The organism is Mycolicibacterium aromaticivorans JS19b1 = JCM 16368 (assembly GCF_000559085.1).
Classification (GTDB): Bacteria; Actinomycetota; Actinomycetes; order Mycobacteriales; family Mycobacteriaceae; genus Mycobacterium; species Mycobacterium aromaticivorans.
The window spans coordinates 1778172-1891949 of record NZ_JALN02000001.1; the positions used below are offsets into that span (position 1 = coordinate 1778172).

General features: G+C 66.7%; 113 protein-coding genes, 1 pseudogene and 1 riboswitch (2 of these 115 running past the window's edge). Of the genes and pseudogenes, 45 read left to right on the forward strand and 69 right to left on the reverse strand.

The window, feature by feature from the left end; translation table 11 throughout:
• The 3 genes in view from Y900_RS08565 to Y900_RS08575 are tightly spaced (each overlapping or abutting the next) and all read right to left on the reverse strand, a layout consistent with a single transcriptional unit that may run on beyond the window.
• Positions 1 to 687, reverse strand: the 5' portion of a protein-coding gene (locus tag Y900_RS08565) for an alpha/beta hydrolase (RefSeq protein WP_202807776.1). It extends 315 nt beyond the left edge of the window; only the first 687 of its 1002 coding nucleotides appear in the window; its start codon is at positions 685 to 687; its stop codon lies beyond the left edge, outside the window.
• On the reverse strand, positions 684 to 2501 hold the full coding sequence (locus Y900_RS08570) for an ABC transporter ATP-binding protein (RefSeq protein ID WP_036341233.1): 1818 nt from the start codon (positions 2499 to 2501) through the stop codon (positions 684 to 686). Before Y900_RS08570 ends, Y900_RS08565 begins: the two co-directional genes overlap by 4 nt.
• Positions 2498 to 4489 (reverse strand): ABC transporter ATP-binding protein, encoded by a 1992-nt coding sequence (locus tag Y900_RS08575; protein WP_081845037.1) that lies wholly within the window; start codon positions 4487 to 4489, stop codon positions 2498 to 2500. The genes Y900_RS08570 and Y900_RS08575 overlap by 4 nt, the downstream gene beginning before the upstream one ends.
• 165 nt (positions 4490 to 4654) lie before the next feature.
• Here Y900_RS08575 and Y900_RS08580 point away from each other — a divergent pair, with 165 nt between their 5' ends.
• Entirely contained in the window at positions 4655 to 5356 is a 702-nt protein-coding gene (locus tag Y900_RS08580) for a response regulator transcription factor (protein WP_036341235.1), read from the forward strand.
• Positions 5357 to 5363: 7 nt separating this feature from the next.
• The gene (locus Y900_RS08585) at positions 5364 to 6701 is read left to right on the forward strand and encodes a sensor histidine kinase (RefSeq protein WP_036341237.1); all 1338 of its coding nucleotides are present in this window, start codon (positions 5364 to 5366) and stop codon (positions 6699 to 6701) included.
• On the opposite strand, the gene Y900_RS08590 is transcribed toward Y900_RS08585, so the two are convergent.
• Positions 6698 to 7492: an SDR family NAD(P)-dependent oxidoreductase gene (locus Y900_RS08590; RefSeq protein WP_036341239.1), complete on the reverse strand. Its 795-nt coding sequence runs from the start codon at positions 7490 to 7492 to the stop codon at positions 6698 to 6700. The two genes, Y900_RS08585 and Y900_RS08590, sit on opposite strands and share 4 nt — an antisense overlap.
• Before the next feature lie 153 nt (positions 7493 to 7645).
• Between Y900_RS08590 and Y900_RS08595 the strand changes: the two genes are divergently transcribed.
• The 4 genes from Y900_RS08595 to speB (Y900_RS08610) are packed head-to-tail and all read left to right on the forward strand — an operon-like array spanning position 7646 to position 11868.
• Positions 7646 to 9208: an ABC transporter substrate-binding protein gene (locus Y900_RS08595; RefSeq protein ID WP_036341241.1), complete on the forward strand. Its 1563-nt coding sequence runs from the start codon at positions 7646 to 7648 to the stop codon at positions 9206 to 9208.
• Positions 9205 to 9807: a TetR/AcrR family transcriptional regulator gene (locus Y900_RS08600; protein WP_036341243.1), complete on the forward strand. Its 603-nt coding sequence runs from the start codon at positions 9205 to 9207 to the stop codon at positions 9805 to 9807. The genes Y900_RS08595 and Y900_RS08600 overlap by 4 nt, the downstream gene beginning before the upstream one ends.
• 16 nt (positions 9808 to 9823) lie before the next feature.
• A complete protein-coding gene (speB, locus tag Y900_RS08605) occupies positions 9824 to 10918 on the forward strand; it encodes an agmatinase (protein ID WP_036341246.1) in 1095 nt (364 codons plus the stop codon).
• Entirely contained in the window at positions 10918 to 11868 is a 951-nt protein-coding gene (gene speB / locus Y900_RS08610) for an agmatinase (protein ID WP_036341248.1), read from the forward strand. The genes speB (Y900_RS08605) and speB (Y900_RS08610) overlap by 1 nt, the downstream gene beginning before the upstream one ends.
• Before the next feature lie 3 nt (positions 11869 to 11871).
• Here the strand turns inward: speB (Y900_RS08610) and Y900_RS08615 are convergent, their stop codons facing one another.
• Positions 11872 to 12618, reverse strand: a complete 747-nt coding sequence (locus Y900_RS08615; RefSeq protein ID WP_237752531.1) for a class II aldolase/adducin family protein — start codon at positions 12616 to 12618, stop codon at positions 11872 to 11874.
• A gap of 79 nt (positions 12619 to 12697) precedes the next feature.
• Here Y900_RS08615 and Y900_RS08620 point away from each other — a divergent pair, with 79 nt between their 5' ends.
• Complete coding sequence (locus Y900_RS08620) at positions 12698 to 13669, forward strand: D-2-hydroxyacid dehydrogenase (protein WP_157838242.1); 972 nt, start codon at positions 12698 to 12700, stop codon at positions 13667 to 13669.
• A gap of 16 nt (positions 13670 to 13685) precedes the next feature.
• Here Y900_RS08620 and Y900_RS08625 read toward each other — a convergent pair whose 3' ends face one another.
• Genes Y900_RS08625 through Y900_RS08635 form a run of 3 tightly spaced genes read right to left on the reverse strand, consistent with a single transcriptional unit; the run spans position 13686 to position 17017 of the window.
• Positions 13686 to 14462: a hypothetical protein gene (locus Y900_RS08625; RefSeq protein ID WP_051659967.1), complete on the reverse strand. Its 777-nt coding sequence runs from the start codon at positions 14460 to 14462 to the stop codon at positions 13686 to 13688.
• 3 nt (positions 14463 to 14465) lie between these two features.
• Positions 14466 to 16064, reverse strand: coding sequence for an APC family permease (locus Y900_RS08630; protein ID WP_036341255.1), 1599 nt, complete (start codon positions 16062 to 16064; stop codon positions 14466 to 14468).
• A gap of 5 nt (positions 16065 to 16069) precedes the next feature.
• Positions 16070 to 17017, reverse strand: a complete 948-nt coding sequence (locus Y900_RS08635) for a metallophosphoesterase family protein (RefSeq protein ID WP_131536124.1) — start codon at positions 17015 to 17017, stop codon at positions 16070 to 16072.
• A 204-nt stretch (positions 17018 to 17221) separates the two neighbouring features.
• On the opposite strand from Y900_RS08635, the gene Y900_RS08640 reads away from it, so the two are divergent.
• Genes Y900_RS08640 through Y900_RS33695 form a run of 5 tightly spaced genes read left to right on the forward strand, consistent with a single transcriptional unit; the run spans position 17222 to position 20805 of the window.
• Positions 17222 to 18055, forward strand: coding sequence for a creatininase (locus Y900_RS08640; RefSeq protein WP_237752532.1), 834 nt, complete (start codon positions 17222 to 17224; stop codon positions 18053 to 18055).
• Between the two features lies 1 nt (position 18056).
• Positions 18057 to 18767, forward strand: a complete 711-nt coding sequence (locus Y900_RS08645) for an SDR family NAD(P)-dependent oxidoreductase (protein WP_036341257.1) — start codon at positions 18057 to 18059, stop codon at positions 18765 to 18767.
• A complete protein-coding gene (locus Y900_RS08650; RefSeq protein ID WP_036341260.1) occupies positions 18764 to 19483 on the forward strand; it encodes an SDR family NAD(P)-dependent oxidoreductase in 720 nt (239 codons plus the stop codon). The genes Y900_RS08645 and Y900_RS08650 overlap by 4 nt, the downstream gene beginning before the upstream one ends.
• A 51-nt stretch (positions 19484 to 19534) precedes the next feature.
• On the forward strand, positions 19535 to 20254 hold the full coding sequence (locus Y900_RS08655) for a TetR/AcrR family transcriptional regulator (protein WP_051659969.1): 720 nt from the start codon (positions 19535 to 19537) through the stop codon (positions 20252 to 20254).
• On the forward strand, positions 20251 to 20805 hold the full coding sequence (locus tag Y900_RS33695; protein WP_081845040.1) for a Rieske 2Fe-2S domain-containing protein: 555 nt from the start codon (positions 20251 to 20253) through the stop codon (positions 20803 to 20805). The genes Y900_RS08655 and Y900_RS33695 overlap by 4 nt, the downstream gene beginning before the upstream one ends.
• On the opposite strand, the gene Y900_RS08665 is transcribed toward Y900_RS33695, so the two are convergent.
• Genes Y900_RS08665 through Y900_RS08680 form a run of 4 tightly spaced genes read right to left on the reverse strand, consistent with a single transcriptional unit; the run spans position 20802 to position 23788 of the window.
• Positions 20802 to 21164, reverse strand: a complete 363-nt coding sequence (locus Y900_RS08665) for an FKBP-type peptidyl-prolyl cis-trans isomerase (protein WP_036341264.1) — start codon at positions 21162 to 21164, stop codon at positions 20802 to 20804. The genes Y900_RS33695 and Y900_RS08665 overlap by 4 nt on opposite strands.
• An 18-nt stretch (positions 21165 to 21182) precedes the next feature.
• Entirely contained in the window at positions 21183 to 21968 is a 786-nt protein-coding gene (locus Y900_RS08670) for a GntR family transcriptional regulator (protein WP_036341267.1), read from the reverse strand.
• Between the two features lie 4 nt (positions 21969 to 21972).
• On the reverse strand, positions 21973 to 22749 hold the full coding sequence (gene fabG, locus Y900_RS08675; protein ID WP_036341270.1) for a 3-oxoacyl-ACP reductase FabG: 777 nt from the start codon (positions 22747 to 22749) through the stop codon (positions 21973 to 21975).
• 25 nt (positions 22750 to 22774) lie between these two features.
• On the reverse strand, positions 22775 to 23788 hold the full coding sequence (locus Y900_RS08680) for a phosphotransferase enzyme family protein (protein WP_036341273.1): 1014 nt from the start codon (positions 23786 to 23788) through the stop codon (positions 22775 to 22777).
• Positions 23789 to 24069: 281 nt separating this feature from the next.
• Here Y900_RS08680 and Y900_RS08685 point away from each other — a divergent pair, with 281 nt between their 5' ends.
• From Y900_RS08685 to Y900_RS08695, 3 genes are read left to right on the forward strand one after another with little or no spacing between them, the layout of a single operon-like run.
• Positions 24070 to 25644, forward strand: a complete 1575-nt coding sequence (locus Y900_RS08685; protein WP_036341274.1) for an APC family permease — start codon at positions 24070 to 24072, stop codon at positions 25642 to 25644.
• A gap of 37 nt (positions 25645 to 25681) precedes the next feature.
• On the forward strand, positions 25682 to 27013 hold the full coding sequence (locus tag Y900_RS08690) for an aspartate aminotransferase family protein (RefSeq protein ID WP_036341275.1): 1332 nt from the start codon (positions 25682 to 25684) through the stop codon (positions 27011 to 27013).
• A 27-nt stretch (positions 27014 to 27040) separates the two neighbouring features.
• Positions 27041 to 27289: a DUF2630 family protein gene (locus Y900_RS08695; RefSeq protein ID WP_036341276.1), complete on the forward strand. Its 249-nt coding sequence runs from the start codon at positions 27041 to 27043 to the stop codon at positions 27287 to 27289.
• Here Y900_RS08695 and Y900_RS08700 read toward each other — a convergent pair.
• From Y900_RS08700 to pdxH, 7 genes and pseudogenes are all read right to left on the reverse strand, one after another.
• Positions 27282 to 27698, reverse strand: a complete 417-nt coding sequence (locus tag Y900_RS08700; protein ID WP_036341278.1) for a MarR family winged helix-turn-helix transcriptional regulator — start codon at positions 27696 to 27698, stop codon at positions 27282 to 27284. The genes Y900_RS08695 and Y900_RS08700 overlap by 8 nt on opposite strands.
• Positions 27688 to 29116, reverse strand: a pseudogene (locus Y900_RS08705) (MFS transporter). Before Y900_RS08705 ends, Y900_RS08700 begins: the two are co-directional and overlap by 11 nt.
• A gap of 91 nt (positions 29117 to 29207) precedes the next feature.
• On the reverse strand, positions 29208 to 30506 hold the full coding sequence (locus tag Y900_RS08710; protein WP_036341283.1) for a citrate synthase: 1299 nt from the start codon (positions 30504 to 30506) through the stop codon (positions 29208 to 29210).
• A 61-nt stretch (positions 30507 to 30567) separates the two neighbouring features.
• Positions 30568 to 31245 (reverse strand): TetR/AcrR family transcriptional regulator, encoded by a 678-nt coding sequence (locus Y900_RS08715; RefSeq protein WP_051659970.1) that lies wholly within the window; start codon positions 31243 to 31245, stop codon positions 30568 to 30570.
• Between the two features lie 40 nt (positions 31246 to 31285).
• A complete protein-coding gene (locus tag Y900_RS08720) occupies positions 31286 to 31948 on the reverse strand; it encodes a TetR/AcrR family transcriptional regulator (protein WP_036341285.1) in 663 nt (220 codons plus the stop codon).
• Positions 31949 to 31976: 28 nt separating this feature from the next.
• Positions 31977 to 33251 carry an MFS transporter gene (locus tag Y900_RS08725; protein ID WP_036341289.1) on the reverse strand — a complete coding sequence of 425 codons (1275 nt, stop codon included), beginning with the start codon at positions 33249 to 33251 and terminating at the stop codon, positions 31977 to 31979.
• A complete protein-coding gene (pdxH, locus tag Y900_RS08730; protein WP_036346244.1) occupies positions 33252 to 33923 on the reverse strand; it encodes a pyridoxamine 5'-phosphate oxidase in 672 nt (223 codons plus the stop codon).
• Between the two features lie 116 nt (positions 33924 to 34039).
• Here pdxH and Y900_RS08735 point away from each other — a divergent pair, with 116 nt between their 5' ends.
• Positions 34040 to 35164, forward strand: coding sequence for a citrate synthase 2 (locus Y900_RS08735; protein WP_036341291.1), 1125 nt, complete (start codon positions 34040 to 34042; stop codon positions 35162 to 35164).
• On the opposite strand, the gene Y900_RS08740 is transcribed toward Y900_RS08735, so the two are convergent.
• Positions 35165 to 36502: an MFS transporter gene (locus Y900_RS08740; protein WP_036341293.1), complete on the reverse strand. Its 1338-nt coding sequence runs from the start codon at positions 36500 to 36502 to the stop codon at positions 35165 to 35167.
• Positions 36503 to 36658: 156 nt separating this feature from the next.
• On the opposite strand from Y900_RS08740, the gene Y900_RS08745 reads away from it, so the two are divergent.
• Positions 36659 to 37108: a VOC family protein gene (locus tag Y900_RS08745; RefSeq protein ID WP_036341294.1), complete on the forward strand. Its 450-nt coding sequence runs from the start codon at positions 36659 to 36661 to the stop codon at positions 37106 to 37108.
• 7 nt (positions 37109 to 37115) lie between these two features.
• The gene (locus tag Y900_RS08750) at positions 37116 to 37589 is read left to right on the forward strand and encodes a 5' nucleotidase, NT5C type (RefSeq protein WP_036341296.1); all 474 of its coding nucleotides are present in this window, start codon (positions 37116 to 37118) and stop codon (positions 37587 to 37589) included.
• On the opposite strand, the gene Y900_RS08755 is transcribed toward Y900_RS08750, so the two are convergent.
• On the reverse strand, positions 37586 to 39271 hold the full coding sequence (locus tag Y900_RS08755; RefSeq protein WP_036341299.1) for an FAD-dependent oxidoreductase: 1686 nt from the start codon (positions 39269 to 39271) through the stop codon (positions 37586 to 37588). The two genes, Y900_RS08750 and Y900_RS08755, sit on opposite strands and share 4 nt — an antisense overlap.
• Positions 39272 to 39289: 18 nt before the next feature.
• On the reverse strand, positions 39290 to 40306 hold the full coding sequence (locus Y900_RS08760; protein WP_036341302.1) for an AurF N-oxygenase family protein: 1017 nt from the start codon (positions 40304 to 40306) through the stop codon (positions 39290 to 39292).
• Positions 40307 to 40464: 158 nt separating this feature from the next.
• On the opposite strand from Y900_RS08760, the gene serC reads away from it, so the two are divergent.
• Both serC and sepH read left to right on the forward strand, forming a co-directional pair.
• The gene (serC, locus tag Y900_RS08765; RefSeq protein WP_036341305.1) at positions 40465 to 41583 is read left to right on the forward strand and encodes a phosphoserine transaminase; all 1119 of its coding nucleotides are present in this window, start codon (positions 40465 to 40467) and stop codon (positions 41581 to 41583) included.
• Between the two features lie 75 nt (positions 41584 to 41658).
• Positions 41659 to 42453 carry a septation protein SepH gene (gene sepH / locus Y900_RS08770; protein WP_036341308.1) on the forward strand — a complete coding sequence of 265 codons (795 nt, stop codon included), beginning with the start codon at positions 41659 to 41661 and terminating at the stop codon, positions 42451 to 42453.
• 4 nt (positions 42454 to 42457) lie between these two features.
• Here sepH and Y900_RS08775 read toward each other — a convergent pair whose 3' ends face one another.
• Genes Y900_RS08775 through Y900_RS08785 form a run of 3 tightly spaced genes read right to left on the reverse strand, consistent with a single transcriptional unit; the run spans position 42458 to position 43996 of the window.
• Positions 42458 to 42730, reverse strand: a complete 273-nt coding sequence (locus Y900_RS08775) for a DUF2537 domain-containing protein (protein ID WP_036341311.1) — start codon at positions 42728 to 42730, stop codon at positions 42458 to 42460.
• Positions 42731 to 42740: 10 nt separating this feature from the next.
• A complete protein-coding gene (locus Y900_RS08780) occupies positions 42741 to 43568 on the reverse strand; it encodes a TrmH family RNA methyltransferase (RefSeq protein WP_192827489.1) in 828 nt (275 codons plus the stop codon).
• The gene (locus tag Y900_RS08785; protein WP_036346249.1) at positions 43565 to 43996 is read right to left on the reverse strand and encodes an Rv0880 family HTH-type transcriptional regulator; all 432 of its coding nucleotides are present in this window, start codon (positions 43994 to 43996) and stop codon (positions 43565 to 43567) included. The genes Y900_RS08780 and Y900_RS08785 overlap by 4 nt, the downstream gene beginning before the upstream one ends.
• Positions 43997 to 44098: 102 nt before the next feature.
• On the opposite strand from Y900_RS08785, the gene Y900_RS08790 reads away from it, so the two are divergent.
• A complete protein-coding gene (locus Y900_RS08790) occupies positions 44099 to 44389 on the forward strand; it encodes a DUF2530 domain-containing protein (protein ID WP_036341314.1) in 291 nt (96 codons plus the stop codon).
• Between the two features lie 24 nt (positions 44390 to 44413).
• On the forward strand, positions 44414 to 44866 hold the full coding sequence (locus Y900_RS08795; RefSeq protein WP_036341317.1) for an SRPBCC family protein: 453 nt from the start codon (positions 44414 to 44416) through the stop codon (positions 44864 to 44866).
• On the opposite strand, the gene Y900_RS08800 is transcribed toward Y900_RS08795, so the two are convergent.
• Positions 44863 to 45801, reverse strand: a complete 939-nt coding sequence (locus tag Y900_RS08800) for a DUF3027 domain-containing protein (RefSeq protein WP_081845291.1) — start codon at positions 45799 to 45801, stop codon at positions 44863 to 44865. The genes Y900_RS08795 and Y900_RS08800 overlap by 4 nt on opposite strands.
• A gap of 180 nt (positions 45802 to 45981) precedes the next feature.
• Here Y900_RS08800 and Y900_RS08805 point away from each other — a divergent pair, with 180 nt between their 5' ends.
• The gene (locus tag Y900_RS08805; RefSeq protein ID WP_109751190.1) at positions 45982 to 47562 is read left to right on the forward strand and encodes an MFS transporter; all 1581 of its coding nucleotides are present in this window, start codon (positions 45982 to 45984) and stop codon (positions 47560 to 47562) included.
• Positions 47559 to 48050 (forward strand): DUF2771 domain-containing protein, encoded by a 492-nt coding sequence (locus Y900_RS08810; protein ID WP_036341327.1) that lies wholly within the window; start codon positions 47559 to 47561, stop codon positions 48048 to 48050. Before Y900_RS08805 ends, Y900_RS08810 begins: the two co-directional genes overlap by 4 nt.
• On the opposite strand, the gene Y900_RS08815 is transcribed toward Y900_RS08810, so the two are convergent.
• The gene (locus tag Y900_RS08815; RefSeq protein ID WP_192827490.1) at positions 48047 to 49054 is read right to left on the reverse strand and encodes a glutathione S-transferase family protein; all 1008 of its coding nucleotides are present in this window, start codon (positions 49052 to 49054) and stop codon (positions 48047 to 48049) included. The two genes, Y900_RS08810 and Y900_RS08815, sit on opposite strands and share 4 nt — an antisense overlap.
• An 18-nt stretch (positions 49055 to 49072) precedes the next feature.
• Positions 49073 to 49483 (reverse strand): cold-shock protein, encoded by a 411-nt coding sequence (locus Y900_RS08820; protein ID WP_036341333.1) that lies wholly within the window; start codon positions 49481 to 49483, stop codon positions 49073 to 49075.
• A 148-nt stretch (positions 49484 to 49631) separates the two neighbouring features.
• Here Y900_RS08820 and Y900_RS08825 point away from each other — a divergent pair, with 148 nt between their 5' ends.
• The 4 genes from Y900_RS08825 to Y900_RS08840 all read left to right on the forward strand — a co-directional run bounded on the left by Y900_RS08825 (position 49632) and on the right by Y900_RS08840 (position 53150).
• Positions 49632 to 50024, forward strand: coding sequence for a YccF domain-containing protein (locus Y900_RS08825; protein ID WP_036341336.1), 393 nt, complete (start codon positions 49632 to 49634; stop codon positions 50022 to 50024).
• Complete coding sequence (moaA, locus tag Y900_RS08830) at positions 50021 to 51085, forward strand: GTP 3',8-cyclase MoaA (protein ID WP_036341340.1); 1065 nt, start codon at positions 50021 to 50023, stop codon at positions 51083 to 51085. The genes Y900_RS08825 and moaA overlap by 4 nt, the downstream gene beginning before the upstream one ends.
• A gap of 19 nt (positions 51086 to 51104) precedes the next feature.
• Complete coding sequence (locus tag Y900_RS08835) at positions 51105 to 51347, forward strand: MoaD/ThiS family protein (RefSeq protein WP_237752533.1); 243 nt, start codon at positions 51105 to 51107, stop codon at positions 51345 to 51347.
• Positions 51348 to 51592: 245 nt separating this feature from the next.
• Positions 51593 to 51774: riboswitch (cyclic di-AMP (ydaO/yuaA leader) on the forward strand.
• Between the two features lie 11 nt (positions 51775 to 51785).
• Complete coding sequence (locus Y900_RS08840) at positions 51786 to 53150, forward strand: transglycosylase family protein (protein WP_036341346.1); 1365 nt, start codon at positions 51786 to 51788, stop codon at positions 53148 to 53150.
• Between the two features lie 4 nt (positions 53151 to 53154).
• Here the strand turns inward: Y900_RS08840 and Y900_RS08845 are convergent, their stop codons facing one another.
• The 4 genes from Y900_RS08845 to Y900_RS08860 are packed head-to-tail and all read right to left on the reverse strand — an operon-like array spanning position 53155 to position 54727.
• Positions 53155 to 53580: a molybdenum cofactor biosynthesis protein MoaE gene (locus Y900_RS08845; RefSeq protein WP_036341349.1), complete on the reverse strand. Its 426-nt coding sequence runs from the start codon at positions 53578 to 53580 to the stop codon at positions 53155 to 53157.
• Positions 53577 to 54056 (reverse strand): MogA/MoaB family molybdenum cofactor biosynthesis protein, encoded by a 480-nt coding sequence (locus Y900_RS08850; RefSeq protein WP_036341352.1) that lies wholly within the window; start codon positions 54054 to 54056, stop codon positions 53577 to 53579. The genes Y900_RS08845 and Y900_RS08850 overlap by 4 nt, the downstream gene beginning before the upstream one ends.
• Entirely contained in the window at positions 54053 to 54484 is a 432-nt protein-coding gene (gene moaC, locus Y900_RS08855) for a cyclic pyranopterin monophosphate synthase MoaC (RefSeq protein WP_051660350.1), read from the reverse strand. The genes Y900_RS08850 and moaC overlap by 4 nt, the downstream gene beginning before the upstream one ends.
• A 60-nt stretch (positions 54485 to 54544) precedes the next feature.
• Entirely contained in the window at positions 54545 to 54727 is a 183-nt protein-coding gene (locus Y900_RS08860; protein WP_036341358.1) for a hypothetical protein, read from the reverse strand.
• Positions 54728 to 54792: 65 nt separating this feature from the next.
• On the opposite strand from Y900_RS08860, the gene Y900_RS08865 reads away from it, so the two are divergent.
• The 3 genes from Y900_RS08865 (at position 54793) to Y900_RS08875 (ending at position 60643) form a co-directional block, all read left to right on the forward strand.
• Positions 54793 to 57090: a helicase-associated domain-containing protein gene (locus Y900_RS08865; RefSeq protein WP_036341361.1), complete on the forward strand. Its 2298-nt coding sequence runs from the start codon at positions 54793 to 54795 to the stop codon at positions 57088 to 57090.
• A 9-nt stretch (positions 57091 to 57099) separates the two neighbouring features.
• Positions 57100 to 58749 carry a DNA repair helicase XPB gene (locus Y900_RS08870; protein ID WP_036341363.1) on the forward strand — a complete coding sequence of 550 codons (1650 nt, stop codon included), beginning with the start codon at positions 57100 to 57102 and terminating at the stop codon, positions 58747 to 58749.
• 154 nt (positions 58750 to 58903) lie between these two features.
• On the forward strand, positions 58904 to 60643 hold the full coding sequence (locus tag Y900_RS08875) for a PE-PPE domain-containing protein (RefSeq protein WP_081845041.1): 1740 nt from the start codon (positions 58904 to 58906) through the stop codon (positions 60641 to 60643).
• A 15-nt stretch (positions 60644 to 60658) separates the two neighbouring features.
• On the opposite strand, the gene Y900_RS08880 is transcribed toward Y900_RS08875, so the two are convergent.
• The 5 genes from Y900_RS08880 to Y900_RS08900 all read right to left on the reverse strand — a co-directional run bounded on the left by Y900_RS08880 (position 60659) and on the right by Y900_RS08900 (position 66888).
• Positions 60659 to 61804, reverse strand: coding sequence for a thiolase family protein (locus Y900_RS08880; RefSeq protein ID WP_036346255.1), 1146 nt, complete (start codon positions 61802 to 61804; stop codon positions 60659 to 60661).
• A 5-nt stretch (positions 61805 to 61809) separates the two neighbouring features.
• Complete coding sequence (locus Y900_RS08885; protein WP_036341366.1) at positions 61810 to 62241, reverse strand: Zn-ribbon domain-containing OB-fold protein; 432 nt, start codon at positions 62239 to 62241, stop codon at positions 61810 to 61812.
• 108 nt (positions 62242 to 62349) lie between these two features.
• Complete coding sequence (locus Y900_RS08890) at positions 62350 to 63339, reverse strand: LLM class F420-dependent oxidoreductase (protein ID WP_036341369.1); 990 nt, start codon at positions 63337 to 63339, stop codon at positions 62350 to 62352.
• Positions 63340 to 63762: 423 nt separating this feature from the next.
• A complete protein-coding gene (locus Y900_RS08895; RefSeq protein WP_036341372.1) occupies positions 63763 to 64998 on the reverse strand; it encodes an IS256 family transposase in 1236 nt (411 codons plus the stop codon).
• A gap of 393 nt (positions 64999 to 65391) precedes the next feature.
• Complete coding sequence (locus Y900_RS08900; protein WP_081845042.1) at positions 65392 to 66888, reverse strand: class I adenylate-forming enzyme family protein; 1497 nt, start codon at positions 66886 to 66888, stop codon at positions 65392 to 65394.
• Between the two features lie 68 nt (positions 66889 to 66956).
• Between Y900_RS08900 and Y900_RS08905 the strand changes: the two genes are divergently transcribed.
• Complete coding sequence (locus Y900_RS08905; protein ID WP_036341374.1) at positions 66957 to 67493, forward strand: hypothetical protein; 537 nt, start codon at positions 66957 to 66959, stop codon at positions 67491 to 67493.
• A gap of 68 nt (positions 67494 to 67561) precedes the next feature.
• Here Y900_RS08905 and Y900_RS08910 read toward each other — a convergent pair whose 3' ends face one another.
• The 3 genes from Y900_RS08910 to Y900_RS08920 all read right to left on the reverse strand — a co-directional run bounded on the left by Y900_RS08910 (position 67562) and on the right by Y900_RS08920 (position 71695).
• Positions 67562 to 69709 (reverse strand): 3-hydroxyacyl-CoA dehydrogenase NAD-binding domain-containing protein, encoded by a 2148-nt coding sequence (locus Y900_RS08910; RefSeq protein ID WP_036341376.1) that lies wholly within the window; start codon positions 69707 to 69709, stop codon positions 67562 to 67564.
• A gap of 9 nt (positions 69710 to 69718) precedes the next feature.
• On the reverse strand, positions 69719 to 70930 hold the full coding sequence (locus tag Y900_RS08915; RefSeq protein ID WP_036341378.1) for an acetyl-CoA C-acetyltransferase: 1212 nt from the start codon (positions 70928 to 70930) through the stop codon (positions 69719 to 69721).
• A gap of 114 nt (positions 70931 to 71044) precedes the next feature.
• A complete protein-coding gene (locus tag Y900_RS08920) occupies positions 71045 to 71695 on the reverse strand; it encodes a C39 family peptidase (protein WP_036341381.1) in 651 nt (216 codons plus the stop codon).
• Positions 71696 to 71753: 58 nt separating this feature from the next.
• Here Y900_RS08920 and Y900_RS08925 point away from each other — a divergent pair, with 58 nt between their 5' ends.
• Positions 71754 to 72968, forward strand: coding sequence for a pyridoxal phosphate-dependent aminotransferase (locus tag Y900_RS08925; protein ID WP_051659972.1), 1215 nt, complete (start codon positions 71754 to 71756; stop codon positions 72966 to 72968).
• A gap of 3 nt (positions 72969 to 72971) precedes the next feature.
• Here the strand turns inward: Y900_RS08925 and Y900_RS08930 are convergent, their stop codons facing one another.
• The 4 genes from Y900_RS08930 to Y900_RS08945 are packed head-to-tail and all read right to left on the reverse strand — an operon-like array spanning position 72972 to position 75526.
• Complete coding sequence (locus Y900_RS08930; RefSeq protein ID WP_036341383.1) at positions 72972 to 73424, reverse strand: SRPBCC family protein; 453 nt, start codon at positions 73422 to 73424, stop codon at positions 72972 to 72974.
• A gap of 59 nt (positions 73425 to 73483) precedes the next feature.
• On the reverse strand, positions 73484 to 74593 hold the full coding sequence (locus tag Y900_RS08935; RefSeq protein ID WP_036341385.1) for a CaiB/BaiF CoA transferase family protein: 1110 nt from the start codon (positions 74591 to 74593) through the stop codon (positions 73484 to 73486).
• A 14-nt stretch (positions 74594 to 74607) separates the two neighbouring features.
• Positions 74608 to 75051, reverse strand: a complete 444-nt coding sequence (locus Y900_RS08940; protein ID WP_036341387.1) for an SRPBCC family protein — start codon at positions 75049 to 75051, stop codon at positions 74608 to 74610.
• Between the two features lie 34 nt (positions 75052 to 75085).
• The gene (locus Y900_RS08945) at positions 75086 to 75526 is read right to left on the reverse strand and encodes an SRPBCC family protein (RefSeq protein WP_036341390.1); all 441 of its coding nucleotides are present in this window, start codon (positions 75524 to 75526) and stop codon (positions 75086 to 75088) included.
• Between the two features lie 102 nt (positions 75527 to 75628).
• Between Y900_RS08945 and Y900_RS30830 the strand changes: the two genes are divergently transcribed.
• Positions 75629 to 75982: a UBP-type zinc finger domain-containing protein gene (locus tag Y900_RS30830; protein ID WP_081845043.1), complete on the forward strand. Its 354-nt coding sequence runs from the start codon at positions 75629 to 75631 to the stop codon at positions 75980 to 75982.
• On the opposite strand, the gene Y900_RS32120 is transcribed toward Y900_RS30830, so the two are convergent.
• Both Y900_RS32120 and Y900_RS08955 read right to left on the reverse strand, forming a co-directional pair.
• Positions 75865 to 76278 carry a hypothetical protein gene (locus Y900_RS32120; RefSeq protein WP_036341392.1) on the reverse strand — a complete coding sequence of 138 codons (414 nt, stop codon included), beginning with the start codon at positions 76276 to 76278 and terminating at the stop codon, positions 75865 to 75867. The genes Y900_RS30830 and Y900_RS32120 overlap by 118 nt on opposite strands.
• A 52-nt stretch (positions 76279 to 76330) precedes the next feature.
• The gene (locus Y900_RS08955; RefSeq protein ID WP_036341395.1) at positions 76331 to 76723 is read right to left on the reverse strand and encodes a nuclear transport factor 2 family protein; all 393 of its coding nucleotides are present in this window, start codon (positions 76721 to 76723) and stop codon (positions 76331 to 76333) included.
• A gap of 32 nt (positions 76724 to 76755) precedes the next feature.
• Between Y900_RS08955 and Y900_RS08960 the strand changes: the two genes are divergently transcribed.
• Positions 76756 to 77739: a cation diffusion facilitator family transporter gene (locus Y900_RS08960; protein WP_036341397.1), complete on the forward strand. Its 984-nt coding sequence runs from the start codon at positions 76756 to 76758 to the stop codon at positions 77737 to 77739.
• Here Y900_RS08960 and Y900_RS08965 read toward each other — a convergent pair.
• On the reverse strand, positions 77726 to 78325 hold the full coding sequence (locus tag Y900_RS08965) for a TetR/AcrR family transcriptional regulator (RefSeq protein WP_036341399.1): 600 nt from the start codon (positions 78323 to 78325) through the stop codon (positions 77726 to 77728). The genes Y900_RS08960 and Y900_RS08965 overlap by 14 nt on opposite strands.
• 74 nt (positions 78326 to 78399) lie before the next feature.
• On the opposite strand from Y900_RS08965, the gene Y900_RS08970 reads away from it, so the two are divergent.
• On the forward strand, positions 78400 to 78888 hold the full coding sequence (locus Y900_RS08970) for a DUF2834 domain-containing protein (RefSeq protein ID WP_036341401.1): 489 nt from the start codon (positions 78400 to 78402) through the stop codon (positions 78886 to 78888).
• Here the strand turns inward: Y900_RS08970 and Y900_RS08975 are convergent.
• The 3 genes from Y900_RS08975 to Y900_RS08985 all read right to left on the reverse strand — a co-directional run bounded on the left by Y900_RS08975 (position 78861) and on the right by Y900_RS08985 (position 82422).
• Positions 78861 to 79952: an alkene reductase gene (locus Y900_RS08975; protein ID WP_036341404.1), complete on the reverse strand. Its 1092-nt coding sequence runs from the start codon at positions 79950 to 79952 to the stop codon at positions 78861 to 78863. The two genes, Y900_RS08970 and Y900_RS08975, sit on opposite strands and share 28 nt — an antisense overlap.
• Positions 79953 to 79994: 42 nt before the next feature.
• Positions 79995 to 81293 carry an HNH endonuclease signature motif containing protein gene (locus tag Y900_RS08980; RefSeq protein ID WP_036341406.1) on the reverse strand — a complete coding sequence of 433 codons (1299 nt, stop codon included), beginning with the start codon at positions 81291 to 81293 and terminating at the stop codon, positions 79995 to 79997.
• A 100-nt stretch (positions 81294 to 81393) separates the two neighbouring features.
• Positions 81394 to 82422 carry an LLM class F420-dependent oxidoreductase gene (locus tag Y900_RS08985; protein WP_036341409.1) on the reverse strand — a complete coding sequence of 343 codons (1029 nt, stop codon included), beginning with the start codon at positions 82420 to 82422 and terminating at the stop codon, positions 81394 to 81396.
• 62 nt (positions 82423 to 82484) lie between these two features.
• Between Y900_RS08985 and Y900_RS08990 the strand changes: the two genes are divergently transcribed.
• Positions 82485 to 83984, forward strand: coding sequence for an acyl-CoA carboxylase subunit beta (locus tag Y900_RS08990; protein ID WP_036341412.1), 1500 nt, complete (start codon positions 82485 to 82487; stop codon positions 83982 to 83984).
• Here the strand turns inward: Y900_RS08990 and Y900_RS08995 are convergent.
• Genes Y900_RS08995 through Y900_RS09005 form a run of 3 tightly spaced genes read right to left on the reverse strand, consistent with a single transcriptional unit; the run spans position 83981 to position 86444 of the window.
• Entirely contained in the window at positions 83981 to 85030 is a 1050-nt protein-coding gene (locus Y900_RS08995) for a TIGR03857 family LLM class F420-dependent oxidoreductase (protein WP_036341413.1), read from the reverse strand. The two genes, Y900_RS08990 and Y900_RS08995, sit on opposite strands and share 4 nt — an antisense overlap.
• Positions 85027 to 85401, reverse strand: coding sequence for a nuclear transport factor 2 family protein (locus Y900_RS09000; protein WP_036341415.1), 375 nt, complete (start codon positions 85399 to 85401; stop codon positions 85027 to 85029). Before Y900_RS09000 ends, Y900_RS08995 begins: the two co-directional genes overlap by 4 nt.
• Positions 85398 to 86444: a phosphotransferase gene (locus tag Y900_RS09005; RefSeq protein ID WP_036341417.1), complete on the reverse strand. Its 1047-nt coding sequence runs from the start codon at positions 86442 to 86444 to the stop codon at positions 85398 to 85400. The genes Y900_RS09000 and Y900_RS09005 overlap by 4 nt, the downstream gene beginning before the upstream one ends.
• Before the next feature lie 37 nt (positions 86445 to 86481).
• Between Y900_RS09005 and Y900_RS09010 the strand changes: the two genes are divergently transcribed.
• A complete protein-coding gene (locus Y900_RS09010; RefSeq protein WP_036341420.1) occupies positions 86482 to 87090 on the forward strand; it encodes a TetR/AcrR family transcriptional regulator in 609 nt (202 codons plus the stop codon).
• On the opposite strand, the gene Y900_RS09015 is transcribed toward Y900_RS09010, so the two are convergent.
• Both Y900_RS09015 and Y900_RS09020 read right to left on the reverse strand, forming a co-directional pair.
• Positions 87078 to 88187: an alpha/beta hydrolase family protein gene (locus Y900_RS09015; protein WP_036346262.1), complete on the reverse strand. Its 1110-nt coding sequence runs from the start codon at positions 88185 to 88187 to the stop codon at positions 87078 to 87080. The genes Y900_RS09010 and Y900_RS09015 overlap by 13 nt on opposite strands.
• 5 nt (positions 88188 to 88192) lie before the next feature.
• A complete protein-coding gene (locus Y900_RS09020; protein ID WP_420329749.1) occupies positions 88193 to 89803 on the reverse strand; it encodes a flavin-containing monooxygenase in 1611 nt (536 codons plus the stop codon).
• A gap of 99 nt (positions 89804 to 89902) precedes the next feature.
• On the opposite strand from Y900_RS09020, the gene Y900_RS09025 reads away from it, so the two are divergent.
• The 4 genes from Y900_RS09025 to Y900_RS09040 are packed head-to-tail and all read left to right on the forward strand — an operon-like array spanning position 89903 to position 93658.
• On the forward strand, positions 89903 to 90850 hold the full coding sequence (locus tag Y900_RS09025) for a TIGR03619 family F420-dependent LLM class oxidoreductase (protein ID WP_036341426.1): 948 nt from the start codon (positions 89903 to 89905) through the stop codon (positions 90848 to 90850).
• Entirely contained in the window at positions 90847 to 91851 is a 1005-nt protein-coding gene (locus Y900_RS09030) for an aromatic ring-hydroxylating oxygenase subunit alpha (protein ID WP_036341429.1), read from the forward strand. Before Y900_RS09025 ends, Y900_RS09030 begins: the two co-directional genes overlap by 4 nt.
• The gene (locus tag Y900_RS09035) at positions 91848 to 92456 is read left to right on the forward strand and encodes a cysteine hydrolase family protein (protein ID WP_036341432.1); all 609 of its coding nucleotides are present in this window, start codon (positions 91848 to 91850) and stop codon (positions 92454 to 92456) included. Before Y900_RS09030 ends, Y900_RS09035 begins: the two co-directional genes overlap by 4 nt.
• Positions 92456 to 93658 (forward strand): cytochrome P450, encoded by a 1203-nt coding sequence (locus Y900_RS09040; RefSeq protein WP_036341435.1) that lies wholly within the window; start codon positions 92456 to 92458, stop codon positions 93656 to 93658. Before Y900_RS09035 ends, Y900_RS09040 begins: the two co-directional genes overlap by 1 nt.
• Here the strand turns inward: Y900_RS09040 and Y900_RS09045 are convergent.
• Together Y900_RS09045 and Y900_RS09050 are read right to left on the reverse strand one after the other, a co-directional pair.
• Positions 93655 to 94503, reverse strand: coding sequence for a mycofactocin-coupled SDR family oxidoreductase (locus tag Y900_RS09045; protein ID WP_036341437.1), 849 nt, complete (start codon positions 94501 to 94503; stop codon positions 93655 to 93657). The genes Y900_RS09040 and Y900_RS09045 overlap by 4 nt on opposite strands.
• Positions 94504 to 94514: 11 nt before the next feature.
• Positions 94515 to 95978, reverse strand: a complete 1464-nt coding sequence (locus Y900_RS09050; protein ID WP_081845293.1) for an aldehyde dehydrogenase family protein — start codon at positions 95976 to 95978, stop codon at positions 94515 to 94517.
• A gap of 215 nt (positions 95979 to 96193) precedes the next feature.
• Here Y900_RS09050 and Y900_RS09055 point away from each other — a divergent pair, with 215 nt between their 5' ends.
• Positions 96194 to 97405, forward strand: coding sequence for a CaiB/BaiF CoA transferase family protein (locus tag Y900_RS09055; RefSeq protein ID WP_036346264.1), 1212 nt, complete (start codon positions 96194 to 96196; stop codon positions 97403 to 97405).
• Here the strand turns inward: Y900_RS09055 and Y900_RS09060 are convergent.
• On the reverse strand, positions 97402 to 99588 hold the full coding sequence (locus Y900_RS09060) for a molybdopterin-containing oxidoreductase family protein (protein WP_036346267.1): 2187 nt from the start codon (positions 99586 to 99588) through the stop codon (positions 97402 to 97404). The genes Y900_RS09055 and Y900_RS09060 overlap by 4 nt on opposite strands.
• Before the next feature lie 68 nt (positions 99589 to 99656).
• Here Y900_RS09060 and Y900_RS09065 point away from each other — a divergent pair, with 68 nt between their 5' ends.
• Both Y900_RS09065 and Y900_RS09070 read left to right on the forward strand, forming a co-directional pair.
• Positions 99657 to 100802, forward strand: coding sequence for a thiolase family protein (locus Y900_RS09065; RefSeq protein WP_036341443.1), 1146 nt, complete (start codon positions 99657 to 99659; stop codon positions 100800 to 100802).
• A gap of 4 nt (positions 100803 to 100806) precedes the next feature.
• On the forward strand, positions 100807 to 101988 hold the full coding sequence (locus Y900_RS09070; protein WP_036341445.1) for a CaiB/BaiF CoA transferase family protein: 1182 nt from the start codon (positions 100807 to 100809) through the stop codon (positions 101986 to 101988).
• On the opposite strand, the gene Y900_RS09075 is transcribed toward Y900_RS09070, so the two are convergent.
• The 11 genes from Y900_RS09075 to Y900_RS09125 form a co-directional block, all read right to left on the reverse strand.
• Positions 101989 to 103185, reverse strand: a complete 1197-nt coding sequence (locus Y900_RS09075; RefSeq protein ID WP_036341449.1) for a cytochrome P450 — start codon at positions 103183 to 103185, stop codon at positions 101989 to 101991. It abuts the gene before it with no gap.
• A complete protein-coding gene (locus Y900_RS09080; RefSeq protein ID WP_036341452.1) occupies positions 103182 to 104390 on the reverse strand; it encodes an acyl-CoA dehydrogenase family protein in 1209 nt (402 codons plus the stop codon). Before Y900_RS09080 ends, Y900_RS09075 begins: the two co-directional genes overlap by 4 nt.
• Before the next feature lie 14 nt (positions 104391 to 104404).
• Positions 104405 to 105643: an amidohydrolase family protein gene (locus tag Y900_RS09085; protein ID WP_036341455.1), complete on the reverse strand. Its 1239-nt coding sequence runs from the start codon at positions 105641 to 105643 to the stop codon at positions 104405 to 104407.
• Entirely contained in the window at positions 105640 to 106833 is a 1194-nt protein-coding gene (locus Y900_RS09090) for an acyl-CoA dehydrogenase family protein (RefSeq protein WP_036341458.1), read from the reverse strand. Before Y900_RS09090 ends, Y900_RS09085 begins: the two co-directional genes overlap by 4 nt.
• A 7-nt stretch (positions 106834 to 106840) precedes the next feature.
• Complete coding sequence (locus Y900_RS09095) at positions 106841 to 107887, reverse strand: acyl-CoA dehydrogenase family protein (protein WP_036341461.1); 1047 nt, start codon at positions 107885 to 107887, stop codon at positions 106841 to 106843.
• Positions 107888 to 108715 carry an amidohydrolase family protein gene (locus tag Y900_RS09100; protein ID WP_036341464.1) on the reverse strand — a complete coding sequence of 276 codons (828 nt, stop codon included), beginning with the start codon at positions 108713 to 108715 and terminating at the stop codon, positions 107888 to 107890. It lies immediately after the preceding gene.
• A complete protein-coding gene (locus tag Y900_RS09105) occupies positions 108712 to 110322 on the reverse strand; it encodes an acyl-CoA synthetase (RefSeq protein ID WP_036341465.1) in 1611 nt (536 codons plus the stop codon). Before Y900_RS09105 ends, Y900_RS09100 begins: the two co-directional genes overlap by 4 nt.
• Positions 110323 to 110325: 3 nt before the next feature.
• Positions 110326 to 111534 (reverse strand): amidohydrolase family protein, encoded by a 1209-nt coding sequence (locus Y900_RS09110; protein WP_036341468.1) that lies wholly within the window; start codon positions 111532 to 111534, stop codon positions 110326 to 110328.
• 13 nt (positions 111535 to 111547) lie between these two features.
• Positions 111548 to 112390 (reverse strand): enoyl-CoA hydratase, encoded by an 843-nt coding sequence (locus Y900_RS09115; RefSeq protein ID WP_036341470.1) that lies wholly within the window; start codon positions 112388 to 112390, stop codon positions 111548 to 111550.
• A gap of 78 nt (positions 112391 to 112468) precedes the next feature.
• Complete coding sequence (locus Y900_RS09120) at positions 112469 to 113476, reverse strand: dihydrodipicolinate synthase family protein (protein WP_036346269.1); 1008 nt, start codon at positions 113474 to 113476, stop codon at positions 112469 to 112471.
• Between the two features lie 9 nt (positions 113477 to 113485).
• Positions 113486 to 113778, reverse strand: partial view of an SDR family NAD(P)-dependent oxidoreductase gene (locus tag Y900_RS09125; RefSeq protein ID WP_036341473.1) — the end only. It continues 505 nt past the right edge of the window; only the last 293 of its 798 coding nucleotides appear in the window; the start codon falls outside the window, past its right edge — the gene reads right to left on this strand; it ends in the stop codon at positions 113486 to 113488.

The window sequence follows — 113778 nt, forward strand, 5'->3', positions numbered from 1 at the left end:
ATCGGCCGGTGGCCACAGCGCCGGGTCGGCGGCCGTCGGCGGGGCGCGGTGCGCGGACCCGAAACGTCCCCCGTTACGCGTGACCACCGCCGTCGGCGAAACCTTTCCGACCGCGTCAGGGCTGCCGCGCCGGTACACCGAGGCCAAGGTGGCCGCGCGGTCTGCGTCGAGATCGGCGACCGCAGCGTCGAAATGTGTTGTGTAGTAGCGGTAGTAATCCCATTGACCGTCGGGGTACTCGTCGGCGGGGTAGATCTCCCGATCAACGAGCGGTACCAGGGTGGCCAGACTGTTCGCGTCGGGGAAGTACGCCCACGATGTCAGCACGACTCCGCGGCTCCGCTTGGGTTCGTGCGCGGTCAGGGCGCCCGCCACGATGCTTCCCCAGTCGTGGCCGACCCAGATCGCGGATTCGCCGCCGAGGTGATCGTGAAATTCCACCATGTCGGCGACGATGTCTTCGATGGCGTAGGCGTCACCGGCCGCAGGCACCGATGAGCCTCCGTAGCCCCGCAGATCAGGGGCGACGCAGTGCCAGCCGTCGGCGGAGAAGGCCTCCATCTGGGCATGCCAGATCAGCCCGATACTCGGCCAGCCGTGCAGGAACACCATCAACGGGCCGTCGGCGGGCCCGCTTTCGAGGTAGTGGGTCGTGTGACGCGGCGTGCTGAAGGTTCGGGCGATCACGCCAGCGATTCCAGCCACGCTCGGTGCAGGGCGGCGTAGCGGCCTTCCGCGTCGACGAGCTCACTGGGCGGTCCGTCCTCGACGATGCGCCCGTGCTCCAGCACCAGCACCCGGTCGGCGATTTCGACGGTCGACAACCGGTGGGCGATGATCAGCGCCGTCCGGTCGGCCAGCACGGTGCGCAGCGCGCGCTGCACCAGCCGCTCGCTGGGGATGTCCAGCGACGACGTCGCTTCGTCGAGGATCAGCACCGCGGGGTCGGCGAGGAATGCCCGTGCGAACGCGACCAACTGCCGCTGCCCGGCCGACAGCCGCCCCCCGCGGGTGGCGACGTCGGTGTCGTAGCCGTCGGGCAGCGCGTCGATGAACTCGTCGGCCCCGACCGCGACCGCGGCGGCGTGCACCTCGGCGTCCGACGCCGACGGGCGGCCGAACCGGATGTTGTCGGCGACGGTCCCGGAGAACAGGAAGTTCTCCTGGGTCACCATCACGACGTGGCGGCGCAGGTCGCTTTGCGCGAAGTCCCGCAGATCGACACCGTCGAGGGTGACCGCACCCGAGGTCGGGTCGTAGAACCGGGCGATCAGCTTGGCGATCGTGGTCTTACCCGCACCAGTGGTGCCGACCAGCGCGACGGTCTGCCCGGCCGGCACGACCAGCGACAGCCCGGGCAACACCGGCCGGGCCGGCACATAGTTGAATTGCACGTCGCGGAAGGCGATTTCGCCGTTGATCCGGTCGAGGTGCACCGGCACAGGCGGGTCCGCGATCGCCGGCTTCTGGGCCAGCACGCCGGCAAGCTTCTCCAGCGCACTGGATGCCGACTGGAAGGTGTTGAAGAACTGCGAGATCTCCTGCATCGGCTCGAAGAACATCCGCAGATACAGCAGGAACGCCGCCAGGGTGCCGATCGTCATCTCGCCGTGCAACACCCGGTAGCCGCCGTAGAGCAACACCACGCCGGTGGTCAGGTTGCCGACCAGCTTGACCGCGGGCATGAAGATCGCCAGCAGCCGGAAGGTCCGTTCGTTGTCGAAGCGGTACCGGTCGGCGACGTCGTCGAAGATCTCCTGATTGCGCGGCCCGCGCCGGTAGGCCTGGACCGCTTTGATGCCCGTCATCGTCTCGACGAACTGCACGATCACCAGCGCGGCGCTCTCCCGCACGCGGCGATAGGTCTTGGCCGACTCGGCCGAGAACCACCACACCAGCGCCACGAGGATCGGGAAGGCGGCCAGGCACATCAGGCCCAGCTTCACGTCGAGGGTGACCAGCAGGATCGCGGTGCCGAACAACGTCAGCACCGCGGTGATCAGGCTGTCGAAGCCGGTCTCCAGCATGTCCTGGATGGCGTCGACATCGTTGGTCAACCGGCTGACCACCCGGCCGGAGGTGTAGCGGTCGTGGAAGGCCACGTCGAGGCGCTGGAAGTGCCGGAACACCCGGCGGCGCACCTCCAGCAGCACACTCTGGCCGATGCGGCCGGAGCGCTTCAGGAACGTCATCCGGCTGATCGCCTGCACGCACACCACACCGCAGAGCACCGCGACGACGATGATCAGTTCGCGCGCCGGACCACCGGCCAGCAGCGGTGGGATGGCGTGATCGATACCGCGCTGGACCAGAAGCGGAACCGACAGCCGCGCAGCGTTTTCCACCACGACGACGAGCGCGAGCAGCGCGACCGTCGCCTTGAACGGCGCGAGCAGCGAACCCAGCAGCGCACGGGCCTCACGTTTACGCGGCCTGGCCTCGTCGATCGGCAGGTCGTCGGGTTCCTCGTCGAGCCGCCCCCGCCATTCGGTGGCGGTCATCGCTGCCGGCCCTCCGACGCCAGGTAGTCGGACGTACGCCGGGTGGCGCCCCGCTGCTCGCACGCCTCCTCATAGGCGTGATCCAGCCGGTGGCGCTCGTCGTCGTCCTCCCAGTCGCAGCGCACCTCGCTCCCGTCGTCGAGCTCGTCGTCGGCGGCGAGCAGGAAGCGGTAGCGCGGAACGGTGGCGAGCAGTTCTGCGTGGGTGCCGATATGCGTGATCGTGCCCGCGCCGTCGACGGTGTCGAGCAGCGCGACCTTGTCGGCCAGCAGGACCGTCGAGGCGCGGTGCGCGACCACGACGGCCGTGACACCGGCCAGCACCCGCCCGAGAGCCTCGGTGACCACAGCCTCGGTGTGCACGTCGAGCGCGGACAGCGTGTCGTCGAGCACCAGGACCCGCGGTGCGGCCAGGATGGCGCGGGCCAACGAAAGCCGTTGCCGCTGACCACCGGACAGGCTCATGCCCTGTTCCCCGATCCGGGTCTGCAGACCGTACGGCAGGTCGTAGACGAACTGCGCGGCGGCGATCTCGACAGCGCTGCGCAGCTCGTCCTCGGACGCCTCCGGCCTTCCGAGCCGGAGGTTCTCTGCGACCGACATGGAGAACAACGTCGGGTCCTCGAACGCGGTGGCGACGGTGGTGCGCAACGCATCCAGGGACAGCTCGCGGATGTCGGTGCCGTCGATGCGGATCGCACCCTCGGTGACGTCGTAGAGCCGCGGCAGGAGACCGGCCAGCACCGATTTGCCCGAACCGGTGGCGCCCACCAGCGCCAGCGTCTCGCCCGGTTCGACGGTCACGGTGACGTGCCGCAACGCCCAGGACTCTGAGTCAGGGAACCGAAAACCCACGTCGTCCAGCTCCAGGCGCCCGCCGCGCGGCGCGACCCTGCAGGGCCCGTCGGTGATCTCCCGCGGGGCGTCGAAGATCTCGGCGATCCGGTTGGCCGCCGTCATCGCCTCCTGCGTCATCGACAGCAGGAAACCCAGCGAAGCGATCGGCCACACCAGCGACAGCATCATCGTGATGAACGCGACCAGCGTGCCCATGGTGACCAGGCCGTGCCCGGCGGCATACGCACCGAAGCCCAGCACCACGATCAGCGTGAGGTTGGGGATCACCTCGAGCAACGTCCAGAACCTCGCCGACACCGCGACCTTCTGGATCTGGGTGTCGTACAGCGTGCTTGCCTGCTCATCGAAGCGGTCGTACACGTAGTTCTCCCGACCGAAGGACTTCACCGCGCGCAGCCCCAGCGCCGACTCCTCGACGTGGGTGGCGACATGGCCGGCCTGGTCCTGGGCCTGCCGGGCCAGTTGGGTGAAGGTGCGCTCGAAGTGCAGCACGATCAGGGTGATCGGCGCGATCGAGACCAGTACGACGACACCGAGCGGCCAGTACATCGCCAGCAGGATGATGGTGACGACGGTGATCTGCAGGATGTTGAGGATCAGGAAGACCAGTCCGAATGACAGTAACCGTCGAATCACGTTGAGATCGTTCATGATTCGCGACAGCAGCTGGCCCGATTGCCAGCGGCCGTGAAACGACATCGGCAGGATCTGCAGCCGGGCGTAGAGGTCTTTACGGATGTCGGCCTCGACACCCATGGTGGCCCGGGACACCAGCCAGCGGCGGATGAACCACAGCACCGCCTCGGTGACGCCGACTGCCATCGCGGCGGCGCCGACCACCCACAGTGCCCGCTGGTCCTGGTGGCGGACCGGTCCGTCGATCACCGCCTTGGTCATCAACGGGATCGCGACGGTGGCCGCCAGGCTGCTGATCGCGATGACGAGCATCGCGATCCACCGTGCGCGGTACGGCATCAGGTAGGGCAACAACCGGAACAGATCGGTGGCGGCCCGGGTGGTCGTGCGCGGCGCGGCGATGGCCGGTTCCGACACGATTTCGGAAGTCACCTCGTCCACCCCACCATTTCCCTCGTCACCGACACCGCTGAACCTAAGCGCCCAGTCCGACATGACTCCCCTGCATTCGATGATCCCACGGGAGTGCAATCGGTTATCGGACGAGATTTTTCAACGCTAGAACCTCAACACCTATTGAGGTCAAACTCTTCCGGCGCAGGTCACCGTGTCGCGTCGGCCTCCCACTGATACGGGCGTCGATCAGGCAAGATAGTGCCCATGGACAGTAGTTCAGCCGCACCCCGAGTACTGGTGGTCGACGACGATCCCGACGTGCTCGCCTCGCTCGACCGCGGTCTGCGGCTCTCCGGATTCGAGGTCTCCACCGCCGTCGACGGCGCCGAAGCCCTTCGCTCGGCCACCGAAACCAAACCGGACGCGATCATCCTCGACATCAACATGCCGGTGCTCGACGGTGTCAGCGTGGTGACCGCACTTCGTGCGATGGACAACGACGTGCCGGTCTGTGTGCTCTCGGCGCGCAGTTCGGTCGACGACCGGGTCGCCGGCCTGGAGGCCGGCGCCGACGACTACCTGGTCAAACCATTCGTGCTGGCCGAGTTGGTGGCCCGGGTCAAGGCACTGCTGCGCCGCCGGGGCGCCACCGCCACGTTCTCCTCGGAGACCATCCAGGTGGGTCCCCTGGAGGTCGACATCCCCGGTCGGCGGGCCAGGGTCAACGGTGTCGACGTCGACCTGACGAAACGCGAGTTCGACCTGCTGGCCGTCCTCGCCGAGCACAAGACCGCGGTCTTGTCCCGTGCGCAGCTCCTCGAGCTGGTGTGGGGCTACGACTTCGCCGCCGACACCAACGTGGTCGACGTCTTCATCGGTTACCTGCGCCGCAAGCTCGAGGCGGGCGGCGCACCCCGACTGCTGCACACCGTGCGCGGCGTCGGTTTCGTGCTGCGCACCCAGTGACCGGCTCGTGACGCTGCCGCGCATCTTCCGCCGCACGCCATCGCTTCGCACCCGGGTCGCGTTCGCGACGGCGATCGGTGCGGCGATCGTCGTCACGATCGTCGGCGCCATCGTCTGGGTCGGGATCACCAACGACCGCCTGGAGCGACTCGACCGACGACTCGACGAGGCGGCGGGCTTCGCCGTCCCATTCGTGCCCCGCGGTCTCGATCAGATCCCGCCGTCACCCAATGACCAGGACGTGGTGATCACCGTCCGTCGCGGCGATCAGGTCCGGTCCAACTCCGATGTCGTGCTGCCGCGGCTGAACTCCGACTACGGCACCGCCGATGTCGACGGGGTGCGCTACCGGGTGCGCACGGTCGAACTCTCCTACCCGGAGGCCACCAGCCTGGAGGTGGGCGCCACCTTCGACGACACCATCGCCGACACCAACAATCTGCACCGCCGGGTGCTGATCATCTGTGTGTTCGCCGTCTGCGCCGCAGCGCTGCTGGGCTGGGCACTGGCCACCTTCGCGGTGCGGCCGCTGCGGCGCCTCGCCGCTCAGACCCGGGAGATCCAGGCCGGCGACAAGGCACCCGACGTCGAGATCGGCGGAGCCACCGAGGCGGTGGAGATCGGCGAGGCGATCAAGGGTCTGCTGGAACGGATCTGGACCGAACAGGACCGGACGCAGGCGGCGCTCGCCTCGGCGCGGGACTTCGCCGCGGTGTCAGCCCACGAGCTGCGGACACCCCTGACCGCGATGCGCACCAACCTCGAGGTGCTGGCCACCCTGGACATGACCGACGAACAGCGCAAGGAAGTGCTCAGCGATGTCGTGCGTACCCAGACCCGGATCGAGGCGACCCTCGGTGCGCTGGAACGCCTTGCCCAGGGCGAACTTTCGACCGAAGCCGACCAGGTCCCGGTCGACATCACCGAGCTGCTCGACCGCGCCGCACACGACGCCATGCGGGTGTACCCCGACCTCGAGGTGACGCTGGTGCCGTCACCGACCTGCATCATCATCGGCCTGCCCGCCGGCCTCCGCCTGGCGGTGGACAATGCGATCGCCAACGCGGTCAAACACGGTGGCGCGACGCGGGTGCAACTCTCGGCGGTCAGCTCACGCGATGGTGTGGACATCGCGATAGACGACAACGGTTCCGGCGTCCCGGAGTCTGAGCGCACGGCGGTGTTCGAACGCTTCGCCCGTGGGTCGACAGCGTCACACTCCGGGTCCGGACTCGGCCTGGCGTTGGTCGCACAGCAAGCCGAAATCCATGGCGGCACAGCCGTGTTGGATGACAGTCCGCTCGGCGGCGCGCGACTGATGCTGCGGTTGCCCGCACCCTCCTAGGCGGCCGGGGTGGCCCCGCAGATCGCGTTGCCGCCGTCGATGATCAGGGTGGTGCCGGTGACATAGGACGCCCCGGGGGTGGCCAGGAAGGCGACGCCGGCCGCCACCTCGTCGGCGGTGGCCGAGCGTCCGATCGGGGTGGCGTTCCCGGCGGCGACCTCCGAGGGCAGCTGGGCGGCCGTCGCGATCCACCCGGGCAGCACGAGGTTGGCGGTGATGCCGTTCTTAGCGTAGTCGACACTCATCGACCGTGTCATCCCCAGCATCGCGGCTTTCGCGGTGTGATATCCGACGTCGCCGGTGTAGGCGGTCAGCACGCCGGCCGTCGAACCGACATGGACCACCCGGCCGTAGCCGCGTTCGACCATTCCGGGCAAGGCCGCCCGGGTGACGAAGAACGCGCTGTCGAGATTGCGCCGCAAGGCAAGTGACCATTCCTCGTCGGTCATCACCATCAGCGAATTCGGCTCCTCGGGGCTGTTCACCGAGGCCAGACCGGCGTTGTTCACCAGGATGTCGAGCTTGCCGAACGCAAGCTGGGTGGCCTCGACCAAACCGTCCGCCGCGTCGCGGTCGAACAGGTCGGCGATGTGAGCCTGCGCCCGGATACCCTCCGCGGCGAGTTCCTCGGCTCGCTGATGCACCCGACCCGTGGTGCCGGTCACCATCACCGCCGCACCCAGTTGACCCAGCAGCCGCGCCGAGGCGAAGCCGATACCGAGCTCACTGCTCGACCCGGTGACCAGAGCCACCTGACCGCTCAGGTCAAACGCGCTTGGCGTAGCGGGCATTGCGCTTGCTCCCTTCGTAGTCCAGTTGTACGACGCCGAGACTAGGGCGTCGTCGCACACGTTTCTAGGTCGAACGTCCAAAACTTGGACGTTCGTACAAGGTGGTAACCGTCATGTCACACAGTCGAAATCAGCCGACCTGAGACTTGCCCGATGAAACTCACGTCGGGAATCGCACCGCTGGCGCTCGTCGCGCTGCTGTTCGCCGGAACGGCATGCTCGGGAAAGACCAACAGCACCAACAACACTGCCGCTGAGGCGTCGACGGTGCGCACTCCGCTGATGTCGGACCCGCCGCCGCTGGACCCCGACACGTTCTACCAGCCCGAGGGCCTGCTGATCATGACCTCGACCTACCAGGGACTACTCCAGTACGCGCCCGGCACGACGAAGATCGCACCCTTGCTGGCCACCAAGTGGGCCGTCACCCCGGACGGACTGACCTACACCTTCACCCTGCGTGACGGCGTCAAGTTCGCCGACGGCACCCCGTTCGACTCCGCGGCAGCCAAGGCCAGCTTCCAGCGGCGGATCGACATGAACGCCGGCCCGGCCTATATGCTCGCCGACGTCAAGGACATGCAGACGCCGGACCCGCACACCTTCGTGGTCACCCTCACCAAACCCGTTGCGCCCTTTCTGGATTACCTCGCATCCCCGTACGGCCCGCTGATGACCAGCCCGACCGCCGTTGCGCAGCATGCCACCGGCAACGACCACGCCTCGGCGTGGCTGGCCTCGCACACCGCGGGGACCGGTCCCTACGAGCTGACCGACGCCGTGCAGGCCAGCCACTACACGATGAGTGCGAACAAGAACTACTGGGGCCCGGCGCCGGAGATCACCTCGGTGCAGATGCCGGTGGTGACCGCCTCCGCGGTACAGCGTCTACAGCTCGGCAACGGCGAGCTCGACATGATCCTGCACGGGTTGTCCAAGGGCGACTACGAGGCACTGGCAGCTGGGCCCGACACCGAGGTACTGCAGCAGAATGCGCTGATCAAGACCATGGTCATGGTGAATCCGGCGTCGACGGTCTTCGCCTCGAAGGACGCCCGAGCGGCATTGTCTGCCGCACTCGACCAGAATGCCTTGACCACAAAGGTTTTCGGTGCGCAAGGGTCGCCGTCCACGCAGTTCTATCCGACCGGGATGATGCCGGACGGGGCGGTACCCGACACGCACGTCTATGACCCGTCGAAGCTGGCCGCACTCGGCAAGAATGGCGGTGACGTCTCGATCGGCTATCCGTCCGGCGACAGCAGCCTGCAGGACCTGGCCAACCAGACCCAGGTGATCCTGCAGACCGCGGGCTTCAAGGCCACAGTCCGCGACTTCCCGTCGGCACAGCTGTTCGCTCTGCCGCAAAACCCGGACCAGCGCCCTGACCTGTTCGCGGAGTCGTGGAATCCGGATGCCGCACACCCCGATACCTTCTCGAGGATCTACCAATACACCAACGCACCGGTCAACATCCTGGGCTGCACGGTGCCCGAGGCCGACAAGCTCCTCGACGCCGGGAGCGCCGAACCGGACCCGGCCAAATCGCAGGCGCTCTACGTCGACGCGGGCAAGGCCTACCGCGACTCGTTCTGCTGGATCAACCTGACCGACCTGCACAACACGGTGGCCGCCCGCAAGGGCTACTCCGGGTGGCAGAGCCAGCCTGCCTGGATGTGGGACACCGACTTCTCCACCCTCAAGCACCAGGGATGACGGCTGGCACGACCGCTCGCGGTGCAGCACGTCGAACCGAAATCATCGACGCTGCAATCGAAGTGATGGCGCAGGTCGGTCTGGCGGGGCTCTCGATGCGCCTGGTGGCCAACCAGGCTCAGATCCCGCTGGGCGCGCTGAGCTACTACTTCGACGACAAGTCCGATCTGATCGCGCAGGCGTTCGCGCAGTTGTCGGACCGCGAGATCGACCGGGTCGTCGCCACCGCGGAGCGGCTCGAGCCGTCGATGCCGGCCGAGCAGCTCGCCGACCTGGTCGCCGACATGATCATCGACGGGTTCAGCTCGCCACCCGGGGCGATCGTCACCCGCTACGAGCTGGTCACCGAAGCCAGCCGCGACGAACGCCTGCGCCCGATGTTCGAAGCCTGGTACGCGGCAATGATTCCCGCGCTCAGCAGGCTTTTCCGCGGCATCGGATCGGGCCAGCCTGAACTCGACTCGCGCACCGTGATGGCGGTGATGGCCGGCCTGGAGATCGACAACCTCTACCGCCCGCTGGGCCCGGTGGACAAGCGCAGAATCCGGGCCACCCTGCGCCACGTATTCACAGCAGTGATCGCATTACACCAGACCTGAACGAAAGGCAGCACGTATGGCAGGCGTCCTGTTCGGTCCGGACATCACCTTTCTCGGTGTCCCCCGATGCGACCTCACCGACGAATCCAGTTATGCCGACGCCGATGTCGTCATCCTCGGCGCCCCGCTGGACGGCGGCACCAACTACCGATCCGGCGCCCGGTTCGGACCGTCTGCGTTGCGTCAGGCGTGCTACCTGCCGCAGGACGGCTCCCGGCCCAGCCTCGCACTGCGGGTCGACGGCCTGAAGGATCTGCGCGTCTACGACGCCGGCGACGTGATGCTCTACAGCGGCGACATCGAGCAGGCCGTGAAGATGATCGAGGAGGACGTCTACAAAATCACCGCTGCAGGCGCCATCCCGATCGTCCTTGGCGGTGACCACACCATAGCCTGGCCGGACCACACCGGGGTCGCCCGCCATTACGGGTTCGGCAAGGTCTCGATGATCCATTTCGACGCCCACGCCGACACCGGCGACATTCACAACGGGTCCCTCGTCGGCCACGGCACCCCGATGCGCAGGCTCATCGAATCCGGCGCGCTGCGGGGAGATCGGTTCCTGCAGCTCGGGTTACGCGGGTACTGGCCCGACGAGCCCGTACTGCAGTGGATGGCTGCGAACGGCCTGCGATCCTACGAGATGACCGAGATCGTCGCCCGGGGTCTGGAGTCGTGTCTGACGGAGGCGTTCGAGATCGCCACCAGCGACTGCGACGGTGTGTTCATCTCCGTCGACATCGACGTGTGCGATCCCGGCCATGCCCCCGGCACCGGAACACCCGAGCCTGGCGGCTTTACGGCCCGCGAGCTGCTCGACGCCGTGCGGCGCATCTGCTACGAGTTGCCCGTCGTCGGGGTGGACGTGGTCGAGGTGGCGCCGCCCTACGACCACGCCGACATCACCGCATTGCTCGGCAATCGCGTTGTCCTGGAGGTCATCTCCGCGATCGCCCGCCGCCGCAAGGACAGGGCGAGCGGCACCACCTGGGATCCGATGCAACCGTTGCTCGCCGGACGCGAGGCGGACGAACAGCTCCGGCTGATCACCGAGGGCGAGCAAGCGCGCCGCCGCGGTGACGGCGGGGCCCGACCACACCACCACCACTGATGTCCGAGACACCCGTCGGCGCCACGCCGTCGACCCAGGTCCCCCGCTACGCGGGCAAGGGCACCTTCGCGCGGATCGCCGACATCCACGAGGTGCCCGATTACGACATCGCGGTGGTGGGTCTGCCGTTCGACGGCGGCACCTCCTACCGCCCGGGGGCGCGGTTCGGCCCGATGGCGGTGCGCCAGGCGGCACGTACTCTGCGTCCCGGCTATCACGTCGAATTCGGTGTTGCCCCGTTGGACGAGGTGCAGATCGTCGACGCCGGAGACGTGACCATCACACCGTTCGACATCTCGGAAGCCTGCACGCAGATCGAGAACGGTATGCGCGACATCATCGGCCAGCGGGAGCGCAGGTTCGTCGCGATCGGCGGTGACCACACCGTCGCACTGCCGAACCTTCGCGCACTGCACGCCGTCCACGGGCCACTGGCACTCGTGCATTTCGACGCCCACCTCGACACCTGGGACACCTATTTCAAAGCGCCGGTCACCCACGGCACCCCGTTCCGCCGGGCGTTCGAGGAGGGCCTGCTCATCGAGGACCACTCGATCCACGTCGGCATCCGCGGCCCGATCTATGACCGGATGGACCTCGAGGACGACGCCCGGATGGGATTCCGGATCATCCGGGCCGGCGACCTCGACGTGATGGGCGTCGAGACTGCCGTCGACGTCGTCGCCCGGCGGGTCGACGACCTGCCGGTGTACCTGTCGATCGACATCGATGTCCTCGATCCCGCGTTCGCGCCCGGCACCGGCACTCCCGAATCCGGCGGGCTGACCTCCAGGGAGCTCCTGCGAATGCTGCGCCGCCTCAACGGGATCGACGTCGTCGGCGCGGATGTCGTGGAAGTCGCGCCCGCCTATGACCACGCCGAGATCACGTCGATAGCCGCCGCGACGGTGGTCTTCGATCTGCTGAGTCTGATTGTGGCGAACCGCTGAGTGTCAGATCGAGTCGGGGACGTAAGTCCTTTGCGCCCATTGGAATACCTGCCACGCGGCGACCTCGTCGAACATGTCGTGCACCCGCCGGGCGGGCTCGGCTCCGATCGGCTTGGCGTCGCGCGCCTTCACCTGCACCTCCGCGCTGCGCTCCATCATCAGGAAGTATCCGACGGCCGCGTCGACACTGCCGCCGACGGTCAGCAGGCCGTGGTTGCGCAGGATCGCGGCCCTGGCTCCGCCGATGGCGGTCGCGATGCGCTTGCCGCCGTCGGTCGAGGAGATGTTGACTTCTTCGTCGTCGAAGATCTCCTGATCGCCGAAGAAGGCGCAGGCCTCCTGTGATATCGGCGCCAGCGGGGTGACCATCGCCGAAAACGGTGTGCCGTAAGGGGTGTGGCAGTGCGCGGCGGCAACGACGTCGGGGCGGGCCTCGTGCAGCGGGGCGTGGATGTAATAGGCGGCCACATTGATCTGTCCGCCGTCGACCGTCCCGTCGGCGTGCACCAGCACCAGATCGTCGGGGGTCATGAACCGGAACGGCACCCCGTAGCGGCCGAGCCAGAAAGACTCGGGCTGCTCCGGGTCGCGAGCCGAGATGTGCCCGTCGCCCAGCGAACCCCAGCCCATGGCGCCGAACACCCGGTACGCCAGCGCCAGCCGCCGCTTGCGGTGCTCTCGCAGTTCGACCGGATCGGTGATCACCGGTTCGCCGGTGTACGGGTCGAGAAAATTGCTCGGGTCAGTCACGATGGTCCTATTCCAATATGCTTTCCAATACGATATCGAAATTGTTCTCCCGCGTCGTGGTGAGCCGAACGGAGCTGCGTTGTCTAGTCACTCCCGGGTACTGGTACTCGCCGAACCCGACCCCGAGCTGCCTCCCCCGCCGCTAGCGCTGATACCGGCCGGGGTCGAGGTCGTGGAGGTGCACGGGACACCCACCGGTGACCAGCTCGCCGGGGCCGAGGTGCTGTACGTGTGGGACCACCGCTTCGCTGACCTGGCGGCGGTGTTGCGTCGCGCTGACCGGTTGCGCTGGGTGCACGCCGCGTCGGTCGGGGTCAACCGGCTGATCTGTCCTGAACTCGCCGAGCGCGGCATCACACTCACCAACTCGCGCGGCGTCTTCGACGTCTCGATCGCCGAGTGGGTGCTCGCGGCAACACTCAGCTTCATCAAAGGGTTTCCGCGCACTCTCGCACTGCAGCGCGAACACACCTGGCAGTACCGCACCACGGGCCGGCTGGCCGGCAAGCGGGCCGCCGTCGTCGGCACCGGTTCGATCGGTCGAGCCATCGCCGACCGTCTGAGCAGGCTCGATGTTCAGGTGACGCTGGTCGGCCGAACCGCGGGTGCGGACCAGACCTTCGGCGCCGTGCGCGGATCGGACGACCTGCTCTCGGTGGCGACCGACGTCGACATGCTGGTCGCGGCGGTGCCGCTGACCGCGGCGACGACCGGGCTGATCGACGCGGAGGTGCTCGCCGCGCTGGGGCCGGCCGGCTTCGTGGTCAACATCGGCCGGGGACCCACGGTGGTCGAGAGCGAGCTCATCGAGGCGCTGCAGACAGGCACCGTCGCCGGCGCCGCGCTCGACGTGTTCGAGGTCGAGCCGCTGCCCGCGGACTCGCCGCTGTGGTCGATGCCAAACGTTCTGGTGTCTCCGCACATGTCCGGCGATTACGTGGGTTTCGAGGTCGACATGATGGGCGTGTTCGTCGACAACCTCAGGCGCTGGCTGCGCGGCGACCAGCTGCACAACATCGTCGACCCGGACTTCGGGTACGTGCGGGGCTGACCGCTACTGTTGTCGGTCAGCTCACCTCTTCGACGGTCTCATACCACCGCTTTCGGGTGCCTATCTTGGCTCGTAGCCGCCACCGGCGCGACTTGGGCGCGCCCGCCAGATGCTCTTTTAGCTCGCCGATTCGAGCGCGCACCCGGTCGGCCACCTCCTGCACGAGATCGGGCCGGCCGACCCAATCATGCAGCCTGGACAGATTCAGATCGGCCGAATACCAAAAGCCCCAGTCGTCGCACAACACTGTGACGATGCGCTCGAGCCCGATGTCGCCGTCGACGTCGGTACCGAACCGGTGCTCCCCCAGCAGGACGGTCAGGTCGACGAGGTCGTTGACCGTCAGCTCGTGGATCTGCAGCTTCGACAACAGAAGATCGGCGAGCGTCACACACGGCACTGCGAGCTCGAGGCGGTCGAGGAAGCCGATCGAATGAGCCATCACCAGGGCGTCCATGAAGATGTCGATCTTGATGCCGGTGTCTGGATGGGCGAAGATCTGCCGCTTGATGCCCCACTCCCGGAGTCCGCGCGCCGCCGGATCCGCTTCATAACCCTCGCCTTGGAGGAAGGCGTCGATGCGTCGGTGATCGCGGTCGCGGGCCCAGAAGTCGATGTCGTAGAACGGCCGTCGGCCCAGTTCCTGCATCAGCCGGTTGTGTGCCGAGCAGTGTAGGTGCACGGCGACCGAGCCGGTGATCCGGAGCAGCAACTCCTGCGCCGCCGCGGCCTCGACGAGGCGGGTGGCCTCGCCCGGTATCCGCTCCGATCGCGCCCGGGTGGCGATGTCCATGTGCTACTCCACCGGGATCTCGCTGAAGCGGCCTTCGAGGTCGGCGCCCTTGCGGGTCTGGTAGGCCCGGAAGGCCAGGTACCAACTGAGTCCGAACACTGTGACGACGACGGTCATGATCAGGGACAGATGGTTGTTGGCGCCGTAGGCGGCGTCGACCAGCAGGCGGTAGAACACGAAAGCCACGCAGGCAAAGGCGATTACGCCGATCACCGAGATGACCGGAACCTGACCCCAGCGATAGGCGATCGGGGAGGACTCGAACTCCCGCTTGCGCCGGAACGGGAAGACGATCGCCGCCAGGCAGACACCCATGAACGGGACGCACTGGCCCAGGAACCCGCCGAGCACCAGCACCGAGTCGGTGAAGGAGTACAGGCACAGCCACACAAAGGCAATGGCGGCCGACAGCGCGAGTGCGAACGTGGGCGTGTGGAACTTCACCGATACCGACGAGAACCACTTGGGCGCCATCCCGTCCAGCGACCAGGCCAGCATGCTGCGCGTGGAGACGATCAGCGAGCTGGCACCGACGAAGAACAGCAGGGACAGTACCCACAGGCTGTTGATCACTGTGAGGACGGGACTGCCACCGGCAATACCGGTGTAGAGGTTGACATACGGTGCGGCGTCGAGCGGGAATTTGTCCGGTGGCACTTCGGTCGAGGCCAGCATGAAGGCGCTCCCGAAGGCAGCGCGGTACAGAAACATCAGCAGCATCATTGCCAGGCCCATCGTGACGACGGCCAGGGTCATGCCGCGAAGCTGGCTGCGCTGGCCATCCTTCACCTCACCGCTGAAGCTCACCGACAAGACCGCGAACCACAACGAGAACGCCGGCCAGGCCGCGAAGAAGGTGGTCTGCGCGAAGCTGAACGGGTGTGACGTGTCGCCGGCCGCGGCGACGACGTTGTCGTAGGCGCCCTGGCCCGCGACCGCGTCGAAGTTCTGGTGGAAGTTCAGCACGCCCGTCGCGGCCAGGGCCAGCGTGACGAACGTGACAAGCAGGCTCACCGCCGTGACGTAGCTGGCCCACCGCTGGAAGCGGAAATACATTGCGGCGCCACGGTATTGGACGATCGAGAACACGCCGATCACCAGCAAGCCGCCGACGAACAACCCCCACTTGCCCGCGAACCAATTGCCTGCAGCGATCAGTGTGGCGTTGTGTTCCTGAACGCCAAGCGAACTCAGCATCGGCGCGATCCCGAACTTCGACAGGAAGGCGCCGTTGACTCCGGTGTAGAAGAGCTGCCAGAAGATTAGCGAGATGCTCAAGACCATCCCCACCACCGGATGCAGGATCCGCGACATGAACACGTAGTCCCCGCCGGAGCGGGGATACACCATGCTCAGCAGGGCGTAACAGCCGGCGATGAACAGCCCGGCCACCGTCGCAAACAGGGTCGCTAATTCCATCGACGCGCCGGGGTAGAACTGCCAGGCGGCGACGATGAAAATGATGTAACCCAAGGCGATCTGCTGCCATCCGTAGAACATGACATCGTCGGTTCGCACTTGGCGGACCAGCCCGGAGCTGGCCCGGGTGAAGATGCCTGGGGCGCTGGGCACCCCGGCGTTGGCATTGCGTATAACGGTCATACCGATCAACCCCTAACCAGGCTGGTGTTCACGACGCCCCGTCGTTCCTCGAGATCGATGAGCAGGCCGCCCAGGACCCCTTCGCTGTACTCGCTGCCTGGGTTGCCGATTGGTACCCCGGCGAGGTCGCGCACCCCCCTCGACTCGTGAATGTGGCCGTGCAGGCCGAGGAGCGGCTTGTAGGTGGTGATCGCGTCGCGGGTCGCGGTGCTGCCGACCGGAACCATGTGCGGTCCGCTGGCCGTCACGACGGCGCGCAGGTCCTCGTCGAGTTCGGGGGCGTAGTCCAGTCCCGAACCATGCGGCGGGACATGCAGATTCATGATCGTTTTGCCCGGATCTTCGACTTTGGCCATGACCTCGTCGATGCGGCGGCCGAGCTGGTCCTCGGTGATGTCACGCGGGCATGCCCACGGTCCGATGTTGCCGTAGCCCATGCCCATCAGCTGGTAGCCGCCGGCGAGCTCCAGGACGGTGCCGTTGGGATCCTCAATCAGGCTCGAGGCCCGCAGCATATCGTCGACCTCGAAGTAGTCGTCGTTGCCGCCGCTGACCAGCACCCGCACGCCCGCGCCCGCGAGCCGGTCCTCGGCCATGTCGATCCAGCGCTCGACGCGTTGCAGAATCAGGGTCCGGAACAGTTCGTCGGTCTTGTCCTGGTCGCCGGCGTAGGTCTCGTACTCGTCCGGGGTGGTGACGAACGCGTACTCGCCGGCGTCGGCGATCATGGCCAGCAATCCGTCCAACTGTGCCCCGGCGCCGACCTTGCGCTCGATCCCCGCGAATCGCGCCTTGAACTTGTCCTTTTTGTACTCGATCACCGGCACGATGAATTTCCCGGTGATGTCGCCGCCGATCATGATCGTGTCGCACTCGTAGTGCTTCGGGGTGGCGAGAAACTTCTTCCAGCAGCGTTCGCTGCCGTGGATGTCACTGCAAAAATACATGCGCACGGGGGCGCCTCCAAGGGGCAAAAGGGGCGGGGAACCGACCAGAAGTGAACGTATGGGTCCCATGTTTCCAAGGCGATAATTGCCCGTGTCGATATAGTATCGAAATCGCCGCGAGTCGCTGATTGTGTTATCACTAAAGCATCTTTTGACGTAAACAGATAATGTATCGATTTGGTGCCTTGCGCACCGCGGCGAAGGTGAGTGATGACGGACGACATGATGAGCCCCACCCTCGGGGCCGGCACAGCCGAATACGAGTGGATGACCTGGCCGGAGATCGCCGCGGCCGCCGCCGCCGATGCACCGGTGGTGGTCGCCGTGGGTGCGACCGAGCAGCACGGCCCCCACCTCCCCGTGAACGCCGATTGGGTAGTGCCTCAAGCCCTTCTGCGACTCGCGGCGGCCAAGCGCCCGTTCGTCGTGGGACCACCTCTGCGGCTGGGCTACCGGTCACGCCCGGCAAGCGGCGGCGGCCAGCAGTTCCCCGGAACGCTGTCACTGCGGGCCACCACATTCATCGCGATGCTCGAAGACGTTCTCGAAGAGCTCATCCGCACCGGTTTCCGGCGGATCATGTTGTACAGCTGGCATTTCGAGAATGCGAACTTCGTCTACGAGCCGGCGTACCTGGTGTCGGGGCGCTTCCCCGGCGTGAAGATCGTCGTCGTCGAGAACGGGATGCCCGACTTCCGAGCCGCCGACCTGGACGTGTTGTTCCCAGACGGATTTCCCGGCCTGGCGCTCGAGCATGCCGCGGTCATCGAGACCTCGCTGTTCGAATACCTGCGGCCCGCCACGGTGCGCATGGACCGCATCGTCGATGACGCGCCGGCCCGCAACGTCCCATGGGACGTGCTTCCGATCGACCCGTCGATGTCGACCGCCTCCGGAATCCTGGCATCCGCGACCCAGGCCACCGCCATCAAAGGGAAGCTGTTGGCCGAGCGGATCGTCGACCACATCGTGTCCATCCTCGACACGGAGTTCGAACCCGTCGAACGGGTTTCGATGTCACTGACCGCCGATCAGGTGAGTTGACGTGGCGGGCACAGCCTTGGTCACCGGCGGCGCAAGCGGGATGGGCAGGGCCACGGCCTACCTGCTCGCCGCTCGCGGTTACCAGGTCGCGATCGATCACCTCGACCGCGAGGCCGACGCCAAGCAGGTCGCCGCTGACATCGGCGGGATCGCTTACGAAGCCGACGTCGCCGATATCGACGCGGTGGAAGCCCTCGTCGCCGCCGTCGAGTCGGATCTGGGCCCGATCGACATTGCGGTGGCATGCGCGGGATTCGACGTCGACGTGGCCCTGGAAGAAGTCACCGAAGAACTTTGGCATCGCAGCCTGGCGGTGATCCTGGGCGGGTGCGCCAACGTCATCGCGACAGTGGGACCTCGAATGCGTGCGCGCCGGAGCGGCTCGATAGTCGGCATCTCCTCGGAGCTGGCATTGCTCGGCGACGAGCACCACGTGCCGTACGTGACGGCAAAGGCGGCCATGATCGGATTGGTCCGCTCGGTCGCCCGCGAATACGGCCCGGATCAGGTGCGGGTCAACATCGTCTGCCCGGGCCCCACCGACACCGACATGCTTACCGAGCGATGGCGCGGCGAGGACTACCGGCACAGCATTGCCCTGGACCGGTTCGGTACACCTGATGAACTCGCCCGTGTGATCGTCGATGTGGCCGAGTGGACCTGGCTGACCGGCCAGGTCATCTCCCCGAACGGCGGGGTGGTGATCCAGTGAGCGAACCGACAGCACTGGTGACCGGCGCCGCCGGCGGGATCGGCCGGGCCATTGTGTCCGCACTGGCCGGGGCCGGTTGGACCGTCGCGGCCACCGATCGGCCCGAGGCCGACGAGATCCCTGGCGCGGCAATGTCGGTTCCGGCTGACCTACGCGGCAGAGCCTCGTGCCGGACCGTCGTGGATAACGTCGTCGACCATTTTGGGCGGCTGGACCTGCTGGTCAATAATGCCGCGACGATGACGGTGGTCGAACCCACGGTGGCGACGATGTCGATGTGGTGGCGCGATATCGACGTGAATCTGACGACTCCGCTGTGGTTGACCCAAGCCGCCGCACCGGCTTTACGCGAAGCCGGCGGACAAGTCGTGAACATCTGCAGCATCTCCGGGCTGCGCGGTGAGCCCGGCTTCAGCGCGTATGCGGCCAGTAAGGCCGGACTGCTGGGAATGACCCGCTCACTTGCTCGCGAGCTGGCGCCCGCGGTGCGGGTCAACGCGGTCGCCCCGGGACCCACCGAAACCGACCAGCTCAGCCGCGACGCCGAGTTCCGCGGCGTGAGTCTGCAACAGCTGCACCGGGAGTACAGTGCCGAGATGCCCCTCGGACGGCTGGTGCAGCCAGCCGAAGTGGCCGACGTGGTGCGGTTTCTCGCCGAGGCTGGTTCGTTCACCGGCGAGTGCGTGCAGATCAACGGCGGGATGCTGATGTCGTGAGACGATCTCGTCATAGCAGCAACGGCGCTGAACCAACGAGGGACGGGCGTCATGTCGACGGCACAGCACGGCACTGAGCGGACGACCGCCGCGGATGGTCAATTCGACCGTCGCGGCGACATTCTCGTCGTCGCCGCCCGGTTGTTCGCCGAACGGGGTTATCTCAACACCACGATGACCGAGATCGCCCGCACCTGCGGACTCGGTCAGTCGTCGTTGTACTACTGGTTCCGCCAGAAGGAGGACATCCTGCTCGGCCTGCTCGCGCTGAACCGGGTATCACTCGAGTTCGCCGAACAGATGGTGACCGACCCGGGCTCGCCGGCGGTGCGGTTGCTGCGCCTGCTACGACTGGACATTGGCGAATTGTGCTCGGCCGCCATCGACATCTGCGAGGTCGAGGTGCTAGCCGAACAACAGCCCGAGGTATTCGCCGAGTTCTGGGCAGACACCGCGGCGCTCCACCAGCACATGGCCACGCTCATTAGTGATGGCATCGCATGCGGCGAATTCATCGACTGTGACCCGGAATTCGCCGCACTCAATATCTGCGCCGCCGAAGAGGGTGTACAGCGCCGCTACCGCAACTCGACTGCGCACGCACCCGGCGGCAGCAGCCCGTTCCGGCACCCGAACTACTCGCGCGAACACGTCGCCAGTGAGCTGGCAGCGATGCTGGTGCGCGGGCTGCTTCGGGACCCCTCGACGTTGCCCGCCGTCATCGCCGAAGCCGGTGACGACGTTGCGGTGACTCCCACGCAGGCGGGATGACGCCGAAACCGGCCGGCCGGCTCAGCGACGGCTGGCACCCGGTAGCGCGTAGCACTGATCTCGATAGACCCTGTCCTGCAATACTTTCAGGGCAGCAGCTGGTGGTGTTCCGCATCACCGGTGGTGAAGTATGTGTGCTGCCTGACCGATGTCTGCACCGCGGTGGCTCCCTGCGCCGTGGCGCCGTCGTGGGTGACGCGATCGAGTGCCCGTACCACGGCTGGCGTTGGCGCGGGACCGACGGCCGATGCGTCGCCTCTCCCGGAGTCTCCACACGCACGACAGGGACGCTCGCTGCGAAACCCGCGGTGGACCGGTATGGCCTGATCTGGACATCCCTTGGCGAAACTCCCGCCGAGGTACCCGACCTCCCCGGGCTCGGCCAGGGACGGTCCTACGCGACGTACGAACCGGTCGACATACACTGCGAAGCCAGACCGGTCGTCACCACTACGCGAACAGACCGCGGCAGACTGATCCAGTTCTATAGCCCGGTGCGCCAAGGGGTTTGGCGCGTCTTTTCGGTGACCGTCACCGAGCAGGTGGGCTAGCGGGTGGCCAGCAGGTCGATGACGAAAATGAGCGTCTTGCCGGACAATTGGTGCCCGCCGCCGGCCGGGCCGTAGGCCTGCTCGGGTGGGATCGTCAGCTGACGTCGGCCGCCCACCTTCATGCCGGGGATGCCGTCCTGCCAGCCCTGGATCAGCCCGCGCAACGGGAAGGAGATGGACTCCCCGCGGTTCCACGAACTGTCGAACTCGGCGCCGGTGTCGTATTCGACGCCCACATAGTGAACATCGACGACGGCACCGGCCTTGGCCTCATCGCCGTCGCCGACCACCAGGTCCTTGATGACCAGTTCGGTGGGCGCCGGCCCGTCGGGGAATTCGATCTGGGGTTTGCTCGTCACCGCTCACACAGTAGTCGCTCACGCGCCGCTGACCGAGCGTTCTACCCGCCCGTCCGTACCGCGACGCTCCCGCGCGGTGACCGTCGACGTCGTGGCCGTCAACCGCACCCGGTCGGCGCGGAACAGGTCATAGGCGTACTCGAACGGCCGGTCTGCGGCGTCACGAGTGATCCTGGTGATCGCCACCAGCGGTCGCCGGTGCGCGATGCCCAGCCAATCGGCTTCGCGCGGGCTGGCGCTGACCACCTCGATGGTCTCGCTGGACGTCGCGGGCACCAGGCCGTAGCGAACGGCGAACAACTCGTAGAGCGAGCCACCGAGTGGCTGCTCCAGCAGATCGATGACGTGCTCGGCGACAAAGCACGAGAAGTCCACCGACAGCGGCACCCCGTCGGCGAAGCGGAGCCGCCGGATCGCGAAAACGTCTTCGCCGGAGTCGATTTCCAGTGCGGCGGCCTCGGCGGGTGTGGGCGGCCTGCGGTCGGTGGCCAGCACCCGGGTCGCACTGGTGTGGCCGCCGCTGCGCAACCGCGCGGGCAGGCCCGCCAGCTCGGCGGCGTTGCGTTCCACGACATCGGCCCGCACGAACGTGCCGCCGTTGCGCCCGGTCCGCCGCTCCAACACACCGGCACGGCTCAACGGCAACAGCGCACTGCGCAGAGTGGAACGCGATACTTCGAAGCGGTCGGCCATCTCGCGTTCGGTGCCCAGCCGGGAGCCGGGCCGCAGGGCGCCCTGAGCGAGCATCGACAGGATGCGCCGTCGCACATCCTCCGCGATCGGGCCGCCCTCCGACTCCTCCATCGGACTAGCTGTTCAGCGCATCCGGCGACTCGGGCAGAACCTGACCGCCGTCCACGGCGATCGCCTGACCGGTGATGTAGCCGGCCTCCACGGTGGCCAGGAATGCGGCCAGGTGGCCGATGTCCTCCGGCTTGCCCAAGGCTCCCGCCGGGATCGCCTTGGTCATCCCGGCGATGTAGTCCTCGCCCATGTCCGCCAGTCCCTCGGTGAAGATGTTGCCCGGCAGCACGGCATTGACGGTGATCCCGTGCGGCGCCAATTCGATTGCGGCGGTGCGCATGAAGCCCAGCTGGGCAGCCTTCGACGCCCCGTAGTGCGACCATCCCGGGAAGCCGGTGATCGGACCGGTGATCGACGAGGTCAGAATCACCCGACCGCGCCCGGAGGCGATCAGGGCGTCCAGGCAGGCCTGCACGGTGAACACATTGCCCTTGACATTGACGTCGAGCACCTCGGCCAGTTGGGCCGGTGTCATCGTGGCCAACGGTGCCTCGGGAAAGATCCCTGCATTGGCGCAGACGACGTCGATGCCGCCGAACGCGTCGATGACCGAGGCGGCCAGTTCCGCACATGCCACCGGATCGGTGACATCGGTCTGGATTCCCAACACCTTTCCGCTGCCGAGCGCGTCCAGCTCCGCCACCGCCGAGTCCAGTTCGGTGGTCGAACGCGCGGCGATCGCGACATCGGCGCCCGCCGTGGCGAAGACCGAGGCGATGCCGCGCCCGATGCCCTTGCTGCCACCGGTGACCACCACGGACGTCGACTGCAGATCAAACACGCGTATCTCCTTGCCTAGAAAGGGTTCAAACCCGGGATCCGAAGATCGCATCCTGCAACCAGGAGCGGTCCTCCAGATACCGTTGCGCCAGCCGGGCGGTGTTGGGGGCGAAGTCGTCGCCGAGCTCTGCCGCCGCATCGGCGTCGGCGTGCGAGGCGATCCATGCCGTCAGGTTTATCCGGCGCAGCATCACGAACGACGGGACGAGCGCCAAGTGGTCGGCAGGCAGCGAGCCGGCTTCGGAGTAGCCCGTGAGCCACTCCGCGATGATGCGCTCGCCGGCCGGCGTGTCCTCGATGAACGACACCGCGGCGCCCAGATCGGCCAGATACCACGACCACCCGCAGTCGTCGAAGTCGATCACGGTGATGCCTGCACCCGCGTCGGTCGGATCGACCATCAGATTGGCCAACCGCAGATCGGCGTGGACCAATCCGAATCTGTCCGGCCCCGAACCGAAATGGGTGAGCTTTGCGGCGATGTCATCGGCGGCGCGCTGGATCACGGCCCGGTCGTCGTCGGTCAGGCCGGGCGCCAGCCGCCAATTACCCCACCGGGCGTCCGGACCGAGGATGGTGTCGAGGTCCCAGCGGAACCGGGTGAACGCGTGTGGGAACGTCCAGTTCCTGGCGTGCTCGTGCATGACGGCGGTGAGCCTGCCGAGTTGGTCGAAGCCGACGGCCTCGGGATCGTCCTCCGCGGTGCAGCCCGCGACGAAGGTCACGGCGTCGACGTGCAAGACATCGCCGTCGACCTCGGCGGCCACGACATCGGTTCCGTCGCGGGCGGCGATCAGCTCCGGCGTGAGCACCGACGTCTCCCGGCGCAGGGCCTTCATCCACGCCAGCTCAGAGCGGATCGCCTCCAGCGAGTGATAGCCCGGTCGGTGCACCCGCAGGACGATCGGATCGTCGTCCTCGACCAGGTATGTGGCGTTCTCGGACAGGCTGAGCAGCCGCAATGGCGTGTCGCCTGCACGACCGTAAGCGGGCAGTGCTGCACGCGCGAAGAACTCATGAGTCGGCGGCAGTCCCGGCATGGGCACCAGTGTGGACCATAACGGGGCGGCGAGCAGACCAAATCCGCATATTTAACGTCCTTGTTTCGTAGCAGGGTTTTGGGAAACACACAGGAAACATCACTTGCGTAAAGCCCGTAAGTTCCTGTTGACCAGGGGATCTGGCGGGGGTAACAATGTCGTCGTCGCACCACAAAGCCGTGCCGACATCGTCATCGCCCCCCGGCCTCAGTTCCAACCGGGGAATACCAGACCAAATAAATGGCACGACCCCAGTCACAGTCGAGATGGGAATCCACACAATGAGCGACACCATCGATCCGCCGGCCCCGGCCGGCAACGAAGTCAAATCCGAGACCGTCCAACGGCTCAAGCCCAACGCGGTCGGTCTGATCGGCGTCCTGTTCATGGCCGTCGCGACCGCCGCGCCGATCACCGCCATGGTGGGCAACGTGCCGATCGCGGTCGGATTCGGCAACGGCGCCTACGCCCCGGCCGGCTACTTCGTCGCCACGATTGTGCTGACGTTGTTCGCGATCGGTTATGCGGCGATGAGCAAGCACATCACCGCGACCGGCGCCTTCTACGGGTACATCTCGCACGGGTTGGGCCGGATCGTCGGGCTGGGCGCCGGCTTCCTGACCGCCATGGCCTACATGGTGTTCGAAGCGTCGCTGATCGGCATCTTCGCCTTCTTCGGCAACGACACGTTCAATTCACTGTTCCATGTGAACATCTCGTGGATCGTGTTCGCCATCGGCATGCTGGTGGTCAATCTGGTCCTGACCTACTTCGACATCAACGTCGCCGCCAGGGTGCTCGGGGTCTTCCTGATCACCGAGATCGTCATGCTGTCGTTGATGGCGCTCTCGGTGCTGTTCACCGGCGGCGGCCCGCAGGGCTGGTCGTGGGGATCGCTCAACCCGCTCAACGCATTTGCGAACCTGTCCGGCTCGGTGGCCGGAGCCGACGGCAGCATGCTCACGGTGGCAGGCTCGGCAGGCATCGGCCTGTTCTTCGCGTTCTGGTCCTGGGTCGGCTTCGAGTCCAGTGCGATGTACGGCGAGGAGTCCAAGAACCCGAAGAAGATCATCCCGATCGCGGTGATCAGCTCGGTGGTCGGCATCGGCGTGTTCTACGTCATCATCTCCTGGTTGGCGATCGTGGGCACCGGTCCGCAGAATGCCATTGCGCTGGCACAGGATTCGGCGACCGCGGGTGACATCTTCTTCGGTCCGGTCGGTGCGCACCTGGGCACCTGGGCCGTCGACCTGTTCAAGATCCTGTTGATGACCGGTTCCTTCGCCTGCGGCATGGCGTTCCACAACTGCGCCGCCCGCTACATCTACGCGCTCGGACGCGAGAACGTCATCCCGGGCATGCGCAAGACGATCGGCGCCACCCACCCGACGCACGGATCGCCGCACATCGCCGGGCTGGTCCAGACCATCTTCGCGACGGTCGTCGTGCTGTTCTTCGCACTCACCGGCCGTGATCCCTACACCGGTCTGTACGGGTTGATGGCTCTGCTCGGCACCACCGCGATCATGATCGTCCAGGCGCTGGCCGCGTTCGCGGTGATCGCCTACTTCCACGTCGGCAAGAACCATCCGGAGACGGCCAACTGGTTCCGGACCTTCCTGGCTCCGCTGCTCGGCGGTCTGGGCATGCTCTACGTGATCTACCTGCTGGCCAAGAACGCGTCGTTCGCGGCAGGCACCGCGTCCAGCGACTGGGTCTTCGAGATCATCCCCTACGTGGTGGGTGTCGTCGGCATCGGTGGCATCGTGCTGGCGGTGGTACTGAAATACACGTCGCCGCAGCGCTATTCGGAGCTCGGCCGGACGGTGCTCGAAGAGGCGCACGAACGCCAGTGAGTGCAGTCACGGGCCGCGACAACGAGGACGTAGCGATATGAGCTTCTCCAACATCATGGATTCCAACAGCTACTCGGCGGATCACCCGGTCGATCCCGCCACCGAATCGTTGATCGCGGCCCGTGACCGCATCCTGGGCCCGGCCTACCGGCTGTTCTACCAACGCCCGGTGCACCTGGTCCGCGGCGAGGGCACCCGGCTCTACGACGCCGACGGCGCCTGTTACCTGGACGCCTACAACAACGTCGCCAGTGTCGGCCACTGCCACCCGCATGTGGTGGAGGCGGTCACCCGCCAGCTGTCCACCCTCAACACCCATACGCGCTATCTGCACGGCGGCATCGTCGACTACAGCCGGCGCCTGCTGGACACTCTGCGGTCCGAGGGGCCCGACCAGCTCGACCAGGTGATGTACGCCTGCACCGGCTCCGAGGTCAACGACCTGGCGCTGCGCGTGGCCGAGATGTACACCGGCGCGAAGGGTGTCATCGTGACCACCGATGCCTATCACGGCAACACCGCCGCGGTGACCGCGATCTCGCCGTCCATCGGTGGCGCCTCGGTACTCGGTGAGCACGTCCGCACGATCCCACCGCCGGACAGCTACCGCATACCCGCAGACGAACTCGCGGGCCGATTCACCGCCGACGTCGTCACCGCGATCGACAAGCTGGTCGCCAGCGGCGCCGGCTTCTCCGCCCTGATCGTCGACACCATCTTCTCCTCGGACGGCATCTACCCCGACCCCTCGGTGCTGGCGCCCGCGGTGGACGCGGTGCACCGCGCCGGCGGCGTGTTCATCGCCGACGAGGTGCAGCCCGGCTTCGGCCGTACCGGCGACGCGATGTGGGGCTTCCTGCGCCACGGTGTCGCGCCGGACCTCGTCACAATGGGCAAGCCGATGGGCAACGGCATGCCGATCGCGGCGATGGCGGCCCGCTCGGAGATTCTCGATACCTTCGCCCGCGAGATCCCGTACTTCAACACCTTCGGCGGCAATCCGGTGACGGTGGCCGCCGCGGCGGCAGTCCTCGACGTCATCGAGGACGAGAAGCTGATGCGCAACGCCGCCGAAGTCGGTTCGCAACTGCGAGACGAGATCACGCGACTTGGCGCTGACCATCCACGCATCGGCGACGTCCGCGGCACCGGCCTGTACGTCGGCGTCGAGATGATCGACGAGACCGGCGCACCCGACCGGGCCGGCGCCCGGGCATTGGTCAACGCCATGCGCGAGCGGCGGGTGCTGATCTCGGTGTGTGGGCGCGACGGGAACGTGCTGAAGATCCGTCCGCCGATGGTGTTCTCGAGCACCGATGTGGACTGGTTCTGCACCGAGTTCGCCGGCGCCGTCGCTTCGTCGTTCTGAATCGCTTTCGTCGGGCACACTGGAACAGTGGCTGAAGACAACGAAACCCTTTCCCGCATCCACGACCTGGTCGCCCAAGAGCGCGAACTGCGTGAGCGGGTAGTTCACGGACAGATCGACCCCTCGGAGGAGCACACCCGGCTGCAGGCCATCGAAACCGAGCTCGACCAGTGCTGGGACCTGCTTCGGCAGCGTCGTGCGCTGCGCGAGACGGGCGGCGATCCGAGCGCGGCAAGCGTGCGGCCCGCCGACGAAGTCGAGGGCTACCTCAGCTGAGCACCCGGGACAGGATCGTTCGCAACGCCTGAAGATCCTGTTCGTCGAGAGAGGCCAAGACCTCCGGCGCGGGGTCGTCGGTGTCGTCGAGGACGGCGATGACGTCGCGGCCCGCGTCGGTCAGCGACACCAGCTTGCAGCGCCGATTTTCCGGATGCGGTTGGCGGACCACCAGTCCGCGTGCCTCCAGATCGTTCACCGCGACAGTGGCGGCCGGCGCGTCGATGGTGGCCGCCTCGGCCACCTGCTTGACCGTCATCGGCTGCGACGCGAGCCGGCGCAGAATTCGAATCCTGCTGAACGGCAATCCCGTTCGATCGACAACCGCGCGACGCCAACCGTCCTTGTTGTCCAGCACCAGGCTCGACATCGACCGCCACACCTGGTCGGCGAGCGGATTACCCGACATGAGCAGGCTCGCTTCGGGTGTCCTCGATCAGCGGCGCCAGCCGCTGCGCCGACAGCCTGGCCCGAGCCGAGGTGGACACGATCGCGAGCACCACGATCACAACGCCGAGACCCAGATTCATCCACCACAGCGGCCTCGCCGCGGCGGTGAAGTCCACACCCGCGACCGCCAGCGCCGAGCCGGCGACCGAACCGCACAGTGCCACACCGATACTCACGCCGACCTGCCTGCTGGTGGAGGTCACCGCGGAAGCTGCACCGGCCCGGTCGCGCGGCATCCCGCTGACTGCGGCATTGGTGATCGGCGCGTTGACCATGCCGAACCCGATGCCGTACACCGTGAAGATCACCAGCAGTTCCCACACCGGCGTCGTGGCGGTGAGGAAGGTCAGCATCACCGACGCCGCGGCCATCAGGACACCGGAGACCAGCAGCGACGGCCGGGCGCCGAAGCGACCCACCAGCCGGCCCGACAGCGGCGAGAAGAACAGGGCGCCGATCGCGATCGGTAGATAGATCAGGCCGGTGTGGGCGGCCGAGTAGCCACGCTCGCCCTGCAGATACAGCGACATCATGAACAGGAAGGCCCCCCAGGCGGCGAAGGCGCACACGGCGATGACCGTAGCCGACGCGAACGGCACGCTGCGGAAGAACCGCAGATCGATGAAGGGGTCGTGGCGGCGGGATTCGTATCTCAGGAAGGCCAGCAGGGCCACGGCCGCGCCGGCGGCGATCGCGATGATGCGCGGGTTGGACCACCCGATCCCCGGCCCTTCGATCAGGACGAAGACGATGCCGAACAGGGCGAGCACGGCGAGCAGCTGACCTACCGGATCGATATCGCGCATGGTGGCCGACTTGCTCTCGGGCACGAAGATCGCGGTGAGGATGATGGCCGCCGCGCAGATGGGCAGGTTGATCCAGAACACCGCGCCAGCTGATCGCCTGGATCAGGAAGCCGCCGACGATCGGGCCAAGCGCCATCGAGATCCCGACCACGGCGCCCCACAGCCCCAGCGCTCGGGCGCGCTCCACCCGTCCGACGAAGACCTGCGAAATGATGGACAGCGCAACGGGATTCATCATCGAGCCGCCGATTCCCTGGATCAGCCTGGCGCCAATCAGGGTATCGATGTCGGGAGCCAGGCTGCACAGCAGCGAGCCCACCGCGAAGGTGGCCAAGCCGATCTGGAAGATACGGCGGCGCCCGAAGCGGTCGCCGGTGGCGCCGGAGAGCATCAGCAGCGAGGCCAGCACCAGCGTGTAGATGTCGATCACCCACTGCATCTGCGACGCGGTGGCGTGCAGGTCGGTGCGGATCGCCGGGATCGCGACGTTGACGATCGTCGAGTCCATCGACACGATCAGCAGGCTCAGGCAGCAGGACGCCAGGATGATCGTCTTGCGCCGTGCGCTCAGCTCGCCAACAGTTGTAATCACACAATCATTGTGAAACTACAACCATTGCCGGGTCAACCCGGTGTGGCCCAGTAGACAGTGAGCGTCAGATTCAGCTACGGGTGTCGATGGTGGCGTAATCGCGTTCGGTGTAGCCGGTGTAGATCTGGCGCGGGCGGCCGATCTTGCTGCTGCCCTCGTCGTGCATCTCGCGCCAGTGCGCGATCCAGCCCGGCAGCCGGCCCAGCGCGAACAGCACGGTGAACATCCGGGTCGGGAAGCCCATCGCGCGGTAGATCACGCCGGTGTAGTAATCGACGTTCGGGTACAGCTTCCGCTCGATGAAGAAGTCATCGGTCAACGCGATCTCTTCGAGCTGCTTGGCGATGTCGAGAAGCTCATCGTCGCCGCCGAGCTTGCCAAGGATCTTGTCGGCCTGCTCCTTGACGATGCGCGCCCGCGGATCGTAGTTCTTGTAGACGCGGTGCCCGAAGCCCATCAGCTTCACGCCGTCTTCCTTGTTCTTGACCTTCTTGACGAAGGTCTGCACATCGTCCTGACCGACGCGGATCTTCTCCAGCATCTCAAGCACCGCCTGGTTGGCGCCGCCATGCAGCGGGCCCCACAGCGCGTTGATGCCGCCGGAGATCGAGGTGAACAGGTTGGCCTGCGACGAGCCGACCAGGCGCACCGTCGAGGTCGAACAGTTCTGCTCGTGGTCGGCGTGCAGGATCAGCAGCATGTCCAGCGCTCGCACGATCTCCGGGTCGACCTCGTAGGGCTCGGCCGGGAAACCGAACGTCATCCGCAGGAAGTTCTCCACCAGCGTCAGCGAGTTGTCCGGATAGAGGAACGGCTGCCCCTCGGACTTCTTATACGCGTATGCCGCGATCGTCGGCAGCTTGGCCAGCAGCCGGATCGTGGAGAGCTCCACCTGCTTCTTGTTCAGCGGATCCAGCGAGTCGGGGTAGTAGGCGCTCAACGCGTTGACCGTGCTGGACAGCACCGGCATCGGGTGCGCATCGCGGGGGAAACCGTCGAAGAACCGCTTGAGGTCCTCGTGCAGCAGGGTGTGCCGCTGGATCTGGGTGGTGAACTTCTCCAGCTGCTCGGTGGTGGGCAACTCACCGTAGATCAGCAGGTAACTCACCTCGATGAAGGTGGACTTCTCGGCGAGCTGCTCGATCGGGTAGCCGCGATAACGCAGGATGCCGGCGTCACCGTCGATGTAGGTGATCGCGCTCTTGGTCGACGCCGTGTTCACGAAACCCTGGTCGAACGTCGTGTAACCGGTCTTGGCCAGCAACGAGCCCAGCGCGAACCCGTCAGACCCCTCCGTCGCTTTCACGATGTCCAGGTCCAACTCGCCGCCCGGGTACTTCAGGGAGGCGGTCTCGTCGGTTGCGGCCACATGAACCCCTTCTGAGCTCGTCGACGCCTGCGAGGCGTCCGTATGTAGGTGAAGGTAGTCGCTATTCTGCCGATACGCCCGCGGGGGTTGGGCCCGGGGTCGCCCACGGCGCCCAGAGCCGGGTGAAAAGCCCGTACACCGACTCGATTCGGCGGCACACCACGTCCGGCTCGATCGGCGGACCGTCGGCGGTCCCCAGCCCGTTACAGGCCACTCCCATCACCACCGCCCAGGTGTCGAACAGGATGCGGATCGATGGGTGATCGGCTGTCACACCCATCCGCTGCGCCGCGACGTCCATCGCCCGGTGGTGGAAGCCGCCCGCGCGGAACATGAACGGCGCCAGCCCGAGCGCCGGGGCTGAATTCACGATCGTCAGCAACAGCCTCATCCGTTCGAACGATGCCGCAGACCCGTCCTGCTCGGTGCTGAACGTCTCGAGGTGCGCACGCGCCAGTGCGTCGTATTGGGTGATGTCGAGGGGCTGGCGCGCGAGGGCGGCGGCCACATCGCCTGCGACCTCGTCCATGATGGCGACCAGCACGGCCTCCTTGTTCGAGAAGTACCGGCTGAAGGTGCGCGGGGCGACCTCGGCGGCGGCGGCGATCTGCTCGACGGTGGTGTTGTCGTAACCCTGGTCGATACACAGCTGGACGGCCGCGTCGATCAGCGTCGCCCTGGTTCGCTGCTTCTTGAGTTCACGCAGGCCGGGAACGGAAACTTTCGCGACTGGGGCCATGTCGCGCCTCCCCCCCGCGCCGTCCCGGCGCCCCCCGAGGTCAAACCGTAGAGGATAGCGCCGAACCCACTTCCAGCGCGGCGATATCGGCGAATTCAGTGAAGGCGAGGTGCAGCCGATCGGCCATGATGTCGCCGCAGTTGTCGTAGTCGCCCGGCCCGATCACCAACTGTCCCCACGCCGCGGCGGTGATCGCACCCCACACCGACACGATCAGCGCCACCCGCTGGTCTCTCGGGTCGGTGCCCATGCGCGCGGCCACCGCCACTACCAGTGGCCGCAGCCGTGTCGCGGCCGCCGCCAGCCGCAACGCACTCGACGAGGAGATGACGTTGACCATCAACACCAGGCGGTGCGTGGTCAGCGGGCTCACCGCGCCGGAGGTGACGCCGCGCAGCGCCATGGTGTGGGCGCGGGCCAGCGCCGTCAGCGGCGGGACTCCCGAGTCGATGGTGGCGAGAGCGGTGACTGCGGCGTCGACGAGATCGTCGAGCACGGTCATCATCACCGCATCCTTGGTGGGGAAATACCGACTGAATGTTCGCGGTGACACCTCGGCTGCGGCAGCGATCTGCTCGACGGTGGTGTTGTGGTAACCGCGCTCGATACAGAGCGTGACGGCGGCGTCCACGAGCATGGCGCGCGTGCGTTGCTTCTTCCGTTCGCGCAGTCCCGGTGGTGGCTGCGCGATCACGTCGGCCACCCCTCGATCGTAGCCGTAACGTGCCGATTCACGGGTTCGCGGCCGGCACCCGATAGCGGACGAAAATCGGGACGGCCGCGGCCGCGATCAGCACGCCGACCACCACCAGCGCTCCCCCGCCGGCCGCGGCGATCGTGGTGCCGATAAGCGCGGCGGCCGCGCCGTGCACGGCGTCAGCGAGCCGCGGACCGCCCGCCACGACCACAGTGAACACCCCCTGCAGCCGACCGCGCAGGTCGTCGGAAGCCACCTCCTGCAGGATCGTCGAGCGGAACGCCGCCGACACCATGTCCGCTGCGCCACCAATCGCCAAGAACACCAACGCAATCCACAGCATGGTGCCGGTATGACCATGCGCGAGGCCTCCGGCGACGCCGAAGCCGACCATGGCCGCACCCCACACCACGATCGAGATCACCACGGCGAGGCCCTGACGCTGGATGCGGGGAAACCAGCCGGAGAACACCCCGCCGGCCACCGCACCGACCGACATCGCGGCCGCCAGCAGCGCGATCGTGGTGCCACCTTCGATCGGGGCGCCGAAACTCTGGTGCGCCATCTCCGGGAACAACGCCCGCGGCATGCCCAGAATCATCGCGATCAGGTCGACCACGAACGACATCAGCACGACCTTGTTGCCGGACAGGAATCGGAAACCCTCGACGACCGATCGCAAGGCATCGAAGCCCATGCCCCTTCCGCCGACGGCAGGCGGGATCGGCGCGAGCCGGAACGCGACCAGAACCGGCACCACACAGGTGAGCGTGTCGATCATGTAGAGGGTGGACAGGTCGACCCAGCGCAGCATCACACCGGCCATCAGCGGGCCGACGATCGCGCCGAACTGGAACACCGTGAAGTTCAACGAGTTGGCCGCGGGCAGCTGCGCGCCGGGCAACATTCGCGGGATGGCGGCCGCCCGGGTCGGGCTGTCGATTGCGTAGAACACCTGCTGCACCGCCAGCAGGCACAGCACCGCCCACACGTTGTTCAGTCCCAGGGCGGCCTGTAGCCACAGCAGCAGCGAGGACACCGTCAAGCCGCTGGAGGTGATGATCAGCAACACCCGACGGTCCATGGCGTCGGCCCAGGCCCCGCCGAGCAGCCCGAACACCACCAGCGGCACGAGCGCGAACACCCCGGACAGCCCGACGTACGCCGAGTTGTGGGTCAGTGCGTACAGCTGGACGGGGACGGCGAAGATGGTGAGGTTGGCCCCGATGACCGTGATGACGCCGGCCACCCACAGCCGGCGGAAATCCGGCGTTCTCAGTGGGGTGGTGTCGGCAAAGAGCCGCGCCACCTACGGCTGCAGACGCTCGATGCTCACGCCCGATGTCGCCGGCCCGGCGGCTCCGACCGCGCCGCTCACGCGAATTCGGTTGTGCACCCGATTCTCCCGGCCCTGCCAGAACTCGACCACCTCGGGGGCGATCCGGTAACCACCCCAGTGCGGGCGTACCGGCACCATCTCGTCGGCGGCGAAGCGTTCAGTGACCTCGGCGAGCTGAGCGAGCAGCTCGGCGCGGGAGCCGATCGGGCGCGACTGCGCAGACGCCCAGGCCCCCAGCTGGGATCCGCGTGGGCGTTTGGACCAATACTCTTCGGTCTCCTGCGCGCTGACCTTGGTCACGGCGCCGCGGATGTGCACCTGTCGTCCCAGCGCGTACCAGGGGAACGTCACCGCGGCATACGGAGTCGCCGCGAGCTCATCGCCCTTGGCAGAGTCGTAGTTGGTGTAGAAGGTGATCCCGGTCTCGTCCACGCTTTTGCACAACACCGTGCGGCTGACCGGTCTTCCCGAGTCTGATCCCGTGCCGATGGTCGCCAGCACCATGGCGTTGGGCTCGGCGATCCCGGCCGCTTCGGCGTCGGCTATCCACCTGTGCAACAGGGCAAGCCAACCGTCGGCGAGCCAGTCGACATCGAGGTCGCTGCTGCCGTCTTTCTCGACCGAGCCGTACTCAACGCGCATCGCCGCGAGGCGATCGTCCTTGGGCGTCTCCACGGCCCAACGGTACGCCGCAAACATTCGGCTGCCGGTTGCCGACCGGCAGCGACGACCCGATAGCCGAGTGGGAGAATCCACCCATGACGGTGGTACCCGACGATTTCGTGCCCGGCCTCGAAGGGGTGGTGGCCTTCACCACCGAGATCGCAGAACCTGATCGAGACGGCGGCGCACTGCGCTATCGCGGTGTGGACATCGAGGAACTGGTCGGCAATCGCGTGACGTTCGGCGACGTGTGGGCGTTGCTGGTCGACGGCAGGTTCGGCAACGGTCTGCGCCCCGCCGAGCCGTTCCCGCTACCCATCCACACCGGCGACGTCCGAGTCGACGTTCAGGCCGGCCTGGCGATGCTGGCACCGATCTGGGGGTACGCACCGCTGCTCGACATCGATGGCGAAACTGCCCGCGATCATCTCGCGAGGGCGTCGGTGATGGCACTGTCCTACGTCGCCCAGTCCGCCCGCGGTATCTACCGGCCGGCGGTGCCTCAGCGCGTGATCGACGAATGCGACACTGTCACAGAACGTTTCATGACCCGCTGGCAGGGTGAGCCGGATCCACGGCACGTGGAGGCCATTGACGCCTACTGGGTGTCGGCGGCCGAACACGGGATGAACGCCTCCACGTTCACCGCGCGCGTGATCGCCTCGACCGGAGCGGATGTCGCGGCCGCGATGTCGGGAGCGATCGGCGCGATGAGCGGCCCGCTGCACGGCGGCGCGCCCGCCCGGGTGCTGCCGATGATCGAGGAAGTCGAACGCACCGGGGACGCCCGCGCCGTGGTCAAGGGCGTCCTGGACCGCAACGAGAAGCTGATGGGCTTCGGCCACCGGGTCTACCGGGCCGAGGACCCGCGCGCACGGGTGCTGCGGGCCACCGCCAAGCGGCTGCAGGCACCGCGGTACGAGGTGGCTGTCGCACTCGAGCAGGCGGCGCTGGCCGAGCTGCGCGAGCGGCGTCCGGACCGGGCGATCGAGACCAACGTGGAGTTCTGGGCCGCGGTCATCCTGGACTTCGCCCAGGTGCCCGCCAAGATGATGCCCGCGATGTTCACCTGCGGTCGCACCGCCGGGTGGTGCGCCCACATCCTGGAGCAGAAGCGGCTCGGCAAGCTGGTCCGCCCCTCGGCCATCTATGTCGGTCCGGCTCCCAGGCCGCCGGACGCGGTGCAGGGCTGGGACGAGATCGCGCATACGCCCGTCTAGTCAGGCCCTGAACGCCGAGCCCCGCTCCCGGTCCAGATACGTCTCGGCCTTGTTGCGCAGGAAGAACACGTACACCACCAGCGACAGCGCTATGCAGACCGTGACATAGCCGATGAACAGCGGTACCTGGCCCTGTTCCTTGGCCGCCTGGTAGATCAGCGGCGCCGTCCCGCCGAAGATCGAGTTCGCCAGCGCGTACCCGACCCCCACCCCGAGCGCCCGCACCTGCGCCGGGAAAAGCTCCGACTTCACCAGAGCGTTGATCGACGTGTACCCCGTCAGGATCACGTAGCCCACGGCGACCAGCGCGAAAGATGCCAGCGGCGAGCGGGTCTGGGGCAGGAACGTGATGAGGACATAGGTGTAGAACACTCCGCCGACACCGAAGAACACCAGCATCGGCTTGCGGCCGATCCGGTCGCTGACGATGCCGCCCACCGGCTGGAGCACCATCAAGAAGATCAGCCCGGTCAGGTTGACCCATGTCGCCGTCATGCCGTCGCCCTTGAACGCGGTCTTGACGATCGCGGGCGCGTTGACGCTGTAGGTGTAGAACGCCACGGTGCCGCCGAGAGTGATGAGGAAGCACAGCAGCAACGGCCGCCGGTACTGCGTCAACAAAGTCCGCATGGACCCGGCGCCGCTGTCCTGCCCGGCCTTGGCCGCCTCGATGACATCCTCGGAGAGTGACTCGTCCATGGTGCGCCGCAGCCAGAACACCACCACCGCGGCCACGCCACCGATGGCGAACGCGATGCGCCAACCGAATTCGCGCATCTGGTCGTCGTTGAGGAACGACTGCAGGATCAGCAGCGTGAACTGCGCCAGCACGTGCCCACCGATCAGCGTCACGTATTGGAACGACGAGAAGAACCCGCGCCGCTCTCGCGTCGCCGCCTCCGACATGTACGTCGCCGACGTGCCGTACTCACCGCCGGTCGCGAAACCCTGCACAAGCCGCGCGACGATCAGGATGATCGGCGCCGCCATCCCGATCAGCGCTTGCGACGGCACCAGCGCAATCATCAAGGAGCACAACGCCATCAGCGACACACTCACCGTCAGCGCCGCGCGTCGGCCATTCCGGTCGGCGTACCGGCCGAAGAACCAGGACCCGACCGGGCGCATCACGAACGTGATCGCGAATATCGCGTACACGTACACCGTCGAGTTCTTCTCGGACTCGTCGAAGAACTGGCCCTCGAAGTACGTTGCGAACACGGTGTAGACGTAGACGTCGTACCACTCGACCAAGTTGCCCGACGACCCTCGGATGGTGTTCCAGATCGCCCGCCGGGTCTGGGCGGCGCTCGACCGCGGCACTGTCGTGGTGGTCATCGTCGGCCTCCCTGTGTCAGCCCGAACCGTACTCCACCGCTGGTGTTTTCTGTCGGTACCCGGTGGTTGCATTGGAGGCGGCCGATGAGTTTTCCCCGGCCGCAATGTCTACATCGGTGGCGGCCGGCCGGCCGCTTCACACCACAGGAGGCTTCTATGACGATCGAGATCCAACCTGCGCTGTCCCCGCACCTGGTCGTCGACGACGCGCCCGCGGCGATCGACTTCTACATCAAGGCGTTCGGCGCCACCGAGATCGGCCGGGTGCCCCGGCCGGACGGGAAACTGATCCACGCCGCGCTACAGATCAACGGCGCCATGATCATGCTCAACGACGATTTTCCGGAGGCGTCCGGCGGCAAGTCGATGACACCGCCTGCGCTGGGCGGCACCCCGGTGACCATCCATCTGACCGTCACCGACGTGGACCAGAAATTCCAGCAGGCGCTGGATGCCGGCGCCACCGTCGTGATGCCGCTGGACGACCAGTTCTGGGGCGATCGCTACGGCATGGTGCGGGATCCGTTCGGGCATCAGTGGTCGCTGGGACAGCCGGTGCGTGAGGTCAGTTACGACGAGATCCAGCGGGCGATGAGCCAGGCATGATGTAGGCGTGACCCAGGCTCGTCGCAAGATCCTCTACATCGACCTCGACAACACGATGGTCGACTTCGGCCATCGGATCGAGGGCCTCGATCCTGTCGTGGTGGACAAGTACCGGGGCCGGATGGATGAGGCGCCGGGCATCTTCGCCTTGATGCGTTCGATGCCCGGCGCGATCGAGGCGTTCACCGAACTGTCGACGCTGTTCGACACCTACCTGCTGTCCACCGCGCCGTGGCGCAACCCGTCGGGTTGGCAACACAAGATCGAATGGGTGCACGAACACCTTGGCGCCGAGGAGGATTCACCGGCGTACAAGCGGCTGATCCTCACCCACCACAAGGACCTCAACCGCGGCGACTTCCTCGTCGACGACCGGCCCAACAATGGTGCCGAGCGCTTCGAGGGCGAGTGGATCCGGTACGGCTCCGACCGGTTCCCGGACTGGGCCGCCGTGCTGAAATATCTGCGCGGGCAGGCCTAACGCAACAGCCCGGCGAGGAGCCGCCTGGCCAGCGGCGGCTCCGGCGCCGCGGCAGCCACCGCGACCATCTCGGACACGTCGGTGAACTTCACTCGCACCCGCCCCTCGGCGTCGCCGCGGGCCGTCTCGGCCGCGTCGATCGCACGCCAGCCGCGGGCGTCGACCACATCGGGTTGACGAGAGCGAACCAGCTTGTCCAGCAACGCCGGTCGCGCATCGGGGTCGCCGAGCAAGCCGGCGTTGAAGTCGTCCACCAGATTCGAGACAGTTTGCATGGAACAGGATTTGTTGGTGCCGATGAAACCGGTCGGTCCGCGTTTGATCCAGCCCGCGACGTAGGCGCCGGCGATGGGCGTGCCCGTGACGGGATCGATAACGCGCCCGTCCCGGTTGGGGACGACCGCGGCCGACTCGTCGAACGGCAGGCCGGCGATCGGGGCGCCGCGGTATCCGATCGAGGTGAGCAGCAAACCGGCCTCGAACTGCACCGGGTCTTCGGTTCCGGTGCAACGGAATTCGATACCGTCGACCCGTTCGGTGCCGAGCACCCGGTGCGGCGTCAGCCGGTAGGCCAGCCGGATGCGCCTACGGTCGATGCGGTCGGACGCGACAGGCAGTTTGGCCAAGATCTCGAGTTTGGCAGCAGTGACCGCATCGGTGGCGGTGGCCAGGTCCTCCTGCACCAGCGCGTGGTCGTCGGCGTCGAGGACGACCTCGGCCGTCGACGTCAGCCCGATCAGCTCCGGCAGGGTGAACGCCGAGTCGACCGGACGCCGCCGCGCCGCGATGACGACCTCGCGCACGCCCGAGCTTCGCAGGGCACTCAACGCGGCGTTCGAGATGTCGGTGCGGGCCAACTCATCGGGGTCGGCAGTCAGGATCCGCGCGACGTCGAGTGCCACATTGCCGTTGCCGATCACCACCACCCGTTCGTGGCCCAGGTCGACGGGCAGCCCGGCGAAATCCGGGTGGCCGTTGATCCAGGCCACCGTCTCGGTGGCGGTGCGCGCCCCGGGCAGCTCCATGCCGGGGATGTCGAGCCTGCGGTCGTGCGGGGCGCCGACGGTGTAGAGCACCGCGTGGTGGTGCTGCAGCAACTCCTCGTGGTGGACATGGTGTCCCACTTCGACATTCAGGTAGAACGTGAAGCGCGGGTGACTGCTGATCCGCTCGAAGAGTCGCGTCACTCCCTTGGTGTGCTGGTGATCGGGAGCGACGCCGGCACGAACGAGGCCGAACGGAGTGGGCAGTTTGTCGAAGACGTTGACCCGCACACCTTTCTGCGTCAGTAGCTCATCGGCGGCGTAGATGCCCGCGGGCCCGGACCCGACGACGGCCACCGTCAGATCCCCACCGGCACGACGCACTTGCGGCGCGGGCAGCACCGGGGCGAGCTTGGAGGTCGGCGGCAACTTCACCCCAGCGGGCCGCTCAGGGTAGAACGCCGCGTTGAGTTCGACGAACGGCAGCTGCTGCTCGGTCAGTTTGCTGTCCGGCGCGATCGCACCGACCGGGCAGGCGCTGACACATGCGCCGCAGTCCACGCATGCCACCGGATCGATGTAGAGCATCTCGGCGGTCGCGAAGCCCGGCTCATCGGGGCTGGGGTGGATGCAGTTGACCGGGCAGGCGTAGACGCAGGACCCGTCGCTGCAACACGACTGGGTGATCACATGGGGCACAGGCGTGAGTCCTTCGATCTACGCGGCGGCAACCACGTGCTGGCGGGCAGGCTCGCTGCGGAAGCGGCTCGGCGTACCGTCGATCCGGCAGATCCGCCAGACCAGCTTCGCGAGCGGGTTCATCAGCCCGGTGTCCTGGCACAGCATGCGGACGTCACCGAACATGTCGCGCAACATCTGTCGCGACTCCGGAGACTTGAAGAAGATCTCCTTGCGCACCGAGCGCGGGATGTCGAATTCCTTCCAGAACGCCTTCGGCGGCACGATGATCGCCGAGCACAGCACCCGCATCACGACCGGCACGTACAACGACAGCCAGAACCGCTTGCGGCGCGGCAGGTTCGGCACCCGCTTGCGCAGGTACTCGTGCGCGAACGAGATGTGCCGGGCCTCTTCGGCCACATGGATCGCCATCACCCGCTCCATGATCGGGTGCAGCGTCTTACCTTCGCGCAGAACGTTTTTCTGGGTATGGTCGATGGGCTCCTCGCCGGCGAGGATGCCGAACCAGAACGGGATCGGCAGCGGGCCCGCCACCAACGGGATCGCCGGCTGGACCCACTTGAGCAAGCGCGGCATGCCCGGCACGTCAGCGCCGATGTGGTTGACCATCTCCTGGAACATCATCGTGTGGTTGCACTCTTCGACCGCCTCGTGCAGGCAGTACCGGTATTCCGGAGAACCATTGGGCGCCCAGAACGCGTACTCCATCAGGCCCCGGATGAGGATCGACTCGAAGTGCAGTCCGACCTTCGCGACATTGGACTGACGCCACATGCCGATCTCGATCTGCCGCTCTTTGGGTTGCGACTGATACCAGGGATGCTGCCCGATCGGGTCGGTCGCGGGCAGGATCCAGCGCTCGTCGTCGGGTACCACGGCGAACTCGGGCGAATCCCAGTCGATGTCGGTGTACGGGTTGAAGTTTCTGCGCACCGACCCTTCGGACAGCGTCATCAGCTTCTCTACATAGGCGGTGTCGTCCAGCACGTCCATGTTGCCGCGCCAGCGCTGGATGATCTTGGTTCTCGCCATGACAGTCTCCTCAACAGAGGTTTACATTTGGGCGGGTGTTGTACAAACGGTACCGCAGGTATCGCATACATGTCCATACCCGGTTTCGGGCTCGCCCAACGCCTCGGTCTGCACCCTCTGTTTCATGGGCGAACGCACCGCCTCCTAGGCTTGGGGGCATGGCTGATGAGTTGACAATCCCCGCCGATCTCAAGCCCGGCGACGGTCGCTTCGGCTGTGGCCCCTCGAAGGTGCGCCCCGAGCAGCTGCACGCCCTCCAGGCGTCAGCCGCCCTGTTCGGCACCTCGCACCGCCAGGCGCCGGTGAAGAACCTGGTCGGCCGGGTTCGCGACGGTCTGCGCGAGTTCTTCTCGGTGCCCGACGGCTACGAGGTCATCCTGGGCAACGGCGGTGCGACCGCGTTCTGGGACGCCGCCGCGTTCGGCCTGATCGAGAAGCGCTCACTGCACCTCACCTACGGTGAGTTCTCCTCGAAGTTCGCCTCCGCCGCCACGGCCAACCCGTTCATCGACGACCCGATCGTGATCAAGGCGGACGCGGGCAGCGCGCCGGAGCCGCAGTCCGACCCGTCGGTCGACGCGATCGCCTGGGCGCACAACGAGACCTCGACCGGGGTCGCCGTGCCGGTTCGCCGGCCGGAGGGTTCGGAGAACGCCCTGATCCTGATCGACGCGACCTCCGGGGCCGGCGGGCTGCCGGTCGACGTGAGCGACGCCGACGCCTACTACTTCGCGCCGCAGAAGAACTTCGCCAGCGACGGCGGCCTGTGGCTGGCGATCGTCTCCCCCGCCGCACTGGCCCGTATCGAGGCCATCGCCGGGTCGGGCCGGTGGGTGCCCGACTTCCTGTCGCTGCCGATCGCAGTGGACAACAGCCTCAAGAACCAGACGTACAACACCCCGGCGATCGGCACGCTGGTGCTGATGGCCGAGCAGGTCGACTGGATGAACAGCCACGGCGGGCTGGATTGGGCGGTCAAGCGCACCGCCGACTCCTCGCAGCGGCTGTACTCTTGGGCCGAGGCATCGTCGTACGCCACCCCGTTCGTCGCCGATCCCGCGCTACGTTCGCAGGTGGTCGGCACGATCGATTTCACTGACGACGTCGACGCGGCTGCGGTGGCCAAGGCGCTGCGGGCCAACGGCATCGTCGACACCGAGCCGTACCGCAAGCTGGGCCGCAACCAGCTGCGGATCGCGATGTTCCCGGCGATCGAACCCGACGACGTTTCCGCGCTGACGCAGTGCGTCGACTGGGTCGTCGAACACCTCGGCTGACTTCTTCGTCATCCCCGCGTGTCCTAACCGTAATCAAGTCGGGGCTGAGTTAAAGTCCGGGCGAAGGAGGTCGACATGCGAGAACTCAGGGTGATCGGACTCGATGTCGACGGCAGGCACATCATTTGCGAAGGTCCCGACCCGGCCGACAAGTTCACCCTGCAGGTCGACGACCGACTGCGTGCCGCGGTTCGCGGTGACCGGTCGCTGGGCCAGACCCTGAGGGACAAAGAGGTCAAAGGCGTGTTGCGGCCAAGGGATATTCAGGCGCGCATCCGAGCGGGTGCGTCTGTCGAGCAAGTTGCCGCGTCATCCGGCATGGACATCAGCAAGGTCGAGCGATTCGCCCACCCGGTGCTCTTGGAGCGCTCTCGGGCGGCCGAGTTGGCCGGCGCTGCGCATCCGGTGCTGGCCGACGGGCCTGCGGTGACCACGCTGCTGGACACCGTCACCACTGCCCTGGTGGCACGGGGGCACAGCCTCGAGTCGACGTCGTGGGACGCCTGGCGCGGTGAAGACGGCCGCTGGGTGGTGCAGATGGCGTGGCAGGCCGGGCTCTCCGACAACGTCGCGCACTTCCGCTTCAGCCCCGGCGCGCACGGTGGAACCGTGTCTGCCCTGGACGACGCGGCCAGCGAGCTGATCGACCCGACTTTCGAGCGCCCGCTGCGCCCGGTGGCGGTCGTCGCGCAATTGGAGTTCGAGGAGCAGCAGCCCCAACCGGCTCCGGCTCCCGCCGAGGAGAAGCAGGCGCCTGCTCCGGCCTCGGCTCCCGCCCCCGCGCCGAGGGCCAAACGCGCCAAGGCCAAGCCGTCCGTCCCCGGCTGGGAGGACGTCCTGCTCGGGGTGCGTTCCAGCGGCGAGCGCTGACCGGCTAGTGAGCGGCGGCCATCGCCAACAGGGTGATCCACCCGCCTGCGACGCCGATACCGGCCCCGAGGACGAACCACCGTCGTACCGGAATGCGCCGCCAGCCCCATAACGTCGGTGCGAGTCCGCCGACGGCGATCAGGTTCAGCACGATCGCCACCAGCGGATGCACCCGCAGCATGCCGAGGCTGAGCACCACGATTGCGGCGCCCGTCACCGCGGCGACGAAGGCTGCCACGGTCAGACCGGTTCCCCACGGCGTTGTCTCTTCGTTCACGCGGAGATATCTACCTGACCCGCTCGTAGAACGCCAGCGCCGCCGCGGTCGCAACATTCAATGAATCGGTGCCCCGCGACATCGGGATGCGGACCCGGACATCGCTGGCCCGCATCACCGTCTCGGTGAGCCCGGGCCCCTCGGCGCCGACCAGCACAGCGACCCGGTCCCCCGCCAACCCGGCCATCGCCTCGGCCAGGGTCTGCGCCGCCGGATCGGGTGTCATGGCCAGCAGCCGGAATCCGCGCTCACGCAGCTCACCGAGATCGGCCGGCCACCGCTCGGCACGGGCGAACGGCACCAGCAGGGCGTGACCCATCGACACCCGAACCGCACGCCGGTACAGCGGGTCGGCACACCCGGAACCGAACACGACGGCGTCCACCCCGAGTCCGGCGGCATTGCGGAAAATCGAGCCGAGGTTCTCGTGGTCGTTGACGCCTTCGAGCACCGCGACCGTGCGCGCGTCGTCGAGCACTTCTGCCAACGTGAGCGTCGGTGGCCGGCGAGCCGCCGCGAGCACTCCGCGGTTGAGGTGGAAGCCGACCACCTCGGCCATCACCTCGGCCGTGGCACGATAGAACGGCGCCGGTACCCCGGACAGGTCGTCACCGAGTTCGGCCAGACGGCGGTCGGTACCGAGGAACGCGTGCGGCGTGAACCGTGAGGCGATCATCCGCTGGGCTACCAGCACACCCTCGGCGATCACCAATCCCTTGCCGCTGGGAAGGTCCGGTCGGCGGTCGACACTGTTGAGGTCGCGGAAGTCGTCGACGCGGGGATCACCCGGATCGGTGATATCGACGACTTCTATCGCGCCAAAAGCCTTGTCGCTCACGCGTCTTCGTCGACCAGGACGGTCATCAGGTCCGCGGCCCGCAGCAGGATGTCGCGTTCGTCGCTGTCCAGTGTCGCCAGCCGATTGCGCAGCCACTCCTGACTGGCCCGGCGCTCACTGTCGACCAGCGCCGCACCGGCGTCGGAAACCGCCACCAAGACCTGGCGACCGTCGGAGGGATGCGACGTGCGCACCACCAGACCGAGGTCGGCCAGTGACGCGATCACCCGGGTCATCGATGGTGGCCGCACCCGCTCCCGGACCGCCAGCGCCCCCGGCGTCATCGCGCCGTCCTTGGCCAGGGTCGCCAGAGCGGACAACTGCGACAGCGTTACCGGTGATTCGGGCCTGCGGAAGCGCAGCTGGCGCGCCAGACGCATGACAGCCAGCGACAAATCACTGGCCAATCGCAGGTCACCGTCTTTCACGACGCAAACAGTACGACACGACAACACCTGATAAATGATGAACCGACCAACTCCGACGGCTGCATTCCGGGCCATCTCACCCATCGGTTACCTTGGACGACAATGCCTTCCGATCAGCGCGAACCGAGCCCGGAGCCGGTGGCCGAACCCGAGCCCCCGCCGCTGCCCGCGGCGTTGCTCGATCCGTGGCCGGTGATCGTCGTCGGGGCCACGCTGTGGGCGCTGGTGACGATCGTCGCGTTCACCGTCGCGGCGTGCGAGTCCTGGCGCCCGGTCGCGCTCGCCGGGCTGGGCACCGGGGTCGTCGGCACCTCGGTATTCCTGTGGCAGCGCACCGCGGCACGGCGCGGGGCGCGAGGCGCGCAGACCGGCCTCGAGCCGCGCGGACAATAACCCCGTCACGACAAAGGAGAAACGATGGCAGCGCCGCTGTTGCAGGCAGAAATCGAGATCGACGCCCCGGTCGCCAAGGTCTGGACTTTGCTGTCGGATCTGGGCAACATGCCCAAGTGGAGCCCGCAGTGCCGGCTGATGAAGCCGCTCGGTGCGGTGAAACCGGGCACCCGCACCGTCAATCTCAATCGTCGCCACAACCTGTTCTGGCCGACGACGTCGACGATCACCGAACTGATTCCGGAGCGCAAACTGGCGTTCCGGGTCAACGCCAACAACACCGTCTGGAGCTACGAGCTCGAGCCGACCGCCACCGGCACCCGGGTCGTGGAGACCCGGCACGCCGAGAACGGCGTCAAGGCCGTGTCGGCGATGGCGGTGAACGCGGTAATGGGCGGCGTGCCCAACTTCGAGAAGGAGCTGGTCGACGGGATGAACTTGTCGCTGGCGCGCATCAAGGCCGCCGCCGAAGGTTAGGCCTGCTCGCCCGGTTCGGACGCCTCGGGACCCTCGGGTGCCTCCGGGTTTTCAAGGCTCGCCGGGCTTTCGGGCACCTGCGGGGTCCCCGAGACTTCCGGGGTCCACGAGACTTCCGGCTCTTCCGGCGTCGCGGGGGTCGCGGGGGTCGCGATGACCTCGACCACCTCGAGCACACCGTCGTCGTACGGGTCATACAGCGGCGATCCGGTACCCGCCGGCTGCGGGGTGTCCGAGTGCGCGCCGCAGCCGTATTCGAAGTCGACGACGCGGGAATCGGCCGCCATCTCGTTGCAGCACACCCCGAACATCGCGCCGAGCGCTCCGGCCAGCGGAACCATGAAGCCGCAATCGCGGCACACCCGCTTGGTCGCGCGGGCCATCGGTGAATCGGGGCCATGATCGCCGTCGTGCCAGCGCTGCGCGGTCTCGTCGCGACCGAGCGCGCTGAGCACCTGGCGACGGCCGAAGCCGAGCTCGAAGGCGGTGTCGTCGATCAGCGGATCCCCGGTGGCGGTGTAGCCGGGAGCCAGTCGCGGATCATCCTTGCCGGGCGCCAGCAGATCACCGGGGCTCAAGTCGCCGGGCTTGATGCGTTCGTCCCACGGCACCCACGCCGGCGCCAGCAGAGCGGTCGGGCCTGGCACCAGCACGACCTCGCTGAGGGTCGCGTGATCGGCGCCTTCGTAGGCAGCAACCACCACCGCCCACTGCCAGCCCTGATAACCGGGCATGTTCGCCAAGAAGCGATGCGTCGCCGCGGTCTCGTCCTCGAAGCTGACGCCGAGGTATTCGCCCACCGTGTCGCCGCTGTTTTCGACGATGGCCTGCCGTGCCTGCTCCACCGCACCGCTCAGTACGGCGGCAACCGCGTCCGACGGCGCGGCGGCCTGCGCCGGTGCCGTGGCTTCTTTCGCGTCAAGGGTGCTGTCCATCGTGACCAATCTTGCCTCACGGTCTGTGTGTGCAGCCACACCGGTCACGTGCGCGCCCGGCATGCCGGGATAGGGGACAATCGTGAGGTGTCTGAGAGCCGGCGTGACGAACCCCGCGCGAATCCGGCGTTCGGCCCCGATCGCCGCTACTCGGCGGGCGCATCCGGAGAGCACCCGGGCATGGCCAACTACCCCAGCGACGGGGACGGCTACCGGCGCTCGGAGGCCACCCGCCGGTCCAACCCCACGCCCAGCTCCAACCGTTACCTGCCGCCCCTGGGCGACCACCGCACCGAGAACCTCGGGCCCCCACCCGGACCGCGCAGCGCCGACGAACGGGCGACCCGGGGTCGCGGCGCCGCGAACCGCAGCCGCGAGATGGGCACGAAGGTGTATTCGATGGTGCACCGCGCGGCCACGGCCGACGGCGCCGACAAGTCTGGTCTGACCGCGCTGACCTGGCCGGTGGTCGCCAACTTCGCAGTGGACTCGGCGATGGCCGTCGCGTTGGCCAACACGCTGTTCTTCGCCGCCGCCTCCGGCGAGAGCAAGGGCAAGGTCGCGCTGTACCTGCTGATCACGATCGCGCCGTTCGCGGTGATCGCACCGCTGATCGGGCCCGCGCTGGATCGCGTCCAACACGGTAGGCGTGCGGCCCTCGCGATGTCGTTCGTCCTTCGCGCTGCGCTGGCGTTCGTGCTGATCATGGACTACGACGGCGCCACCGGCAGTTATCCGTCGTGGGTGCTCTACCCCTGCGCGCTCGGAATGATGGTGCTGTCCAAGTCCTTCAGCGTGCTGCGCAGCGCGGTGACCCCCCGGGTCATGCCACCGACGATCGACCTGGTGCGCGTCAATTCGCGGCTCACGATGTTCGGTCTGATCGGGGGCACCATCGTCGGCGGCGGTATCGCGGCCGGGGCGGAATACCTGCTCACCACCGTGTTCAAGCTGCCCGGCGCACTGTTCGTGGTCGTCTTCGTCGCCGTGGCGGGCGCCTCGTTGTCGATGCGGATCCCGCGCTGGGTGGAGGTCACCGAAGGCGAGGTGCCTGCCACCTTGACCTATCACGGCGAAAGCGGGCCGCAAGGCTGGGTCGATGAGCCGGCCGCGAAGACCGGCAGACCGCGACAACCGCTGGGCCGCAACATCATCACCTCGCTGTGGGGCAACTGCACGATCAAGGCGATGGTCGGATTCCTGTTCCTGTATCCGGCGTTCGTCGCCAAGGCGCACCAGGCCAGCGGCTGGGTACAGCTGGGCATGCTGGGCCTGCTCGGCGCCGCCGCAGGGATCGGCAACTTCGCGGGTAACTTCACCGCGGCCCGGATGCGACTGGGTCGGCCGGCGATGCTGGTGGTGCGATGCACGATCGCGGTGACCGTCATGGCGATGGTGGCCGCGGTCACCGGCAACCTGATCGTCGCGGCGGTGGCCACGCTGGTCACCTCGGGCGCGACCGCGATCGGCAAGGCGTCGCTGGACGCCTCGCTGCAGGACGACCTGCCTGAGGAGTCGCGAGCGTCGGCGTTCGGCCGCTCCGAATCGGTGCTGCAGCTGGCGTGGGTGATGGGCGGTGCGATCGGAGTGCTGGTGTACACCGAGCTGTGGGTCGGCTTCACCGCGATCAGCGCACTGCTGATCCTCGGCCTTGCCCAGACCATCGTCAGCTACCGCGGTAATTCACTGATCCCCGGCTTCGGCGGCAACCGCCCGGTGCTGGCCGAACCGGAGGGTGCATCGGCGGTGACTCACCGGTGAACCGCTTAACCCGATGGCTTTTGGTGATCGTCGTCGTGCTGGCGTCGGCCGGGGCCGGCGTGGCCGCATGGGCACTGACCCGCGGCACCGAATCGACTTTCCCCGAGATCAGCGCCTATTCGCACGGTAAGGCGGTGCGCATCGGGCCGTACGTGTACTGCAACGTGGTGAACCTCAACGATTGCCAGAACCCGCAGACCCAGGGCCAGCTTTCGGTCACCGAGCGCTACCCGGTGCAGCTCTCCGTTCCCACCGCAATCGGGCGCGCGCCATGGCAGTTGCTGCGCGTGTACGAAGACGAGCGAAATTCCACAACCACCATGTATCGACCCAATACCGAACTGGCAGTGACGATTCCGACGGTCGATCCGCAACGTGGCCGGCTCACCGGCGTCGTCGTGCAATTAGTCACCCTGGTGCAGGACCAGAACGGCGAGCTGCGCGATGCCCCGCATGCCGAGTGGTCAGTCCGTCTGGCCTGGCCCTAAGCCGCGCCGTGCCCGGCGGGCACCCGCTCACTCTCGCGCGTCGGCCCTGGCGGCGTTCCGTCACCAAATGGTCTGCCGCCCAGCGCTTCCCGACCATGCGGCGAAAGCCAGTTCGACAGGTCCGGGCCCTTCGGCACGACACCGGTGGGATTGATGTCCGAATGCACGATGTAGTAGTGCTGTTTGATCTGGACGAAATCGGTGGTGTCGCCGAATCCCGGCGTTTGGAACAGATCTCGGGCATACGCCCACAGCACCGGCATCTCCGCCAGCTTGGACCGGTTGCATTTGAAGTGGCCGTGGTAGACCGGATCGAATCGCGCCAGCGTTGTGAACAGCCGGACGTCGGCCTCGGTGATGCTGTCCCCCACCAGGTACCGCTGATCGGCCAGCCGCTCGGAGAGCCAGTCCAGCGCGGTGAACAACCGGTCGTATGCCTTTTCGTAGGAGTCCTGCGAGCCGGCGAACCCGCAGCGGTAGACGCCGTTGTTCACCTCGGTGTAAATCCTCTGGGCGACCTCGTCGATCTCGTCGCGCAGCGCCTCGGGGTACAGCTGCGGCGCGCCCTCGCGGTGGTAGGCGGTCCACTCGGTAGAGAAGTCGAGCGTAATCTGGGCAAAGTCGTTGGTGACCACCTGACCGGTGGGCACGTCGACGATCGCCGGGACCGTGATGCCTTTCGGATAATCCGGGAACCTCGCGAAGTAGGCGTCCTGCAGCCGCGGAATCTTCAACACCGGATCCACGCCACCGGGATCAAGATCGAAGGTCCAGCTGCGTTGGTCGTGCGTCGGACCGCAGAAGCCGATGGACAACGCGTCCTCCAGGCCCAGCAGCCGGCGCACGATGATCGTCCGGTTCGCCCACGGGCAGGCCCGCGCGACGATCAGCCGGTAGCGGTCGGGTTCGACGGGATATCCGTCAGCGCCGTCGGCGGTGATCCTGGTGGTGATGTAGTTGGTATCGCGATTGAACTCGCCGCCTCCGGCGACATAGGCACCCACGACTCCAGTCTGCGCCAGTTATGCGTCGAGCTCCCGCGCGACTGCCTTGACCACTTCGGACACCCGCCGGGCCACCTTTCGGTCCGGGTAGCGACCCTTGCGCAGCTCGGGCTGCACAGCGCCTTCGAGCAGGGTGATCATGTCCTCGACCATGCCGTGCAGTTCGTCCGGAGTGTGCTTGCGCTCGACGGGTGTGGCCTCACGCCGGGTCCTGGTCAGGCTTGGCGGCGGATCGATCAGCTTGACGCTCAACGCCTGTGGGCCGCGGCGCCCGGATGCCAGCCCGAACTCGACGCGCTGGCCGGCCTTCAGACCTTCGACGCCCTCAGGCAGTGCCGACGCACGGACGTAGACGTCCTCGCCTTCCTCCTGGGACAGGAAGCCGAATCCCTTCTCGGCGTCGTACCACTTCACCTTGCCGGTCGGCACTGGTCTCACCTGCTTGTCTGACGGGGTTCATGACAACATGACGAAGCGTCCCGCCGGTGCAGGACGCGTGCCGGTGATCCTACTCGGGAAGACCTACGGCCAGCACCAGAGTTTAGTTCGGTAGGCTGGGCAAACCGCTGGAGGAGACATGCGCCTGATCCTGAACGTCGTCTGGTTGCTGTTCGGCGGGCTGTGGCTTGCCCTGGGCTACCTGCTGGCCGCGCTGGTCAGTTTCGTTCTGATCATCACCATTCCGTTCGGCTTCGCCTCGTTGCGGATCGCCAACTACGCGCTGTGGCCGTTCGGGCGGACCATCGTCGACAAGCCGGGCCCGCGCCCTGGCGCACTGGTCGGCAACGTCATCTGGATCGTGCTTTTCGGCGTATGGCTAGCCATCGGTCACCTGCTGAGCGCGGCGGCAATGGCGATCACGATCATCGGGATCCCGCTGGCGCTGGCCAACCTCAAACTCATCCCGGTCTCCCTGGTGCCGCTGGGCAAGGAGATCGTGCCCGCCGATCACGCTCGGGTGGCGGCATGACCGTGGTCGGGCTGGGAGTGCCTGCGATCCGCCGCGACGACGACGTGCCGGCAGCGGACATGCCGCGCAGTGGACCTCTTGTCGACACGTTCGGCCGGGTGGCCACCGATCTGCGGGTGTCGCTGACCGACCGATGCAATCTGCGCTGTACCTACTGCATGCCTGCCGAGGGACTGGACTGGCTCCCCGGCGACGACCTACTCACCCGCGACGAGCTGGTGCGGCTGCTCACGCTCGCGGTGACCCGGCTCGGCATCACCAGCGTCCGCTTCACCGGTGGCGAGCCGCTGCTCTATCGAGGGCTCGAAGACGTGGTGTCCGCGGTGGCCGCTCTGAACCCGCGTCCTGAGATCGCGCTGACCACCAACGGGGTGGGCCTGGCCCGTCGTGCCCGGGCTCTGGCCGATGCGGGCCTGAATCGGGTCAACGTGTCGCTCGACAGCCTTGACGCGGGGCAGTTCGCCGCCATCACCCGGCGGGACCGCCTCTCCGACGTTCTCGACGGTCTGTCCGCGGCGTCCGAGGCCGGTCTCGGGCCGGTCAAGGTCAACGCGGTCCTGGATGCGGTCAGCGGCCTCGACGACGCCGTCGAGCTGTTGGAGTACTGCCTGCGATACGGCTACCAATTACGCATCATCGAGCAGATGCCGCTCGACGCCGGTCACCTGTGGCGCCGAGACGCCAACCTGAGCGCCGACGAGATCTACGCGGCACTGGCCGAGCACTTCACCCTCACCACGGATCCGGCACCGCGCGGGTCGGCTCCGGCCCAGCTCTGGCAGATCAACGGTGGCCCGGCGACGGTCGGGATCATCGCCTCGGTCTCGCATGCGTTCTGCGCGGCCTGCGACCGAACCCGCTTGACCGCCGACGGGCAGATCCGTAACTGCCTGTTCGCGGCCGAGGAGACCGATCTGAGGGCGCTGCTGCGCAAGGGCGCCGACGATGTGGCGCTGGAGTCGGCATGGCGCGCGGCGATGTGGCGCAAGGCGGCCGGCCACGGCATCAACGATCCGGATTTCGTTCAGCCCCAACGGCCGATGAGCGCGATCGGGGGCTGAGGTGGCCGAATCAGTACAGGTGACTGTGCGTTTCTTCGCTGCGGCGCGCGCCGCCGCGGGCACCGAGTCGGATCTGCTCACCGTGCCGCCCGGCGCGACAGTCGCCGATTTGGTCGACGAATTAGCTTGTCGCAACGCGGAATTAGCGCGGGTGTTACAGCGCTGCTCATATCTGCGCGACGGAATCGCGGTGCGAAACAAGGCGACAGCCCTGCAATCCGGCCAGACCCTCGACGTGTTACCCCCGTTTGCCGGCGGTTGAGCGTGATTTACGTCACATCACGATCAGGTCACGAGATGGCCACGTCGCGGTTTAGTGCCGTAACTACCTGGGCGAACGTCGGGCCGTCTAGGGGCTTTAACCTTTTTTAAGGTTTGCCAGTACCAGAAACGCCCGGATTTGCAAAAGATGACGGGTCCCGCCGATCCCATTACCGTCTCTCGAAGGTCAGCCCCCTCAACCCGGGCAGACCCTCTTCGCTCTTAGCGCTGAGCTCCATCCAAGGAGCGGAGAGACCGACGAACACCATGGATGGAGGCGGGGGACCCACCGGTCCACCGATAGGACTCGGAGCCGCAAAGCTCCTTGGGGTGAAGCCGAAATCGTTTCCACCAGAGACGACGACGGCCGGGCGACCTCTCCAGCCCGAACCCGACAGCTGACCTCGCAGGCGCATTGAAGAGAGGAACACTTCGCCATATGAGTGGACGGCATCGCAAGCCCACTTCATCGTCAGTCAGCGTCGCCAAGATCGCAGTCACCGGTGCGGTCATCGGAGGCGGCAGCCTTGCCTTCGCCAGCCAGGCCCAAGCGGCTCCGGATGCCGAATGGGATCAGGTTGCCCGTTGTGAGTCCGGCGGAAACTGGGGCATCAACACCGGCAACGGTTACCAGGGTGGTCTGCAGTTCTCCCCCAGCACCTGGTCCGCGCACGGCGGCGGTCAGTACGCCCCCGCCGCGAACATGGCCAGCAAGGACCAGCAGATCGCCATCGCCGAGCGTGTCCTGGCCAGCCAGGGCCGTGGCGCCTGGCCGGTGTGCGGACGCGGCCTGTCGGGCGCGACCCCGCGCAATGTGGTGAACGAGCCCACTCCGGAAGACGCTCAGATTCAGCCCGCCGGTTTCGAGGCGCCCGCGCCGGACGCTCCGGCGCCCGACGCCCCGGCAGATCTGCCGCCCGCTCCGCAGGATCTGCCCCCGGCTCCGGCCCCGCAGGATCTCCCGCCGGCACCGCAGGACCTCTCGCCGGCCCCGCAGGATCTGCCGCCGGCTCCGGCCCCGCAGGATGTCCCGCCGGCACCGCAGGACCTGCCCCCGGCTCCCGCCCCGCAGGATGTCCCGCCGGCACCGCAGGACCTGCCCCCGGCACCCGCCCCGCAGGACCTGCCCCCGGCACCCGCCCCGGCCCCGCAGGATCTGCCCCCGGCACCCGCTCCGGCCCCGCAAGATCTCCCGCCGGCTCCGCAACCGGGTGTCGTCCCGGTCGCTCAGGATGTCGCCCCGCCGGCCGCCGCGCCGGTGATCGACACCGCCCTGCAGGTACCCGCCCCCGAGGCGCCGGCAAATCCTGGCGACCAGACCGTCACCGTCCAGGCAGCGTCGATCCACTTCGTCCCGCAGGCTCCGGCCGACCCCGCGGTTCCGCCGACCCTGCCGCCCACCCCTGCCCCCGCGCCCGCCGACCCCGCGCCGGCGCCCGCCGCCCCGGGGACCGACGCGGTCGCCGCCAGCCCGACAGGACAGCTGCCTGACGGCATGCCGCACCTGACGAGCCCGGAGAACCTGCCGCCAGGCACCAGCGATCAGCCGGAAGGGCCGCAGGAAGGCCCGAATGTCACGTACCTCAAGGAACTGTGGCACGCGATCCAGACGCAGCAGGTCAGCAAGGGCGACGCGCTGCTGGCCCTGACCCAGCGTCCGATGAACACCCCGGTGACCAACGATCCGAGCATGGGCACTCCGCCCGGTGATCCCAATGCCCCGGCGCCGGCCCCGGCCGACCCGAACGCACCTCTGGTTCCGGCTGCCCCCGCACCGGCACCGGGACCGGCACCCGCTCAGTAGGCGATCACGCCGAGTTCACCCACTCGTCGGTTCCGTCGGCGAAAAACTGGTGCTTCCACACCGGTAGCCGCTCTTTGACGGTGTCGACGAGCAGGGCGCACGCCTCGAACGCCGCTTGCCGGTGGTCGGCCGCAACGGCGGCCACCAGCGCGGCGTCTCCGATGTGCAGTACGCCGACTCGGTGGCTGGCGGCGATCGCCCGCACACCGGTGGCTTTCCCAGCCACCTCGGCGACCGCCTCGAACAAGGTCTGCTCGGCCAGCGGATGCGCGGAGTACTCCAGCCGCACCACGTCTCGGCCGCCGTCGTGGTTTCGCACCACCCCGGAGAAGCCCACCACCGCGCCGGCGGCCTCGTCGGCGACCAGCTCTTCGTGCTCGGTCAGCGAGATCGGACCCTCGACGAGCGCGGCCCGCAGAATGCGTGTCATCGGCGGTGGTCCCCTCCGGACAGTTGGTCCAACGCGTGGTCCAGCACGTCGGCGAGCACCGATAAGCCGTCGCGCACCCCGCCGGTCGAGCCGGGCAGGTTGATCACCAGTGTGCGGCCCGCGACGCCGCACACCCCGCGAGACAACACCGACGTCGGCACCGCCGGCAGACCCGACCGGCGGATTTCGTCGGCCAGGCCGGGGATCTGGTAGTCGAGAACGCCGAGGGTCGCCTCCGGGGTGGCGTCGGTCGGTGAAATCCCGGTACCGCCGGAGGTGATGACGACGTCGGCTCCGGCGTCGATCGCCGCGCGCAGCGCGTCCCCGACGGCGCTACCGTCCACCACGACGCTGGCATCGGGTACGTCGAAGCCGCGCTCGGCGAGCCAGGCGACGACGATCGGTCCGGTCCGATCTTCGTAGACACCAGTTGCTGCCCGGGTGGAGGCGATCACGACCCGTGCGGAGCGCGTCATGTCTCGCGCACCCACAGGCCGGTCTTGCCGCCCTCTTTGCGCAGCACCCGGATGTCCTCGAGGCGCGCGGCGGGGTCGACGGCCTTGATCATGTCGTACAGCGTCAGGGCGGCGACGGTCACGGCGGTCAGCGCCTCCATCTCGACCCCGGTGCGGTCGGTCGTGCGTACCGAGGCGGTCATGCCGACGACGGCGTCACCGATCGCGAACTCGATGTCGACCCCGGTCAGGGCGAGGTGGTGGCACAGCGGGATCAGATCGGATGTGCGCTTGGCTGCCAGGATCCCGGCCACCCGCGCGGTCGCGAGGGCGTCGCCCTTGGGCAGGCCGCCCGCCGTGATCAGCTCGACGACCTCGGCGGTGGTATGAACGGACCCGGCCGCCACCGCGGTGCGGGTGGTGGCAGCCTTGTCGGTGACATCGACCATGTGCGCGGCACCGTGCTCGTCGAGGTGCGAGAGGCGACGCTGCGGTCCGTCGGTCACCGTTTACTTGTTGACGACGGTGACCGGGTGCAGGTACGGCAGGTCAGAGGCCGGCAGCGGGAACGTGATGTCGCCGAACGGGGACAGCGCGCCGGTCCGGTCAGCGGCAAGCTCGCTCACCGCGTGGTCGTCGGGGTCGCTGGTCGGCCAGCCATTGTCGACATACCTTGTCTTCTTCTCAGCCACGGCAACATTCTGTCATCTCACGGCCCGGCTTGTGCACACAGGCGGCTGTTTTACGCTGGTCAACAATGAGTGCACAGTCCGGGCGGCCTGCGGGCAGGAGCGAAGCGACCCGGGAAGACAGCCCTGGTGTGCCGCTGGGCGCCTGGCTGGCCGATCTGCCCGACGACCGGCTGATCCGCCTGCTGGAACTGCGGCCGGACCTTGCTCAGCCAGCCCCCGGCAGCATCGCCGCGCTGGCCGCCCGTGCGGTGGCCAGGCAATCGGTCAAGGCAGCCACCGACGAGCTGGACTACCTGCGGCTCGCGGTTCTCGACGCCCTGATCGTGCTGCACGCCGAGACCGCGGCAACCCCGGTGGCCAAGTTGGTCGCCCTGGTCGGCGAGCGCGCCGACGAGAAGTCGGTCATGTCCGCGCTCGACGACCTGCGTGAACGCGCGCTGGTGTGGGGCGACAGCGAGGTGCGGGTGTCGGCCGAAGCCGCCGCGGCGCTGCCCTGGTACCCCGGCCAGGCGATCGGCGAGGACTCCGCCCGGTCGGGGGCGGAGATCTCCGCCGCGATCAACACCCTCGACGAACCCCAGCTCGAACTGCTGGACCGGTTGCTGATGGGTTCCCCGGTGGGCCGTACCCGTGACGCCGCGCCAGGCGCACCGGCCGACCGGCCTGTGCCACGGCTGCTGGCGGCCGGACTGCTGCGCCAACTCGATGCCGAGACGGTGATCCTGCCGCGGAACGTCGGTCAGGTGCTGCGCGGTGAGGAGCCCGGCCCGGCGAGCCTGACCCCACCGGACCCGGTGTCCGGCACCACCACCGTCGCCGACGTCGATGCCGCCGCGGCAGGCGCCGTCCTCGACTTGATCCGCGAGATCGAACTGGTCATCGAATCCCTCTCTGCCGCACCGGTTTCCGAGTTGCGCAGCGGCGGCCTGGGGGTGCGCGAAGCCAAGCGACTGAGCAAGCTGACCGGAATCGACGAACAACGCCTCGGACTGGTCCTGGAGGTCAGCTCGGCGGCCGGCCTCATCGCCAGCGGCACTCCCGACCCGGAACCCCAGGACGGCGCGAGCCCGTATTGGACGCCGACGGTGGCCGCGGACCGTTTCCTGGAGACGCCCACCGCCGCCCGCTGGCATCTGTTGGCCAGCAGCTGGCTGGAACTGCCGTCGCGTCCCGGCCTGATCGGCAGCCGCGGCCCCGATGGCAAACCTTATGCCGCACTGTCTGATTCGCTGTACTCGACGGCCGCACCGCTGGATAGGCGACTGCTGCTGGAGCTGCTCGCCGAGCTGCCCCCCGGCTCCGGCGTGGATGCCCCGCACGCCTCGCGGGCCCTGATCTGGCGCCGGCCGCGGTGGGCGGCCCGGCTGCAGCCCGAACCGGTGGCGCACCTACTCGACGAAGCCCACGCGGTGGGCCTGATCGGCCGCGGCGCACTGAGCACACCGGCGCGGGTGTTACTCGCCGGGAGCGACGACGCCGCGATCGACGCGATGGGCACGGCGCTGCCCGCACCGATCGACCATTTCCTGGTGCAGGCCGACCTGACCGTCGTGGTTCCCGGGCCGCTGCAGCGCGACCTTGCCGACGAACTGGCGGCGGTGGCCGCAGTGGAATCGGCCGGCGCCGCCATGGTGTACCGGGTCAGCGAAGCCTCGATCCGGCATGCCCTGGACACCGGGCGCACCGCGGGCGGCCTCCACACCTTTTTCGGGCGGTACTCGAAAACACCTGTCCCCCAAGGTTTGACGTATCTCATCAACGACGTCGCCCGCCGACACGGTCAGTTGCGGGTCGGCATGGCGTCGTCGTTCCTGCGCTGCGAGGACCCGACGTTGCTCGCCCACGCGGTCGCCGCGCCGGACTTGGAACATCTGGAGGTGCGACTGTTGGCGCCCACAGTGGCGGTGTCGCAGGCTCCGATCGGTGACGTGCTCGCCGCGTTGCGCGCAGCGGGCTTCGCACCGGCAGCCGAGGATTCGTCCGGGGCGATCGTCGATCTCCGGCAGCGCGGTGCGCGGGTGTCCACGCCCCAACACCGCCGCCCGTTCCGCGCGTTGCCCAAGCCGAGCACGGACACCCTGGCCTCGGTGGTGGCAGTGTTGCGGCGAATGGATTCGACCACCCCCTTCGCCAACGTCCGCCTGGATCCCGCAGTGTCGATGGCCCTGTTGCAGCAGGCGGCCATGGAACAAAAAGACGTGGTGATCGGTTATGTCGACGCGGCCGGGGTCGCCACCCAGCGGGTGGTACGCCCGCTCACCGTCAGCGGCGGTCAGCTGATGGCGTGGGATCCCGCTCAGGGCCGCCCTCGGGAGTTCGCGGTGCATCGCGTGACGTCGGTGATGTCGGCCGACGCTGGATAATGGAGCGTTATGACAGACGGCCCCCTCATCGTGCAGTCCGACAAGACCGTGCTGCTCGAAGTCGACCACGAGCTTGCCGGTGCGGCCCGCTCCGCGATCGCTCCGTTCGCGGAGCTCGAACGCGCCCCTGAGCACATCCACACCTATCGCATCACCCCGCTGGCGTTGTGGAACGCCCGCGCTGCCGGTCACGATGCCGAGCAAGTGGTCGACGCGCTGGTCAGCTTCTCGCGTTATGCCGTGCCGCAGCCGCTGCTGGTGGACATCGTCGACACGATGGCCCGATACGGCCGGCTGCAGCTCGTAAAGCATCCCGCACACGGCCTCACGCTGGTCAGCCTCGACCGGGCGGTGCTCGAAGAGGTGTTGCGCAACAAGAAGATCAACCCGATGCTCGGCGCGCGGATCGACGACGACACCGTGATCGTCCATCCCAGCGAGCGCGGCCGGATCAAGCAGATGCTGCTCAAGATCGGCTGGCCGGCCGAGGATCTGGCCGGCTACGTCGACGGCGAGGCCCACCCGATCGACCTCGACCAGGACGGCTGGGAACTCCGCGACTACCAGCAGATGGCCGCCGATTCGTTCTGGGACGGCGGCTCGGGTGTGGTGGTCCTGCCGTGTGGCGCGGGCAAGACGCTGGTGGGCGCGGCGGCGATGGCCAAAGCCGGTGCGACGACGCTGATCCTGGTCACCAACACCGTTGCGGGCCGACAGTGGAAGCGCGAGTTGATCGCGCGGACGTCGCTGACCGAGGAGGAGATCGGCGAGTACTCCGGCGAGCGCAAGGAGATCCGCCCCGTCACCATCGCCACATACCAGGTGATCACCCGGCGCACCAAGGGCGAGTACAAGCATCTGGAGCTGTTCGACAGCCGGGACTGGGGCCTGATCATCTACGACGAGGTGCACCTGCTGCCCGCACCGGTGTTTCGGATGACGGCCGACCTGCAGTCCCGCCGCCGGCTGGGGCTGACGGCGACACTGATCCGCGAGGACGGTCGCGAGGGCGACGTGTTCAGCCTGATCGGTCCCAAACGGTACGACGCACCGTGGAAGGACATCGAGGCTCAGGGCTGGATCGCGCCCGCGGAGTGCATCGAGGTGCGCGTGACGATGACCGACAACGAGCGGATGTTGTACGCGGTCGCCGAGCCGGACGAGCGTTACAAGCTCTGCTCTACCGCGCACTCGAAGATCGCGGTGGTGAAATCCATCCTGGCCAAACATGACGGAGAGCCGACGCTGGTGATCGGCGCCTACCTGGACCAGCTCGACGAGCTCGGCACCGAGCTGGGCGCTCCGGTGATCCAGGGTTCGACGAAGAACGCCGAGCGCGAAGAGCTCTTCGACGCCTTCCGCCGCGGCGAGGTCAAGACCCTCGTGGTGTCCAAAGTGGCGAACTTCTCCATCGACCTGCCGGAAGCCTCGGTGGCCGTTCAGGTTTCGGGAACCTTCGGCTCACGCCAGGAAGAGGCCCAGCGGCTCGGTCGGCTGCTTCGTCCCAAGCACGACGGCGGCGGGGCGGTGTTCTATTCGGTGGTCTCCCGCGACAGCCTCGATGCCGAGTACGCCGCGCACCGGCAGCGGTTCCTGGCAGAACAGGGCTACGGCTACATCATCAAAGACGCCGACGACTTGCTCGGCCCGGCACTCTGACCACCGAAACCAAACATTGCCGCACCAGCCTGTCGGCAAAAGTTCATCATTCGACGAGATGAACGCCGCGCTCGCTAAACCAATGTGACAGCGAACGCCGCAGCGACACGTTAGTCTTCGCCACGACACGTGGTCTGGCGTAAAGGGGACGGTCGTGAGCGCAGCGGGCTTCATCGGACGGGTTGGCGGTTTGGCAGTCGCGTTAGGTGTGGGCGCCGCGGTGTTCGGCGGCGCGACAGCCTGGGCGGACAGTACCGACTCGGGCGGTTCCTCGGCCCACGCCAATTCGGCCCGATCGACGCTCGGCGACGGCGGCCCGGGCGCAGGCAAGATAGCGGGCACCAAGGCGCAGATGGCTTCGCGGCGCTCCCGTCCGGCCACGACGCTGCGTGCGCAGTCGGACACGCTGACCGCGGCGGCGTCAGTACCCGGGGCGGTGTCGACCGATACGCCGACACCTGTCACCCCCGCGGTGCCGGCCGGTTCGCCGTTGGAATTGGCGGGTTTGGCGACCAGTCGACGTGCCTCCGCTGCCCCGGCTACCGCCGTCGCGGCGTCGATCACGCCGAAGGTCTCGATTCAGGCGGCCGCCGCACAGAACACGGCACTGATCATGGGGCCCAGCGGCGTTCCGATCCCGAGCCCCACCTATATCCAGAACGTCTTCGATCTCTACATCGCTCCGACCTTTCCCGACGCCGTGAAATTCCAGCTGGATACCCCCGAGGGGCTGTATCCGATCACCGGGGTCAAGAGCCTGCCGCTGAACGTATCTGTCCAGCAGGGCATTCAAATCCTCACCACTGCGATCGCCAACCAGGTCGGCGCGGGAAACATCGCGACGGTGTTCGGCTATTCGCAGAGTTCGATCATCTCCTCACTCGTGATGAGTCTGCTGCCCTCGAACACGCCGGTTCAGTTCGTCCTGGTGGGCAACGAGATGAACCCGAACGGTGGCTTTCTCTCCAGATTCCCGAACCTGAAACTGCCGAGCCTCGGCCTGGATTTCTACGGGGCTACACCCGAGAATCTATTCCCGACAACGAATTACACCCTCGAATACGACGGATTCGCCGACTTCCCGAAATATCCACTGAATTTCCTCGCCGATCTCAACGCCGGGCTCGGCATCATCTTCGTACACACCAAGTACGCAGATCTGACGTCAGCACAGGTCGATTCGGCCATCGCATTGCCGACCACCGACCCGTCGCAGAAGTACTACATCATCCCGACCGAGAATCTGCCGCTGCTGGAGCCGCTGCGATTGATTCCGGTCATCGGCAACCCCATCGCCGATCTGTTGCAGCCGGCCTTGAAGGTGATCGTCAACCTCGGCTATGGCAACCCCAACTACGGCTGGTCGACTGACGGATATGCGAACGTGCAGAGCACTTTCGGGTTCATTCCCGACGTCAACTGGGGTCAGGTGGCCCAACTCTTCGCCGCCGGCGTCGCGCAGGGCATCAGCGATTTCGTCGCCGACATCAGTCCGGGCGGAATCATGTGGCAGGAGCTGGCGGCTCTGCATCTGCCGAAACCCGTTCCGGCACCGGTATTCCCGGCCCCCACGGGCGTCATTTCGGCCCTGCAGACGGTCATCTCCGACGTCGCGTACACAATCTCGAGCAGCTCGGCAGCGCTCTATGCGGCAGCATTGCCTACCGCGGACATCGTCAACGCCATCGGCACCATGTTGCCCGCCTATGACGCCAACCTGTTCCTGGGCGGTATTCAGCAGGCCCTGAGCGGCGACGTCATCACAGGCTTGGTCAACGCCGTCGGCCTGCCGCTTGCCGCGACCGTCGGACTGGGCACCACCGCTGCACTGATCGAGGTGCTTGTCTTGTTGCAGGCCGTCGAGGGGTTCTTCGGCCAGGAGACCAACGTTTAGGTATACAGCGATCGGCTACAGCGAAAGTATTGTCGCCGAGGCGGTTCCGGGTGCGCCGTACACCTGCGCCAAGCCCACCCGCGGGCTGCCCGGCACCTGACGCTCGCCTGCCTCGCCGCGCAGCTGGCGCACGAGCTCGTGCATCTGTCGCAGACCCGACGCACCGATCGGCTCACCGTTGGCGATCAGTCCACCATCGGTGTTGATCGGCAGCGAGCCGTGGATCTCGGTCGCCCCGTCGGCCAGCAGCTTCTCCTGCTCGCCGTCGGCGCACAGACCGGTCTCGGCCATGTGGATGATCTCCGCACCGGCATCGGTGTCCTGCAGCTGCGCGATGTCGATGTCCTCGGGACCGATCCCGGCCTCCTCGTAGGCCGCCTTGGCGGCGTAGACGGTCGGCGACACGTCCTCGTCGAGCGGGGCCGAGGTGCCGTGCACCTCGTAGGCGCCGAACGTCCTCGTCCGAATCTCGCTGGCGCGCACGTAGACCGGCTTGTCGGTGAATCGGTGCGCGATGTCGGCGCGGCACATGATGACCGCGGCGGCGCCCTCGTCGGGCGCGCAGAACATGTACTGCCGCAGCGGGTAGTTCAACACCGGCGACGCCATGATCTCGTCCACGGAGATCTCCTTGCGGCGGAAGGCATTCGGGTTCAGCACGCCATTACGGAAGTTCTTGTTGGCCACCCGCGCCAGCGTCTCCTCGGAGATACCGTGATCGTGGATGTACCGGTTGGCCTTGATACCGAAGAACTTCGTGGTGACGAACTGCCCGTTCTCGGCATACCACTGCGGCAGTGCCAACTTGGCCGGGTCGTCGGTGAACGCGCCGCGCGGGTGCTTGTCCAGGCCCACGGCGATGCCGATGTCGTACTTGCCGAGCCGGATCGTGTCCGCGGTCTGCTGGATCGCGCTCGCCGCGGTGGCGCAGGCATTGAAGACGTTGGTGAAGGTGATGCCGGTCAGCCCGACCAGGCGCGTCACCGCGTCCGGATTGGACACCTCATAGCTGCCGCCGAAACCGAACTGGATGTCCTTCCACTGCGCACCCGAATCCTGCAGTGCCAGCTCGATCGCCTCGGCACCCATCTGCATGGCGGTCTTGTCGAACCGGCCGAACGGATGCAGGCCCACACCGATGATCGCAACGTCATTGCTCATGCCGCTCACGCCCCCACCGGTGCGAACGCGAACGTGACGACCTCATTGCCGTCGGCGTCGGTCGCGAACGGGATCATCGTGAGTTCGACGTCCATGCCCCACTTCAGCTTTTCCGGATCGTTCTCGGTGAGCCGACCCTCGACACGCACCACGGCTTGTTCCCCCTGGCCGAGCTGCACCAGGCCGACGCCGAACGGCACGAAATCCTTGCCGGTGGGACCGATGTAGGGGGCGCCGGGCGGGAAGCCCTGCGTGGTCCAGGCGACCAGGGTGCCGCGCCGCGGCAGCTTGACCTCGTTCATGCCGCCCGCGCTGCACCGCGGGCACCGGTCCTGGCTCGGAAAGACCACGGCCGAACAGCTGGCACATTCGCTGCCGATCAGCTGCGGGTTGTCAGCGGGCCAAGTGGAGATTTCGGGCGCCAGGGCCTTTTGCATAGCGGCATCCTTCGTAGTCCAAATCGGTAGCCGGATCGTACAACACTGTTGGCTACGAATGGAAACCGCATTCTCATCTGAATGCACGCCCTTCTCAGGCGGCACGGCTCACATGAGCGCGGGCATCACCTCACGCTCGAACAGTTCGATGCCGGACCGGTCGTAGGCCGCTTCCGGGAAGTAGCAGATGACGTACTCGCAGCCCAGGTCCCGCAGCGCGGTCAGGCTCTCGATGACCTGCTCGGGCGTGCCCGCAGCCGATCCCGGCGCACTGACCGTCGTCATCATTGCGTCCGCGGCCGCATCACCGCAGATGCCGGCCAGCCGGTCGCGGACACGCTTCACCCGCGCCGCAACGTCGTCGGTGGATGTGCCGAGGATCGCGTTGACGTTGGCCGAGCGGACGATCGCGTCGAAGTCCGTTCCGACCTCACGGCAGTGCTCGGCGAGCACCTGCGACTTGTGCGCGAACCCGTCCGGCTCGGAGGTGAAGTTGGTGTACTCCGCGTACTTCGCCGCGATCTTGAGCGTCACCTTCTCGCCACCGCCGGCGATCCACAGTGGAATACTGTTCTCCTGCAAGGGCTTCGGCGCAACGATCGCCCCGTCGACCTGATAGTGCCTGCCCGCAAAGCTCACTTTCCCGTCACGCCAGGCGTCCCGCATGATCTGGACGCCCTCGTCGAGTCGGGCCAACCGCACGCCGGCGGAGGGAAAGCCGTACCCGTAGGCCCGCCATTCGTGCTCGTACCAGCCGCCGCCGATGCCCATCTGCACGCGGCCGCCGGAGATGATGTCGGTGGTGGCGGCAACCTTGGCCAGGTAGACCGGGTTTCGATAGCTCATCGCCGTGCACATCTGGCCGAGCTTGATCCGGGAGGTGGTCGCCGCGTACGCCGCCATCAGCGTCCACGCCTCGTGGGTGGCCTCGTCGGTCGGGATCGGCACGGTATGGAAATGGTCGTAGACCCAGAGCGAGTCCCATGGACCCGCATCGGCATGGTCGGCCAGATCACGCATTACCTGCCAGTGCTTTTCAGTGGGAATGCCGGCCAGATCCAGTCGCCAGCCCTGCGGGATGAACAGTCCGAAGCGCATGGCCCGACTCTACGGACGAGCGCGCCGCCCGACCAGAGCACAATCGGCGCCAACCGGGAGGGCTCCGTCGTGTCCGTGACGGTGACATGCGGCCGGTGCAGCTATCCCGGTCCGGACGCAGGAGTTACGGGCCCTGGACGGCAATCGGCCCCTCCCATACGGGAGGGGCCAATGCTCCCCCTTGCCTCCTCATTCCCCTGGCGTAATGCCCATCACACCGCAAAAACTAGCTGAGAGCAAGCTGAGATGGCGTAATTCAGCAAAAAATCTTGATCGCGCAGGCAAATGAATCGCGAACACTGGTTCCGCTATCCACTTTGGACATACCGCCAGATCAGGAGCAGTCAATCGAAACCGCGTTAGCGGGGTCAAGTCCAGGGACGTGGTGTACGACGTCGTCGGGTGATTCTTCGAGTTGATGGTTCAGGCGGTGAGCGCCTCTGTGGTGGCCTCCTGTTCTGTCGGTGAGTTCTGGACGGCTTGTGATTTGCTGAGGACGTCCAGGCCGAGGTAGCGCCGGGATTCGGCCCATTCGTCGTGCTGTTCGGCCAGGACGGCACCGACGAGGCGGATCAGGGCGCCCCGGTCGGGGAAGATGCCGACGACGTCGGTGCGACGGCGGATCTCCTTGTTCAGCCGTTCCTGGGGGTTGTTGGACCAGATTTGGCGCCAGATCTGCTTGGGGAACGCGGTGAACGCCAGCAGGTCCGCGCGAGCATTCTCCAAGTGCTCGGCGACCTTGGGGAGCTTGTCGGCGAGCGCGTCGATGATCCGATCATATTGCGCAGCAACGGAATCAGCGTCCGGCTGGTCATACACCGAATGCAGTAGCGTGCGCACCCACGGCCACGACGACTTCGGGGTGATGGCCATCAGGTTGGTGGCGTAGTGCGTACGGCAGCGCTGCCAGGCCGCGCCAGGCACGGTGGCGCCGATCGCGGCCACCAGCCCCGCGTGCGCGTCGGAGGTGACCAGTTTGACCCCGGATAGGCCGCGGGCGGTCAGCGATCGCCAGAACGCCAACCAGCCCGCCCCGTCCTCGGCCGTGGTGACGTCGATGCCGAGGATCTCGCGGTAACCCTCGGCGTTCACACCGGTCGCGATCAGCGCATGCACGTTGACCACGCGACCGCCCTCGCGGACCTTGAGGACCAGGGCATCGGCCGCGACGAACGTGTACGGCCCGGCATCGAGTGGCCGCGTGCGGAACGCCTCCACGGCGGTGTCGAGTTCCTTGGCCATCACCGAGACCTGCGATTTCGACAGCCCGGAGATGCCCAGCGTGCCGACCAGTTTGTCCATCCGCCGCGTCGAGACGCCCAGCAGGTAGCAGGTGGCCACCACCGTGGTCAGGGCCCGCTCGGCGCGTTTGCGTCGTTCCAGCAGCCAATCGGGGAAGTAGGAGCCCTGCCGCAGTTTCGGGATGGCGATGTCCAATGTGCCTGCCCGCGTGTCGAAGTCACGGTGGCGGTAGCCGTTGCGGTGGTTGGTTCGCTCCCCGCTGCGCTCGCCGTAGCCGGCGCCGCACAGTGCGTCGGCCTCGGCACCCATCAGGGTGTGGATGAACATCGACAGCAGCTCGCGCAGCACGTCGGGATGAGCGGCGGTGAGTCGCTCGGTCAGGACCTGCTGCAGGTCGATATCGTGGACAGTGGTCATCGCGTGTGTTCCTTCTTTGCTCGAGTGACTTTGGACGGTCCCTCGAAGAATCACGCGATGACCTTCAATCACTCGGCTACGACACGCCGGTACCGCTAATCAGGTCCGACTCGTACACCACTCTGCTGGACGCAACCGTTAGCGGCAAATAGTGCGTCAAGTGTCGAATAGGGCAATTCACTCAGCAACTGAGGTCACGAGTCGGCATATGCACAAACGCACGTGAGTTTGCTCTTACTGACTGCTCCGACATTTATCGCAGGTCACAGGCGTCCGAAAGTTCAGTTACCGGATTTGCGATTTTGCAGCGGGGCGCCGCGGCGTGAACCGGACCCCGAGCCGGGTGTCGGCACACAGTCGTGCGTGCTGGCAATGCCGCGGTTCGGCCCCCGCCTACTCCGGGCCACCGGAGTACATCGCGGCTATGTCACGAAGCGAAACTTTGAGCGACTGGTTGCGCGGAAGTTCGGCGACGACAACCACCTCGACGGGCACATGATGCTTGGGCAGCGCACCACGGACCCGGGCCACCAGGTCGGCCGGGTCGGGTGCCGGGGCGCCGGGAACCGCTTCCACCGCCGCGAACGGGACCTCGCCGAGGCGGGGATCGGGAACCCCGACGACGGCGGCGTCGCGCACCGACGGGTGGCCCACCAAGACGCGGCGAACGGTCTCGGGCAGGACCTTGAACCCGCCGCGATTGATGGCCCCGTCGGCGCGGCCGTGCAGGGTGATGAACCCGTCGACATCGATTGAGGCGAGGTCGTTGGTGCGGATCCAGTCCGGACTGATGGATGCGATCCTGGCCTCCAGGACACCCTGCTCGCCGGTCGGCACCTCGCTCTCGCCGTTCGGGTCGAGGATGCGGACCTCGGTGTTGGGCATCACCCGTCCCGAGCTTGCGCGCTTGGTGGCACCGAACTCCCGATAGAGATCCGGCGTCCACGTGCACACCGAGCCGGCGAATTCGGTTGCGCCATAGGCCAACAGGACGGGGACTCCGTACCGCTGCTCGAACGCGTCACGGGTTTCGGGGTCCAGCGGCCCTGCGGCACTGATCACGTATTCGAGCGAGACGAGGTCCTCGCTCGCCAGGTCGGCGTCCAGGAGCATGCGTACCGCGGCCGGCTGCAGACCGCAGCGCCGGATGCCGTAGGTCTTCACCACCCGCACCCATTCGGCGACGCTGAACTTCTCCAGAAGAGCGATCCGCTTGCCGAGGTAGGCGCCGGTGATCAGCTGGCACACCCCGCCTATGCCGCCGAGCGGCCAGTACATCAGCTCGGGTGGCTCGTCGGCGGAGGCTCCGGTGATCGCCACGCTGGACACGGTGTGGTCCAGCACCGACGCCGGGATCGGGTGCCGTTTGGGCGGCCCGGTGGTGCCGCTGGTGAGCACCTGCAGACCGGTCGAGCCGTCCCGGCCGGAAGAGGTCAGGCGCGCCGACACCCGATCGATTCCGGCCACGAGCTCCACGGTGGGCGATGTCAGCGACACCGCGACACCGGCGGTGCCGGTACGCCGGGCCGCGGCGATCACCGGCGCGGTCCAGTCCTCCCGGTCGGCGACGACCGCGGCCGGCTCCAGCTGTTCGATGTCCCGCCCGATCGCCTCGGCCGACTGGAACGAATAGATCATCGGCACCCACCGGCCACCGCCGAGCAGTCCGATCACGGCTGCCGCATGCGGTGGACGGTTGCGGGCCACCACCGCCACCGTCGCGCCGTCCGCGACGCCGGCCAACCGCAGCGAATCGTCGATGGCGCAGGCATATGCGGCGATCTCGTTACCGGTGTACCAGCGGCCGTTGAACTCGATGCAGGGCGAGTCGCCGTAGCCGGCCAGGCTGGCCGCCAGCCTGCTGCTGATCGTTGCGGCGGCGTCGTTCACGCGCCTCACGCTAACCGACGAGCGCGGGATGTTGCCGGACCGCACCGTGGCGACGACGATAAGGGCTCATGAGCGTCGCAGTCACGGAGCCGCTGACCGAAGACGAGGTCCGCGGGGTCATCGAAACCTTCTGGGCGCTGGATGCCGGCAAGGCACACCTGGCTGATTTCCTACCGATCATGGACGACGAATTCGTAATTCGTGCCGTCGATGCGAACGGCAATGAGGTGGCCCGGTTCGAGGGCCTCGCAGGAATGGAAGACCATCAGGACGGAAAAATGGACTTCTTCGACGAGGTGTTCGAGCTGGAGACCTTCCGGATCAGCGAGCCCGGGCCCGCCGTCGTCGCCCACACCACCGCCACGTGGACGTTCCGGCACCGCGCTCCCCGGGCGGCGACCAGTGAAGTCTGCGTCGCAGACCTTGCGCACGAATGGCACGTGCGCAGGCACCCCGTGCGCCTCACCGCAGTCATGAGTGGACACACGTGCACGAGATTCGACTTCCGGGCCGGCCAGGCGCCGTCGGCCGCCACCGGTCGCCAGGCGGTCAAGCAGTCCAGCGTGGATCTACACCTGGAGCCCGAGGCGCTGATGCGGCCGTAGCCTCGCACCGGATAACGCGAAGGCCCGGAGGAACTCAGATGTTCCCCCGGGCCTCGACGTTCTACGACTTAGAGCAGCGACGCCGGCGGGTTGAACCGCTCGCCGTACTTCTCCGCCAGTTCCTTGGCGCGCGCCACGAACCCGGCCTTGCCGCCGTGCGGGTAGCCGACGATCAGCTGCGCGGCGCCACCGGTCCACGGCGGGAAGCCGATGCCCATGATGGAGCCGATGTTGGCGTCGGCGGTCGTGGTGATCACGCCCTCGTCGAAGCACTTCTGGGTTTCCAGCGCTTCGGCGAACAGCATCCGGTCGATCATGTCCTGCAGCGGCGGGGTCGAGGTACCCGAGGAGAAGGTCTCCCTCAGCCCCGGCCACAGCTGGGTGCGCTTGCCGTCGACGTACTCGTAGAAGCCGGCACCGGAAAGCCGTGAGGGACGGCCGAGTTCGATCATCTTCTCGACGACGGCCTCAGCCGGGTGCGCCTCGTAGGTGCCGCCGGCCTCTTCGACACCCTTGCGGGTGGCCAGGGCGATCTTGTGCATCAACTCGAGGTTGAGCTCGTCGGACAACTGCAGCGGCGGGGCCGGGTAGCCGGCCTGGGTGCCCGCGTGCTCGATCGACGCCGGCTCGACACCCTCGCCGAGCATCGCCAGCGCTTCGTTGACGAAGGTGCCGATGACCCGGCTGGTGTAGAAGCCGCGGCTGTCGTTAACCACGATCGGGGTCTTGCCGATGGCCAGCGTGTAGTCGAACACTCGGGCCAGCGCCTCGTCAGATGTCTTCTCGCCCTTGATGATCTCGACGAGGGGCATCTTGTCGACCGGTGAGAAGAAGTGGATCCCGATGAAGTCCTCCTGGCGCTTCACCCCGGCGGCAAGACCGGTGATCGGCATCGTGGAGGTGTTGGACCCGAGGATCGCGTTGGGCTCGACGATGTCCTCGATCTCCTGGAACACCTTGTGCTTGAGTTCCTGGTTCTCGAACACCGCCTCGATGACGAAGTCGACGCCCTTGAAGTCGGCGGGATCGGCCGTCGGGGTGATCCGGCCCAGCAGGGCGTCGGATCGTTCCTGGGTGGTCTTGCCGCGCTCGAGGGCCTTGGCCTCCAACTTCTCGGAGTAGCCCTTGCCCTTCTGGGCCGCTTCGAGCGTGACGTCCTTGAGCACGACATCGAAGCCGGCCTTGGCCGACACGTAGGCGATGCCTGCGCCCATCATGCCCGCACCGAGCACGCCGATCTTGGTGATCGGGGTCTTGCCGATACCCTCAGGCCGCGATCCACCGGAGTTGATGGCCTGCAGGTCGAAGAAGAACGCCTGGATCATGTTCTTCGCGATCGGCCCGGTGACCAGTTCGGTGAAGTACCGGCTTTCGATGCGGCTGGCGGTGTCGAAGTCCACCTGCGCGCCCTCGACCGCGGCGGACAGGATGGCCCGAGGGGCCGGCATCGGCGCGCCCTTGAGCTGCTTGCGCAGCAGGGAGGGGAACGACGGCAGGATCGCCGCCAGCGCCGGGCTGGCTGGGGTGCCGCCGGGCATCTTGTAGCCCTTGGCATCCCACGGCTGGGTATGCGCCTCGGGGTTGGCCTTGATCCAGGCCTTGGCGGCCGGCACCAATTCATCGACGCTGGAGACGAGTTCGTCGACCAGGCCGTTGTCCTTGGCGGCGGCCGGCTTGAACCGGGTGCCCTGGGACAGCACGTTGACGAAGCCGTTCTGGATGCCGAGCATGCGGGTCACGCGGGTGACACCGCCGCCGCCCGGCAGCAGGCCGAGGGTGACCTCGGGCAGGCCGATCTGAACACCCTTGACGTCGGCGACGATGCGGTGGTGACAGGCCAGGGCGATCTCCAGGCCACCGCCGAGGGCGGCGCCGTTGATCGCGGCGACGACCGGCTTGCCCAGGGTCTCCAGGGCACGCAGGTCGCGCTTGATGTCCTCGACCTCGGCGAAGATCTCACCGGCGTTCTCCGGTCCGGCGGTGATCATGCTCTTGAGGTCGCCACCGGCGAAGAAGGTCTTCTTGCCGCTGGTGATCACCACACCGGTGATCGAATCCGGGTCTTCTTCGACAAGACGTGCCAGCTCTTCCACGGCCTTGTGCATGGACTCCTTGTAGTGCTCGTTCATCACGTTGGCCGAACCGGTCGGGTCGTCCATCGTCAGCGTGACGATGCCGTCGGCATCCTTGTCCCACGCAATCGTGTTCTCTGCCATGACTTTTCCTTAAACCCTCTCGATGATGGTGGCGACACCCATGCCGCCGCCGATGCACAGCGTGATGAGCGCGCGCTTGGCGCCGCGGCGCTCGAGCTCGTCGACCATGGTGCCGGTGATCATGGCGCCGGTGGCACCCAGCGGGTGGCCCATCGCGATCGCGCCGCCGTTGACATTGAGCTTCTCGCTCGGGATGTTCAGGTCCTTCTGGAACTTCAGCACCACCGACGCGAAGGCCTCGTTGAGCTCGAACAGGTCGATGTCGTCGACGGTCAGGCCGGCACGGTCCAGCACCTTGCGGGTGGCCGGGGTGGGGCCGGTCAACATGATCGTCGCGTCCGCGCCGCTGGTGGCGGTGGCCACGATGCGCGCCCGCGGGGTCAGGCCCTGGGACTTGCCCGCGGCTTCGCTGCCGATGAGCACCAGAGCGGCGCCGTCGACGATGCCGGAGCTGTTCCCGCCGGTGTGGACGTGGTTGATCTTCTCGACCCAGTGGTACTTCTGCAGCGCCACGTCGTCGAAGCCGGCCATCGCGGCCAGTCCCTCGAATGCGGACTTGAGCTTGCCGAGGCTTTCCACGGTGGTGCCGGGGCGCATGTGCTCGTCGTGGTCGAGGATCAGCAGACCGTTCTGGTCCTTGACCGGGACCACGGACTTGGCGAAGTAGCCGCCCGACCACGCCGCGGCGGCGCGCTCCTGGGACTGTGCGGCGTAGGCGTCGACATCCTCACGGGAGAAGCCCTCGATCGTGGCGATGAGGTCGGCGCCGATGCCCTGCGGCACGATGTAGTTGTCGAACACGGTGGCGGGGTCGGTGAACATCGCACCGCCGTCGGAGCCCATCGGGACGCGGCTCATCGACTCGACGCCACCGGCGAGCACCAGGTCGTCCCAGCCGGAGCGGACCTTCTGCGCTGCGGTGTTGACGGCTTCGAGGCCGGACGCGCAGAAGCGGTTCAGCTGGACGCCGCCGACGGTGTCTGGCATACCGGCCGCGATCACCGCGGTGCGGGCGATGTCGGCGCCCTGGTCGCCGACCGGGGAGACGCAGCCCAGGATGACGTCGCTGATCAGGTTCTCGTCCAGGTCGGGGAAGCGCGAGCGCAGTTCCTCGATCAGACCGACCACGAGGTTCAGCGGCTTGACTTCGTTGAGCGATCCGCCGCGCTGCTTACCGCGCGGGGTTCGGATGGCCTCGTAGATGAAGGCTTCTTCGGACATGTGTGTTTTCTCCAGGTCCTGTTCGGAATTGGGCGTGACGATCGTTCGACAGTCGTCCTCTGCCCGCGAAGCCTACCAAGGCCGCCCAACCGGATGGTTGGGCAGTCGCTCAGGTCAGGCCGCTGCCGTGACGATGATCGACTCGTTCGAGGTGTCCCACGCCTTCATGAACGCGGGTACCGACAGCGTGGTGTTGGCCTCGTCGGCACCGGGATCGTTGAGGTGCACGACATTTTTGTTGCTATCGACGCCGGTGACCACCACAAAGTGGTCGGCGGCGGTCCGCTGGTCGCTGGTGTCCCAGACGATCGCGGAGTTCACGTAGGCGATGACCTTGCGGCCGGCGCCCAGGTACTGCTCCAGCGCGGTCAGGCCGGTCGCCTCGGGTCCCGAGGTATCGCTCTCCACTGATGTGATGCCGTACTGCTTCAACAACACCGGCAGGTCGCCGACCGAGATACCACCGGTGTTGGGGGTGTAGATCTCGGTGCCGGGGTTCATCTCCGACGAGGTCTGCTCGGCCTTCAGCAGCACTTGCGCCTCGGTCGGGCGCTCCCCGGTGAGCTGGCCGACGATATCGGCGACCGACATCGCCCCGCAGTTGTCCTCCAGGGATTGCGCCGCCCAGTACGGCGCGGCCGCGGCCGGGTCGCCGTAGACACCGGTTTGTGAGCCTGAGGGGTCCGCCAGCGCGACGCCGTGCCCCATCGCAATGGCCAGTGCAGCGACGATCGCGACCACACCCGAGCGCACCAGTGAAGCCATCGGCCGATCGTAATTGACGAAACCGCTGATAATGGGGCCTCCGACTAAGCTCCGCACCATGACGGGTCCTCATCTCGCCGGCCGTCCGGCTCCGGTCTCGAGGTTGCAGCCGTACGCGGTGACGATCTTCGCAGAGATGTCGGCGCTGGCCGCCCGGATCGGCGCGGTGAACCTCGGCCAGGGCTTCCCGGACGAGGACGGCCCGGCCGCAATGCTGGCGGCCGCGCAGGAAGCGATCGCCGAGGGCGTCAATCAGTACCCGCCCGGATTGGGCATCGCCCCGCTGCGCGAGGCGATCGCCGCCCAGCGCAAGCGGCTCTACGACGTCGACTACGACCCGGAGGCCGAGGTGCTGGTCACCGTCGGCGCCACCGAGGCGATCGCGGCCGCCATCCTCGGTCTGGTCGAGCCGGGCTCCGAGGTGCTGTTGATCGAGCCGTTCTACGACTCCTACTCCCCCGTCATCGCGATGGCCGGCAGCCGGCGGGTGCCGGTGCCGCTGGTGCCCGACGGCCGCGGCTTCGCCCTCGACGTCGACGCCCTACGCGCCGCGGTGACGCCGAACACCCGTGCGCTGATCGTGAATTCGCCGCACAACCCCACCGGCATGGTGCTCGCTGACCGCGACCTGCGGGCGCTGGCGGCACTCGCCGTCGACGCCGACCTGCTGGTGATCACCGATGAGGTCTACGAGCACCTGGTCTTCGACGCCAAGAAGCATTTGCCGCTGGCGGCCTACCCCGGGATGGCCGAGCGCACGCTGACGATCTCCAGTGCCGCCAAGATGTTCAACTGCACCGGCTGGAAGATCGGCTGGGTGTGCGGCAGGCCGGATCTGATTGCCGGGGTGCGGGCGGCCAAGCAGTATCTGAGTTATGTCGGTGGCGCACCGTTCCAGCCGGCGGTGGCCTACGCGCTGAATTCCGAAGAGGACTGGGTGAATGCTCTGCGGGATTCGTTGCAGGCCAAGCGGGATCGGCTGTCGACGGCGTTGACCGAGTTGGGCTTCGGCGTGCACGACAGTGCGGGTACCTACTTCCTGTGCGCCGACCCGCGGCCGCTGGGATACTCCGACAGCACCCAGTTCTGCGCCGAGTTGCCGAGGAGAGCCGGGGTGGCGGCGATCCCGATGTCGGCGTTCTGCGATCCGCACTCTCCCCACATCGGCGAGTGGAATCATTTGGTGCGCTTCGCTTTCTGTAAACGCGACGACACCCTCGACGAGGCGATCCGCCGACTCGGCGCACTAGAGAGCGGCCGCGACCTCTCCTAGCTGCTAATCGTGTTGCAGCGAACCCTTGCCGCTGAGCACGAAGCCGCGCAGGCCTTCGGTCGCGGCGATCAGCACCGTCTTCTTCGCGCGCTTGACCAGGAAGTGCGGCAGCGGTGTGGACGGTTCCAGCGTGAGATCGAACCGGACCCGGGTCGCCTCGCCCTCGGGGCTCAGGGTGTATTCGCCGTGCTGAGCATGCTGTTGCGAGGTCCGGTCGGCGTCCCAGACCACCCAGTCCCGTCCCCAGTGGTATTCGACGACTTCGTGGTCGATGATCCCGAGCACTTTGACAGTGACCTCGACCCGCCGCGGCCGTCCGTCGGGATAGCGATCCACGATATGGACACGCTTGTGCACCGACGACCACGTCGGCGCCGCCTCGATATCGGCGATGGCATCGAGGATGGCCTCCGGCGGGGCGTCGATCACGATCTCGCGCGATGCCCGTACCGCCACAATCAGCAAACTTAGTTACTCGACGAACCCGCTGTGTCGGCTTTCGCTCAGTTGAACCATTACCAATCTATGTCGGCCAGCGATGTGGTGGTTTGCGGCGGTTGCCCCACCGGCCCGGCGGCACTGCGGGAGAACCGCGGCGCCGGCGCTGCCTGTTCGATGCCGTCGACGTTAATAACAGTGCGGCGCGCCAGAAGATGCTCGTTGCACGCCGCCTCGGTCCAGCTCAGCACCGGCGTGACGCACGCGTCGGTCCCGTCGAAGATCGCGGTCCACTCGTCGCGGGTCTTACCGGCGAAGGTTCTGGCGAAGAGATCCCGCATCTCGGGGTAGCGGTCGCGCTCGAATTGGCCGGGCATCTCGTCGGCCGGCAACCCGAGCCCCGCCAGCAACTGGGCGAAGAACTGGGGCTCGATCGACCCGACCGCCATGTACCCGCCGTCGGACGTCTCGTAGGTGCGGTAAAACGGCGCTCCCCCGTCGAGCAGGAAGGACTCGCGCCGGTCTGCCAGCGAGCCGGTCGCCTTCATCGTCCACATCATCTGCGCCAGCACGCTGACGCCGTCGACCATCGCCGCATCGATCACCTGGCCCTGGCCGGACTTCTCCCGTTCGTAGAGGGCGGCGACGATGCCGAGCAGCACCAGCATCGAGCCGCCGCCGAAGTCGGCGACGAGGTTCAGCGGTGCCACCGGAGGGCGGTCGCGGTAGCCGATCGCGCTCAGCGCGCCGGTCTGCGACAGGTAGTTGATGTCGTGGCCGGCGGTCGACGCCAGCGGGCCGTCCTGACCCCATCCGGTGATGCGGGCGAAGATCAGCCGTGGGTTGACTGCCGCGCAGTCGTCGGGCCCGATACCGAGACGCTCACAGGTGCCGGGGCGAAAACAGTCCAGGAGTACGTCGGCCTTCGCCGCCAGGTCGAGCAATGCGTGAGGTTGGTTCTTGACGTCCAGGTCGACCACCCGCTTGCCGCGGTGCATGAGGTCGACGTTCTCGGGCGGCATCTGCAAGCTTCTTTTAGTCCCGTCGCTTCGCTCGCCCAGGTCCGGCCTGCGCACCCGCACTACATCCGCGCCCAGGTCGGCCAGGATCATGCCGGCGTGCGGGCCCGGGCCGATCCCGCCGAGTTCGATCACTCTCACCCCGGCCAGGGGTCCGGTATTCGTCACGACAGAAAGGTAGCTCAGCCGTTGTTCTTGGTCCGCAGAACCTGTTCTCGCAGCCCGTCGGTGGCGGTCTCCATGAGACCTTTGGCGCCGCGCTTGATCACGAACCCGGGCAGCGGCACCAGCGGGTCGACGGTCAGCTCGAACCGCACCCTGGTCGATTCGCCGTCGGGGGTCAATATGTACCGACCTTCTTGTGCGCGTTGCTGTTTGGAGCTGACCAGGGTCCAGCTGACTCCGTCTGCATGGACGGCGTAGTCGAGCACCTGGTCGTCTTTGATGCCGACAACCTTGACCGTCTGGCGCGACTTGCTCGGGCGCCCCTCGGAGTCCCGCTCGAGCACCTCGACCTTCTGGTGCGCCGAGGACCATGTCGGCAGCGACTCGAGGTCGAACAGCACGGCGAGGATTTCCTCGGGCGTTGCCTCGATGGTGACCTCGCGGGTCTCGGTGACGGCCATGTCCGCACCATTGCCCGCGAGCGCGATTTCGAAACTATCCCTTGTTGACCTTGAGCACCTGCTTGCGCAGGCCGTCGGTGGCGGTCTCCATCGCACCCTTGATGGTGCGCTTGACCACGAAGCCGGGCAGCGGCACGGCCAGGTCGATCGACAGGTCGAAGCGCAGCTTGGTCTTGTCGCCGTCGGGGGTCAGCGTGTACTTGGCGTCCTGCGAACGCAATTGGCCGGCCTTGACCAGCGTCCAGCTCACCTCGTTGTCGGCCCAGGTGTACTCGACGATCTGCTCGTCGGTCAGACCCGCCGCCTTGATCTTCATCTTCACCTTGTGCGGCCTGCCGTCGTCGTAGGCCTCCAGCACCTCGGCGCTCTGGTACTGCGGCGACCAGCTGGGTGTCGATTCGACGTCGGCGATGACATCGAGGATCGCTTCGGGACTGGCTTCGATCACGACTTCGCGGGAATCTTTGACTGCCATGGCGTGACCATAGTTGGTGGGCGGGGTTTATATGCGGATTCCACGTGGGTTCTCCCATGAGGGGCAACTGTTTTCGAGCCCAGATCCCCTAAGCTCACAGACATGGCTGAAGCGGTAGATCCGTCAGTTCCACCGAGTGGCACCGGATGCGTCGAGTGCGACGCCGCCGGCGGCTGGTGGGTGCACCTGCGGCGCTGTGCCGCCTGCGGGCATATCGGCTGTTGCGATGATTCGCTGATGCGGCACGCCGCCGCGCACTGGCGGACGAGCGGGCACCCGATCATCAGGTCGTTCGAGCCGGGCGAGGACTGGTTCTGGGACTACCAGACCAACCAGTACTACGACGGCCCGGACCTGGCCCCGCCGGACAGCCGGCCGTCTGAGGAGACCACCCCCGGTCCGCGCGGCCGGGTACCGAGCGACTGGGTGGATATCCTGCGCAACCGCGCCGATTGAGTCAGCGCGTCGACCCCACCGCGGGGCCGCACGCACACAGTCGCATAGAGGTCGTCGCGGGAGGCCAGCGCCTCGTCGTCGACGATGACGCGCTTCTTGCGCAGTACCGAGCGGCCGCACGCGACGAACGGAACCGGCGTCGCGCCGCCGTCCGCGGACACCTGCACCGAGTCGGCGAATCGGGCGCCGAGTTCGGCCGCCTCGAAGTGCACGGTGTAGCGGATGGTGAAAAGCCAAGTGCCGTCGGGACGCAATTCACCGCGGACGATCAGAGAGTCGTCGCCGATCCGCGCCATGCCTTAGATAGTGCTCCGCCGCTGCGGCGGATGTGCGGACCCACGCCGAGCGTTACGCCAATCCGGCGGCGGCCATTTCCTTGTCAAATTCCACGGCCATCAGCTCGGCGAATTTCGTGACGGCCTTCAGCGGCCGCAGCATCACGGTGAACTCGTCGATGAGCCCGTCTTCGCGAACGTGCAGGAAGTCGCAGCCGTTGATCTCGAGGTCGCCGACCTTGGCGACGAACACCAGCGCGTGGTCGGCCTGGCCTTCGCCGCCGATCTCCTTCACATAGGTGAGGTCGGCGAACACCCGCGAGACCGCCCGCAGGATGACACCGATCTGGTCGCGGCCCTGGTACGGCTTGTGCGCGATCGGGCTGCGGAAGACCACGTCCTCGGCGCAGAGAGCGGGCAGGGCATCGAAATCGCCGGCTTCGACGGCGACGCGGAACGCATGCATGTGGTCAGCATGCCACGGGTACACCAGCGGGAATGACGGCGACGAAAAACCTGCTCGGCGAGGACGCGGCCGGCGCACCGCCGGGCGAGAGCACGAAAACGGTGGCCATCGCGTTCGGCACCAACCTGGTCGTCGCGGTGGCCAAGACACTGGCCGGCGTGCTGTCCGGGTCCGCGTCGATGGCGGCCGAGGCCGCGCACTCCTGGGCGGACACCGGCAACCAGGCGTTTCTGATGATCGCCAATCGCCGCGCCGGCCGGGCCGCGGACCGCACGCGCCCGCTCGGCTACGGCCGGGAGGCATATGTGTGGTCGCTGCTGGCGGCAGTCGGACTGTTCGTGGTCGGCGGGACGGTATCGGTGTGGCGCGGGGTCAACGAACTGCTCGACGACCGGCCTGCCGACGAGCACTACCTGGTGGCTTATGTGGTGCTGGGGATCGCGCTGGTCATGGAGGGCATCTCGTGGACGCAGGCGGTGCGACAGCTGCGCACCGATGCCCACGCGATGGACCGCGAAGTACTCGAGTACGCGATGCAGACGTCCGATCCCACGGTGCGCGCGGTCTTCGCGGAGGACACCGCCGCGCTGATCGGCATCGTGCTGGCCGGCGCCGGTATCGGTCTGCATCAGCTGACCGGGGTGGCGGCCTGGGATGCGGTGGGCTCGATTCTGGTGGGCCTGCTGCTCGGCGTGGTGGCGGTGTTGCTGATCGACCGCAATCGCCGGTTCCTGACCGGGGAGCCCGGTACACCGCAGCTGCGCGACGCCGTGGTGGCACGGATAGAGGCGCTCGACGAAGTGGCGTCGGTGCGCTTCGTGCGGCTCGAATTCGTCGGTCCGCGACAGCTTTTCGTGGTGGCGAGCGTGGACCTGGTCGGGGATCAGATCGAGTCGCGGATCGCGCACACCCTGCGCGAGCTGGAAGGCAAGCTCGAGGCCAACCCGCACATCGTCGATGCCGTGCTGACGATCGCCGAGCCTGCCGACCTGGACGACACCGTCACTCAGCGATGATGCCCGTGCGCAACGACTCCAGCGCGGTGCGGCACAGCCGGCCCAATTCGGTCAGCGATGTGTCTTCGCCGATCATCCAGAGTTCCATCGCACCGAAGACCGCGGCGGCGATGCACCGTGCCGTCACGATCACTCGCAGCCGCTCATCGGGTGTGTCGGCCGGGGCGCTCTGCGAAAGCTGATCGACGATGGCATCGGCGAATTCGGCCTCCACTTGGCGGGTGTGTCGCACGATTCGGCCGGCGTCGAGTTCCCTAGCCCGCAACGCGGCGATCTGCGCGACGGCTTCCGGGTCGTAAGGCGAGGCGTCGATGGCCGATTGCACCGATTCGATGATCGACTCCCCGGGCGTTCGGGCCTTCAAGGCGGCCCGGAACCACTCCAGGCCGACGTCGTAGTCGGCGAACAGCAGGTCGTGCTTCGAGGTGAAGTGCCGGTAGAACGTCCGCAGTGATACCCCGGCGTCGTCGGCGATCTGCTCAGCGGAGGTGTCCTCGACTCCCTGGGCCAGAAAGCGCACCAGCGCGGCGCGTCGCAGGGCGTCGCGCGTGCGCTCGCTGCGCGCCGTCTGAGCAGGGCGAACCACGGAGGTAACGTACCTCAAAAAGAATTGTCAAAATTGACAAAACGATTACTCGATGTCACTACAGTTACGAAGCCATGACGCTCCTCGTTCATGCAGTGCTGGCCGTCCTCGTCATCGCATGGATCATCGGATCCAATTCGGCGGTGTTCCGGCGGCCGGCCAATGGTCCCGCAGTCAGTGCGCTCGAGATCCTGTACTACCTGATCGGTATCGCGTCGGTGGTACTGGGCTGGTACTTCAACATCCAGTTCGTCCATCAGTACGCCGACGGCTCGGGCAATGTGTTCACCGGCGCGGGCAGCTGGTGGCAGTTCATCACCCTGGGCTATGACAACCCGGCTGCGGCGTCGGCCAGCCAGGACTACACCATCGGCAACGTGATCCTGCTGCCGTTGTTCACGATCATCGACGGTTACCGGCGGGGTATCCGCCGGCCGTGGCTGTTCTTCGTGTCGAGCCTGTTCACCAGCTTCGCGTTCGCGTGGGCTTTCTATCTGGCCACTGTCGAACGCCAGCGGCTGCACGAGAAGTCAGCTCAGGCGGTCGGCGCCAGCGTCGGGTAGTCGACGTAGCCCGCCGGGCCCGGCGAGTAGAACGTCGCAACGTCGGGCTCCGTCAGCTCGGCGCCGGTGCGCAGCCGGTCGATGAGGTCGGGGTTGGCCAGGTAGGCACGGCCGACAGCGGCCGCGCTGATGGCACCCCAGTCGGCGAGGTTCTCCAGCTCGCAGAAGCTGGTCTCCACTTCGCGGCCGGTGTTCAGCACGAACGGTCCCGACCACAGCGCCCGCACGATCCCGAACTCGGGGGCGTCCGGGTTGATCAGGACGTGCAGATACGCCAGCCCCAACGATGAAATACGTTCCAGCAGAGCCTCATAGGCCGAAACGGTGTCGACCTCGTTGACGTCACCGGCCCCGTTTCCCGGCGAGATGCGCAGACCGACCCGGTCGGCCCCGATCTCGGCGGCGACGGCCTCGACGACCTCCGCGGTCAGCCGTGCACGGTTCTCCGCGGTGCCGCCATAGCGGTCGGTGCGGGTGTTGGTGGCATCGGCCAGGAATTGGTGCAGGAGATAGCCGTTGGCGGAATGGATTTCGACGCCGTCAAGGCCCGCATCAATAGCGCGGCGCGCCGCGTCGCGGAATTGCGCAACCACTCCGGCGATTTCGTCGGTGTCCAGAGCCCGCGGCACCGGCAGCGGCTTCTTGCCGCCTGGCGTGTGGGCGAGCATTTTCGCCGCGATCGCCGACGGTGCCACCGACTCGGCGCCGTTGATGTCCGGGTGCGCCATCCGGCCGACATGCCAGATCTGCATGAACATCAACCCGTCCTGCGCGTGCACGGCCGAGGCCACCTCGGCCCACTTCTCCTGATGGCCGTCGGTGTAGATGCCCGGCGTGTTGACGTAGGCGCCGTTACCCACCTGGGAAATGGCGGTGGCTTCGGTGATGATCAGCCCGGCCGATGCACGCTGCGCGTAGTACTCGACCTGCAGGTCGCTCGGCGTGCCGTCCGACTGGGCGCGTGAGCGGGTCAGCGGCGCCATAAAGAGGCGATTCCGCGCGGTGTTCGCCCCGATGGTGATCGGCTGGAGCAGGGCTGAGTCGTCGGTCAGCGTGAACGTCATGCTTGCCTACAAGCCTTGCTGGGGCATATTCATTCCCCGGCCTCATGGGTCATCGTCGTTCGGCAGGAAACGTTCAGGGTGGTGGTAGTCGTTGGTGCCGCCGCGCATGGGTATGTCGGGTGGTGGGGTCCAGTGAGTCTGGCCGTTAGGGAGTTGGTGGGTGGTCCAGCCGTCGTTTTCGACGAGGAGGTTGTCGCATTTGCAGGCCAGGGTGAGGTCGTCGATGTCGGTGCTGCCGCCGTGTTTCCAATCCTTGGCGGCGTGGTGGACGTGGCTGGTGTGGCCGTTGACGGTGCAGCCGGGTGCGGTGCAGCCCCGGTACTTGCCTAGCAGCATGATTCGCTGATCGGCTGAGGCCAGGCGTTTGCTTCGGCCCAGCCACAGTGATTGTCCGGTGACGCCGTCGAACACGGCGAGGTAGTGGTGGGCGGGGGCGGCCATCCGGATCAGGTCGGTGATCGGGAGCAGGGTGCCACCGGCGGTGACGGCGTGTCCGGCGCCGGCCTGTAAGTCTTGCAGGGTGGTGGTGACGATCATGGTGACGGGTAACCCGTTGTGCTGGCCGAGTTTGGGGTCACCGAGACGGCCGCGGACCAACTCGGCGAGCGCGTCGTGTTGGCGTTGGGCGTGGCTGCGGAGGTCGGGTTCGGCACCGTCCGGATCGGGTTTGGGGGCGGCGAATTTCGCCAGCCAGGCATCCAGCATCGATCGTAGTTCGGGATCGGCGATCAGTTTCCCGATGCTCATGCCGTCGGGGCGTTGACTGCCGCACCATTGGAAGCCACGCTTGCGGGCCCGGTCTTCCTCGGAGTACTGGCCGTCGGGGTTGAGGTGGACGGCGAGGCGGTCGGCGATTTTCTCCAGTTGATCGGGCCGCATGGTCTGGGCGTGCTCGGCCAGGGTGTGTTCAGCTTTCTCGATCTCGACCGGGCCGACGTGATCGGGTAGGTCGCGGAAGAACTTCTGGATCACCCGGACGTGCTCACCGTCGAGAAGCCCGGCCTCCCAGGCTTTTGCGGTCTCAGGTAGCAGCGCAGCCAACGGTTCGCCGGTCAACGCTCGGCGCGGAACCAACTGCTCGGCATCGCGCATCCGGCGCTTGGCCGCGGAACGGCTGATCCGCAGCACGTCGGCCACCACGATCGGGATCGGTGGGCAGCCCTCATACCGTTCCAGATGGGTGAGCTGCTCGTGGGATATCGCGACCTGGCGGCGTAGCGCGGTCTCGAGCCGTTCCAGAGCGGTAAAGCGTTGTGGCGCGGGCAGTTCCTCGATATCGGCGGCACCCAGGAGTTCGACCGCCGCGTCCAGCGCATCCAACGCCGCACTGATCGAACCCATGATTAGAACACTAGTTCGAACTACCGACAAAAACCGACGCCCACTATCAACCTGTGGACCAAATCGGATCTGGGGATAAACCCCCTCGCGCCAACGAAACTCAGCCGCTACGCACCTCGTCCAGAAACGCTCGCACGGTCTCCTCGGGCGCCGACGGAGGCAGCCCGATCATCACCCGATCGATGATCCCGTCGCAGCGTTCCTTCAAAGCCGCAGCCAGACCGTCCAGGGGCGCCACAACCGCGAACGTCGACAGGATCTCGTCGTCGATCAACGTGGCCATCGTGTCCCATTGGCCGTCCAGCGACAGGCGGTGCAACTCGGTCTGCAGATCACCCCACCCGTGCAGCTCCAGCACCTTCCGGTAGGCAGGCGTCGAGGCGTAGAAGGCGATCTGCTTGCGTGAACCCGCTGCCGCGGCGGCCATCTCGGCCTCATCGGCGCCGGTCACCACAAACACCGGCGCCATCACCTGGAACTCGCTGCGCGAGCGGCCCGAAGTGGCCATCCCCCGCTCCAGCGCCGGAATGGTCACCTCGTCGAAATATCGCTTGGTGGTGAAGGCGTGCGCGATCAGACCGTCTGCCACCTCACCGCACATCTGGGTCATCAACTCACCGACGGCGGCGATCATCACCTTCGGCGACCCGTACGGATGCTGTTCGGGCACGAACATCGGCGTCATGAGCCGGTGGGTGTAGAACTCGCCGTCGAAGCTCAGCTTGGTGCCGTTGCGCCAGCAGGCCCAGATCTCCTGCAGCGCAGTGACGAACTCACCCATGCGTCGCGTGGGATGACTCCACGGCATGCTGAAACGCTTCTCGATGTGTGGTTTGATCTGCGTTCCCAACCCGAGCAGCAGCCGGCCCTTCGAGTAGTCCTGTAGATCCCACCCGATGTTGGCCACGGTCATCGGATTGCGGGCGAAGGCCACCGCGATCGAGGTCCCCAATTCGATCTCGGTGGTGTGCTCGGCCGCCAGCGTCAGGGGAAGGAACGGGTCGTGGCTGATCTCGGCCGTCCAGCACCCGTCGTAACCGAGCCGCTCGACCTCACGGGCCCCCTCGGCGACCCCGGCAAGCCTGCTGATGACGCCGCGGTCGACTTTGAGACCGCCGACCTCACCCATGTCGGCAGACGCTACAGTAAGCAATTCAGTATGGTCAACGCCGCCACGGTAAGGACACGTCGATGAGCAATGCGCAGGACTGGCAGGACACGCTCCACGACCTGAGCCGACGCCGTCAGCATGCCCATTCCATGGGCGGCGAGGAGCGTCTCGCCAAGCACCACGGCAAGGGGAAGCTCGATGCCCGGGCGCGAATCGATCACCTCCTCGATCCCGGCACCTTCCAGGAGTTCGGCACCCTCGTCGGCGGCGAGATCGCGGCGGACGGTTTGGTGGCGGGCGCGGGTCGCATCGACGGAACGCCGGTGATGGTGGGCGCGGAGGACTTCACCACGTTGGCAGGCAGCATTGGTCCCGGCGGGAATGCCAAGCGCTACCGGCTCGCCGAACTTGCGCTCCGCAACAAGATCCCGTTGGTGATGTTGTTGGAGGGGGCCGGTTTCCGAGCCGCGGGCGGCGAACACTATGGCCGCACCCCGACCGATCTGATCGCGCAGGCACGGTGTTCGGGCAAGGTTCCGACCATCTCCGCTGTGCTCGGTCCGTCGGCGGGGCACGGCGCGCTGGTGGCTCCGGTCTGCGACTTCTCGATCATGAGCGACCAGGGTGCGATCTTCACCGCAGGCCCTCCGGTCGTGAAAGAAGCTACCGGTGAAGATATTTCGAAGGAAGAGCTCGGCGGCCCGACGGTCGCGTTGCCCAGCGGTGTCATCCACAATGTCGCCGACAGCGACGAAGCGGTGCTCGACGACATCCGGCGCTACCTGTCTTACTTCCCTTCCAGCGCATGGTCGTATCCCCCGACCCGGATGTACGACGAGGAGGCCGGGCTTCGCTCCACTCCCGAGTTGCTCGACATCATCTCCCGCGACAACCGCAACATCTACGACATGCGCACTGTCCTCGACGTGGTCTTCGACGAGCCGGACTGGTTCGAGATCCAGCCGAAGTTCGGCCAGGCGATCATCTGCGCGCTCGCGCACCTGGGGGGCTATCCGGTTGCGGTCGTTGCCAATCAGCCGACCGAGCTGGCCGGTTCCATCGACTCCGACGCCGCCGACAAGGCAGCACATTTCATCATGGTCGCCGACTCGTTCCACGTGCCGATCGTGTTCCTGGCCGACAACCCCGGCATGCTGCCGGGCAGCCAGTCCGAGCGCAACGGTGTTTTGCGAAGCGGGGCAAGGATGTTCGCAGCCCAGACGGCGGCGACGACCTTGAAGCTGCATGTCACGCTGCGCAAAGCATTCGGATTCGGCTCGATGGTGATGTCGCTGCTGGGCTTCGACAATCAGGTGGCGACGTTCGCCTACCCAGGAGCCACGATGGGCGCGATGAGCGCGGCCGCGTTGAGCCGCGCCTCACACGCCGATGAGGACGTCACCGAGACTCTCAAGAGCATGGAACTCGAGGCCTCCTACCGTTCGGCGGGCAGTCTGGGCTTCGATGAACTGATCTCGCCTGAGGAGACGCGGAACTCGCTGATTCTGGCGTTGCAGCGCGGCATCTTCAGCCGTCAGGAAGTCGCCGAGCCGGTCAGCCGGACTGTCATCACGCCCTAGGGGTGGCGTTGCCGGTAGGCCGCGACCACCGGCTCCAACTCATCCGGTGTGGCGCCGTGCATGATCACCGCGTCGGCGCCGTAGTCGAACTCCTTGCGGATGCGGTCCACGCACTGTTCCGCCGACCCGGTGGCCGACGGTTCAAGCCACTCATCGGGAATCAGCGTCGCGATGTGCTCGATCTGCTCGGCTGTCGCCTTGTGGTCGATCCCGCCGCCCACCGACTGCACCACCGAGTCCGCGCGGAAGCGTTCCAGCACAGCGGGATCCCAGTCGTTCGTGCTGACCATCAGCTCGCCATAGCCCTGCAGGTAGGTGGCCAGCCGCGCGACGGTCTTCTTCAGCCGCAGCTCCTCGGGCAGGTGATCGCCGACGGTGGCGAAGCACGACCACACCCGCACACTGGCCGGATCACGACCGGCCTGCTCGGCGGCGTCCTTGACGGTCTTGACGCAGCGCGTCAACGTCTCCGGAGTGAAGTAGGTGTGCAGAATGACGTCATCGAACTCCCGGCCGCCGAGCTTCAGCGTCTCCGGGCCGAACGCCACCAAAGCCAGCCGGATGTCTTCGTTGAAGTCCGGATCCAGGAAGAGAACCGGGTATTTCCCCAACGGACCGTCGTGGTTGAAGATCAGCTCGCCGTGCCACAGCCGGCGCATCACCCGGGCGAAGTCTTCCATCTGCGCGGTGGTCACCGGAGGAATGCCGAACGCACCGTAAAGCGCCGCTATGCCGCGGCCGATGCCGAGCGTGAAGCGCCCACCGGAGAGCCGGTGCATGGTGGTCGCCCACGAGCCGGTGATCAGCGGGTGACGGGTGTTGTGATTGGTTGCCGCCGTAGCGATCTGCATCCGGCTGGTCACCGCGCATGCCGCCCCCACCAGCGAGGAGGCTTCCTTGACGTTCCACCGTTCGGAGATGAAGGCGGTGCCGAAGCCCAGCTCCTCGCCGCGGCGAGCCTCGTCCATCAGCGTCGCCGGTCCCTCGCCGCCTGCTCCCGCCAGCAGGTAGTAACCGAGCTCGTCGAGCACACGTTCAGAAGTCATGCCCAAACTCCCTGTTTGTAGCCGCAATTCCACACTTCGGTGATCCGGCCGTCGACGACGCGGAAGATCTCCATACTGCCTACATCGACCCGGGAGCCGTCCTTGAGCGTCATCGGCGACTGGTAGACGATCGCGACGTGTTCGGCGTCGTCACCGGCAACCACCAGGTTCAGATCGAAGCGGATCTCGTCGAACATCTCCAAGTGGTCGACGACGCGCTGGACCGCCTCGGCATGAGTGAGCACCACTGCCTCGCCGACCTCGTGCCGAATCACACTGTCGCCCAGCAGCTCCTCGGCGAGTGCGACATCCCGGTCGTTCCAGACCACCAGGTTGTACAGCTCGACGACCTCGCGTGCGGTGCGGCTCATCCGAACACCTCGAGCGCATCGATGTCGGCGATCGTCGCCACCGCCCGATCGGTCAGGGTCAGGCAGAGGTCTCGTGAGCGCTGCGGCAGCGCATCCCAGCCGAGCAACGTGATGACGGGCAACACGATCAGGAATCCCGTCGCCAATCGGTAGTGCCGCCACGCTTCGTCGAACGAGTAGCCGATGTCGCCCAGGTCCTGAAGGTAGCCGCGCAACAGCGTCTCGTCCTGGCCGCGCCGGATCTCGGTGGGCAATCCCTGGCTGACCAGGTAGGCGATGTCTGCCGCACCCGCACCGACACAGGCGAACTGGAAGTCCACCACCTTCATCTTCTCGCCCGAGAAGAACATGTTGTCGGCGCGGATGTCGCCGTGCAGCAGCATCGACCGCTCGGTCAAACCGTCGAGCGCTGTCGCGGCGTGCTCGGTGAACCGCTCTGCGAAACAGGCCACCGACTCCGGCACCGGCGCCGCCGAGTGCGTTCGGTAGATCTCCCAGCCGGGCCCGAAGGCAGCCACTAGCAGATCACGGACGGCGGGCATGTCGAAACTCGGAAACACTTGCAGTGCAGCACTATTGGACGGATCGATCGACCAGGAGTGTAATCCGGCCAACTGCTGGATGCACAGCCGTGCCCGCTCGATCGACAGCCCCGCCAGGTGGTCGGCGTTCTCCCACTTCATCAGGTCTTCCATCACCAGAACGAAATCGGCGGAGTCGTCGGCCATCCGCGCTACGTAGACGTCCGGCGTGCCCAGCGGTGCCCGACCCGCGATATCGCGATAGAAGGCCAGCTCTCGCCGGTAGCCGCCGAGCAGCTCCATCGCGCCCCGGGCCTCCGAGAGCGCGGCCAGCTTGGCAATCACCGTCGGCGGAACGCCCTCGCCGGTCAGGTGCAGGCGATACAGCAACGACGAGAATCCGCTGTCCTGGGCGATCTGTTCGGCGACGACGTCGGTCACGGTCGCATGCAATGCCTCGGTGAGCCACGCCGGGTCGACGGCGTCGATGCCTGACGGCACCCGTGCCGTCGCTGAAGTCACCCTCGCAAGATAGTTGCGAGGTGTTTAATATGCAAGGGTGCCCTCCCCCGCACGCGGTTTGACGCAGCCCGAACGAGTCGAGACGTCCCGGCGCCGCCTGATGGAGGCCGCCGCTGAGCTGATCGTCGAGAAAGGCTGGGAGGCAACCACTGCCGCTGAGATCGGTCGCCGAGCCGGATACAGCCGCACGATGGTTCACGCCCGCTTCGGCGGCAAGGAGGCGATCCTCGAGGACTTCCTGCAGGAGTACGTCAGCCGGCTCAACCCGGACCTCGTGCCGTACCCGACCGGCATGGACCAGGTCGTCGCCCACATCGACCGGATCCGCGACCTGTACGCACGTGACCGGGACGTCTTGCGCGCGATGTTCGTCTCTACCTTCGAGGCGATGAAGACCACCTCGCCACTTCGCGATCGCGTCCAGGACCAGCTGACCGCCGGCGTGGCCAACGTGGCCGACGGACTGCGGAAAGGACAGCGGGACAAGTCAGTTCGGCGGAACATCGATTTGGACCGCGCGGTCAGCGATATCACCGCCGTATGCTTCGGCCTCGGCTTCCAGTGGGTTGCGCTGCCGTCCGGGGTCGACCTGGATACCGAGCTGGTGCACGCGCGGGACCGGATCGTGCGTGACTACGGCGCCTGAGTCAACGCACGCAGGAACTGCTCGGTCTGCGCCTGGACGGCACCCGAGAACAGATGCCCGACATGTCCGCCGTCGTGCCAGTACAGCTGCCCGCCCCAGCGTTCGTGCAAGGCCAGCGCGGACTGCCGGTAGGCCATCTGGTCGTGCCACGCCCCGACGATCAGCCGCCGGTCCGGGGATGGCAGCGGGTCGAGCGCGAGCGGATCGATCACCGAGGTCAAGTCCGACACGATGTCGGATGCCATGGCCGCCCCGACGATATCGGCCGCCGAGCCCCACCGGTGCAGATGCCGGGCGATCATCCCGTTCAGTCCGAGGATCGGTGTGTAGAGCGCGACGGCGCGGACCCTGTCGTCCAGCCCCGCGACCAGGGCTGCGACCGCACTCCCCAGCGACAATCCGGAGACGCCGATCGTAGTCGAGTCGGCCTCGATCCAGCCGAGCACCGCACGCACCTCCGAGACCGCGCGGACCATTCCCGCGACGTTCGCGACCGGATCGGTGCCGGGATACGCCGGCCAGCGGTCGCGCCGCGGCCCGTGTCCGGGCTGAACGGGCAACGCCACATTGAAGCCCAGCTCCCGATGGATGCGCCCGACCCTGGCGACCAGGATGTCGGACATGCCGCCCTGGCCCGCGCCGTGCACCCACACCAGCCAGGGCCGCGGCGCATCGTCGTGGCGGAACAGCACGACTTCGGCGCAGGCCGGACCGTCGTGACCTTCGACGGCCAGCGCCGAGACCAGTTGCGGGTCATGGTCATAGCTCATCCGTTCATAGGACAGCACTCCGGCGCTGACCTGCCGAATGTTCTTGACCGTCAACGGCTCCGGCGCGCGATGCACTCCCGCCACCCCGAGGTCGACCAACTCGGCCGCCACCCCGGCGTAGTCCTCGACCGGGCGAGCCAGCCGGGGCGGTGGCGACATCAGGGTCATCCCGGTGACCACCAGCTCGTCAAGGGCCACCTCGGCGACCTGCCGTACACCGCGCCCGGACAGCGGGCTCCAGTCCTGCGAGCGGTGCAAAGCGGCCAGCGACCGGGGCAGCACGCCGCCCAACTGGGTTGCCAGTCGGTGTGCGCTACTCAGCCCCATCCCGCTCACGCCAGCAGGAAGCCTGCGTAACCCGCGCCGGCGATCTCGTCGCAGCGGCGCCGGTACTCCGGAATGCCTGCCGTGTAGCCCATGTACATCCGTTTCTTACCGGGAACGTTGGCGCCGTTGTACCACGAATTGCAGCTCGGGTGGACCAGAACTGTCGCCGCCACAAGGGATGTGGTGTGCTCGATCCATTCGTGCTGCGCCTCGGGCATCGCCTCGATGGTCCGGTGACCGGCGGCCTTCAGGTGGGCGATGCAGTCGCCGATCCATTCGACGTGCTGTTCGAGCGCGGTGACGAAGTTCGTCGCCGCCGCCGGGCTGCCCGGTCCCTGAACGGTGAACAGGTTGGGGAACCCGGCGACCGCCAGGCCGAGGTAGGACACCGGCCCCTGCTCGGCCCAGACGTCCCGCAACAGCACACCGTCCCGACCGCGAACGTCGATGCGGGTGAGTGCGCCTGTCATCGCATCGAATCCGGTGGCATAGATGATGACGTCGAGGTCGTAGTGCTCGGCCGCGGTGTCGATACCGTCCGGGGTGATCGTGCGGATCGGATTCTTGCGAAGGTCAACCAGCGTGACGTTGTCGCGGTTGTAGGTCTGGTAGTACCCCTGGTCGATGATCGGCCGTTTGCAGCCGAACGGGTGGCTGGGTACCAGCGCCGCGGCGGTCTCTGGATCGCGGACGATCCGCGCGATCGCCTCGCCGTACAGCGCGGTGGCCATCCGGCTGGCCTCGATATCGAAGAAGATGTCACCCCAGTTGAGCGCGCCCATCACGCCGCGCTCGTCGACCGCTCGCACCTGCTCGTCGCGGGTGGCCGTCTTGATGGGCGGGCTGACCAGCATGTCGATCAGCACCGAGAACGCCGAGAGTCGTGCCGCACCGATCGGATGCTGACGCTGCGCTTGCCTGATCTCGCCGTAGTTCGCCTTCATCTCGTCGAGTTCACCGGCCTCGAACTGCCGCACCTGCCACGGCAGCGTGAACGCCGGCGACCGCTGAAAGACGCAGAGCTGCTGTACCTCCCGCGCGATCACCGGGATCATCTGCACGGCGGTCGAACCGGTTCCGATGACGCCGACCCGCTTACCGGAGAGGTCGACGCCGCCCGCCGGCCACCGGCTGGTGAACAGCGAGTCCCCGGCGAAGGTGCCCATGCCGGGAATGTCGGGCTCCAGCGGTTCCGACAGGATGCCGGAGGCGGCGACCACGAAGGGTGCCACGAACGTCTCGCCGTCGGCGGCCTGCAGGGTCCACCTCCCGCTGTCGTCGTCGAACGTCATCGCGGTCACGTCGGTGTCGAGCCGGATGTCACGGCGCAGGTCAAGGCGGTCCGCGACGAAGTTGAGGTACGCCTCGATCTCCGGCTGGGCGGGCATGGTCTCGGTCCACACCCACTCCTGCTGAATCTCCTCGGAGAAGCTGTAGGAGTATTCGATACTCTCGATGTCGCAGCGCGCGCCCGGATAGCGGTTGAACAGCCAAGTGCCGCCGATCTTTTCGGCCCTCTCTAGTACCTGCGCCCGGAGCCCGAGCTGTCGTAGCCGGTGCAGCATGTACAGACCGGAGAACCCGGCTCCGATCACGAGCACATCATCACTATCCATCATCTGACCCTTCGCCTCACCGCACAGCGGATGCTACTGTAATGATTACAGTATTGGAACCGGCCTGATCGCCGGTTCCCCGAAACCCTCAGGTGGACGATGCGGTACACGCTGGAGTATCCGAGCGAGCTACCCACCGCGCCCGACGATTTCCTCTCCCCCGCCGTGATCCGGGATGTCGTGTCGAGAGCCGAAGCGGCAGGCTTCGCCGCGGTCGCGCTGTCCGAACATCCGGCACCGTCGCTGAAATGGCGCCGCAACGGCGGCCACAACACTGTGGACCCCGTCGCGGCGCTGAGCTTCATGGCCGGGGTGACCAGCCGGATCAAACTGATGACCAACCTGTTCGTGCTGCCGTTCCGCAACCCGTATCTGTCCGCCAAGGCGCTCGGCAGCGTGGACATCCTGTCCGGCGGCCGGTTGATCGCAGGCGTGGGCGCGGGGTACCTACGCTCGGAGTTCTCCGCGCTGGGCGTCGAGGTCGACGACCGGGCCGAGTTGCTCGACGAAGCACTCGCCGCACTGCGCGCGATCTGGACCGATCCCGAAACACCGGTCAGTGGGCGGGGATTCACGGCAACCGGTCCGATGTGGTTGCAGCCACCGGTACAGCGTCCGCATCCACCGATCTGGATCGGCGGCAACACGGCAGCCGCGGCACGGCGCGTCGTCGAACACGGCAGCGGCTGGATGCCGCTTATCGCGCCCTCGGGTATGGCGTCAGCGATCGGCACGGCTGCGCTGGAGGACACCGCGGCGTTCGGCGCCCGGCTCGGCCGGCTGCGTCAGGCCCTGGCCGATGCCGGCCGGGATCCGGAGACGCTCGACGTGCAAGTCATCTGCCCCTGGATCGACCTGGACGACGACTCCTCACTGCGCCGAGCGCAGGACACCCTGGGTGAACTCGCCGGGTACGGCGCGAACTGGGCAGTCGCTCGCGTCGAGGCACCCACCCCGGCAGCGGCGCTCGACTACATCGACGCGTTCGGCGAGGTGGTCATTGCAGGCGATCTGGTCGGTACACCGGTTCGAGGAGGTTCCGCGTGAAGGTTCCATTCACTTGGAAAGTCACCGGCTGGTTCATGGTCGGCTGGTCGGCGCAGTACGCCGTCGGTGACGTCCGGCCGCTGCGATACTTCGGCGAGGACCTGGTGATCTATCGCGACCAGTCCGGCGAGTTGCACGTGCTCGAAGGGCACTGCAAGCACCTCGGTGCGCACATCGGGCATGGCGGCACCGTCGTCGGCGACTGCGTCGAGTGTCCGTTCCACGGCTGGCGCTGGGGACCCGACGGCGACAACACCCACATCCCCTACCAGCCGGATCGGCCCAACAAGGGGCTGCGTCTTCGGACCTACCCGGTCGAGGAGCAGCACGGCTGCATCTTCCTCTGGCACCACCCGGGCGGTGAGCCACCCCGGTGGGAACTGCCCGACATGTTCGCCAAGTTCCCGCAATTCACCGCCGCCCCCGACGAGTACTACCGCCCATACCCGGAGTTCTCCCGCTTCGCCGAGAACGAGCCGGTGCATCCCCAGATCGTTGCCGAAAACGGTCCGGACAGTTCACATTTCCACTACGTCCACCACGCGACGGTCACTCCGGTCTGCTTGGAGTGGGAAGCGGTCGATGAAGAGTGGCGGTTCGTCACCGGCTGGCCCGATGCGCGCAGTGATGACCCGAACGCCATGGCATTGCGTATCCACAGCCACTTCTCCGGGCTGGGTTTCGCGATCAGTGCGTTCGAGGGCTCGTCGAACCACCGGCTGATCTTCGCCTGCACACCCGTCGACGACGAGGTGTCCAACATGTTCTATTCCATCTGGTGGCCGCGAAAACACGGCGACACCAGTGACATCCCACCCGACGACGTCCGAGAACGGGTGGAGAAGCAGTATCTGGGCACGGTGTGGGACGACCTCGAGATCTGGCGCTATCAGAAATACGTCGAACACCCGGCACTGGCCAAGGTCGACGCGAAACCCTATATGGCAATGCGCAAGTGGGCTCAGCAGTTCTATGACGTGTCGGCGGCGGCACCCATATGAAGGCCGAACTCGTCGACCCGGGCCACACCGTCATCGTCACCCAGGAGTTGCAGGGCGCCGTCGTCGGGCCGGATGCCGGACTGGCGGCGTTGGCCCGCGAAGCGGAGCGCGAGGCGCTACCCAACATCGCCCGCTTGCTACCCGTGGCGCGTGCGGCCGGAGTCACCGTGGTGCACTGCCTGGTGCAGCGCCGGCCCGACGGACTCGGCTCCAACCACAATGCCAAGCTGTTCGCGATCGGAGCTAGTGGGGTCGACATCGCGCCGGGCAGCCCCGGTGCCACGCTGTTACCGCAATTCGGCCCGGAGCCAACCGATCTCGTCCTGAGCCGATCGCATGGTCTTGGCCCGATGGGCGGTACCGATCTCGACGCGATCCTGCGCAATCTCGGCGCGACCACCGTCGTCGGCGTGGGGGTGTCACTGAACGTGGCGATTCCCAATCTGGTGATGGACGCCGTCAATGCCGGCTACCGCGTGGTGCTGCCGCGCGATGCGCTCGCCGGGGTACCCGCCGAGTACGGCACCGCCATCATCGACAACACCCTGGCCTTGCTGGCGACCATCACCACCACCGACGAACTGATCGCGGCCTGGGAGGCGTAATGAACACCGACACCGCCGTGCCGCAGTTGCCGACAGACTACCTTCGCGATCCGTATCCGTTCTTCGCCGAGATGCGCTGTGGTCCAGGGATCTTCCGCGGCACGGTGATGGACTACTCGAAGACTCCGGAGTCGCTGCGTCCAAGGCAAGAGTATGCCGCGGTGTCCTTCGACGCGGTGAACAGGGTGCTGCGCGATGGGCGGGTGTTCAACTCCTCCATCTACGACTCCACGATCGGACTGTTCATCGGGCCGTCGTTGCTGGCGATGGAAGGCAAGGCCCACTGGGATCACCGCAATCTGGTCTCCGCTGCGTTCAAGTCGAAGTCGTTGGCGCGCTGGGAACCTGAGGTGGTCCGCCCGATCGTCAACGGCTTGATCGACGAGTTCATCCGCGACGGGGACACCGACCTGGTGCGGGCATTCACGTTCGAATTCCCCACCCGCGTCATCACCCGGCTGCTGGGCCTACCCGAAGAAGACCTGCCCACTTTCCGGCGCCGCGCAGTCCAGCTGATCAGCTACGCCGTCGACTACCGCAAAGCGTTCGAGGCATCGGCTGCGCTCAAGGACTACTTCCTGGAGCAGATCGACAAACGTCGGTCGACGCCGACCGACGACATCATCGGCGATCTGGTGAGTGCGGACATCAACGGGGAGAAGCTGACCGACGAGGCGATCTACTCGTTCCTGCGGCTGCTTCTCCCGGCCGGCCTGGAAACCACCTACCGATCGTCGGGCAATCTGCTCTACCTGTTGCTCACCCATCCCGAACAGTTCGCGGCGGTGCAGGCCAACCGGGAACTGCTGGCTCCGGCCATCGAAGAAGGTCTGCGCTACGAGACTCCACTGACCACCGTGCAGCGGTTCGCCACCGAGGACAGCGAGCTGGGCGGTGTTGCGATACCGGCCGGTTCGGTGATCGACGTGTGCATGGGCTCGGCCAACCGCGATGCGAACCGCTGGCCGGACCCCGAGAAGTTCGACATCTTTCGCCACCACACCCCGCACATCACGTTCGCGGCGGGCGAGCACACCTGTATGGGTCTGCACCTGGCCCGGATGGAGACCCGCGTCGCGTTGGAGTCCTTGCTGGATCGGCTGGGCGACATCACGCTGATCACCGACGACGATCCGCACATCCACGGCCAGCCGTTCCGGTCGCCGACATCGTTGCCGGTGACCTTCACCGCGGTCCGCTAGCCCTTCCAAGGCTTGGTCTTGACGTAACCCCCTGCGTCGATGCGCATCTGCGTTCCGGTGATGTAGCGGGCATCGTCACTGGCCAGGAACACCACGGCGGCCGACACGTCGTGCGGCTCGATGTAGGGCACCGGCATCGCCTGCATGGCGGGGAACGACAGCTCGGCGTCGTCGCGTGTCGGGGACGCCAGGTCGGGCCGGAACACCCGGTACATGCCCTCGTTGTGCAGCATGTCGGTGTTGACATTGGTCGGGTGTAGCGCGTTCACCCGAATCATTCTCTTGGCCAACTGGACTGACAGATCGTTGACGTAGTGGGCGACCATCTGTTTGGCCAGGCTGTAGGCCGACCCGCCCGGACCCTGGTTGGTGGCGCTGCCCAGTTGCGCCGCAAGCGAACCGGTGGCGATCACCGATGCGCCATCGTTGAGGTGCGGCATGCTGGCCTGGATCACGTTGAACACCCCGACCAGATCGGTGTCGATGGTGTCCGACCACGACTGCAGGGTCTGCCGCTTGCCCATCGGGCAGATACCGGCATTGGCGACGACGATGTCGAGGTGGCCCATCTCATCGACGGCATCGGCGATCGTCTGCCACACCGCACTGCGCTCGCGGACGTCGCAGATCGCGGAAAAGCACCGCGCGCCTTCCTTTTCCACCAGCAACACGGTCTCGTCGAGGTCCTCAGGCCGCGACAGCGGGTAGGTGTTGCCTTCGAGGTCGGCGCAGATGTCCAGCACGATGACGTCCGCACCTTCGGCGGCCAGCGCGATCGCGTGTGAACGCCCCTGTCCTCGCGCGGCCCCCGAGACCACGGCAACCTTGTTGTCCAACTTGCCCATTGGGTGTCCTCCTATGACTGGCGTGGAGCGCGGACCGCGAGGGTCTTGGTTTCCAGGTACTGGCCGAATCCCTCGATGCCGCACTGACGTCCGACGCCGCTGTTCTTGTAGCCCCCGAACGGGGCGTCGGCGCCGTAGAACATTCCCCCGTTGACACCGATCGAGCCGGTACGGATCCGGCGGGCGACGGCGGTGCCGCGCTCCACGGACCCCGACAACACCGCGCCGGCCAACCCGTAGGCGCTGTCGTTGGCGATGCGGATCGCCTCCTCGTCGTCGCGGAACGGGAGCACCACCAGGACGGGCCCGAAGATCTCCTGCTGGGCGATCGCGGAGCGGGGGTCGGCACCGATGATCACCGTGGGTGCGACGAAGTGCCCACCGGCGAGGTAGTCCGGTAGATCGTCGATACCGCCTCCGCCGACGACGATTTCGGCACCGTCACGACGGGCCCGGTCACATGCGTCGAGCACCCGCTGCTTCTGCCTGGCGCTGACGAGAGGGCCGACGAACGTGCTGGGCAGCGCCGGGTCACCGACCGGCACCGACTGGAAGGCCGCGGTGATCGCGGCGAGCGCCTCGGGGTAGAGCGATTCGTGGATCACCAACCGCGTGGTGAGCGCGCAGGCCTGCCCGGCATGCACGCATACCCCGACCGCGCTGCCGATGATGTGCGCCGGGTTGGCGTCGTCGAGCACGATCAGCGCCGACTTGCCGCCCAGTTCCAGGAACGTGCGCTTGATGGTGTCGGCGCCGTCGCGCATCAACTGCTTGCCCACCGAGGTGGATCCGGTGAACGACACCATGTCCACCCGCGGATCGGTGGCCAGCAGTCCGGCGACCTCATTGTGCGGGGTGGGCACCACGGCGAGGACACCGGGCGGGATGTCGGTGTGCTCGGCAACCAGCCGGCCGATGCGGGTGGCGTTCCACGGGGTGTTGGGATCGGGCTTGAGCACCACGGTGTTGCCGGCGGCCAGCGCGGGACCGAGCTTGTTGAGGATGACCTCGATCGGGTAGTTCGACGGCGTGATCGCCGCGACCACCCCGACCGGCTCCTTGACGACGGTGCGGACGTTGCGATCGCCGAAGAGGCCGCCGCCGTCCAGCGTTCGCTCCCAGTTGAATTCGTCGATCAGCCGGGACGGATACCGGAGCGAGTCGGTCAGCGGCCACTCCAATTGGGCGTCACCGGTGGACATGATCGGGCAGCCGACCTCCGCGACCAACTCCTCGCGCAGGTCTTCCTTCTCGGACTCCAGCGCGGCCTGCAGCTGGGCCAGACACCTCTTGCGTAGCGCTCGGTTGGTGGACCAGTCGGTGTCGTCGAATGCCCGCCTGGCCGCGGCGATGGCGCGGTCCATGTCGGGAGGCCCGGCGGCGGCGGTGGCCCCCAACACCCGGCCGGTCGCCGGACTGATGTTGTCGAATTCGGCGCCGTCGGCGGCCGCAGCGAGTCGCCCGTCGATGAGCATCCGCGGTTCGGCCCGCTTCGCCGCCCGCAAACCCAGCTCGACGCTCGTACCCTGCTGGTCCACCGACGCACCACCTTCTTTTCCGGGACGGTCAACGGTAAAGGTTACAGTAAGAATCTGCGGCAGTGGTGCGCCGATTCTTCGACCCGCAGCGTCCGGGGTGTGAGAATGTGGTTACCACCACCGGGCGAAAGGGATTGATCGTGATCAAGGTGATGGACGGCATCCGGGTACTGGAGGTCGCGCAGTTCACGTTCGTTCCGGCGGCCGGAGCGATCCTGGCCGACTGGGGCGCCGACGTCATCAAGGTCGAGCACCCGGTCCGCGGCGACACTCAGCGCGGCTTCATCAACATGGGCGGCTTTCAGCTCGACCCGAACCGGCACCCGCTGATCGAGCATCCAAACCGCGGCAAGCGCAGCGTCGGCATCGACGTCTCCACACCCGACGGCCAGGAGGTGCTGTACGAGATCGCGAAGACAGCCGACGTCTTTTTGACCAATTACATGCCGCAGGCCCGCCAGAAGAACAAGTTCGACGTCGAGCACATCCGCGCGGTCAACCCCAACATCATCTACGCCCGCGGCAGCGCCTACGGCGACAAGGGACCCGAGCGCCTGGTCGGCGGCTTCGACGGCACCGCATTCTGGACCCGCAGTGGCGTCGGCCACGCGCTCACGCCGGAAGAGCTCGGAGGCGCTCTGCCGCAGGGTATTCCAGCGTTCGGCGATTCGATCGGCGGGATGAACATCGCCGGCGGCATCTCGGCGGCGCTGTTCCATCAGGAACGGACGGGCGAGGCGGTTGAGATCGATGTGTCGCTGCTGAGCACCGCGTGGTGGGCGGCAGGCGCCAGTGTCACCCAGGGCATGGAGACCGGGGAGACCATGCGCTCCCTGATGCCCGGCTCCACGACATCGGTCAACCCGTTCATGGCCAACTACCTGACCTCTGACGGCGGCACGATCAACCTGTGCATCGTCAGCCCTACCGGCTACATCCGCGACACCTGGGAACATCTCGGCCTGGCCGAGCTCGCCGACGACCCCCGGTTCTCCGACGTGATGCCGCTGATCCAGAACGCCGAAGAGGGCGTCCGATTGATCACCGAGGCGATCGCCGCCAAGCCGTTCGAGTATTGGCGCCAGCACCTCAAGACGATGAAGGGCCAGTGGGCGCCGTTCCAGAGTCTGGTCGATCTGGCCTCCGACGAGCAGGCGATCGCCAACGACATGATCGTCGAGGTGGAAGCAGCTGACGGTGGAGCACCGTTCAAGGTGGTGCGCGGGCCGGTGCAGTTCAATCACGAGGCGCTGGAGACCACCCGAGCACCGCAGGCCAGCGAGCACACCGAAATCGTGCTGATGGAGATCGGTATCGATTGGGACCGCATCGAGGCGCTCAAGGAGTCGGGCGCGATCGCCTAACCGGCTACTCGCTCGACGCGAACCGGGACGCCGGTCAGCCAGGCCATCCCGGACAACGACTCGACATCTTCGGGCTCGCTCGACGTCAGCCGGTTGACGTTGGACCCGCCTGCGCGATTCGCCAGTTTCCAGGTCCCGGTGCCGGTGTGCCCCCACCCGTGCGGGACGGCGATCACCCCGGCCATCAGGTCCTTGGTTGTCATCACCTCGACGGTGATCTCGCCGTACGGCGACGACACTCGCACCACATCACCATCAGTAATGCCCTGTTCGGCTGCGTCGTCGACTCCGATGAGCGCCCGGTGCCCCCGCTCTCCTCGCATCAGCAGCGGCGCATTGTGCATCCAGGAGTTCTCCGAACGCGGCTCGCGCATGCCGATCATCCGCAACGGATAGCCCTCGGGATGACCACTGCTGCTGAGCTTCTCGACCTCGGCGGCGATACCGGGGTGCCTCAGCCGGACCCGGCGGGACAGATAGGCCACCGAATTGCGCAGCGCGCCAGTGCGGATGTGCGGCGCCACGATCACGCCGTGCGGATGGTCTTCGGTCAGCCGGCGATGCGTCAGCCCACCGCGACGCAAGCCGAACAGGTCACCGCCCTGCGACATCCGGATCAGCGCGTCCATCATCAGCCGCGGCTGGAGGTTCACCCCGAAGCGGCCCAGTGTTTTTCGCGCGACCGAGAACACCGTGAACGCCGGCACGCCGGGGGCCAGCCGGGCCATCAAATCGGCGACGATGTCCCATTCCGGCCGGGCCTGCCCGGCCGGAGCGACCACAGCATCGGTGGCCTGCCGAAACGGCGTGGCCTGGAAGGCCTGAAACGTGTACGGGAAGTCGTCGCGTTCGTACATCGTGGTCACCGGCAGGATGTAGTCACACCTGCCGGTCGTCTCGGTGACGTAGAAGTCAAGGGCTACCGATAATTCCAGGGAGTCGAAGGCAGCCTCGAGTTCGCCGCCGTTGGGCACCGACAGCACCGGGTTGCCCGCCGAGACGAACATCGCCCTGATCTGGCGGTCGCCCGGCGTCGTGATCTCCTTGGCCATCAGCGCGGCCGGTTCCATGGCGACGGCGATGGGGATCCCGCCGATCCGCGACCGGTTGCGATACGAGCGGCGCATCGCCAGGCCCATGATCGTGGCCTGCCAGCGGCCTCCGACGGTCTCCATCGAGCTGAACACCGATCCACCGGGTGCATCGAGGTTTCCCGCAACGAGATTCACCGCATCGATCAGGTAGGTGGTGAGCGTGCCGTACCGGCCGACGCAGGTACCGAGCCTGCCGTAGACGGCCGCCCGCGGCTCGCGCACCAGATCCCGGGCGAGCGACCGGACACTGTCGGCGTCGATGCCGGTGCGTGCCGCGGTGAACTCCGGGGTGAACGGCGCGCACAGCGATTGCAGCCAGTCGAGGCCGTCGGCCTGTGCGGTCACCCGTGCGGTGTCGACGAGGTGCTCGGCGAACATCACCTGCAGCAGCGACAGCAGCAGGAATGAATCAGCATCGGGCACGACGGGCAACCACTCGAAGGCCGCCGCCGTCTCGGTGCGGCGCGGGTCGACGACGACGACACGGCCGCCCCGCTTGACGATGTCGTGCATGCGGTCCTTGATCCGGGGCGCCGTCAGGAAGCTGCCATGCGAGACAACGGGATTGGCGCCCATCATCACCAGAAGGTTGGTGCGGGTCAGATCGGGGATCGGCACCGACGTCGGGGCCCCGTACAGCATCTGGCTCGCGATCAGCCTGCTGTTGGTGTCCTGCGACGACGCCGTGAAATAGTGGCCGCCGCGGCCGAGGCCCTTGATGAAGCCCAGAGCCGCGAAGGTGTGCGCATAGCTGAAGGCACCGGGGTTGCCCATGTACCAGCCGACCGCCCCCGCCCCACGGGCGTTCAGGATCTGCGTCAACCGGGCGGCGATATCGGACAGCGCCGCGTCCCAGCTCACCGGTTCGTAGCCGTCCGGGCCCTTGCGAAGCGGGGTCGTCACCCGATCCGGATCGTTCTGCACCTCGGTGAACGCGATGCCCTTCTGGCAGGCGAAACCGGCCGAGAGCGGATGATCCTTGTCCGGGCGCAGTGCCGTCAGCCTGCCGTCCTCGACCGTGGCCACCATGCCGCACAGCGGTTCGCAGATGCGGCAGAACGTGGTCTTGTGCTCGATCGTGGAAGCCACGCAGGACACGATACTGTAAGTGTTACAGTTCCTGCGCGTCTCCGCGGATCCCGAGAGGAAGACCATCGATGAACGATGTCGCCATCATCGGCGTCGGCCTGCACCCGTTCGGCCGGTTCGACGGTAAGTCCGCCATGGCGATGGGCGTCGACGCGATCTTCGCCGCCGTCGCCGACGCCGGGATCGAATGGAAGGACGTCCAGTTCGCCACCGGCGGCAGCTGGACCGTCGCCAACCCCGATGCGATCGTCAGCATGGTCGGACTGACCGGGATCCCGTTCACCAACGTCTTCAACGCCTGCGCAACGGCGGCCAGCGCCGCCAAGGCGTGCGCCGACGGGATCCGGCTGGGCGACTACGACATCGGTATAGCGATCGGGCTCGACAAGCATCCGCGCGGCGCGTTCACCGAGGATCCGGCCCTGGTCGGGATGCCGCGCTGGTACGCCGAGAACGGCCAGTACCTCACCACGCAGTTCTTCGGCATGAAGGCCAACCGCTACCTGCACGACCACGGAATCTCGGAGGAGACGCTGGCGCGGGTGGCCAACAAGAATTTCCGCAACGGTGTGCTGAACCCGAATGCATTCCGTCGCAAGGAGATTTCGATCGAGGACATCATGGCGTCGCCGGTGTTGAACTACCCGCTGCGGCAGTACATGTTCTGTGCACCCGACGAGGGAGCCGCGGCGGTCGTCATGTGCCGCGCCGACATCGCGCACCGCTACACGTCCACGCCGGTGTACCTCAAAGCGGTCGAAGTCCGCACCCGTCGTTACGGCGCCTACGAGGTCAACACCACCTTCGGCCCCGTCGACGAGGACGTCGCACCAACTGTGCACGCAGCCCGCGCCGCGTTCGAAAAGGCCGGTGTGTCACCGCAAGATGTCGACGTGATCCAACTGCAGGACACCGACGCGGGCGCCGAGATCATCCACATGGCCGAGTGCGGATTCTGCCCGGACGGCGACCAGGAGCGGCTGCTGGCCGATGGCGAGACCGAGATCAACGGTTCCATGCCGATCAACACCGACGGCGGGCTGATCGCCAACGGCGAGCCGATCGGCGCGTCCGGGCTGCGGCAGATCCACGAGATCGTCCGGCAGTTGCGCGGCGAGGCCGGTGATCGCCAGGTGCCCGGTGAGCCGAAGGTCGGTTTCACCCAGCTCTACGGCGCGCCGGGTACCGCAGCAGCAACGATCCTGACGCGGTAGACCGATGGGCGTTCTCGACGGGGTGCGGGTGCTCGACTACGGCAGGTTTATCGCCGCGCCGTGGTGCAGTGCACTTCTCGCCGACATGGGCGCCGACGTCCTGCGCGTCGAGAAGCGCGAAGGCGGCGAGGACCGCTGGGTGCAGTCGGTCACCAGCGGCGGTGAAGGCGGCACCTTCCTGCAGTGCAACCGGAACAAGCGCTCGCTGACGCTCGATTCGACGACGCCGGAGGGCGCCGAGATCACCCGGCTGCTGGTAGCCCGCTCCGACATCGTGATCGCCAACATGCCGGCCGCCGGTATGCGGGCCAGCGGGCTCGACTACGAGTCGCTGCGCGCGGTCAGACCCGACATCATCCTGGCCAGCGCAACGGCCTACGGCGAGGGTGGCCCCTACAGCGACCGGATCGGATTCGACGGGGCGGGCCAGGTGATGTCCGGCGCCGTCTACCGACAGGGCCTGCCGGAGCTGCCGATCCGAACGGTGGTCCCCCAGGCAGACTTCGGTACCGCGCTCACCTTGACCATCGGCGTGATGATGGCGCTCTACCACCGCAGCCAGACCGGGGAGGGCCAGCACGTGGAAGGCGCGCTGCTGCCCACGGCGTTGATGCTGTCCAACGCCTTCCTCATCGAGCGCGAGCTGCTGGGCGTGGACAAGCCCCGCGCCGCCAACCGCGGCACCTCGGTCGCGCCATGCGACCTGTACGAAGTCACCGACGGGTGGGTCCTGCTGCAGATCGCCGGCCAGCCGATGTTCAAACGGTGGTGCCGGCTGATCGGCCGGGAGGAGCTGTTCGATGATCCGCGCTTCGCCGACGACGACGCACGCTGGCGCAACGGCGATGTTCTCAACGATCTGATGCAGCAGTGGTGTGCAGGCAAGACCAGAGCCGAGGTGCTCACCGCGCTGGAGGCCGCGAAACTGCCTGCTGCTCCGTTGAATTCGCCCCAGGAAGTTCTCGAGGATCCGCACGTGGAGGCGATGGGCTACCTCAAGCGGGTGCCGTTCCCCGGCGCGTCGAAGCCCGTGCCCTTGATAGAGACACCGTTTCGCCTGTCGGCCACGCCCGGCACCATTCGCCGGCGCGCACCGTTGCTCGGTGAACACACCGATGAGGTGCTGGCCGAAATCGGTTACGCCACATCCCAGATCGCAACCCTGCGCCAGGACGGCATCATCTAGTCAGGAAAGCACTCGCACCGGCACGGTGCTCCAGCCCGCCACGTTCTGCATATTGACCCGCTTGCAGCCGTCGAAGTCGACCTCGAACTTCGGCATGAAGTCGAGCATCTTGTCCAGCGCGATCGCACTCTCCAGCCGGGCCAGGGCTGCGCCCAGGCAACTGTGAATTCCATAGCCGAGTCCGAGATTCTGCGCTTGCGTGCGGTCCCGGTCGATATGGAATCTGTCCGGTTCGGTCCACGCACGCGGGTCACGGTTGGCTGATCCGCCGACCAGGAAGACCGGCTTGCCGACCGGGATCGTCACGCCGTGCAACCTGACCTCACGCAGCGAGCAGCGCACGTTGTACTGGGCCGGGGCCTCGTAGCGCAGCAGTTCTTCGACGGCCAGCGGGATCTTGCTGCGGTCACTGCACAACAGCTCCCACTGGTCGGGGTTCTGTGCGAAGACCACGGCCGCATTCCCGATCAGCTTGGTCACGGTCTCTGCGCCAGCACCACCCAACAGCGTTGCAAATTCCGTGATCTCGATATTGTCCAGTGGTTCCATCCGGCCGTCTTCTCGCTCGATCTCGGCACAGATCAGCTTGCTCAGTAAGTCGTCGCCGAGCTCCTCGCGCCGCTTCTTGATCAGCCGGAAGTAGTAGATCGCCATATCGACGGCGGCCTGCTGGCCCGACGCGGTCATCTCGACATCGCCGCTCTCGCGGTGCAGCAGCTCATCGATCCACAACCGGATCTGCTGGCGGTCAGCGGCGGGCACTCCCTGCAAGGTGGTCATGACGTCGACCGGGAACAGCGCCGAGAAATCCTGCACGACGTCGAATCCCGTCGGATCGACAGCCGACAGATGCTTGTCGACCAGTTCGATGACCAGGGCGCGCTGCGCTTCGATCGCCCGAGGAGTGAACACCTTGTTGAGCAGGCTGCGCATCCGCCGGTGCGCGGGCGGGTCCATCGCGATGATCGACCCGTGCTCGGTGACCTCGCCCTTGCGGACCTGGCCGAGGTCAACGCCGTATGCCGACGAGTAGGTTTCGTAGTCCTTGAAGGCGGCGGCGACGTCGTCGTGTCGGGTCAGCGCGTAGAAGTCGTATTCCTGGCTGTAGTAGACCGGGGCGTCGTCGCGCATCCGGCGATACGTCTCGTACGGGCTGATGAAGAAGTCTTCCGAAAACGGATCGAACACCACACTCATGTGGCGACCGGGGCTTTGGTCGCCGGCGGCGAGTAGTTGGGTTTGCCGAGCCCGAGCACGTGCTGCGCGATCATGTTGCGGAACACCTCGAGCGTTCCGCCGTAGATCCCGAACAGCGGCGCGAACCGGAAGGCATATTCGGAAGCACCGTTGTCGGCCGCCCCGTCGGTGTCCACCGGCAACACCGAGGCGGCGCCGGCGAGGTCCATCAGGTCCGGTGCGATATCGCGCATCGTCTGGGCCTGAGCGACTCGGCCGAAAATGCTTGGTGTGGACAGGGATGCCTCCAGGCGGGCGGCACTGCGGCCGAGCCGGTGGGCGACCGCGCCGTCATCGACCATCCGGCGTCCCGAGGGGTCGGACCGGCCGACATGGGCGGCGACGGCATCGACGGCGGCGGCCATCACGCCGGCCTGGTGGGCCATGATCGACACGTCGGAGAGCCCGTCTGCTTCCGTCGGCGCGGCACCGTGTTCGGCGTCCAGCGGTCCGCGCAGCACCGTCCAGCCGCCGTTGGCTTCGCCGAGCAGATACTTCTCGTCGACCCGCACGTCGGTGTAGTACACGATGTTCGTCCGGTCGCCGTCAACGGTACGGATGCCCTGGATCTCGATACCCGGGGTGTCCAGCGGAACCAGAAACATGCTCAGGCTCTTGTGTTTCGGCGCTGCCGGATCGGTGTTGGTCAGCAGGAACACGTACTGGCAGTTGTGCGCACCCGTCGTGAACATCTTCGACCCATTAATGACCCAGCTCGACCCATCCGCTTCACGGACGGCGCGGGTCTTACAGGTTGCCACGTCCGAGCCACCCTCAGGTTCGGTGTAGCCCAGGCACATTCGTGCCGTGCCGTCGAATACTCTCGGCATGACGTCGTCGACCAGCTCGGCTTTGCCGAACGCGGCGACCGCCTTGGCCACCATTACGGTGGTTCCCCACGTCACCCACGGCACGTGCGCCCGGCGACGCTCTAGATCCCAGATGCGGCGTTGAATGCGGGTGAAGCCGCCATCCGATCCGGTCCTGTATTCCTTCTCCAGGAAACCTCTGGCGCCGAGGGCCAGGTGCACCCCCTCGTCGAAGTTGTCACCCGTCTGCCGGTCTCGCAGACGCACCTCGTCGGTGACCAGCTCGGACAGGTAGGTCCGTAGGTCGCGCTGGAAGGACGCATCGTCGGGGCTCAGCTCGACTTCGGTGAAATCCATGGCAGCTCCTCGGATCAGGACGGGACGGCCAGCACCGGCGGCGCGGCGGCGGTGGGGTCGGGGTTGGCCAGCGGCAGACCCATGAACCGGCGGGCGTTGTCGCCCATGAAGTCGTAGGTTCGGCGTTCGTCCATACCTTCGGCGTACTTCCAGAAGCCGCGCGGCTCGGCCAGCCCCTCCGGGTGCGGATAGTCCGACCCGAACAGCACCTTGTCCCAGCCGACGGTGTTGACCACATCCGAGACGCTGCCCTCCCAGAACGGGCTGACCCAGATGTTGCGCCGGAACACGTCGTGCGGGTGCTCTGGGAAGTTCTGCGGCATCTTCTTGTACAGGTCGTCGAAGTCGAGGAAGAGCTGGCCTATCCATGAGCTGCCGTTCTCGACGCTGGCGATCCGCAGCCGCGGGAACCGCGTCAGGGTGCCGTGGCAGATCAGGCTGGTGATCATGTCGGCGATTTCGCGGTGGCCCAGCACCATCCACCGGAAGGCACTCATCGCCATGAAGTTCTGGGTGTGCGGCGGCTCCCACTTGCTTACGTAGGAGTCGAGCGGCGGGTAGCTGGCGTGCAGGACGATCGGCAGGCCGGCGGCCTCGACGTCGCGCCAGAACGGATCGAATTCCGGCAGTGCCGGGGAGCGCCAGCCGTGCACACCGCGAACCGGGCCGGGTTTGATCAGCGCCACCTTGGCGCCGGCGGAGAGCAGGTACTCGAGTTCGGCTTGCGCGCCGCCGACTTCGGACAGGTTGATGATCGGGGTGGAGAACAGCCGGTCGTCGTAGACGTAGGACCAGTGCTCGGCCATCCATTGGTTGAGGGCGTGGATGATCGCCAGTGTCAGCTCGGGATCATCGGCCGACGAGTGCTCGACGAGGCTGGCCAGGGTCGGATAGTTCAGCGCCTCCACCACACCCTGGCGGTCGAGCTCGGCGATCCGGTCCGCCGGGTTCTTGGTGGCCGCCGGCGCTTCGATTGCGGGGCCTTGCATTTCGCGCAGCGTCAGGCCTTCGCTGTTCTCGCCTGCGAAGAATTTCTCGTGCGCGCCGGGGGCGGCGACCCGTTCGAACGTCGGGTTCGGGATGAAGTCGCTGACCTTATTGTTGATCACCAGCCTGGTCTGCCTGCCCATCTGGGCGTACTGCACCGCATAGCGATAACGCTCAGGGAGGTACCGGGTGAGCGCCTCGGGTGTCTCGTACATGTGCTGATCGGCGTCGAAGATCGGCACATCGCGCCGCTGCGCTTCGGTCATGACACCTTCTTCGGTTGCGGTGCGTACGCGGGCTTGCCCAGCCCCAACACGTACTGGCCGATCATGTTGCGGAAGACCTCCAGCGTGCCGCCGTAGATTCCGGACAGCGGCGCGAAGCGGTACACGTACTCCGACGCCCCGTCGTCGGCAGCACCGTCGGTCTCCACCGGAAGCGTTGCGGCAGCACCGAGAATGTCCATCAGATCCGGTGAGATATCCCGCATCGCCTGGGCGATCGCAACCCGGCCGTAGAGACTCGGCGAACTCAGGGCGGCCTCCATCCGGGCCGCGCTGCGGCCCAGTCGGTACGACACCGATCCGTCGTCGACCGCACGGCGGCCACTCGGGTCGGACCGGCCGACCGCGGCGGCCACCTTGTCGACCGCGGTGGCCATGAAGTTGGCCTGGTGCATCATGATCGAGATATCGGCCAACCCGTCGGCTGCCGCGGCCACCGCACCGTGCTCGACGTTGAGCGGTTCGCGTAAGACGGTCCAGCCACCGTTGACCTCGCCGAGGCGGTACTTGTCGTCGACCCGGACGTCGCTGTAATAGACGATGTTCGTCCGGTCACCGTCGACGGTGCGCAGGCCCTGGATCTCGATGCCGGGCAGGTCCAGCGGAACGAGGAACATGGTGAGGCTCTTGTGCTTCTGCGCCTCCGGATCGGTGTTGGTGATCAGGAAGACGTACTGGCAGTTGTGCGCCCCGGTGGTGAACATCTTGGAGCCGTTAACAATCCACTGGTCGCCGTCGCGAACCGCGCGCGTTTTGCAGGTGGCGACATCCGAACCGCCCTCGGGCTCGGTGTAGCCAAGGCACAGCCGGACGTGCCCGCTGAAAACACCGGGCAGCACTTCGGCTTTGAGTTCCGCGGAGCCGAAGGTGTCGACCGAACGCGCCACCATCGACGTGGTACCCCAGGTCACCCACGGCACCGCGAACCGTCGTTTCTCCAGCTCCCAGATCCGTCGGCGGACCCGGGTGAAGCCGCCCTCGGATTCCGATCTCCATTCGGCCTCCAGGTATCCGGCCGCGCCGAGTGCCAGGTGCACACCTTCGTGGAAGTTGTCTCCGGTCTCCCGGTCGTGCCGGATCACCTCGTCGGTGATGTGGGTTGTCAGGAAGTGGCGAACCTCGTCGAGGAACTGCTGATCCTCGTCGGTCAGCTCTACCGGTGAGAAATCCATGGCTGCCCTATGCGGTTTCGCGGTCTGCGAGAAGGCGCCCGATCTGCTTGGCGCTGGCGCCGGGATCGCCACCGGCCAGTGGCCAGCCCCTTGCCCGCACCAGGTACGCGGTCGCGGCGGCCTCCGAGGACACTCCGAGGCCACCTTGGATGTGTACGGCCATCGTCGCGGCCTTGGACGCTTCTTCGGCCATGAACACGAATGCCGACGGTGCCAGCTCGGGACGCGCATGGGGTTCGTTGTCGAGGAACCACGCGGCGCGGCGGGCCAGGTTGCGGCCGCCTTCGACGGTGATCACCATGTTGGCCAGCGGATGCGAGATGGCCTGCAGGGTGGCGATCGGTACGCCCAACGTGTAGCGGGACTTCGCGAACTCGGCGGCGATGGTCATGGTCTCCTCGACCAGACCGACCAGCGCGGACGCCGTCAGCAGCCGCCATTCATCCAGCGCCCGAGCATATTCGGCGAGGGCGGCCGGCCCACTGCCCAGCACCGTTCGGCTGTCGGCGGCCGCCGGGTCGACCCAGGCCATCGGGAGCCGGCCGATGTTGTCCACCTTGGCCGGACGCGTACCGAACGAGAGGAGAACGACGTCTTCACCTTGTGCACCGTCCCGGATGATGATGTGGTCGGCGATCGACCCGGTCGGGATGAGCCGCACACCCGAGGCGCTGTCCAGCGATGCGTCCAGGCCGGCGATCTGGTTACCGCTCATCACCTCATCGGTGAGCGCGCCCAGGCCGGCCAACAGCCGGGCCGCGCAGACATGATCGATCCACGGCACCGGCGCGAGGTAGCGGCCGAGCTCCTCGGCCACCAGGGTCAGGTCCACCAGCGTGGCACCGTCGCCACCCACCGACTCCGGGACGGCCATCGTCGTCGCGCCCATGGCGCACAACCGTTCCCACAGGCTCTTGTCGAATCCGCTGGCCTCGGCGGCTCGCACCGTCTCGATCGTGCTGTGGGTTTTGAAGAACTGCCGATAGGCGGTCTGCAGATCGGTGTGGTCCTCGGAGAGGCTGTAGTCGAGCCTGCGCAGTTCGTAGCGGTCCATTCAGCGCTCCCTGAAGAAGAATTCGTTGGCGTTGTTGTAGAGGTAGTTGTCCATCGCGTCGGCAGGCAGGTCCAGGGCCAGGGCCTCGGGCACCACCCGCTGCATCCGCAGCACAGGGAAGTCAGATGCGAAGATGATCTTGTTCTTGCCGCGGGTTCGCATATAGTGCAACAAGCTGTCCGGCAGGCGTTTAGGTGACCACGCCGACGTCATCAGCCGGAGATTCTCGTACTTGATCATCAACCGGATCGCAACATCCCACCAGGGGTCGGCACCGTGGATCATGCACAACCGCAGCTCGGGAAACCGCACGCACACCCGGTCGAGGTGGATCGGGTTCTGCACCTCACCGGGGATCGGCGGCCCCGGCAGCCCGGTGTTGACGCACAGCGGTAGTTCAAGCTCCGCGCACTTGGTGTAGAGCGGGTAGTACACGGCGTCACTTGGAGGGTATTGACCGTCTCCCCAAAAGCTTGGTCCCACAACGGCATAGGCGACCGGGAGATCGGCAGCGACCGCGGCCAGCTCGCGCAGCGCCGGGATGGGCCGCAGCAGGTTGACCCCGCCCATCGCCAGTGCGAAACGGTCGGGGTGCGCGTCGACGAACGTGCGCGCTGTCACCGACGGCTTCACCAGTGAGTCCATCAAGACGGCCCGCTGAACGCCATGGGAATCCATCTCATCGAGGAGCGTGGCCAGATCGATCGGGTCGTACATCGACGCCGGCCCCTTGAAGTACTCGTCGCGCACCTTCTTCATGAAGGTGGGCTGGTTCTCCGTCTCGCCGAAGTGAACGTTGGCCAGACAATCTATGACACGATGCGTCATGACAGCGAAACCTTGCTGTTGGCAGTCTCCTTGGCCCAGCGATAATCGGCCTTACCGTTACCTAGGCGTCTGACCTGGTCGACGACGATGAACTCCTTCGGCGCTTTGTACCGGGCCAGCTGCGCTGTGCAGTGCTCGTGCAGCGCCCCGTGCGCCACCTCGGTGTGCAGCGCCACCAGCGCGACGAGTTCCTGGCCCCAGCGCTCACTGGGCCGGCCCACCACCAGAGCGTCGGTGACATCGGGATGCGCGCGCAGCACCTCTTCGACCTCCTCGACGAAGACTTTCTCCCCGCCGGTGTTGACCACCAGCGAGTCCCGGCCGAACAGCCGCAGCGTTCCGTCCGGTGCCAGCGAGCCACGGTCACCGGAGATCACCACCCGTGCTCCGTCCACTTCGGGAAATGTCGTGCGGGTGGCCTCGGAGTCGTCGAAGTAGCCGAGCGGGATCCGGCCTGCGCGGGCCACCCAGCCAACCTGGTCTTCACCGGCGTCGAGGAAGCGGCTGTAGTCCTCGGCGAGAACCAAAGCGCCGTCGCGTAATTCGAAGGTGTCCTTGTGGTCGCCACGCATGCTGCGCCCGAACCCGACATTGCCGGTCTCCGACGATCCGTAGCCGTTGATCAGGATGATGTCGGGCAGCAGCTCCAGGAGGGCGTTCTGATGCTTGAGGTTGGTCGCCGCTCCTCCGGTCGCCAACGCGAACAACGAGGACAGGTCGTAGTCCCCTCGCCGCAGCTCCTCGACCAGCGGCGCGGCGTACGCGTCGCCGACCATCGTCATCATTCCGACCTTGTGCCGCTGCGCGGTCGACAAGACCCGGTGCGGATCGAACTTCGCGGAGTCGTAGAGCACCACGGTCTGGCCGTTCAGAACGCCGGCGAACGCCGTCCACATCCCGGCCGCGTGCATCAGAGGGGACACCGCGAACCACGGCGCACCGGGGGTGCCGAGCTTGTCGTGGATCTCGGTGACGGACTCGTGATCGGCACCGTTCATCGAGATGGCATAGGTGTCGGCCTGCCGCCACATCACCCCTTTCGGGCGGCCCGTGGTGCCGCCCGTGCAGATCATCAACACGTCGTCAGGCGAGGCCGAGATGCTCTGATCCTGATCACCCTGTGCCAGAACCTCATCCAGATCGATCGCGCCGGGCAGGTCGGGTCCGGCACTGCCGTCGTCGATCGAGATCAGCAGCTCGGCGCTGTCCGGTGGCAGCACATCGGCGAACCTGGCGCCCAGCGATCGGTGGTAGATCACGCCGCGGGGTTTGATGTAGTCCAGCAGCTCGGCGACTTCGCGCGGCGTGTAGTGGTGGTTGACGTTGACGGGCACGACCCGGCCCTTGAGACACCCGATGACCATGTCCGGGTAGAGATCGTTGTGCATGATCAGCGCGACCCGGTCCTGGCCGCACTCCCAGTTCTGCAGGTCGGACCGTTCGCGGTGCGCGCCGAATCCCCTGCCTGCCAGGAAGTTGGCCAGGCGCCGCGTGCGGTCGGCCGAATCAGCGAAGGTGCTGGTGCGCTCGCCACAGATCGTCATCGGCCGGTCTGGAATGACCTCGGCGATGGCGTCGAGCACCGCACCGATCGTCCATTCGGGCACGACTCAGACCGCCGACGACACGGATATGCCGAGCAGATCCAATGCGTTGTCCCGCATCACCTTCCGGGTGTCTTCGGCACTGAACTCCGGAAACTGCGGGATGTCGGCGGTGAAGCTCATCGGATCGGCCAGTCCTTCGCCGTGCGGCCAGTCCGAGCCGAAGAGGATCTTCTCGACACCGATCGTGTCCGCCAGCAACTTCACGTCGTCCTCGTAGTACGGGGCGATCCAGACGTTGTTCGTCAACTGCGCGACCGGATCTTCCTTGAAGTGGTAGGGCGCGGTGTTGGCGGCCTTCTTCAGCCGCTTGATCAACCGGTAGACGAAGTAGGAGCCGTTCTCGATGCTCGCCACCTTGAGCTTGGGATGCCGGGTGAAGACCTGGTGCACGATCATCGACGCCATCGAGTCGTGAATAGCCCGGTCGTCGAGCAGCACGCTGTCGAGCGGATCCCGCTTCCCGAATCCTTCGAAGGTCCCGGTGCCACCCCACAGTGCCGAAATCGCAAGGTAACCACTGTCGGACAAGTGGAAGACCACCGGCACGCCCGCTTCGGCCAGCCGGGCCCACACCGGGTCGTGCAGTGGGTCGCCGAGTGAGCGCGGCTTGACCCGCCCCGGCACCGGCGCCGGCCGCACGCAGACGATCTTGGCGCCGCGACTCAGCACGAACTCGACCTCGGCCACCGCGGCGTCAGGGTCGGCCAGCGAGATGATCGGAGCCGAGAGGAACCGATGGTCGGGACGGTCGAAACCCCAGTCTTCGTCGAGCCACAGGTTGAAGGCGTGTACCGACGCCATCGTCGCCTCGATGTCGCGCTTGAGCGCTTCCTCGACCCCGCACGCGAAAGTCGGCAGCATGAACACGGTTTCGAGGTTCTGCTTGTCCAGGATCTGCACCCGCGCGTCCCTGTTCTGGTATTCGGGGTGGTCGGCCAACCGGTCGACCTTCATCAGCGACCCCGGGTCGACGCCGTCGGGGATCTCGCCACGGAACAACAAGTCCAGGCATCCCGGCTCGATGATCGGATCGAACGTCGGGTTGGGAATGAACTGGTTGACGACGCCGCCCATGACCGCGAAGGTGCGCTTACCCTCGGTGAGCATCTGCACACCACGGCGTTTGAACTCCTTGGGCAGATGCCGGGTGAACGAATCGGTCGGCTCGTAATAGTGGTTGTCGACGTCAATCGCCCTGTAATCCAATGTCATCGGTGTCGTCCTCTCACGTCAGGGGCGGGAAGTTCGGTGGCCGCTTCTCGAAGAACGCGGTGATGCCCTCGATGAAGTCGGGGCGTTGCATGGATTCGTGCATCAGCGTCTCGGCCCGCCCGCTGGCGTCCTGCGCCTCGCGTAGGGCGTCGCCGTAGACCTGACGTTTGATGACGGCCAGTGAGCTCGGCGCACAGTTGGCCGCAATGTCCTCGGCGTATTCGATTGTGCGGCCGAGCAACTCGTCGGGTGTGACGACTTCTTTGACCATCCCGAGTTCGAAGGCCTCTTCGGCGTAGAACACCCGCCCGCTCAACAGCAGATCCAGCGCCGCCCCCCACCCGATCACCTTGGGCAGGATCCATGAGATCCCGTACTCGGCGATCAGGCCGCGGCGGACGAACGACGTGGTGAATTTCGCCCCGGCGGCGGCGAATCGGATATCGCACATCAGCGCCTGGGTCAGCCCGATACCGGCGCAGGCACCGTTGATCGCGGCGATGACCGGCTTGCTCACGGTCGTGACGAACAGCGGATGCCGCTCCCCCACCATCTTGGTCAGGTCGGCGTCACCGGCGGAGTCGACGCTGGCCGAGCTGATCGACGACAGGTCGCCCATGTCGGCTCCCGCACAGAATGCCCGGCCACTGCCCGTCACCACGATCGCGCGGACATCCGGGTCGGCCTCGGCGGCGTCCATGCCCGCGTAGAACCCGGCGGCGAGCCCACCGCCCCAGCCGTTCATCCGCTCCGGACGGTTGAACGTCAGAACCGCGACCCCGCTGTCGAGAACCTCGTACAGAACGGGCTTGGCCGCAGCGGAATTCGGGGCGGGATCGGCGTGGGTGTCGGTCACCTACGGGTACCTCCAAGAATGGCGCGCCAACATGCGGATACGTCCATACTGTACACCTATCGGTATCACCTTCCGCAATCAGCGTTCGAGCAGGCCGAGCCGCTGATAGGCCTGCTCGATCTGAGCCTTTCCAGCCTCGGGCAATTCGGTCTGCGGCGGGCGCGAATGGGGATAGTCGCCGATGGGCAATCCGAGCAGCGAGGCGGCGTACTTGAAGGCACTTCCCCAGTGGGTGAAGTAGTCGGGACGGCCCGGGAAGCAGGTGAACCAATTGCCCATGTCGATGCCGAACTGGTCGAGCCCTGACTTAGCCGCGTAGTCCATCGCCTCGATCAGTTTGTCGGCCCACACCAGCTCCCAGAATTCGGAGATGATCGGCCGCTGCGGGGTCTCGTGCAGATAGCCCGCGGTGCCCAGCTGCGCGGGACCGACGACGCCCGCCCGCAACCAGCCCGCCCGGTAGACGGTGAGATCGCATTCCCAGATCACCAGACCCGGTGCCAGCTCGTGCAGCAGCCGGCTGCTGCCCGGGCGGAACGCGCCTTCCTTCGTCGCGCACACCGCAGGGATCTCGGCGTAGATGCGCGCCCCCTCCGCAGGCGTCAGCACATAGCCCGACGACGGCGAGTTGAACATTCCCAGTGCGATGTCGGTGCGATCGGCGATGTAGCGAAAGAAGCGCAGCACGCCCTCACCGCCGTGGGTCTCCATCATCGGCGTCTGGATGTAGGCGATGTCGGCGCCGGCTTCCTGGGCGTGCCGAGTGAGCTCGAGACAATCCTTGGCGGCGGTAGCCGCGGTGCAGGCCTGGATGACGACGTCGGGGTTGGCCCGCCGTCCCTCCTCGATAGCGGTCTCCAGCAACCGCTTTCGCTCGTCAAGGGTCAGCGACCAGAATTCGGCGATACCGCTGGTGCACCACAGCATCGGGTGCCGCAGCTCACCGACGCAGTAGCGCACCAGTGTCCGGTAGGCGTCCCAGTCGATGTCGTCGCCGTCGGTTCCGGAGAACGGCGTGTAGAGGCTGTTGCCGATTCCGCGCAGTTCTGTGCGTGCCCACTCCCGGGCATCGAGCGCTGTGGCCACCACTGCTCCTCAGGTGAAGTCGGATCCGCCGTCGACGTTGACGTTGGCGCCGGTCATGTACGAGTTGCGTTTCGAGGCCAAAAAGGCGACCACGGGCCCGATCTCGTCGGGCAGTCCGGCCCGCGGCAGATGTGCCGGGTGACCGAAGTGCTCGTCGATGGCGGCCATCAGCGCGTAGGGGTCGGAGCTGTCGACGCCGACGGATTCGGCCCAGCCGGTGAGCGCTTCGGACGCGATGCTGCCCGGCGAGACGACGTTCACCAGGATCTCGTCGGACGCCAGCGAGAGCGACAAATTCTTGG

Bases quoted from the DNA above. Each gene is read 5' to 3' on its own strand.
- Y900_RS08570 (WP_036341233.1), bottom strand. From the start codon at position 2,501: ATGACCGCCACCGAATGGCGGGGGCGGCTCGACGAGGAACCCGACGAC.
- Y900_RS08575 (WP_081845037.1), bottom strand. From the start codon at position 4,489: ATGTCGGACTGGGCGCTTAGGTTCAGCGGTGTCGGTGACGAGGGAAAT.
- Y900_RS08580 (WP_036341235.1), top strand. From the start codon at position 4,655: ATGGACAGTAGTTCAGCCGCACCCCGAGTACTGGTGGTCGACGACGAT.
- Y900_RS08590 (WP_036341239.1), bottom strand. From the start codon at position 7,492: ATGCCCGCTACGCCAAGCGCGTTTGACCTGAGCGGTCAGGTGGCTCTG.
- Y900_RS08595 (WP_036341241.1), top strand. From the start codon at position 7,646: ATGAAACTCACGTCGGGAATCGCACCGCTGGCGCTCGTCGCGCTGCTG.
- Y900_RS08600 (WP_036341243.1), top strand. From the start codon at position 9,205: ATGACGGCTGGCACGACCGCTCGCGGTGCAGCACGTCGAACCGAAATC.
- speB (WP_036341246.1), top strand. From the start codon at position 9,824: ATGGCAGGCGTCCTGTTCGGTCCGGACATCACCTTTCTCGGTGTCCCC.
- speB (WP_036341248.1), top strand. From the start codon at position 10,918: ATGTCCGAGACACCCGTCGGCGCCACGCCGTCGACCCAGGTCCCCCGC.
- Y900_RS08625 (WP_051659967.1), bottom strand. From the start codon at position 14,462: ATGGACATCGCCACCCGGGCGCGATCGGAGCGGATACCGGGCGAGGCC.
- Y900_RS08630 (WP_036341255.1), bottom strand. From the start codon at position 16,064: ATGACCGTTATACGCAATGCCAACGCCGGGGTGCCCAGCGCCCCAGGC.
- Y900_RS08640 (WP_237752532.1), top strand. From the start codon at position 17,222: ATGACGGACGACATGATGAGCCCCACCCTCGGGGCCGGCACAGCCGAA.
- Y900_RS08655 (WP_051659969.1), top strand. From the start codon at position 19,535: ATGTCGACGGCACAGCACGGCACTGAGCGGACGACCGCCGCGGATGGT.
- Y900_RS33695 (WP_081845040.1), top strand. From the start codon at position 20,251: ATGACGCCGAAACCGGCCGGCCGGCTCAGCGACGGCTGGCACCCGGTA.
- Y900_RS08670 (WP_036341267.1), bottom strand. From the start codon at position 21,968: ATGGAGGAGTCGGAGGGCGGCCCGATCGCGGAGGATGTGCGACGGCGC.
- Y900_RS08680 (WP_036341273.1), bottom strand. From the start codon at position 23,788: ATGCCGGGACTGCCGCCGACTCATGAGTTCTTCGCGCGTGCAGCACTG.
- Y900_RS08685 (WP_036341274.1), top strand. From the start codon at position 24,070: ATGAGCGACACCATCGATCCGCCGGCCCCGGCCGGCAACGAAGTCAAA.
- Y900_RS08690 (WP_036341275.1), top strand. From the start codon at position 25,682: ATGAGCTTCTCCAACATCATGGATTCCAACAGCTACTCGGCGGATCAC.
- Y900_RS08700 (WP_036341278.1), bottom strand. From the start codon at position 27,698: ATGTCGGGTAATCCGCTCGCCGACCAGGTGTGGCGGTCGATGTCGAGC.
- Y900_RS08715 (WP_051659970.1), bottom strand. From the start codon at position 31,245: ATGGCCCCAGTCGCGAAAGTTTCCGTTCCCGGCCTGCGTGAACTCAAG.
- pdxH (WP_036346244.1), bottom strand. From the start codon at position 33,923: ATGCGCGTTGAGTACGGCTCGGTCGAGAAAGACGGCAGCAGCGACCTC.
- Y900_RS08735 (WP_036341291.1), top strand. From the start codon at position 34,040: ATGACGGTGGTACCCGACGATTTCGTGCCCGGCCTCGAAGGGGTGGTG.
- Y900_RS08740 (WP_036341293.1), bottom strand. From the start codon at position 36,502: ATGACCACCACGACAGTGCCGCGGTCGAGCGCCGCCCAGACCCGGCGG.
- Y900_RS08745 (WP_036341294.1), top strand. From the start codon at position 36,659: ATGACGATCGAGATCCAACCTGCGCTGTCCCCGCACCTGGTCGTCGAC.
- Y900_RS08760 (WP_036341302.1), bottom strand. From the start codon at position 40,306: ATGGCGAGAACCAAGATCATCCAGCGCTGGCGCGGCAACATGGACGTG.
- serC (WP_036341305.1), top strand. From the start codon at position 40,465: ATGGCTGATGAGTTGACAATCCCCGCCGATCTCAAGCCCGGCGACGGT.
- sepH (WP_036341308.1), top strand. From the start codon at position 41,659: ATGCGAGAACTCAGGGTGATCGGACTCGATGTCGACGGCAGGCACATC.
- Y900_RS08790 (WP_036341314.1), top strand. From the start codon at position 44,099: ATGCCTTCCGATCAGCGCGAACCGAGCCCGGAGCCGGTGGCCGAACCC.
- Y900_RS08795 (WP_036341317.1), top strand. From the start codon at position 44,414: ATGGCAGCGCCGCTGTTGCAGGCAGAAATCGAGATCGACGCCCCGGTC.
- Y900_RS08800 (WP_081845291.1), bottom strand. From the start codon at position 45,801: ATGGACAGCACCCTTGACGCGAAAGAAGCCACGGCACCGGCGCAGGCC.
- Y900_RS08805 (WP_109751190.1), top strand. From the start codon at position 45,982: ATGGCCAACTACCCCAGCGACGGGGACGGCTACCGGCGCTCGGAGGCC.
- Y900_RS08825 (WP_036341336.1), top strand. From the start codon at position 49,632: ATGCGCCTGATCCTGAACGTCGTCTGGTTGCTGTTCGGCGGGCTGTGG.
- moaA (WP_036341340.1), top strand. From the start codon at position 50,021: ATGACCGTGGTCGGGCTGGGAGTGCCTGCGATCCGCCGCGACGACGAC.
- Y900_RS08840 (WP_036341346.1), top strand. From the start codon at position 51,786: ATGAGTGGACGGCATCGCAAGCCCACTTCATCGTCAGTCAGCGTCGCC.
- Y900_RS08845 (WP_036341349.1), bottom strand. From the start codon at position 53,580: ATGACACGCATTCTGCGGGCCGCGCTCGTCGAGGGTCCGATCTCGCTG.
- Y900_RS08850 (WP_036341352.1), bottom strand. From the start codon at position 54,056: ATGACGCGCTCCGCACGGGTCGTGATCGCCTCCACCCGGGCAGCAACT.
- moaC (WP_051660350.1), bottom strand. From the start codon at position 54,484: ATGGTCGATGTCACCGACAAGGCTGCCACCACCCGCACCGCGGTGGCG.
- Y900_RS08865 (WP_036341361.1), top strand. From the start codon at position 54,793: ATGAGTGCACAGTCCGGGCGGCCTGCGGGCAGGAGCGAAGCGACCCGG.
- Y900_RS08870 (WP_036341363.1), top strand. From the start codon at position 57,100: ATGACAGACGGCCCCCTCATCGTGCAGTCCGACAAGACCGTGCTGCTC.
- Y900_RS08880 (WP_036346255.1), bottom strand. From the start codon at position 61,804: ATGAGCAATGACGTTGCGATCATCGGTGTGGGCCTGCATCCGTTCGGC.
- Y900_RS08885 (WP_036341366.1), bottom strand. From the start codon at position 62,241: ATGCAAAAGGCCCTGGCGCCCGAAATCTCCACTTGGCCCGCTGACAAC.
- Y900_RS08890 (WP_036341369.1), bottom strand. From the start codon at position 63,339: ATGCGCTTCGGACTGTTCATCCCGCAGGGCTGGCGACTGGATCTGGCC.
- Y900_RS08895 (WP_036341372.1), bottom strand. From the start codon at position 64,998: ATGACCACTGTCCACGATATCGACCTGCAGCAGGTCCTGACCGAGCGA.
- Y900_RS08905 (WP_036341374.1), top strand. From the start codon at position 66,957: ATGAGCGTCGCAGTCACGGAGCCGCTGACCGAAGACGAGGTCCGCGGG.
- Y900_RS08910 (WP_036341376.1), bottom strand. From the start codon at position 69,709: ATGGCAGAGAACACGATTGCGTGGGACAAGGATGCCGACGGCATCGTC.
- Y900_RS08915 (WP_036341378.1), bottom strand. From the start codon at position 70,930: ATGTCCGAAGAAGCCTTCATCTACGAGGCCATCCGAACCCCGCGCGGT.
- Y900_RS08920 (WP_036341381.1), bottom strand. From the start codon at position 71,695: ATGGCTTCACTGGTGCGCTCGGGTGTGGTCGCGATCGTCGCTGCACTG.
- Y900_RS08925 (WP_051659972.1), top strand. From the start codon at position 71,754: ATGACGGGTCCTCATCTCGCCGGCCGTCCGGCTCCGGTCTCGAGGTTG.
- Y900_RS08940 (WP_036341387.1), bottom strand. From the start codon at position 75,051: ATGGCCGTCACCGAGACCCGCGAGGTCACCATCGAGGCAACGCCCGAG.
- Y900_RS08945 (WP_036341390.1), bottom strand. From the start codon at position 75,526: ATGGCAGTCAAAGATTCCCGCGAAGTCGTGATCGAAGCCAGTCCCGAA.
- Y900_RS30830 (WP_081845043.1), top strand. From the start codon at position 75,629: ATGGCTGAAGCGGTAGATCCGTCAGTTCCACCGAGTGGCACCGGATGC.
- Y900_RS32120 (WP_036341392.1), bottom strand. From the start codon at position 76,278: ATGGCGCGGATCGGCGACGACTCTCTGATCGTCCGCGGTGAATTGCGT.
- Y900_RS08955 (WP_036341395.1), bottom strand. From the start codon at position 76,723: ATGCATGCGTTCCGCGTCGCCGTCGAAGCCGGCGATTTCGATGCCCTG.
- Y900_RS08960 (WP_036341397.1), top strand. From the start codon at position 76,756: ATGACGGCGACGAAAAACCTGCTCGGCGAGGACGCGGCCGGCGCACCG.
- Y900_RS08970 (WP_036341401.1), top strand. From the start codon at position 78,400: ATGACGCTCCTCGTTCATGCAGTGCTGGCCGTCCTCGTCATCGCATGG.
- Y900_RS08975 (WP_036341404.1), bottom strand. From the start codon at position 79,952: ATGACGTTCACGCTGACCGACGACTCAGCCCTGCTCCAGCCGATCACC.
- Y900_RS08980 (WP_036341406.1), bottom strand. From the start codon at position 81,293: ATGGGTTCGATCAGTGCGGCGTTGGATGCGCTGGACGCGGCGGTCGAA.
- Y900_RS08985 (WP_036341409.1), bottom strand. From the start codon at position 82,422: ATGGGTGAGGTCGGCGGTCTCAAAGTCGACCGCGGCGTCATCAGCAGG.
- Y900_RS08990 (WP_036341412.1), top strand. From the start codon at position 82,485: ATGAGCAATGCGCAGGACTGGCAGGACACGCTCCACGACCTGAGCCGA.
- Y900_RS08995 (WP_036341413.1), bottom strand. From the start codon at position 85,030: ATGACTTCTGAACGTGTGCTCGACGAGCTCGGTTACTACCTGCTGGCG.
- Y900_RS09000 (WP_036341415.1), bottom strand. From the start codon at position 85,401: ATGAGCCGCACCGCACGCGAGGTCGTCGAGCTGTACAACCTGGTGGTC.
- Y900_RS09015 (WP_036346262.1), bottom strand. From the start codon at position 88,187: ATGGGGCTGAGTAGCGCACACCGACTGGCAACCCAGTTGGGCGGCGTG.
- Y900_RS09020 (WP_420329749.1), bottom strand. From the start codon at position 89,803: ATGGATAGTGATGATGTGCTCGTGATCGGAGCCGGGTTCTCCGGTCTG.
- Y900_RS09025 (WP_036341426.1), top strand. From the start codon at position 89,903: ATGCGGTACACGCTGGAGTATCCGAGCGAGCTACCCACCGCGCCCGAC.
- Y900_RS09035 (WP_036341432.1), top strand. From the start codon at position 91,848: ATGAAGGCCGAACTCGTCGACCCGGGCCACACCGTCATCGTCACCCAG.
- Y900_RS09040 (WP_036341435.1), top strand. From the start codon at position 92,456: ATGAACACCGACACCGCCGTGCCGCAGTTGCCGACAGACTACCTTCGC.
- Y900_RS09045 (WP_036341437.1), bottom strand. From the start codon at position 94,503: ATGGGCAAGTTGGACAACAAGGTTGCCGTGGTCTCGGGGGCCGCGCGA.
- Y900_RS09050 (WP_081845293.1), bottom strand. From the start codon at position 95,978: ATGCTCATCGACGGGCGACTCGCTGCGGCCGCCGACGGCGCCGAATTC.
- Y900_RS09055 (WP_036346264.1), top strand. From the start codon at position 96,194: ATGGACGGCATCCGGGTACTGGAGGTCGCGCAGTTCACGTTCGTTCCG.
- Y900_RS09065 (WP_036341443.1), top strand. From the start codon at position 99,657: ATGAACGATGTCGCCATCATCGGCGTCGGCCTGCACCCGTTCGGCCGG.
- Y900_RS09070 (WP_036341445.1), top strand. From the start codon at position 100,807: ATGGGCGTTCTCGACGGGGTGCGGGTGCTCGACTACGGCAGGTTTATC.
- Y900_RS09075 (WP_036341449.1), bottom strand. From the start codon at position 103,185: ATGAGTGTGGTGTTCGATCCGTTTTCGGAAGACTTCTTCATCAGCCCG.
- Y900_RS09080 (WP_036341452.1), bottom strand. From the start codon at position 104,390: ATGGATTTCACCGAAGTCGAGCTGAGCCCCGACGATGCGTCCTTCCAG.
- Y900_RS09085 (WP_036341455.1), bottom strand. From the start codon at position 105,643: ATGACCGAAGCGCAGCGGCGCGATGTGCCGATCTTCGACGCCGATCAG.
- Y900_RS09090 (WP_036341458.1), bottom strand. From the start codon at position 106,833: ATGGATTTCTCACCGGTAGAGCTGACCGACGAGGATCAGCAGTTCCTC.
- Y900_RS09095 (WP_036341461.1), bottom strand. From the start codon at position 107,887: ATGGACCGCTACGAACTGCGCAGGCTCGACTACAGCCTCTCCGAGGAC.
- Y900_RS09100 (WP_036341464.1), bottom strand. From the start codon at position 108,715: ATGACGCATCGTGTCATAGATTGTCTGGCCAACGTTCACTTCGGCGAG.
- Y900_RS09110 (WP_036341468.1), bottom strand. From the start codon at position 111,534: ATGACATTGGATTACAGGGCGATTGACGTCGACAACCACTATTACGAG.